This window comes from Streptomyces sp. NPDC005496 (genome assembly GCF_042872045.1).
Lineage (GTDB): Bacteria > Actinomycetota > Actinomycetes > Streptomycetales > Streptomycetaceae > Streptomyces.
Window position 1 is genome coordinate 57,672 of sequence record NZ_JBIAJQ010000001.1, and the last position, 111,932, is coordinate 169,603.

The following is a 111,932-nucleotide window of genomic DNA, read 5'->3' on the forward strand; positions in this document are numbered from 1 at the left end:
GCCCGGCGTGACCGCCTACGTCGGACCCGGCGGTGACTTCGTCTGGCCGCACCCGGACTTCCTGGGCATCGACGTCGTGCCCGTCCCGGAACCCAAGTCGGCGGCGAAGAACCGCGTGCACCTCGATCTCGCCACCACGTCCGCCGCCCATCAGGCCGAATTGGTCGCCCGCCTGGAGGCCCTGGGTGCGACGCGCGCCCAGGTTGGCCAGAGCGACGACGTCCCGTGGACGGTGCTCGCCGATCCGGAGGGCAACGAGTTCTGCGTGCTGGAGCCGCGCGAGGTCCACCGGGACACCGGCCCGGTCGCCACGGTGCTGGTCGACTGCGTGGACCCGCGGGCGATGGCCCGGTTCTGGGGCGAGGCCGTGGACTGGACGCTGCACGAGGTGACCGACGAGCACGCGGTGCTGCGCTCCGCCGCGGGCGTCGGCCCGTATCTGGAGTTCCTCCGCACGCCCGGCGCGAAGGCCGTGCCGGACCGCGTCCACCTCGATCTGCTGCCCTACCCCGGTGACGACAAGGAGGCGGACGTGGACCGGCTGCGGGCCCTCGGCGCCACCGACCTGGACCTCGGCCAGGGCGACGTCCCCTGGACGGTGCTCGCCGATCCGGAGGGCCACGAGTTCTGCGTTCTCGCCCTGTCCTGACGCCTGTTCCGGGGCCGGGTCAGTGGTCCTTCGGCTCGCGCAGCACCCGGTGGTGGAGGAAGACGACTCTCGGACCGACGACGCGGGACTCGACGAGTTCGAGGTCCACCCGGCGCTCGTCACGGGGGAAGAACGGGATGCCGCCTCCGAGCAGCAGGGGGCAGACCCTGGCCCGGTACTCGTCGATCAGTCCCGCCGCGGCCGCCTCGGCGGCGAGCGTCGCGCCGCCGATCCCGATGGGGCTCTCTCCCGGCTCGGCCCGCAACCGCTCGATCTCCTCCACGACGCCACCGGAGGCCAGGCGCGCGTTGCCCTCCACCTCCGACAGCGTGGTGGAGAACACCACCTTCGGGAGGGCCTTCCAGAGCGCGGCGAACTCCAGCGTCGGGGCGTCGAGCGACGGGTCCTGGTCGGCGGTCTCCCAGTACAGCATCGTCTCGTACAGCCGCCGCCCCATCAGGTGGACGCCGAGCGCGCGCACCTCGTCGGTGGCGAAACGGAAGAGCTCCTCGTCGGGCGCCCCCCAGTCGAGGCCGCCGTCCGGCCCCACGATGTAGCCGTCGAGCGAGACGTTCATCGAAAAGGTCACGCTGCGCATCAGAAGTCCTCCTCGGTGCCGGGTTCGACACTATGACCGCGCGCGGCGGCGGAACTCATCGCGACGCGGGCAATCTCCCGCCCGACCGGCCGAATGGCGCCTGACGCGGCCCGCGGGCTCAGGTGGCGGGGCCCACGTGCTTGTAGAAGATCGTCGTGGGGTGCAGCGTGCCGCCGGGTGTCGCGGCGTAGTCCGGGATCGCGCCGACGCGGGTCCATCCGGCGGAGCGGTAGAGGGACTCGGCGGGGCTGCCCGTCTCCGTGTCGAGGTGCAGCAGGGTGACACCCGCCGCGGCGGCCGCCCGCTCGGCGGTGGCGAGTAGCGTACGTCCGAGGCCCTGCCCGCGGCCGTCCCGGTGCACCATCAGCTTCACCAGTTCGGCGCGGTGGCGGCTGTTGGGCTTGCCGGGGAAGGCGAGGCCGACGGTGCCGGTGACCCGGTCGCCGGTGCGCGCCACCCAGACGGTGAGCTCCCCGGCGGCGACCGCGTCCGCGCGCTCCCGCCACCAGGCGAGGGCCGCCGCGCGGTCGAGCGGGGCGAGGAACCCGACGGAGGCTCCGCCGTCCACGGTGTCGGCCAGCAGGTCCGCCAACGCGTCGGCGTGGTGCAGCAGTTGGTCCGAGGTCAGCTGGGACACGGCGGTCACGGCAGCACCACCGCCAGCGCGTACCGGACGTCCTCGGGGCCGGGGCATCGGAAGCGGGTCGGTCCCCACACCCGCATCCGCAGGCAGTCACCGGCGGCGAGGTGGTGCTCGACGTCCCGCGCGGTGACGCCGAGGCTCCCGGACAGGACCCAGATGTGCTGTTCGAGGCCGGGGACGGGCGGACGGTCGTACGCGATGTCGGCACCCGCCGTGAGCCGGCCCTCGACCAGTTCACCGCGCAGGCCCGCGTGCGGCGGGGAGACCGAGCGTCGTACGAAACCGGACGCGGCGTCCTTCCAGACGGCCTGGTCGGCGGCGCGCACGAGCAGGTCCGGGGCCGCCTCGACCTCGCTGAGCAACTGCGACATGGTGCGCCCGTAGACACCGCACAGCCGGTTCAGCAGTGCGGCCGTGGGGCTGATCTCGGCCCGCTCGGCGCGCGAGAGCGTCGAGCGGCTCACTCCGCTGCGGTCCGCCAACTCGCCCAGGGACCAGCCACGTTCGGCGCGCAGCTCGGCCAGGCGGGCGGCGAGCCGGGCGTCGACGGCGTCCTCCACATCGTTTCCCATATTCGGGATGCTATCCCAGATGTGGGACGCGAAACGAAGGCCGCGTCGGATCACGCCGTCGCGGCCTCCGCCAGGGCCTCCAGCACGGGCCTGATCAGGGGATGGCCCTCCGCCCCGCGGCGTACGGCGGCGAAGACGCGCCGGGTCGGCGCGGTGCCGTCGACGGGGCGGACCACCACACCCGTGAGGTCCATGCCGCGCAGGGCCGAGCGGGGCACCAGGGCGACCCCGGCGTCGGCCGAGGCGAGGGCGACGACGGCCCGGAAGTCGTCCGAGGAGTGTTCGAGGCGGGGCTGGAACCCGGCGTTCTCGCAGGCCAGGACGACCACGTCGTGGCAGGGGTTGCCCGGGTAGGGGCCGATCCAGGGGTCCTTGGCGAGCTCGGCGAGCGGCACCTCGCCGGCGCCGGCCAGTCGGTGCGTCACGGGGACGACCGCGTCGAAGGGCTCGGCGTAGAGCGGTACGTGGGTCAGGCGCGGGTCGTCCGCGGCCGGGGCGCCCCGGTACTCGACGGCGACCGCGACGTCGACCTGCCGGTCCAGGACCATGGGCAGGCTGGCGTCCCCCTCGGCGTCCTGCACGCGCAGGCGGATGCCGGGCGCCGTCAGCGCGAGGCGGGCCAGTGCGGGTGCCACGACCAGGCCGATGCCGGTGGCGAACGCGGCGACGGTGACCGTGCCGGCCGCGCCCGAGCTGTACGCCGCCAGTTCGGCCTCGGCGCGTTCCAGCTGGGCGAGGACCTCGTTCGTGTGACCGAGCAGGATCTCGCCCGCCGGGGTCAGCCGTACGCCCCGGGCGCCGCGCTCGACGAGCCGGTGGCCGGTCTCCTGCTCCAGCGCGGCCAGTTGCTGGGAGACGGCCGAGGGCGTGAGGTACAGCGCGGCGGCAGCCGCCGTCACCGTGCGGTGGTCCGCCACCGCACGGAGGATGTGGAGCCGCCGCGCCTCGATCATGCGACCGATTCTCTCAGGTCACAGGGCCTTCGGATCCCGCTCAGACGTCGAGCTCCGCGCGGGCCGCCACGAACGCGTCCACGGCCCGGTTCACGTCCTCGGTCGAGTGGGCGGCGGACAGCTGCACACGGATACGCGCCTGCCCCTGCGGGACCACCGGGTACGAGAAGCCGATCACGTACACACCGCGCTCCAGGAGCAGCTCGGCGAGGCGTCCGGCGACGGCCGCATCCCCGATCATGACGGGGGCGATCGCGTGGTCGCCGGGGAGCACGTCGAAGCCCTCCTCCGCCATCCGGGAGCGGAACAGCGCCGTGTTGGCGGCCAGCCTCTCTCGCAGGTCGCCGGCCGACTCCAGCAGGTCGAGGACCTTCAGGGAGGCGGCCGCGATCACCGGGGCGAGCGTGTTGGAGAACAGGTACGGGCGCGAGCGCTGGCGCAGCAGGGCGACGATCTCGGCGCGGGCGGCCACGTAGCCGCCGGACGCGCCGCCGAGGGCCTTGCCGAGGGTGCCGGTGATGATGTCGACGCGGTCCATGACGCCGTGCAGCTCGGGGGTGCCCCGGCCGCCGGGGCCGACGAAGCCGACGGCGTGCGAGTCGTCGACCATGACCATGGCGTCGTAGCGGTCGGCGAGGTCGCAGATCTCGCGCAGCGGGGCCACGTAACCGTCCATGGAGAACACGCCGTCGGTGACGATCAGGCGGCGGCGGGCGCCGGACGCCTCCTTGAGCTGCTGCTCCAGGTCGGCCATGTCACGGTTGGCGTAGCGGAAGCGGCGCGCCTTGGACAGCCGGATGCCGTCGATGATGGAGGCGTGGTTGAGGGCGTCGGAGATCACCGCGTCCTCGGCGCCGAGCAGCGTCTCGAAGACACCGCCGTTGGCGTCGAAGCAGGAGGAGTAGAGGATCGTGTCCTCCTGTCCGAGGAACGCGGACAGGCGCTGCTCCAGCTCCTTGTGCACCTCTTGCGTGCCGCAGATGAAGCGCACGGAGGCCATGCCGTAGCCCCAGCGGTCGAGTGCCTCGTGCGCGGCGGCGACGACCTCGGGGTGGTCGGCGAGGCCGAGGTAGTTGTTCGCGCAGAAGTTGAGGACCTCGCCGGGGCGGCCGCCGGAGGTGACGGCGACGGTCGCGGACTGCGGGGTGCCGATGACGCGCTCGGGCTTGTGCAGGCCGGCGGCGCGGATCTCGTCGAGGGTGGCGCGGAGGTCGTCGCGTACGGAGTCGAACATGGAAAAGGCTCCTGAAGTGCTAGCGCGGGAGGGGGTTACGCGGTCCAGTCGAGGATGACCTTGCCGCCGCGGCCGCTCGCCGCGTCCGCGAAGGCCGCCTCGAAGTCGCGGTAGCCGTACCGGCCGGTGATGACGGGGGCGAGGTCGAGTCCGCCTTCGAGCAGGACCGACATCGCGTACCAGGTCTCGAACATCTCCCGGCCGTAGATGCCCTTGATGGTGATCATGGACGTCACGATCCGGGACCAGTCGACCGGGAACTCCTCGGCGGGCAGCCCCAGCATGGCGATCCGCCCGCCGTGCGTCATGTTGGCGATCATGTCGCGCATCGCCTCGGGGCGGCCGGACATCTCCAGGCCGATGTCGAAGCCCTCACGCAGTCCCAGCGCGCGCTGGCCGTCGGCGATGGTCCCCTCCCGGACGTTCAGGGCGAGGCTCACACCGATCTTGCGGGCGAGTTCCAGCCGCTCCTCGCTGACGTCGGTGATGACGACGTTGCGGGCGCCGGCGTGCCGGGCGACGGCCGCGGCCATCAGGCCGATGGGTCCGGCACCGGTGACCAGGACGTCCTCGCCGACCAGCGGGAAGGAGAGCGCCGTGTGCACCGCGTTGCCGAACGGGTCGAAGATCGCGGCGATGTCGAGGTCCACCGGCACGCGGTGCACCCACACGTTGGCGGCGGGCAGGGCCACGTACTCGGCGAACGCGCCGTCGCGGCCGACACCGAGACCGACGGTGGCCCGGCACAGGTGACGGCGGCCGGCCAGGCAGTTCCGGCACTTGCCGCAGACCAGGTGCCCCTCGCCGCTGACCCGGTCGCCCACCGCGATGTCGGCGACGTCACGGCCGGTCTCGACGACCTCGCCGACGAACTCGTGGCCGAGGACGAGCGGGGTGCGGATCGCCTGCTGCGCCCAGCCGTCCCAGTTGCGGATGTGCAGGTCGGTGCCGCAGATGCCCGTCCTGAGGACCTTGATCAGTACATCGCCGGGACCGATGGACGGCTCGGGTACGTCCGCGAGCCAGAGGCCCGGTTCCGCCTTCTCCTTGACCAGCGCCTTCAACGCTACGGCTCCTGTGGGTGAGGTCCCGGAGCGGGGCACGCCGGAGCGGCCCGTACCGGGGAGAGAGGTGTGATCCCCCCGAAATCTGCCGTACGACGCGTGCCCCGGTCCATCGAGGTTTTCTTAAGCGCCGTCGCAGCTTTCCTTCACGCCCCCGCGCCCCGCCGACCGGAGGGCGCGCTCACGGCCCGTGGGCCTCCCGGCGTTCGAGCTGCGCGACGAGTTCCGACGCCATCGACTTGATCGTCTCCAGGCCGGCTCTCCCCCACGGACGCGGTTCGACGTCCACGACGCAGACCGTGCCGAGGGCGATGCCGGTGCGGTCGATGAGCGGGGCGCCCAGGTAGGAGCGGATGCCGATCTCGTCGACGACCGGGTTCCCGGCGAACCGCGGATAGTCGCAGACGTCCTCCAGGACCAGCGCCTTGCGGCGGACCACCACATGCGGGCAGAAGCCGTAGTCGCGGGTCAGGTGGCGACCGAAGCCGCGCGTGCCGCCGTCCGCGGTCGCCGCGGTGATCAGCCGGGCGCCCGAGCCCGCACCGCCCGGTGTGTGCAGACCGGCGAAGAACTGCCGTTTCTCGTCGATGAAGTTGACCATCGAGTAGGGCACCGCGGCGACCTCCGCGAGCCGGTCCGCGAAGGCGTCGAAGGCCGGCTCGGCGCGCTCGCCCAGGCCCAGCCGGCGCAATCGCCGCACCCTGGTCGGCGCGTCCTTGTCCTCCGGGGTCAGCAGCAGGCGGCCTGCCGGACGCGGAGGGTCGTAAGTCATGGGCGGGCTCCTCGATTCGGGACGGGGCTCATGTGTGGGCCCCGTGACTGGGGACGTGGGTCGGCGCGTGGGCGAGGAGATGGCGTACCAGCGTGAGCAGGGTCTGCACCCCGGAGCTGGAGATCCGGGCGTCGCAGCGCACCACGGGGACCTCCGGATCGAGGTCGATGGCCGCGCGCACCTCGTCGGGGTCGTAGCGGTACGAGCCGTCGAACTCGTTGATCGCGACGATGAACCCGAGGCCGCGCTGCTCGAAGAAGTCGACGGCGGCGAAGCACTCCTCCAGGCGGCGCGTGTCGGCGAGGATCACCGCGCCGAGCGCGCCCTCGGACAGCTCGTCCCACATGAACCAGAACCGCTCCTGCCCGGGGGTGCCGAACAGGTAGAGCACGTGTTCCGGGTCCAGGGTGATGCGCCCGAAGTCCATCGCCACGGTCGTCTCGACCTTGTTCTCGATCCCGTCGAGGTTGTCGGTCGCCGCGCTGACCGTGGTGAGCAGCTCCTCCGTACTGAGCGGCGCGATCTCGCTCACCGCGCCGACGAAGGTCGTCTTGCCGACCCCGAACCCGCCCGCCACCAAGATCTTCAGTGCGGTGGGGAAGGGATCAGAGCTGTCGTCGTAGTCCATCGAGCACTGCCTCCAGAAGAGACCGGTCAGTGGGGTTGTGGTGGAACTCGGGAGGCTTGGTGGTCAGCGCCCCGCAGTCGACGAGGTCCGACAGCAACACCTTGGTGACCGCCGCCGGCAGCTTCAGGTGCGCGGCGATCTCCGCGACCGACAGCGGCCCCCGGCACAGTTCGAGTGCCTGGGTGTGCTCCGGGCCGAGGTAACCGAGCGGGGTCGCCCCGGTGGTCATCACCTGCGAGAGCAGGTCGAGCGCGGTCGTGGGCCTGGTCCGGCCGTTGCTCACCGTGTACGGGCGCACCAGCCGGCCGGCCGCGTCGTCGAGCCAGGGCCCGTCGCCGGCCGCGGCCACCCTCAAGGCCTCATCGCCGACGGTTCGACGGCGACCTGCCGGGGCGCGGTCACTAGATACGGCCGCACGCTCTTGACCAGCATCGCCATCTCGTAGCCGAGCACCGCCGCGTCGGCCTCGCGCCCGGCGAGCACGGCGAGGCAGGTGCCCGAGCCGGCGGTGGAGACGAACAGCAGCATCGAGTCGAGCTCGACGACGACCTGGCGTACGTCGCCGCCGTCGCCGAAGCGGTGTCCGGCGCTGCGCCCGAGGGAGTACAGGCCGGAGGCCAGGGCCGCCATGTGGTCGGCGCTGTCGGTGTCGAGGCCGTGGACCGACTTCACGAGCCCGTCGCAGGACAGGAGCACCGCGCTCGTGGTGTGCGGTACGCGCTGGACGAGGCCGCTCATCAGCCAGTCCAGGTCGGATACATGGCCGGTCGGCGCATCGCTCGCCATGATGGATCGACTCCTTGGAATACGAAGGTCTGCGGGAGCGGTGGGGGTGGGGGTGCTGGTCATCCGGCCGGTGCGCTCCCGTCGTGCCGGGTGGTGAAGTCGTGTCCTGGCGCGGGCGCGATCTCGCGCACTCCGTGCGCTTCGTGCCGCGCGGACGCGTGGGTCGGTTGCTCCTCGGTTATGTGCGGCGCCTCCATGGACGTCTCGGCCTCCACAGGCAGGTGCTCCATGGGCGGGCCCTCCATGTGGCGTCCGTCCGGGGCCGCCTGTCCCGCGGGGGCGTACGACGGGGGCTCCCCCGGGAAAGCGGGGTGGGGCGCGGACGGCAGGGGCGACGCGCCGAAGTGGGCCGCGGGGGACGGAGCGGACAGGTCGGTGTGCGGCAGGCCCGACTGCGGCGGCTCTCCGTGCGGGCCATCGGGCGGGAGCCCGTCCCTGTGGCGCACGCCCATGTGCAGGGCCTCCACCATGGCCGGCGCGTCCATGTGGTCCGGCGCCGGCTGGTCCCGCTCCGTGTAGGCCGTCTCCCGCTGGGCGGCCTCCGCGAGGCCGATGCCGCGCTGGAAGGCCGCCATCAGACCGGGATCGTGGCCGACGTGCTGGTCGGCGTCCGGCCGGGGCAGGGTCGTCGGACCGTCGCGGAGCTGGGGCGCGATGTGCTCCTGGGCGCGGCGCCGGGGCAGCTGCGGCGGCCTGCCCATGGTGCCGCGCACGGCGCCGTTGCGCGGCACGGGCGGGGTGCCGGCGTTCTCCGCCACGGTCCGCCGGTCCTCGGGCCGGACGCCGGGCACGGCCTCCGCCGGGGTGGGCCGCTCCTGGCGGGCGCCGCGCAGGGGCAGCGGCGCGGGGCCGCCGTCGACGCCGGACGCGGTGGCCGGTGCCCGCCGCGGCTGACGCGTCTGCCGGGGCAGGGCGGGCGCCGCGGCGTGCCGGGGCGCCGACGGCTCGGGCGCGGCTCCGGCGGCCTGGAGCTGCGGCGGGCCGGGCGCCGGACGCGGAGGCTGCGCCGCCTCCCGCGCCGGTGCCCGCGGCACCGCCCCGGGCTCCTCCGGGTCCGTGCCGAGCAGCGCCTGCGGTACGACGAGTACGGCCTGGACGCCGCCGTAGATGTTCGCCTGGAGCCGTACGTGGATGCCGTGCCGCCGGGCCAGCTGCGAGACCACGAACAGTCCGATGCGGCCGTCCTGGAGCAGGCTGGCGACGTTGACCTGGTCGGGGTCGGCGAGCAGGGCGTTCATCTTGTCCTGCTCGCCGACGGGCATGCCGAGGCCCCGGTCCTCGACCTCGACGGCCAGTCCCGAGGTGACGAGGCTGGCCCGGAGCAGCACCTGGGTGTGCGGGGCCGAGAACACGGTGGCGTTCTCGACGAGCTCCGCGAGCAGGTGGATGACGTCGGCGACCGCGTGCCCGCGCAGGGTGCCGTCGATCGGCGGCACCAGCTTGACCCGTGAGTACTGCTCGACCTCGGCGATCGCGGACCGCAGCACCTCGGTCGTGGAGACGGGGTTGCTCCACTGGCGGCGTGAGACGGCCCCGCCGAGGACGGCGAGGTTCTCGGCGTGGCGGCGGATGCGGGTGGCGAGGTGGTCGACGTGGAAGAGGCCCTTGAGCAGGTCCGGGTCCTCGATCTCGTTCTCCAGCTCGTCCAGGATGGAGATCTCCCGGTGCACGAGGGACTGGAGCCGCCGGGCCAGGTTGACGAAGACCTCGACCTTCTGTTCGCTGCCCGCGTGGCTGGAGAGCTGCGCGGCCTGCACGACCGCGATCACCGCGCCGTCCTGGGCGCGGACCAGGTCGGCGGCGAGCAGCTCGAAGTCGTCGGCGTCCCCGGGCGGCCCCTTGCGCGGCTTGCGCTGGGGGGCGGCCTCGCCGCGGCGCAGGGTGTCGACAAGGGCGCGCAGGTCCGCCTCGCCGCGGGCGGTGGTGCGGCGCAGGGCGGCGACGCGGTCGCGGACGGACCTGGCCGCGCGGTCGGCGGCGATCGCGGCGATCACGATCCCCGCGCACGCCACGCCGGCGGCTCCGGCGAGCACGGCCCACAGCGTCGGGCTGGGCCGGGCCCCGGCCGTGCGCAGGATGAACAGGACGGCGGCGCAGGCGCTCAGGGCCACCGCGATCGGCGGCAGGACGGCCAGCCGCAGCAGCTGAGACCGTATGTGGGTCTCGGGCAGCGGCGGAGCGGCGCGGGCGACCGGCCGCCCGTGCCGGCCGCCCTCACGGCGGTCTGCGCGTGCGGCCGGTGCGCGGAGGTGAGACATCGGCGTCCTCGTACTGGTGCGTCGGGGGCACGGGACCCCCGCGGGTCTGCGACTCGGGCATGCGCCATCGCGGAGTCGGCCGACGGAGCCGAGGAGATCGACCCCGCGTCGCCCGACGGCCACTCACAGTAGTCGGCAACACATCATGTGCGACGGGCAGTTGACAAACTCCCGCGGAGACCGTCCCGCTCTGGTATGAGGCTTCGTACGACAGACCGACAAGCGCCTCGGACATCCGCTCACCTTCGGAAACGAATCGATCGGAGCTGGTCAGAAGCGGTCAGTGGCAAACGGCGAGGGCCGAGGAGCGGTGCGCTCCTCGGCCCTCGCCGTACGGTTCCTCGTCCCGGTCGGTCACCCGGCGGGGACGGTCTCCGGCTCTCCCGTGCCCTCCGCGGACCTGGCCTCGGGGTCACTCGCCGTGGCCTCCGGGGCCGCGGCGGCCGTCTTCGCCGGGGCGTCCCAGCCGCCCTCGGGCTCCCGGGCGACACCACGCCACCAGGGCTCGGACGGGACGGTCTCGGCCGTGGGCTCGAACGGCTCCCCCGGGTGCGGCAGGGCGATACGGGCGCCCGCCGCGCGGGCGGCCTCGATCGTGCCCTCGCCGGGCTCCACCCACGGGTGCGTCGCGAGGTTGAACGTCGCCCAGTGGATCGGCATCATCACGCCGGCGGGCCGGCCGCCCTGGAGGTCCAGGTGCGTCCGCATGCCCTCCTCGGGCGTCATGTGGATGTCCGGCCAGAACTCGCTGTACGCGCCGACCTGGATCATCGTCAGGTCGAACGGGCCGTGCTCGGCGCCGATGTCCTTGAAGCCCTCGAAGTAGCCCGTGTCACCGCTGTGGTAGATCCGGTGCTCGTCGCCCGCGACGGCCCAGGAGGCCCAGAGCGTGTGCTGCGCGTTGCGCAGGCCGCGGCCGCAGAAGTGGCGCGCCGGGGTGGCGGTCAGGGTGAGGCCGCCGACCTTCGTCGACTCGTTCCAGTCCAGCTCGCGCAGGCGGTCGGCGGAGACGCCCCAGCGCTCCAGGTGCGCGCCGACCCCGAGCGGCACCGCGAAGACCGTGTCCGTGCCGGCCAGGGCCTTGATGCTCGGCATGTCCAGGTGGTCGTAGTGGTCGTGCGAGATGACGACGACGTCGACCGGGCCGAGGGCGGCCAGCGGCAGGGGCACGGGGTGCAGCCGCTTGGGTCCGGCGAAGGCGAACGGGGAGCAGCGGTCGCCCCACACCGGGTCGAAGAGCACCCGGTGCCCGTCGATCTCGGCCAGCACGCTGGAGTGTCCCATCCAGGTGATCCGCAGTCCGCTCGCAGGGGGCGCCGCGAGGTCAGCGAGGGTCGTGGGGTGCACCGGCACCGTGCCGACCGGGGACCGGTGGGGCCGCTCGTCCCGGCGGAAGAAGACCTTCGCGAGCTCGATCATGGAACCGTCGGGGCGGATCCGGGCACTCTCCGGGTTCTTGAAGACACCGTCGGCGAAATTGGGCGACCTGCGGATGCGCTCCAGGCGCTCGCCGCTCGGATCCGCGCCGAAGGCGGCGGGCCGCAACGAGCGGAGCCCGGAGCTCAGGGGACGGGAACCGGTCACGGCAACCTCCTGGTGGAGTCGGTCTGACATTCCATTATGGTCCGCCCCTCCGACAACGCCGGGTCATTCGGGTGACGGCACGGTGTCCCGGACCCCACCGGCCGGTTGCCCGCCCCGCGTCCGCAACTGATCCGCCGTTCAGTAAGCGAGGTCGCCCGGCTATCATCCCTGCGGATCCCGACCGCGGGTTCACCAAGGGCCCCGCCGCCCACGACCCCTCCGGCCCACCCACCCCAGGAGCCCCCATGACCGCCCCCGGCGACGCCCCGCTCATCACGCTGACCTGGACCGACCACGTCACCGGACGGCAGGGGCACCTGGTCGTCGACCGGCTGGTGCGCGGGGTCTCCAGCGGCGGGCTGCGCATGCGCGAGGGCTGCACGGTCGAGGAGGTCGCCGGGCTCGCCCGCGGCATGACGATGAAGGAGGCCCTGCACTACGACCCCCAGGGCCGCTACATCCCGCTGGGCGGCGCCAAGGGCGGCATCGACTGCGACCCCCGGGACCCGGAGGCGTACGGCGTGCTCGTGCGGTACCTGCGCGCGGTGCGCCCCTATGTCGAGAGCGTCTGGGCGACCGGGGAGGACCTCGGTCTCACGCAGGACGTCGTGGACCGGGCGATGGCCGAGGCGGGGCTCGTCTCCTCGATCCAGGCCGTGTACCCGCTGCTCGACGACGAGGCGGCGGCCCGGCGGCGGCTGGCGGACGCGTTCGCGGTCGAGGTGGACGGCATCGGGCTCGACGAGCTGGCCGGCGGCTGCGGGGTCGCCGAGTCCGTGCTCGCGGCCCTGGACCGGGCGGGCGTGCCGTACGCGGGGACCCGCGTCGCCGTGCAGGGTCTCGGCACCATGGGCGGGGCGACGGCGCGTTTCCTGGCCCGCGCCGGGCTCACCGTGGTGGCGGTCGCCGACGTCAAGGGCACGATCGCCGATCCGCGCGGACTCGACGTCGACGCGCTGCTGGCCGCGCGGGACGCTTACGGCACCGTCGACCGCGGCGCGCTGCGTCCCACGGACCGTGAACTGGACGCGGACGCCTGGCTGTCCACCGACGCGGAGGTGCTGGTACCGGCCGCCGTCTCGTATGCGATCGACACGGACAACCAGGCGGGTGTCAGGGCCCGTTGGATCGTGGAGGCCGCCAACATGCCGGTGCTGCCCGAGGCGGAGGAACTGCTCGCCGCGCGCGGGGTCACCGTCCTGCCGGACGTGGTGGTGAACTCCGGCACCAACGCATGGTGGTGGTGGACGCTGTTCGGCGACATCGGCCCCGACCCGGACGAGGCGTTCACGCACATCCGGCGCTCGATGCGCACCCTGATCGACCGGACGCTGGCCCGCGCCGAGGCCGACGGCAGCACCCCCAGGGAGGCCGCGCACGCCATCGTCGCCGACCGGCTGCCGGTGATCGCCGAACGGTACGGCCGCTACCGGTGAGGTCCCGGCACCCCTCGGCGCGGGACCGGCCCCGAGCCCCCGTCGGGCCGTCCCGCGCGACGGATTAGGGTTGCCGCGTGGCGAGAGTGCGGTTGAGTGTGGGCCGGCGGCGCGAGGAGATGCTGCGGGCCGCCATCGGGCAGATCGAGGCGCGGGGTGTCGCGGCGGTACGGATCGCCGACGTGGCCGCGGCGCTGGGAGTGAGCAACGCGCTGGTCCTCTACCACTTCTCGACCAAGGAGAAGCTGGTCGCGGAGGCGTTCACGTTCGCCGCCGAGGACGACCTGACCCGGCTGCGCAAGCTGCTGGGCCGGCGTACGTCGGCGCTGCGCCGGCTGCGGGCCGCCGTGCGCTGGTACGCGCCGACCGGACAGGCCAAGGGCTGGCGGCTGTGGATCGAGGGCTGGGCGGTGGCCCTGCGCGAGCCGGGGCTGCGCGAGGTCACCCAGGGCCTCGACCGGCAGTGGAAGGCGGCGATCGCCGAGGTCATCGCGGAGGGCGTCGCCGCGGGCGAGTTCACGTGTCCGGACCCCAAGGACGCGGCCCTGCGGCTGACGGCCCTGCTGGACGGTCTCGCCGTGCAGATGACCGCGTACCCCGGCTCGGTGTCCCGCGCGCGCACCCAGGCGTGGGTGGACGAGGCGCTCGCCCGTGAACTGGGCCTGGAGCGCGAGGCCCTGACCGCACCGCCCGGCACCTGACACACCGGGGCCGGACACGGGCGCTCACGAACTCCCTTTACGGCGAGTCCAGTTGCCCGTCGGTCCGCCCACTCCCCCGCGGAAGCCGGCCCTCCCCGGCACCGACGGGACGGCGGGCCGCAACGATTCCGTGCAGCAGAGCCGTTGAGCCCGCCCGCGCACCCGCCCGGCGCTCCGCCCGGCCCCTCGTACCGCTCAGACGGCCGGTGCGATCCGCGTCTTGATGTCGTCGGGCGACAGGCTGCCCTTCGCCGCCACGTGGTCCCCGGAGGACTCGCCGCGCAGCCGCCGTCCGATCCACGGCACGAGGTACTCGCGCGCCCACTGGATGTTGTCGCGGCGCACCTCGAAGGTGCCGCGCGGCGGGAGCGGGGGCCAGGCCTGGTCCGGGTCCGCCGGGACCTCCAGGCCGAGGACCTGCCCGGCCCGCAGGGCGACGCGAGTGTGCCCCTCGGGAGAGAGGTGGAGCCGGTCGCCGTCCCAGGCGCGCCGGTCCTGCACGGTCTTGAGGGACCACAGGTCGAGCACCGGGCAGCCGTAGCGGTCGGCGATGGCCCGTACGTGTCCGTTGTACGTGGCGATCTTGCCGCGCAGGTGCTTGAGCACGGGTACGCCGCGGGTGTCGAAGCCGGTGGTCACCATGACGGTGCCGACGACCGAGGTGAGGTCGGCGACGGCCCGCTCGAAGCGCTCTGCGACCTCGTCGGGGTCGGTGCCGGGCCGGATGATGTCGTTGCCGCCCGCGCAGAAGGAGACGAGGTCGGGTTCCAGCGCCTTGGCCTGCGGGAGCTGGTCCGCCACGATCTGGTCGAGCAGTTTGCCGCGTACGGCGAGGTTGGTGTAGCCGAAGTCGCCCTCGGGCCGTCGGTCCGCGAGCAGGACCGCGAACCGGTCGGCCCAGCCGACGAAGGCCCCGTCCGGACCGGGATCGCCGACGCCCTCGGTGAAGCTGTCCCCCACCGCCACGTACGACCCGATCACTGATCTGTTGTCACTCTTCGAATCGTCTGCCACATCGGCCCATGATTCACCTTTTGATGTGAGCTACGCGACCGTAGGAAGGGGTTGACGTGCGGTGAGATAAGCCACTCGTCAAGTGTTGGTCAATCCCGGAATAAGGCGGTGTTCAAGGGCGGTTGACGAGCCTCAACGCCTGCGTCCACCCACGCGGTACGCGTGCGGCGGTCACCGCCGCAAAGGGAGTGTCGCCCCCGGCACGGCGGAGGCCGGACCCCGGTGATCGGGGTCCGGCCTCCGGTGTGCGGGTGCGGGCGTCAGCCGACGGAGACGCCGTGCGCGCGCAGGTACGCGAGCGGGTCCACGTCCGAGCCGTAGTCCGGCGTGGTGCGGATCTCGAAGTGCAGGTGCGGTCCGGTGACGTTGCCGGTCGCGCCGGACAGGCCGATCTGCTGACCGCCGGTCACGGTCTGCCCGGCCGAGACCGAGAGCGAGGACAGGTGGGCGTACTGGGAGTACTGGCCGTCGGTGTGCCGGATGACGACCTGGTTGCCGTACGCGCCGCCCCAGCCGGCCGAGACGACGGTGCCCGGTCCGACGGCCTTGAGGGTGGTGCCGGTCGGGACCACGAAGTCGACGCCGGTGTGGTAACCGCTGGACCACATGCTGCCCGCGGTCTTGTAGGACGTGCCGACGGTCGCGCCCTCGACCGGCAGGGTGTAGCCGGAGCTGCTGGTGGCGGCGGCCGGGGCGGCCTGCGTCTTGGCCGTCTGGGTGGTCTTGCCGGACGGCTTGGCGGCGGTGGAGGGCTTGGCGGGGGCGGACGCGGCCTTGCCGCCGAGCGTCAGCTTCAGGCCCGGGTGGATCAGCGCGGGGTCGCCGCCGATGGCCTTGCGGTTGTCCTGGTAGAGCTTCTTCCAGCCGCCGCTGACGTCCTGGTCGTCGGCGATCTTCGCGAGGGAGTCGCCCGCCTTGACCGCGTAGGTCTTGGTCACGGCCTTCTGGGCGGCGACGGGGGCGGCGGCGACGGTCTTCGCCGTGGCGGAGGAGGCGGCGGCCGCCGGAGTGGCGGCGTGGGCGCCGGCGGCTCCCATCAGGGGCAGCGCGAGTGCGGCGCCACCGGTGCCGGCGACGGCTATCGAGCGGGTGATGCGCAGGGACTTGGGACGGCGGTGCTTACCCTTCGCGGGCATGGTGCATTCCTCTCCGGCGCCTGCGAGGTGAGCTGTCGGGTGCGGGCTGGAGATGCCCGGCCGCGTTGCGCGCGGCTTGACCCCTAGCCCGTTCCGGAGACCGGAACAGGCGTCGTACCTGTGGGTCCCCCGCTCCTGCCGTGGACGGGTGAGTGTGCGGGATCCGGGCGGCGGCAGGATTGGGCGTCCGTCCGGAGTGAGGCAGAACGTAAGCGACATGAGAGGGCCTGGACAAGCTTGTGGGGTTTCTGTGCACACCCATTTCTTGATCGATGTCCCTATTGCCGGTGACTGTCCGTCGACGAGCGATCTTCCCGGGGCCGCAATCCCCTGGCGCACCCGAGGATTTGACGGACGGCGGCCGCGACGCACCGTCACCGGTATGACCCTGCTCACGCACCAGGACGCCAGCGAGCCCTAAATCATTGCCAGTTGGACCTTAAGCACCAAACAGGACAGAACGGCCACTTGCGACGAGATGGAACAACCGTCACAAGTGGCCGCTCCGTCCCCTCCGTGACGGGGTTCGCGGCGTCCGGGTCAGTCGAGGGCCCTGAACCCGCGCAGGCGCAGGGAGTTGCCGACGACGAAGACCGAGGAGAAGGCCATGGCGGCTCCGGCGATCATCGGGTTGAGCAGGCCCGCCGCGGCGAGCGGCAGGGCGGCCACGTTGTAGGCGAAGGCCCAGAACAGGTTCGACCTGATGGTGCCCAGCGTTCTGCGGGACAGCCGGATCGCGTCGGCGGCGACGCGCAGGTCGCCGCGTACGAGGGTCAGGTCGCCGGCCTCGATGGCCGCGTCGGTGCCGGTGCCCATGGCCAGGCCCAGGTCGGCCCGGGCCAGCGCGGCGGCGTCGTTGACACCGTCGCCGACCATCGCGACGCTGCGCCCTTCGGCCTGGAGCCTCTCCACGACGGCGACCTTGTCCTCCGGCATGACCTCGGCGATCACCTCGTCGATGCCGACCTCGGCCGCGACGGACTCGGCGACGGCCCGGTTGTCGCCGGTGAGCAGGACCGGGGTGAGGCCGAGGGCCCGCAGCCGCCGTACGGCCTCGGCGCTGGTGTCCTTGACGGCGTCGGCGACTTCGAGGACCGCCCGCGCCTCGCCGTCCCAGGCGACCGCGACGGCGGTGCGGCCGGCCGCCTCGGCGACGGCCCGAGCGCGCTCCAGTTGCGCCGGCAGGCTCATGGACCACTCCCGGAGGAGCCTTTCGCGGCCGACGAGGACCGCGTGACCGTCCACGACGCCCTGCACGCCCAGCCCGGCGACGTTGGCGAAGTCCTCGGGGACCGGCAGGGTGACGCCCCGCTCGGTCGCCCCGGTGACGACGGCCCGGGCGACGGGGTGTTCGGAGGCGTGCTCCAGGGCGCCCGCCAGCCGCAGCACCTCGGCCTCGCTCGTCGCGGGGGTGGTGTGGACGGCGAGGAGGGTCATCCTGCCGGTGGTGACGGTGCCGGTCTTGTCCAGGAGGATCGTGTCGACCCTGCGCGTGCTCTCCAGGACCTCGGGGCCCTTGATCAGGATGCCGAGCTGCGCGCCCCGGCCCGTGCCCACCATGAGCGCGGTCGGGGTCGCCAGGCCCAGCGCGCAGGGGCAGGCGATGATCAGCACCGCCACCGCGGCGGTGAACGCGGCGGTCAGCCCGGCGCCGTTGCCCAGCCAGAAGCCGAGGGTGCCGAGCGCGAGGGCGATGACGACGGGCACGAACACGGCGGAGATCCGGTCGGCCAGCCGCTGGGCCGCCGCCTTGCCGTTCTGCGCGTCCTCCACCAGTCGTGCCATCCGGGCGAGTTGGGTGTCCGCGCCGACCCGTGTGGCCTCGACGACGAGCCGGCCGCCGGCGTTCAGCGTGGCGCCCGTGACGGTGTCCCCGGGGCCGACCTCCACCGGCACGGACTCCCCGGTCAGCATGGAGGCGTCGACGGCCGAGGTGCCCTCGACGACGGTTCCGTCGGTGGCGATCTTCTCGCCGGGCCGGACCAGGAAGCGGTCCCCTGCTCGCAGCTCGCCCACCGGGATCAGCCGCTCACGGCCCTGCCGCAGCACGGTGACCTCCTTGGCCCCGAGCTCCAGCAGCGCCCTCAGCGCGGCACCGGCCCGGCGCTTGGAGCGGGCCTCGAAGTACCGTCCGGCCAGGATGAAGGCGGTGACACCGGCGGCGGCCTCCAGGTAGATGTTCCCGGCGCCGTCGGAGCGGCCGACGGTGAACTCGAAGGGGTGCGTCATGCCCGGGGTGCCGGCGGAGCCGAGGAACAGCGCCCACAGGGACCACAGGAAGGCGGCCGAGGTGCCCACCGAGATGAGCGTGTCCATCGTGGCCGCGCCGTGGCGGGCGTTGGTGATCGCGGCCCGGTGGAACGGCCAGGCCGCGTAGGTGACCACGGGAGCGGCGAGGGTGAGGCTGAGCCACTGCCAGTACTCGAACTGGAGGGCGGGGATCATCGCCATCGCGACGACCGGGACCGCCAGGACCACGGCGGTGACCAGCCGTTGCCGCAGGGGGCGCAGCTCGTCGGCCTCGCCCGGGGCGGCGCCGTCCCGCCCCGGCCCGGTGTGCGGTGGAGCCGGTTCGGCGGCGGTGTAGCCCGTGGCCTCCACGGTGGCGATCAGGTCCGCCACCGACACGTCCTGGCCGCGGTAGCTGACCTTCGCCTTCTCCGTGGCGTAGTTGACGGTGGCCTCGACCCCGTCCATGCGGTTGAGCTTCTTCTCGATCCTGGCGGCGCACGAGGCGCAGGTCATGCCGCCGATGGCGAGTTCGACCTCGGCGGTGTCGGGGACCGTGGTAGTCATCACTGCTCCTCGGACTGGTGCGGAAACGGGCTCGGGACGAGCACGGGGAAGCGGGGTGCCGGGCCCGGCGTGCGTCGGGCCCGGCGGCGGACGGCGGGGCTCAGGCCGCCCGGCCGGTGAGCGCGTAGCCCGCCTCGTCCACCACGGCGGCGAGCACCGCGTCGTCGGGCTCGGCCTCGGTGGTCACCCGGACCTGTCCGGCGTCGATGTCGACGTCCACCGAGAGCACGCCGTCGAGGGCGCCGATCTCCTTGGTGAGCGTGGCCTTGCAGTGCCCGCAGGTCATGCCGGACACGTCGTAGACGGTCGTGCGGGCGTCGGTGAGCGCGACGTCGGCGGTGGCGGCAGCGGTGGTGGAGCAGGTGCCGTCTGGGGTGCAGCAGGACATGGGATCTCCTCGTCAGTGGGACGGCCGCCTGGTTAGATACCCCATGGGGGTACCGTCGGCCGACCTCAGGTATACCCCTCCCCGGTATTGTTGGCAAGCGTCGACCGCCCCTCTTGAAAATACCCCTGGGGGGTATACGCTGCCGGTGAGAGCACCGCTCAGGACACGCTTCAAGGGGAGAACCGCATGAACACCGCAGTGAAGATCACCGCGTTCGGCGCCGCACTCGCGGCCTCCTTCGCCGCCGCGTACGGCGTCGGCGACGCCGTGGGTCCCGTGACCGCGGGCCCCGAGCCAACCTCGCACTCCGGTCACGACGGGGGCGCCTCACCCGGCCCGGCGGGCAGCGGCGGCGACGCGGTCGCCTCAGGGCTCCAGGTCTCCGAGGGCGGCTACACCCTCGACCTCGCGACACCGGCCGTGCGCGCCGGGAAGGAGAGCCGGCTGAGTTTCGTCATCCGCGACCGGACCGGCCGTCGCGTCACCGCCTACCAGCGCGAACACGACAAGGAACTGCACCTGATCCTCGCCTCGCGCGATCTGGTCACCTACCGGCACCTGCACCCCGTCCGGGCCGCCGACGGCACCTGGTCCACGCCGGTCGACCTGCCCGCCGCCGGCAGCTACCGGGTCTTCGCCGACTTCACCCCGGCCGCCGAGGGGGCCGCGAACCTCACCCTCGGCGCCGACCTCGCGGTCTCCGGCACGTACAAGCCGGCGGAGCCGCCCAAGCCGTCCCGCACCGCGTCCGTGGACGGCTACACGGTGACGCTCAACGGCGAGCTGCGCCCGGGCACGCCGGGACGACTGAGGCTGAGCGTCAGCAAGGACGGCCGCCCCGTCACCGACCTCCAGCCCTACCTCGGCGCGTACGGCCACCTCGTCGCCCTGCGTTCCGGGGACCTCGCCTACCTGCACGTCCACCCGCACGGCGAGCCCGGCGACGGCACGACGAAGCCCGGGCCGGACGTCACCTTCACCGCCACCGCCCCGAGCGCCGGCACCTACCGCCTCTTCCTGGACTTCCGGCACCACGGCACCGTCCGCACGGCCGCCTTCACCGTCTCGGCGGGAGCGGGCACCGACGCCGGGCGGCACGAGGAGAGCACCGCGCCCGCCGAGAACACGGACGGCCACGGGCACTGACGACCCGCGGGACGACGGCGGCCGGGGCGGTCCCACGCGGTCAGCGCAGCAGGCGCAGCGCCAGACGGGGAGCCTGGTGCACAAGGGCGGCCGCGGCCAGACCGACCGCCGCCCCCGCGGCGACGTCGGACGGGTAGTGCGCGCCGGTGTGCACCCGCTCGGCGGCCACCATCAGGGCCGGGACCGCGCACACGGCGCCCGCCAGCGGCCACACCACCGCCACCGCCGCACTGAAGCCCACGCCCGCGGCGGTGTGCCCGGACGGGAAGGAGGAGGAGTCGGGCCGCTCGTGGACGTCCTCGTGCGAGATCCACTCCTTCGGCGGCCGTTCCCGCTCGCAGACCTGCTTGAGCACGCCGTTCGACACCAGCTCGGCCACGGCCATGCTCGCCAGCCCGGCGGCCGCGGCCCGGCGGGCTCTCCAGCCCACCGTGCACATGACGGCCGCCGCCCCCCACCACAGCTTGGTGTGCTGAGCAGCGTCCTCCACGGCGGGCAGCAGGCGCCGCGCGCAGTCCGACTGCCACGCGGCCACCCGCCGCGTCAACCGGTGGTCACTCTCTCGAAGATCCGCCCATGCGTTCATGACCTGCGGCTTCCCGCCCGACGCCAGTCGTAACGGGGCCGGCCCAGGATGCATGTGGCAGCCGTCGGCCAGGTCCGCCCGCACGCGGGCAGGGGGCACCGCACGCCCCGGGACCTCGTCCCGAGGGGCGGCCGGTCCCGCCGGTGGCCGGTCGCCGGTCACCGGTCCTGACGTGCCGGTACGGTCCCCTCCGACGTCTGAGCGGTCGCCTGCGCGGGCAGGGCCGGCAGCGGACTCGTGCAGGAGGCGCAGCGGCGGGCCTCGGTGGGCACCGGGCTGAGGCACTCCGGGCACTCCCGCTTGGGCGCCTGCACGTCGTGGCTCGGCGCGAAGCGCTGGTGCAGCTTGTTCACCGGCAGCACCACGAGGAAGTACAGGGCCGTGGCGACCAGCAGGAAGCTGATCGCGGCGTTGATGAACGCGCCGTAGGGGAAGTCGGTCCCGCCCGCCGTGAAGGTCTTGCGGCTGAGATCACCGGTGGCCCCGGACGCCAGCCCGACCAGCGGGGTCAGAAACGCCCGGACGAACCCGTTCACCACCGCCGTGAAGGCCGCGCCGATCACGATGCCGACCGCCAGGTCGACCACATTGCCGCGCAGGATGAATCCGCGGAACCCCTTCACCTGTCACTCCTCCATCTGACTGCGTCACCGCCCGTCGGCGCGGGCGGCCTCCTGCGCGGCCCGGCGCCCCCTACGAGCGACGTCTTACCGGCTTGGCGCCGGGCAACCGCCGACCGCGCCACTCCGCTTCCCGTCCGCTCCCGGGCGCCTGTGGACAACTCATTGCCCTGGGAACCCATGTCGTATCGTCGAGAGCGCATCCCGTCGGCGAGCGATGCCGAGCAGCGCCGGCGGACGAATGGGAGGAGCCACCGTGACGCAGCAGGTCCCGTCGACCGAGCCCGAGCTGGCCGGAGTGCGTAACTTCCGTGACGTGGGCGGCCTGCCCACCACGGACGGTCGGCGAGTGCGGTACGGACGCCTGTTCCGCAGCGGCCACCTCGCGCACGCGACGGACGAGGACGCCGCGTTCCTCGCCTCGCTCGGCCTGCACACGATCTTCGACTTCCGCAACGCGGCCGACCAGAAGCTGGAGGGCCCGGACGTCTCGCTGCCCGGCGTGCGGAACGTGAATCTGCCGCTGACGGACCCGGCGGACGGGGCCGAGTTCTGGAAGATGGTCCGCGACGGCGACCTGGACCAGCTCCGGGCGATCCTCTCCGACGGCAAGGCCGCAAACCGGATGATCGGCTCCTACCGGATCATCATCAAGGACCGCACCGCAGAGCACTCCCGGGTGCTGCACGCGCTGGCCGAGGACAGCGTGCCCGCCCTGATGCACTGCGCGGCGGGCAAGGACCGCGCGGGCCTGTCGATAGCCGTGACCCTCCTGGCGCTGGGCGTGGAGCGCGACGCGATCCTCGCCGACTACCTGGAGTCGAACGCCACGCACCGCCGCTACAAGGTCCACCGCAGCAGCTCCGCCGCCTCCGCCTACTCCCCCGAGGTCATGGAGCTGCTGAGCCCCCTCTTCGACGCGCGCGCCGAGTACCTGACGGCCGCCTTCGAGACGATCGAGGAGACGTGGGGCGGTGTCGACGCCTATCTGGAGAAGGGCCTGCGGGTCACCCCCGAGGTGCGGCAGCGGCTGCGGGACCGGCTCCTCGACTGAGGGGCCCGGCCCGGCGACGGGCCGGACTCGGTCGGCTACTGGTTCTGCGCGCCCAGGGTGAACAGCAGGTAGATGAAGGCCGCGAAGAGGTGGCCCACGGCGACGTAGATGATGAGCCGCACCCACAGCGCGCGCGGGAACTTCTCCTCCATCGACCGCCGGGTGCCGGGCTCGGTGGGCTCGGTCATGAGGTCTCTCCTGGTGTCGGGTGGCCCGTGACCGGACCGAGGCAGAGCGCGGTGGCCGGGCTCTGCAGCAGTGTGTGGACGAAGAGCAGCTCGGCCCCGTCGTGATCGGCGGCGGCGAGACGGTGCGGGGTCAGCGAGTCGAAGTGCGCGCTGTCGCCCGGCGCGAGGATGTGCGCGGTGTCCCCGAGGCGCAGTCGCAGCCTCCCGGTGAGGACGTACAGCCACTCCTCGCCGGGGTGGACGCGCACGATGTCGCCCTGCGCCCCGTGCGGGACGTGGACCCGCAGCGCCTGCATCCCGCGGCCGGGGGCGCCCGCCTGCCAGTAGGTCCAGCCGCCCGCCGTGCTGGGTTCCACGTCGGCGGCGCGCGTCACGGCGTCCCGTTCGGCGACCGTCTCGCCGAGCAGTTCGGAGACCGTCGTACCGTAGACACGGGCGAGTGCGAGCAGCATCGGCAGCGAGGGCTGGCGCTGCCCGGTCTCCAGCCGGGAGAGATGGGCGGGCGAGAGTCCGGCGGCGCGGGAGGCGGCCTCCAGGGTGAGGGAGGCGCGACGGCGCAGCGCGCGGAGCTGCGGTGCGACGGCGGGCAGCTCGTCGGCCGGACGTTCCGGGTTCGTGTCCGCGGCGGGGCTCATAGCGTCCATTGAGCCGCACAGTTGCCTCTGAGGCAACTTTGTTGCCCCAGAGGCAAAAGGCGTCAGCGGTTCGCGACCGCCTGCTTCACCAGGGTCTTGCCGAAGTCCCACATCAGGCCGCCACCGCTGTGCGCGTCGTCCATGACGGCGGTGAAGGCCTCCACGAACCGGTCCACGTCTTGCTCCCCGATGGTCAGCGGCGGGATCAGCTTGATCACTTCCAGGTGGTCGCCGGAGACCTGGGTCAGGATGCGGTGCCGCTGGAGCAGCGGTACGACGACCATCTGCGCGAAGAGTCCCTTGCGTGCCGCCTGGAGCATCGCCCACCGGCTGCGCAGCTTGAGCGACTGGGGCCGCCCGAACTCGATGCCGATCATCAGGCCCCGCCCGCGTACGTCACTCAGCAGCTCGTACTTGTCGACGAGCGCGGTGAGCCGGGACTTCAGCTGTTCACCGGTCGCCCGGGCGTTGGCGACGACCTGCTCGTTCTCCAGCACGGACAGCACGGCCAGTCCGGCGGCCATCGCCTGGGCGTTGGACCCGAAGCTCGCCGAGTGGACGAGGACGCGGTCCATCGACGAGTAGACCTTCTTGAAGATCCAGTCCTTGCCGAGCGTGGCGCCGACCGGCACGTACCCGCCCGACAGCGCCTTGGCCACGCACACCAGGTCCGGCTCGACGCCGTCCTCGTGCTGGTAGGCGTAGAAGTCGCCGGTCCGGCCGAGCCCGGTCTGCACCTCGTCGGCGATGAGCAGCGCCTTGTGCCGGCGCAGCAGCTCCTGGGCTCCGCGCAGGTATCCGGGCGGCGCCTCCAGCACGCCCTTGCCCTGGATGGGTTCGACGATCAGGGCGGCCACGTCGCCCTTCTTGAGCTCCCGCGCGAGTGCGTCGAGGTCCCCGAGCGGGACAGCCGTGTCGGGCAGCAGTGGTGCGAAGCCGTCGCGGAAGCCGTCCTCGCCGTTCACGGACAGCGAGCCGGTGGTCAGCCCGTGGAAGGCGTGCGAGCAGTAGAGGACACGCGGTCGCCCGGTCGCGTACCGGGCGAACTTGAGCGCGGTCTCGACGGCCTCGGTCCCGCTGTTTCCGAAGAACACCCGGTCCAGGTGCGGGCTGTGGGTGAGCAGCTTCTCCGCGAGCAGTCCCGGCAGCGGCTGGCAGTCGAAGCGGGTGAGGTCGGCGAGCTGGGCGTCGAGGACGTCGTGCAGCGCCTTGCGGACGACGGGGTGGTGGCGGCCGAGGCCCATCACCCCGAACCCGGCGAGCATGTCCAGGTAGTCGTTGCCGTCCGCGTCCCAGAAGTGGGCGCCCTCGGCCCGCTCGTAGACCTTGTCGAAGCCGATGGTGTGCAGCATGCGCGGGAGCTGGTGGTTCAGGTGCTTGCTGTGCAGGTCGTAGCGCTCGGCGCCGCGCTCGGCCAGCAGCGCCGCGAGGTCGAACTCCGGGCGTCCGCCGCCGGACGGCCCGGAGGAGGGCTCCGCGGACGGGGAGTGCCCGGCGAGCGGACCGCCGGCTACGGGCTCCTCCGAGGGAGCCGTCCCTGAGGGGATGGTCATTCCTGTTTCTCCTTGGCGAACTGGTCCTTCGCCGCCAGGCCGGCGCTGATCCGTCCGGCGATCTCGACGGGCGTGAGGCCGATGTCCGCGAGCACCTCGCCGCGCTTGGCGTGCGCGAGGAACTGCTCCGGAATGCCGAACCTCCGTACGGGTACGTCGACTTCGGCGTCGCCGAGCGCGAGGGCGACGGCGCCGCCCACCCCGGACGCCCTGCTGTTGTCCTCGACGACGGCGACGAGGCGGTGCCCGGCGGCGAGACCGGGCAGCGCGGGGTCGACCGGCTTGACCCAGCGCGGGTCGACGACGGTGCAGCCGATCCCGCGGCCTTCCAGCAGCTCGGCGGCCTTGAGGCACACGGGCGCCATGACACCGACGGCGACGAGGAGCACCTCGGGCCGTTCGGCGCGGTGCAGGACGTCCATGCCGCCGACGCGGCCGGTCGCGGGGACGGCGGGGCCGACCGACTCCTTCGGGAAGCGGACCAGCGTCGGGGCGTCGTCGACGGCGACGGCCTCGCGCAGCTGGGCCCGCAGCTGGTCGGCGTCGCGCGGCGCGGCGATCCTGAGGCCGGGCACGACCTGGAGGATCGACATGTCCCACATGCCGTTGTGCGACGCGCCGTCCACGCCGGTGACGCCGGCCCGGTCGAGCACGAACGTCACACCGCACCGGTGCAGGGCCACATCCATCAGCAGCTGGTCGAACGCCCGGTTGAGGAAGGTCGCGTAGACCGCGACGACGGGGTGCAGACCGCCGGTGGCCAGCCCGGCCGCGGACACCGCGGCGTGCTGCTCGGCGATACCGACGTCCCACACCCGGTCGGGGAACCGCTCGGCGAACTCCCCGAGTCCCACCGGGTGCAGCATGGCCGCCGTGATCGCCACGACGTCCTCGCGCTCCTCCCCGATGCGGACGATCTCGTCACCGAACACCGAGGTCCAGGAAGGGCCGTTGGAGGGCGCCAGGGACTCACAGGTCAGCGGGTCCATCACCCCGACCGTGTGGAAACGGTCCTCCTCGTGCGCGAGCGCGGGTTCGAAGCCGCGGCCCTTCTCCGTGAGGCAGTGGACGAGGACCGGCCCGTGGAAGCCCTTCGCGCGCCGCAGCGCCGACTCCACGGCCGCCGTGTCGTGCCCGTCGATCGGCCCCACGTACTTGAGCCCGAGGTCCTCGAACATGCCCTGCGGCGCGAACGCGTCCTTGAACCCCTTCTTCGCGCCGTGCAGCGACTCGTAGAGGGTGCTCCCGACGACCGGCGTGCGCAGCAGTACGTCCTTGCCCCAGGCCAGCGCCTTCTCGTAGCCGTCCGTCGTACGCAGCGTCGCGAGGTGGTTGGCGAGTCCGCCGATGGTCGGGGCGTACGAGCGCTCGTTGTCGTTGACGACGATGATCAGCGGCCGGTCCCGGGCGGCGGCGATGTTGTTCAGTGCCTCCCACGCCATGCCGCCGGTCAGGGCGCCGTCCCCGATGACCGCGACGACGTGCCCCTCCTCGCCCCGCACCTGCCGTGCCTTGGCTAGCCCGTCGGCCCAGCCGAGCACCGTCGAGGCGTGGCTGTTCTCGATGACGTCGTGCTCGGACTCCTCGCGTGAGGGGTAGCCGGACAGGCCGCCCTTGCCGCGCAGCTTGGAGAAGTCCTGGCGGCCGGTGAGCAGTTTGTGCACGTAGCTCTGGTGGCCGGTGTCCCACAGGATGCGGTCGACTGGCGAGTCGAAGACCCGGTGGAGGGCGACGGTCAGTTCGACCACCCCCAGGTTGGGCCCGAGGTGACCACCGGTCCTCGCGACCGCGTGCACCAGGAACTCGCGTATCTCCGTGGCCAGTTCGCCGGTCTGCGCCTCGGACAGCGCCTTCAGGTCGCGTGGTCCCCGGATGCTCTCCAGAATCGTCACGCTCGGGCCCCCTCTCGGTCCATGCGTTTGTTCAGATCACCGTCACCGCGGGTGTTCCGGTGACGGCGGGGGCGCCTGACGCGACGCCGTCCTGCTGCTCCATCTGTGCCGCGAGCTTCATCGCCTCTTCGATGAGGGTCTCGACGATCTTCGACTCGGGCACGGTCTTGATGACCTCGCCCTTGACGAAGATCTGGCCCTTCCCGTTGCCGGAGGCGACGCCGAGGTCCGCCTCCCGCGCTTCACCGGGACCGTTGACGACGCAGCCCATGACGGCGACGCGCAGCGGGACCTCCATCCCCTCCAGACCGGCCGTGACCTCCTCGGCCAGCTTGTAGACGTCGACCTGGGCGCGGCCGCAGGACGGGCAGGAGACGATCTCCAGCCCGCGCTCCCGCAGCCCCAGGGACTCCAGGATCTGGAGGCCGACCTTGACCTCCTCGGCCGGCGGGGCGCTCAGGGACACCCGGATGGTGTCGCCGATGCCCTCGGACAGCAGCGCCCCGAAGGCGACCGCCGACTTGATGGTGCCCTGGAACGCCGGCCCGGCCTCGGTCACGCCGAGGTGCAGCGGGTAGTCGCACTGCGCCGCCAGCTGCCGGTAGGCGTTGACCATGACCACCGGGTCGTTGTGCTTGACCGAGATCTTGATGTCCCGGAAACCGTGCTCCTCGAAGAGGGACGCCTCCCACAGCGCCGACTCCACCAGCGCCTCTGGCGTCGCCTTGCCGTACTTCTGCAGCAGACGCTTGTCGAGCGAGCCCGCGTTCACGCCGATCCGGATCGGGGTGCCCGTGTCCTTCGCGGCCCGCGCGATCTCCTTCACCTGGTCGTCGAACTGCTTGATGTTGCCCGGGTTCACCCGCACCGCCGCACAGCCGGCATTGATCGCCGCGAACACGTACTTCGGCTGGAAGTGGATGTCCGCGATAACCGGGATCTGCGACTTGCGGGCGATCGTCGCCAGCGCGTCCGCGTCGTCCTGCGTCGGACACGCGACCCGCACGATCTGGCAGCCCGACGCGGTCAGCTCCGCGATCTGCTGCAGCGTGGCACCGATGTCCGACGTACGCGTCGTCGTCATCGACTGCACCGACACGGGCGCACCGCCGCCGACCGCCACCGGTCCGACCTGGATCCGCCGTGACACACGGCGTTCCGCGATCGGCCGGACCGGCACCTCGGGCAGGCCCAGGGAAACGGCGGTCATGACCTCACCCGCGGCTTTCCGTGAAGGTCTCGCGGGCCGCCCGGATGGACTCCTTGAGCGACCCCATGGTCGCCAGGACGGCGGTGGGCTCGTAGCCGCAGTGCGCCATGCAGTTGGCGCAGCGGTCGTCCTTGCCGCGGCCGTAGGAGTCCCAGTCGGTCTCCTCCAGCAGCTGCTTGTACGTCGGCACGTACCCGTCGCTCATCAGGTAGCAGGGCCGCTGCCAGCCGAAGAGCGAGTAGCTCGGGATCGCCCACGCGGTGCACGGGAAGTCGACCTTGCCCTCCAGGAAGTCCAGGAAGAGCGGGCTCTGGTTCAGCCGCCAGCGGCGCCGGTTGCCACCCGCGAAGGCCTTCTTGAACAGCTCCCGGGTCTGCTGGACGCCAAGGAAGTGCTCCTGGTCGGGGGCCTTCTCGTAGGCGTAGGCGGGCGAGAGCATCATCTCGTCCACCTTCAGGTCGTCGTTGAGGAAGTTCAGCACCTCGACGATCGTCTGCGGGGTGTCCGTGTTGAAGAAGGTGGAGTTGGTGGTGACGCGGAAGCCGCGGCGCTTGGCCTCCTTGATCGCCTCGACCGCCTCGTCGAAGACACCCTCCTTCGCCACCGACGCGTCGTGCCGCTCGCGCAGCCCGTCGATGTGCACCGCCCACGCGAAATAGGGCGAGGGCGTGAACTTGTCCATCTTCTTGCGCAGCAGCATCGCGTTGGTGCAGAGGAAGACGAACTTCTTCTTGGCGACCAGCTGCCGCACGATCTCGTCGATCTGCGGGTGCATCAGCGGCTCGCCGCCGGCGATCGACACCATCGGCGCACCTGATTCGAGCACCGCGCCCACGGCCTGGGCCACGGGCATGCGCTGCTTCAGCACACCGGCCGGATGCTGGATCTTGCCGCAGCCCTCGCAGGCGAGGTTGCAGGCAAAGAGCGGCTCCAACTCGACAAGAAGCGCGAATTTGTCCCGCTTCCTGAGCTTCTGTTCAAAGAGATATGCGGCGACCTTCATGGACTGACGAAGCGGCATGGCCATCTGGCTCTACCTCCGAGGGAGCAGCAAAGAACGGTGCCATTCGAAAAAAGCGGGAAGTACCGAACGAAGAACGCGGAATGCCGATATTCCACCGCGCACCGTGCCGATACGGACCAGTTCATGTTCTGGAGCGTCCACGACCACCCGGACGGCCGCAACCGGGCGCACGCCCGCCAGGACGGCGCTGTGGAGCGTGGCCGCGGATTCCATGTCGACCGCGATCGCGCCGGTCTCCAGCAGCGCCGACCGTTCGGGACCTCGGACGACGTGGTCGGAGCCGGTGAGCGGACCCCGGTGCACGGTGCGGCCCGGCAGGGCGCGCGCCAGTTCCCGGACGAGCAGGTCGGTGCCCACGCACGGCGTGCTGCCGCGCGGGTCCCGGGTCTCCTCGGCGACGACCAGGTCACCGGGGTGCATACCGGGGGCGAGACCGGCGCAGAACCCGGTGGCCAGGACGGCCGCGTCACGCAGGGCCGGGTCGGCGAGCACCCTGGTGACCGCGCGCTCGGCGGCCCGCGGTCCCATGCCGGTACGCAGCACGGTGACGGATTCGTCGGCGCCGCCCCGCTCACCGCTGCGCAGCGCGAGGTGCTCGATGCCGAGCGCGCAGGCGATCAGCAGCGGGGCGGGAAGGGGGGCGGCGCTCATCCACCCCCCTTGATCTTGGCGAACGGCTCGCCGTGCACGTACCGGCCGAGCGCGGTCAGCGGGAAGACCTGCCGGTAGAGGTGGTAGTTGATCGAGAAGTCCCAGGGGAAGCCGGTGCCGGTGAAGTACGGCTCGTCCCAGGAGCCGTCCTCCCGCTGGGTCCGCGCGAGCCACTCGACCGCGCGCTCGACGGCCTTGGACTCCCGCTCCCCCGCCGCGAGCAGCGCGAGCAGCGCCCACCCGGTCTGGGAGGCGGTCGAGGCGCCGCGTCCGCTCCACTCGGCGGCGTCGTGGTAGGAGCGCAGGTCCTCGCCCCAGCCGCCGTCGTCGTTCTGGACGGTCTCCAGCCAGGCCACGGCGCGGCGGATCGCCGGGTGCGAGGCGGGCAGTCCGGCGGCGACGAGTGCCGGCACCACCGAGCCCGTTCCGTAGATGTAGTTGACGCCCCAGCGGCCGAACCAGGCGCCGTTCGCCTCCTGTTCGGCGAGCAGCCACTCGATGCCGCGGCGGGTGCGCGGATCGTGCGAGAGCCCCTCGACGGCGAGCATCTCCACGACGTGCGCGGTGACGTCCGCGGACGGCGGGTCGATCACCTCGCCGAAGTCGCAGAAAGGCAGCCGGTTGGGGAAGGGGCTGGTGTTGTCGACGTCGAAGGCTCCCCAGGCGCCGTTCCTCGACTGCATGCCGAGGTTCCAGCGCACCCCGCGTCCGATCGCCTTCTCGATCCGCTCCGGGTCGTGGTGCCTGACCCGGCGCAGGGCGAGGACGACCTCCGCGGTGTCGTCGATGTCGGGGTAGTTGTCGTTGTGGAACTCGAACGCCCAGCCGCCCGGCGGCAGTTGGGGCCGCTTCACGGACCAGTCGCCGGGCCGGACGATCTCCTCGCCGAGCATCCAGTCCGCGGCCTTGACGAGCTGGGGGTGGTCGGCGGGCAGACCCGCGTCGGCGAGCGCGATGGTCGCCAGACAGGTGTCCCACACCGGCGACTGGCAGGCCTCGACCATCCGGGCCCCGTCCTCGCGCCAGACGGTGAAGCGGTCCAGCGACTCCAGCCCCGCGCGCGTGACCGGGTGTTCGAGGTCGTAGCCGAGGAGGTGGAGGGCGATGATCGAGTACACGGCGGGCGGCTGGATGCCTCCCCAGCAGCCGTCGTTCTCCTGCCGCTCGATGATCCAGCGCGCGGCCGTGTTCATCGCGGCCTTGCGCAGCCGGCGCGGGGCGACCTTGCGGTAGAGGTGCAGGGCCCGGTCGAGGCGCTGGAACAGGCCGTCCCAACTCGCCACCGGGGCGAAGGGGTTGACCGGGTTGGGGTTCTCGGGGTCGACGTGCAGTTCGTCGAGCGGGAACGGTGCGGGGCGCACCGGACGCTTCGCCGAGACGATGGTGAGCGGCACGATGGTCTGCCGTGCCCAGCACCCGAAGTCGTAGATGTTGAGCGGCATCCACTTCGGGAAGTAGATGAGCTCCGGCGGGAGTTCGGGCAGGTCCTCCCACTTCCACCAGCCGAAGAGGGCCAGCCAGATGCGGGTGAAGACGCGGGCCGCGGCGATCCCGCCCTGCTCGCGGATCCACGCGGAGGCCCGCGCCATGTGCGGCGCGTCGGGGCTGTCCCCGGCCAGCCGCAGGGCGACGTACGCCTCGATGGTGGTGGAGAGTTCGCCCGGACCGCCGTGGAACGTGGCCCAGGTGCCGTCCTCGCGCTGTTCACCGCGGATGAACAGGCCGGCGGCCTGCGTGGTCCGCTCGTCGCGGATCCCGAGGAACTGGCGGAGCAGCAGGTCCTCGGCGTCCATCGTGACGTTCGTCTCGAGGTCGCCCTTCCACCAGCCCTCGGCGTCCTGCAACGAGAGCAGATGGTCGGTGGCGCGTTGCATCGCACGCGCGGCGGCATCCTGGACCCCTGCCGCCACCGGGGCTTCGAGCTGAGTTTCGCTGGCCGAGGCAGCGCGGGGCGGCAGGGCCCCGGTGCTTCCGTCGGTCGTCGCTGTCATGGCTTCCCCTTCGTGCAGTGGTACGTCTCTGCTGTGGGTCCGCCGTCGGCCGGTGCGCCTTCTCCCGCGGCACCGGCCGGCGACTACGCGAGGTTTATTCGACCGATAGTGATCATCTCTTCCGTACGACGACGAAGTCGGCGAGCGCCACGAGCTGGGCCCGCACCTGGTCCGGCATCTGGACGGTGTCCAGGGCCTCGATGGCGATGGTGTGCTGGCGACGCGCCTCCTGGGCGGTCCACTCCCGGCCGCCGGCCTGCTCGATGAGCGCGGCGCGGGCGGCGAACTCCTCCTCGGAGAAACTCTCGAAGTCGCTGCTCTTGGCGTCGGCCGCGAGCAGTTCCCCGAGCTGCTCGGAGGCGGGGCCGCCCGCGGCGAGCGCGGCCACCACCGGCAGCGACTTCTTGCGCTGGCGCAGGTCGCTCCAGGTCTGCTTGCCGGTGGCCTCCGGGTCGCCCCAGATGCCGAGCAGGTCGTCGACGGCCTGGAAGGCGAGCCCGAGGTGGTAGCCGTACTTCTCCAGGGTGTCGGCGGTGCGGTCGTCCGCGCCGCCGAGCACCGCGCCGATGGAGCAGGCGCAGGCGAGCAGGGCGCCGGTCTTGTTGCCCTCCATCTCCAGGCACTCCTCGACGGTGACCCGCTCGCGGTGCTCGTAGGAGATGTCCTGGGCCTGACCGTCGATCAGGGCGCGGGTCGCCGAGGTCAGCCGGCGGGTGGCCCGGCCGGCCTCGACGGTGCCGAGCTCCAGCAGGATCTCGTTGGCCAGGGCGAACAGCGCGTCACCGACGAGGATGGCCTGGGCGGGGCCGTGCACCTTCCAGACGGTGTCGCGGTGCCGGCGCTGCTCGTCGCCGTCCATCAGGTCGTCGTGCAGCAGCGAGAAGTTGTGCACCAGCTCGACGGCCACCGCGCCCGGCACGCCGACCTCGGGCTCGGCTCCGGCGGCCTGGGCGGAGAGTACGGCGAGGGCGGGCCGCACGGCCTTGCCGCCGTCGCCGTCGGCCGGGTTGCCCTCTGCGTCGATCCAGCCGAAGTGGTAGGCGGCGACGGTGTCCATGGGCGGCGCCAGGCGGTCGACGGCCGCGCGCAGCACGGGGGTGGCCAGGGTCCGGCCGCGCTCCAGGAGCGCGGTCACGTCCACCGGCTCAACAGCCGCTTCGGCCGGGGGCACAGTGGGCACAGTCTCTCCTCTTGTTGCGGTACCGGCGGGGGTGCGGGGGCCGGTCCCGTGCAGATCGAACATCACGCCGCCTCCTCGAAGACTTCGAGGAGGTGGTCGCGGGGCCGGCCCAGGGCGCCCAGCGCGGCGCCCGCCGCGCCGACGCCGCTGCGGACCGCGCTCTCCATGGTCGCGGGCCACCCGGTGGCGGTCCACGCTCCGGCCAGGTAGAGGCCGGGGGCCTTGGTACGGGCGCCGGGCCGCAGCCGCCCGACCCCGGGGGTGGGGGCGAACGTCGCGGTGCGCTCCCGGGTCACGAAGAAGTCCTTCACCTCGGCGCCCCGCGTGGCGGGCAGCAGCCGCTCCAGCTCCGGCAGGTAGCGCTCGCGCAGCGCGGCGACGGGCTGGTCGATCTCGTCCTGGGCGGCCGACTGCGAGAGGGCCAGGTACTGCCCGTCGACGAGCCCGGAGGCGTCGGTGCGGTCGAAGACCCACTGCACCGGGGAGCCGATCGCCGCGAAGAACGGCTGCCGCAGCACCGTACGGTCGTAGACGACGTGGATGTTGAGGATGGGCGCGGTGCCGATCCGCAGCAGTCGCTCGGGGTCGTCGAGCGCGCCGTCGGGCAGTAGGTCGTGGGCCTCGCGCTGCGGTACGGCGAGGACGACCGCGTCGGCGTCGAGGCTCTCGCCGGGCACCTGGACGCTCCACCGCCCGTCCGCTCGCCGGGAGAGGGACGTGACGCGGGTACGGACCTCGGTGCGCACGCCGGCGGACTCCAGGGCCTTGCGGGCGAGCCGGTCGTGCAGGTCGCCGAGCGGGACGCGCGCCCAGCCGATGTCGGCGGCGCCCGGGTCGGACAGCAGACCGGTCTTGAACACCATCGCGGCGAGCCCGAGCGAGGCGTCGCCCGCCACGGCGTTGAGGGTGGCGACTCCGACCAGGTCCCAGAGGGCCTCGACGGCGCGCGGCGACTGCCCGTGCCGGGCCAGCCAGGTACCGAAGTCCTGCGCGTCCAGGGCGGGGTCGGCCGGGTCGAGTCGCTTGAGCGCCAGCGCGGCCCGCCCGACCCTGGCCCGCTCGGCGAGGGAGAGGTGGGGGTAGGTGGCGAGGCTTCTGGCGAGGTGCAGCGGCACGGGCAGCGCCGTGCGCCCGATACGGCCGAGCCGCCGTCCCGGTACGCCCTCGGCGTCGAGAACGGGCACGTCGAGACGATCCTGCAGCGGAGCGAGGGCGGCCGCGTCGATGCGGTCGAGGAACCAGCGGTAGGCGGTGCAGCAGCGCAGGTACACGTGCTGGCCGTTGTCGACGGTCAGTCCACCGCGCTGGAAGGAGAAGGCGAGCCCGCCCAGACGCGGCCGCCCTTCGAGCAGGGTGACGCGTACTCCGGCGTCGGCGAGGGCGAGCGCGGCCGTGATGCCCGCGAGGCCGCCGCCTACCACGACGGCGGTCGCGCCCCCGGGGCGCCCCGAGGTGTCCGCGTCGGGCCCTCCGGGCTGGGTCCCTTCGGTCATCGTGCTCCCTCCCCCGCGACCGGGGCGCGGTGCTTGAACGCTGCACGGCCGGTCGTCGCAGACAGGGACGCCACGCACCCCCGGAGGGTTGCGTGCCGCTTTTCGACTGAGGAATCACCTTGGCCCAGAATGTCCATCAGGGGCGTCTCCCGACGGCGCGACGGGACACATGACGGGCGTCCAGACCCGACAGACCGCGTACGGCGACGTACGCCTTCTCGCGTCCCGGCAGCGAGACGCGCCCGCGCAGCACCGCCTCGGGCTCCCGCTCGATGCGGTCCAGCAAACGGCGGTAGATGCCGGCCATGGCGGCCACGCAGGCGCCGCTGCGCCGGTCCAGCATCGGCAGCAGCCGGTAGCCCTCGGCGAAAAGGGCGCGGGCCCGACGCACTTCGAAGTGCACGAGGCCCGCGAAGTCGGAACCCGGCGGTGGCGTGGCCCCGCTGAAGCCGGCCGAGCAGCCGAACTTCGCCAGGTCGTCCGACGGCAGGTAGGTACGCCCGCCCTCGGCGTCCTCGCGGACGTCCCGCAGGATGTTGGTGAGCTGGAGCGCGAGCCCCAGCGTGTCGGCGTACTCGGAGGCACGCTCGGCGCCGCGCGCCCCCGGTTCGGTGCCGAAGACGCCGAGCGACAGCCGGCCGATCGCCCCGGCCACGCAGCGGCAGTAGACCTTCAGGTCGTCCCAGGTCTCGTACGTCTCGCCGCGTACGTCCATCAGGACGCCGTCGATGAGTTCGTCCAGGCCGCCGAGCGGTACCGGGAAGTGCCGGGCGGTGTGGCTGAGCGCGACGGCCACCGGGTCGGTGTCGTCCTCGTCCACCGCTCCCTCGCGCACCCGGGTGAGCAGCGCCCTGGTGTCCTCGAGCCGGGCCGCCTTGACGTCCGGCGGCAGCCCGCCGTCCCCGATGTCGTCGACCCGCCGCGAGAACGCGTAGAGCGCCGACATCGCACGGCGCTTCGGCGTCGGCAGCAGCCTGATGCCGTACGCGAAATTGCGGGCCTGCTGTCCGGTCACTGTCTCGCAGTAGCTGTAAGCGGCGAGTACCGGTGCGGACGCGTGTTGTTCCGACTCCACGCTCCGGATCACCCCTCTCCTCGCAGAGTCACTCCCACCTCGCGCAGCAACTGGAGCTTGCCGGGCTTGGGCGGGCCGGGAAGTACGTCGTATTCGGCGGCGGCGATCGCTCGGATCGCCGCCCTTCCCCCCGCAACGAACCCCGCGAGCAGCAGCCTCAGCCTGCCGTGGACGCTACCCACGAGGGGGGTGCCTTCATTCAGGAGGTGCAGGGCGCGTTCTGCTTCGTATGCAACCAGTGCGCGCACCGATGCGCCTGCTGTGGGCGAGGCGAGATCCGCCTCCTGGACATGGAAACGCTTCATGTCCTCGGCGGGCAGGTAGACGCGGTCGCGGCTCAGGTCCTCGGCGACGTCCTGGAGGTGCTCGACGATCTGCAGCGCCGTGCACACGGCGTCGGAGCGGCGGACGCGCTCGGGGGTCGAGGTACCGGTGACGGAGAGGACGAGGCGGCCGACCGGGTTGGCGGACAGCTCGCAGTAGGCGAGGAGGTCGTCGTAGGTCTCGTACCGCTTGACCTGCTGGTCCTGGCGGTTGGCGGCGATGAGGTCGAGAAAGGGTTCCGGGGTGAGACCGGTACGCCGGACGGTGGGCTGCAGGCGGCGCAGCAGGGGGTGGCGGGGGGTTCCGTCGAAGACGCGGTGGAGGTCGGCCTCGAAGGCGTCCAGCAGGAGCAGCCGGTCCCCGGCCTCCTCCGCGCCGACGCCGAGCAGGCGGGCGTCGGCCCCGCCGGGGGCGAGGTCACCGTCTCCGATGTCGTCCACCAGACGGGCGAATCCGTACACGGCCATAAGGTCGTCGCGCCAGACCCTGGGCAGGAAGAAAGGGGCGACGGGGAAGTTCTCGTCGGCGGCCTTGTCGAGCGTGCCGCGCTCCGGACGGCCGGCGTGCGCCGTCCCGGCTTCGGTCACCGCTCGCCACCCGGCACACGGACGGCACATGCCTCGCGGAGCCGGAGCGTTTCCGTAGCCATTGCCGTCACATCTCCCGTTCTACACTGCCGACCCAATACATCCCATTTCGGACACGCCGCCCGGCGGGCGCGCTGTCCTCCGGTGTCGGGTGTCGCGGGGTATCGCCCTACTTGCCGCGAATCGGCACCGGTACAGCTTACGTTGTACAACGCGGTGTGCCTCGCCGGGGTGTCCTGCACATCACAACAACACACCGATTGGCGTCAAGATTCCTTGGAACAACCAGAGTTGGTCCGCTCTTTGCACGGCGGATCCCCTCCGGCGCGCCCTTCTGCCCGTCAGGACACCGTCCGCGCCGTTCCGGTTGCACGGCAGAACCCCGCCGGAGACGCTCCGACGGGGTTCGGTCGTGTGCGGGTGAGAAGAGGAAGGGCTACTTCCCGGTGAACTTCTCGTACTCCTTCAGGACCTCTTCGGTGGGCCCGTCCATGCGCAGCTCGCCGCGCTCCAGCCACAGCACGCGGTCGCAGGTGTCGCGGATCGACTTGTTGTTGTGGCTGACCAGGAACACCGTGCCGGCGTGCTTGCGCAGCTCGCGGATGCGCGCCTCGGAGCGCTTCTGGAACTTGCGGTCACCGGTGGCCAGCGCCTCGTCGATCATCAGGACGTCGTGGTCCTTGGCGGCCGCGATGGAGAACCTCAGCCGCGCCGCCATGCCGGAGGAGTACGTGCGCATCGGCAGCGTGATGAAGTCGCCCTTCTCGTTGATGCCCGAGAAGTCGACGATCTCCTGGTAGCGCTCACGGATCTGCTCGCGGGACATGCCCATCGCCAGACCGCCCAGGATCACGTTGCGCTCGCCGGTGAGGTCGTTCATCAGAGCCGCGTTCACCCCGAGCAGCGAGGGCTGGCCGTCCGTGTAGACCTTGCCCTTCTCGGCGGGCAGCAGGCCGGCGATGGCGCGCAGCAGGGTCGACTTGCCCGAGCCGTTGGAGCCGATCAGGCCGATGGCCTCGCCGCGGTACGCCGTGAAGGAGACGCCGCGCACGGCGTGCACCTTGCGCACCCCGCGCTCCTCGCCGCGCTTGATGATGCGGCTGAGCGCGGCCGTGGCGCTGCCCTTGCCGGTCTTGGCGCCGTTCACCCGGTAGACGATGTGCAGCTCGTCCGCGATGACGGTGGGGATGTGGGAGTCGGTGCGCTGCTCAGCCACGGCCGTACCTCTCTTCCGCCTTCCAGAAGTACACGAACCCGCCGAGGGCCGCGAGGACCGCCCAGCCGGCGGCGACCGCCCAGACGTGCGGAGGCAGGTTCTCGGAGCCGTAGCCGTCGATCAGCGCGAAGCGCATCAGGTCCATGTAGATGGCGGCCGGGTTCCACTGGAGGACGTCCGCGATCCACGTCGGCTTGTCCTCCAGCATCACCGGGATGGAGAACATGACGCCGGACGCGTACATCCACGTCCGCATCACGAAGGGCATCAGCTGCGCGAGGTCCGGGGTCTTGGCGCCCATCCTCGCCATGATCATGGCGAGCCCGGTGTTGAAGAGGAACTGCAGCGCGAGCACCGGGACGATCAGCACCCACGACAGCTGCGGGTAGCTGCCGAACCCGACCGCGACCAGGAACAGCACGATCATCGAGAACAGCAGCTGCTGGAGCTGCTGGAGCGAGAACGAGACGGGCAGCGCGGCGCGCGGGAAGTGCAGCGCCCGCACCAGGCCGAGGTTGCCGGAGATGGCCCGGACACCGGCCATCACCGAGCTCTGCGTGAAGGTGAAGACGAAGACGCCGGTCACCAGGAACGGGATGTACACCTCGCGGGAGAACCCGCGGTCGGCCTCCAGGATCAGACCGAAGATCAGGAAGTACACGAGCGCGTTCAGCAGCGGGGTCGCCACCTGCCACAGCTGGCCGAGCTTGGCCTGGCTGTACTGGGCGGTGAGCTTCGCCTGCGAGAAGGCGAGGATGAAGTGACGGCGTCCCCAGAGCTGGCGGACGTACTCGACCAGTCCGGGCCGGGCACCGCTCACCGCGAGCCCGTACTTGGAGGCCAGCTCGCCCGCGGTCAGCCCGTCGTCGGGCGACGGCCGGTCGCTCACCGCGACTGGGCCGTCATGCGTTGTCTCACTCACAAGTGGAAACTTTCGTCCTCAAAAGTTCGCAGCTGGTCGGGCCCGGTCGGAAGCCAGGGACCGGGGTACGGCCGAATGCTCTCAGATATCGAGCGTGTCAGATGACCGGAGGGCGGCCCAGTCGGGTCAGCCGCCACACCGTACGCCACTTCATCGGGCGGCGGGGCCCGCACGGGCTGGTCCAGCCCTCCTTGAAACCGCCGAACCACGCCTTGAGCGCGGGTCCCGAGGGACGCCGGGCGAGGGTCAGGAGCATCCACACCCCGAGGTAGACCGGGACGAGGAGCGCCGGGAGGTTGCGGCGGGCCAGCCAGACGCGGTTGCGGGCCACCATGCGGTGGTAGACCGCGTGCCGGGAGGGCGCGGTCGTGGGGTGGTACAGCACCATGTCGGACCGGTAGTCGATCATCCAGCCCGCGTCGAGGGCCCGCCATGCCAGGTCGGTTTCCTCGTGGGCGTAGAAGAATTCCTCCGGCAGCCCGCCGACTTCCGCGAGCACCTTCGTACGGACGGCGTTGGCGCCGCCGAGGAAGGTGGTGACCCGGGAGCTGCGCATCGGGTCGGCGGCCCGCAGCCGGGGCACGTGCCGGCGCTGGGTCTCGCCGGTCTCCGGGTCGGCGATGCGGAAGCTGATGATGCCGAGCCGCGGGTCGGCCTCGAAGGCCCGGCGGCACAGCTCGGCCGTGTCGTGCCGGGCGAGCAGGCCGTCGTCGTCCAGGAAGAGCAGGACGTCGACGTCGGTGCCGCCGGGGCCGAAGGCCTCGATGCCGACGTTGCGCCCGCCGGGGATGCCGAGGTTCTCGGGCAGCTCGACGGTGCGGACGCCTTCGGGGACGTCGGGGACGGGCGAGCCGTTGCCGACCACGACGACCTCGACCGGGTCGCCGTCCTGCTTGGCGACCGAGTCGAGGAGGGCGCGGAGCTCGTCCGGGCGGTTGCCCATCGTGATGACGACCGCCCCGACCTTCGCGGTGCTCACTTCAGCCTGCTGGAGGCGAGGATGGACACCAGGTGCAGCAGCGTCTGCAGGATCGCGATGCCGGCCAGGACGGCGACGCCGAGCCGCGAGAAGAACAGGTCGCCGCGGACGGTGTCGAGGACGGCCAGCAGGAGGATCAGCAGGGACGCCTCGACCCCGAGGACGAGCCGGTGGAACTTCAGCGCGGCGGCGGCCTTGCGGGCCAGCGCCATGCCGGAGGACCGCGGTTCGGAGGCCGACTCCTGGACGGGCGGCTTGCCCGTCTGGTGCCGGGCCACCCCGACGAGGTCGGTCTCGGCCTTGATCAGGATGGCGCCGAGGGCGGCCAGGGTGCCGAGGAAGGCCCACAGCCAGTCGATGCGCCCCGAGCCCCACAGGTCGGCGGCGCGCAGGCCGAAGCCGACCAGGACCGCGGCGTCGCACAGGTAGGCGCCGACCCGGTCCACGTAGACGCCGGCGATCGAGAACTGCTTGCGCCAGCGGGCGATCTCGCCGTCGACGCAGTCGAACAGCAGGTACAGCTGGACCATCAGGACGCCGAGGACGGCGCCAGGTATCCCCGGCACCAGCAGGGCCGGGGCGGCGAGGACGCCGAAGACGGTCATGAGGTAGGTCAGCTGGTTGGGCGTGACCCGGGTGTTCACCAGGTGCCGGTCGATGCGCAGCGAGAGCTCGCGCATGTAGAGCCGGCCGGCCCAGTGTTCGCCGCTCCGCCGGTCCTTGACACCCGGGGGGTGCACGACCGGGCGGAGCTCAGCTACCGATGGCTTTTGCATAGTCGGCGTATGCGTCCCTGATCTGGTCGGTGGTCAGGTCGAGGTGTTCGAGGATCGTGTAGCGGCCGGGCCGGGTCTGCGGAGCGAACTCCACGACGCGGACGAACTCCTCCGCGGTGAACCCGATCTCCTCCGGCGTCACCGGCAGTCCGTGCCGGCGCAGCACCTCGGCCATGTAGGCGGACTCCTCGCGGGCACCGCGCAGGTGCATCGCGAAGGCCGCGCCCAGTCCGCACTGCTCGCCGTGGCTCGCCGCGCGCTTGGGGAAGAGGAGGTCGAAGCCGTGGTTGATCTCGTGGCAGGCGCCGGAGGCGGGACGGGAGTCGCCCGCGACCGACATGGAGATGCCGGTGAGGACCAGTCCTTCGGCCAGCACCTGGAGGAAGGCGTCGTCGCCGACGCCGCCCGGGTGCCGCAGCACGGCCTCGCCGGCCTGGCGGGCCATCGCGGCGGCGAGGCCGTCGATCTGCTCGCCCTTCTCGCGGTTGGCCAGCTCCCAGTCCGCGACCGCGGAGATGTTGGACAGGGCGTCGCCGATGCCGGAGCGCACGAAGCGGACCGGGGCCTCGCGGATGACGTCGAGGTCGATGACGACCGCGATCGGGTTCGGCACACCGTAGGAGCCGCGGCCCGCGTCGTTGTCGAGGGTCGCGACCGGCGAGCACAGACCGTCGTGCGAGAGGTTCGTGGCGACGGCGACCAGCGGGAGGCCGATGCGTGCCGCGGCGAACTTCGCGCAGTCGATGATCTTGCCGCCGCCGAGGCCCACGACCGCGTCGTAGTGGCCGGACTTCATGGCGTCCGCGAGCTTGATCGCGTCGTCCAGGGTGCCGCCGCCGACCTCGTACCAGGTCGCGCCCGGCAGCGCCGGGGCGAGCCGCTCGCGCAGCTTCGCCCCGGAGCCGCCGCTGATCGCGACGGCGAGCTTGCCGGAGTGCGAGATCCGCTGGTCGGCGAGCACACCCGCCAGGTCGTCCAGGGCGCCCGGACGGATGTCGACGACGACCGGCGAGGGGATGAGCCTCGTCAGTACTGGCACGCGATTTCACGTCCCTTGGCGAGGTCGTCGTGGTTGTCGATCTCGACCCACTTGACGTCACCGATGGGCGCGACGTCGATGCGGAAGCCGCGGTTGACGAGCTCCTGGTAGCCGTGCTCGTAGAACTGCTGCGGGTCCGTCTCGAAGACCGTCTTCAGCGCGTCCGCGAGCTCGTCGGCGGCCTCGCCCTCGATGAGGGTGACGCCGATGTACTCGCCGGTGGCCTCGGCCGGGTCCATGAGCTTGGTGATCTTCGTCATGTTGCCCTCGGGGCCCACGACGACCTTCATCTCCTCGTCGGCGAGGGACTTCACCGTGTCGAGGGCGAGGATGATCTTCTTGCCGTCGCCGCGGGCGGCGAGCAGCGTCTTCTCGACGGAGACCGGGTGCACGGTGTCGCCGTTGGCGAGGATCACCGAGTGCTTGATGGAGTCACGGCCGCACCAGAGGGAGTAGGCGTTGTTCCACTCCTCGGCCTTGTCGTTGTCGATGAGGGTGATCTTGACGCCGTACTTCTGCTCCAGCGCCTCGCGGCGCTCGTAGACGGCCTCCTTGCGGTACCCGACGATGATCGCGACCTCGGTCAGGCCGATCTCGGCGAAGTTGCCGAGGGTCAGGTCCAGGACGGTGAGGCTGTCGTCACCCGACGTGCCCTCGGGGCCGACCGGCACCAGAGCCTTGGGCAGGGTGTCGGTGTAGGGGCGAAGACGCCGTCCGGCGCCGGCCGCCAGCACGAGGCCGATCATGCGGGTTCTCCTTCATCGTGTACGGCGGGTGCATGGGAGGACACCCAGAAGCGGATGCTCTCGAAGAGCACCACGAGTGCCACGGCCACGGCGAGAACCGTGAGCGCGACCTTGAAATCTGTGGCGGCGAGCAGCGCGGCCAGGACGGTGACCAGCAGCGTCCTGCCCTCGTGCCCGCCGATCGCCCGCACCAGCCAGTGCGGCGGCGCGCCGGCGTTGCCGCGGATGCGGTACACCGTGTCGTAGTGATGGTAGGCGACCGCCGCAACCAGCCCGAAAGCCGCCGGAAGGGCTCCGTTCACGTCCGCCTTGGCCGCCAGTACCAGCACCGTGCCGTATTCGGCGGCGCGGTAGAACGGCGGAACCAGCCAGTCCAGAGCGCCCTTCAGGGGTCGCCGCAGGGCCACCGGGGACAGCAGCACGTAGCCGGCGGCGCCGAGGACGGGCCACCAGCTGCCGTACGGGGCGAGTGTGGCGGAGAGCACGACGAGGACGCCTGCCGCGAGGGCGACGAAGGCCGGGCCGCGGGAGGGGACCCGGCGGGTGAGGCGGGTCAGCAGCTCCGCGAGCGGGCCGGAGTCCGTGAGGTCGGCGAGGGCCTGGGCGGCGCGGTCCGTGCGCCGGGCCTTGCGGGTCAGCGACCTGAGCACGCGGCCGGCCGTGGTGTACGTCGCCGCGAAGGCGCATCCGGCGAGCAGGACGTAGAAGGTGATGCGGGGCGTGGTCAGTGCCGTCAGGACGGCGATCATCGCCCAGCGCTCGCCGATCGGCAGCACGATCATCCGGCGCAGCCACACCGTCCAGCCGACGCTGTCCAGCTTGTCGGAGAGGGCCGCGGTGGGGCTGGTGTTGGCGGTGGCGTCGTGGTTCGCCTCGTTGAAGGAGAAGTCGACGACGTGCCGGCAGGTCTGCAGGACCATCGCGCCGAGGGCGAGCGCCCACACGTCGTCGCCACCGCGGGCCGCGCCGAGCGCGAGGCCCGCGTAGTAGGCGTACTCCTTGGCGCGGTCGAAGGTCGCGTCGAGCCAGGCGCCGAGCGTCGAGTACTGCAGCGAGTAGCGGGCGAGCTGCCCGTCGGTGCAGTCGAGGACGAAGGAGAAGAGGAGGAGCACGCCCGCCGCGACGTAGCCGGCCCGGGTGCCGGTGGCGGCGCAGCCCGCCGCGATCAGCGCGGTGACGAGCGAGGCCGTCGTGACCTGGTTCGGGGTCAGGCCGCGGCGCGCGCACCAGCGGGCGATGTAGCGCGAGTACGGGCTGATGAAGTGGGTGGTGAAGAAGCCGTCGCGGGACTTCACGGCGGTGCGCAGGCGTACGGCCTCGTCGTCCACGGCGGAGACGGCCTGCCGTGCCTCGTTGCGGGTCTGCGGGTCCGTGGGCACGACGGCGACGAGGGTGCCGAGTTCGGGCCGGTGCACCGGGACGGCGTCCGCGTCCAGGGCGGCGGTGACGCGGTCGGCGAGGTCCTCGACGACGAGGGTGGCGCCGCCGCCCGCGGCCGAGCTCTCCCGGGCGACGGCCCGGGTCAGGGCCTGGCGGGCGCCGGGCTGGACGGTGACCGCGCCGGGCAGCGCGGCGGCCGGGAAGCGCGGGTCGGTCAGGCCGAGGCGCAGCGCGTGGACGTGGCCCACGAAACGGGCGTCGACGATCGCGACCCGCTGGTTCGCGGGCACCTGGGCGAGGAGCGTCTCGGCGTCACCGGCGTCCGAGGCGACCCGCACGTCGAAACCGAGCGTCCGCAGATCGCCTTCGAGCGACGATCCGGGGACCGGCTGGCCGGTGAGGATGGCGGTCGACAGACGAACTCACTCCCTGGGTGCCGACGCGTCCGCGCCGGCATGTGCGTGGTGGGATGGCCCTGCGCCTGAGGCGGCGGGCGGCATGTCGGCAGAGGCTATCGGATGAATGGAAGCGGGCGTTCACCGCCCGTTCACGGCCCGATCAACCCGGTCTGAGCGGCCGCCTCCGCCGCGATCATCATCGGTGATCCGGGGCCCGCGCCACAAACCGCGGGCCCAGACCGGCGCATTCACGGCATCGCGCGCGGTCCCCGGCGCACCGGGGCGCACCGGGGCGGACCGGTACGGCCGGGACGGGCCCGCGGGACGGGGCGGCACCGGCGGCGGGCCCGGGTCCGGCATAGGGTGGTCGTCCATGACATGGCTGATCACAGGCGGAGCGGGATACATCGGGGCGCACGTGGCGCGTGCCATGGCCGGGGCCGGGGAGCGCGTGGTCGTGCTCGACGACCTGTCGGCCGGGGTGCCGGGGCGACTGCCCGAGGACATCCGCCTGGTGCAGGGTTCCTCGCTGGACGGCGAGCTGCTGAAGCGGGTCCTGGCCGAGCACGCGGTGACCGGTGTGGTGCATCTCGCCGCGCGCAAGCAGGTCGGTGAGTCCGTCGCGCAGCCGACGCGCTACTACCAGGAGAACGTGGGCGGCCTCGCGACGCTGCTCGACGCCGTCGCCGGGGCGGGCGTGCGCAGGTTCCTCTTCTCCTCGTCGGCCGCCGTGTACGGGAACCCGGACGTGGACCTCATCACCGAGGACACCCCCTGCTCCCCGATGAGCCCCTACGGCGAGACGAAGCTCGCCGGCGAGTGGCTGGTGCGGGCGGCGGGCCGGGCGCACGGCATGGCGACGGTGTGCCTTCGCTACTTCAACGTGGCGGGGGCGGCGGCTCCCGAACTCGCCGACACCGGCGTCTTCAACGTGATCCCGATGGTCTTCGACCGGCTCACCCGCGGTGAGGCGCCGCGCGTCTTCGGCGACGACTATCCGACGCCGGACGGCACGTGCGTACGCGACTACATCCACGTCGCCGACCTCGCGGAGGCCCATCTGGCGGCGGCCCGGCGGCTGGCCGGCGGCTCCACGGGCGACCTGACCGTCAACATCGGCCGCGGCGAGGGTGTTTCGGTTCGCGAACTCCTCACCCTCACCGCCGAGGTGAGCGGCGACAGCCGTCCCGCGCTCGTCGAACCGCGCCGGCCCGGTGACGCCCCGCGCGCGGTCGCCTCCTCGGCACTGGCCCGCCGCGAGCTGGACTGGAGCGCGCGCCGAGGGGTGCGCGAGATGGTCGAGTCGGCCTGGCAGGGGTGGCAGGCACACCGGGGCGCGAACCCCGGGAGCTGACGTCCGGCTCTCTGACCTGCGCAACGTTTGCGCAGGTCAGAGAGATGACAACGGTGTTCAGTGCCGCGTTGCCCCGTACCCCCTGCCCGTAGTTGACTGAGCATCCGGCGTACACATCGGAGGGCGGCTTCCATGGGGGCAGGGCACGATCACGGACACGCGCACGGTGCTCCGCCGACGGGCACCGCGGCCGCGGCGTACCGCGGGCGGCTGCGGGTCGCCCTGTCGATCACGCTCACCGTCATGGTGGTCGAGATCGTCGGTGGGACGCTCGCCGATTCGCTCGCGCTCATCGCGGACGCGGCCCACATGGCGACGGACGCGCTGGGCCTCGGCATGGCGCTGCTCGCCATCCACTTCGCCAATCTGCCGCCGAGCGGCAACCGCACGTACGGGCTGGCCCGCGCGGAGATCCTCGCCGCGCTCGCCAACTGTCTGCTGCTGCTCACGGTCGGCGGCTACGTCCTGTACGAGGCGATCCAGCGGTTCATGACGCCCGCGGACACCGAGGGCGGGCTGACCATCGTGTTCGGTCTGATCGGTCTGGTCGCGAACATGATCTCGCTGACGCTGCTGGTGCGCGGACAGAAGGAGAGCCTGAACGTGCGGGGCGCCTTCCTGGAGGTCGCCGCGGACGCGCTGGGCTCGCTGGCGGTGCTGATCTCGGCGGCGGTCATCCTGACGACGGGCTGGCAGGCCGCCGACCCGATCGCCTCGCTGGTCATCGGCCTCATGATCGTCCCGCGTACCTGGAAGCTGCTGCGCGAGACGCTGAACGTGCTGCTGGAGGCGGCGCCCAAGGGGGTCGACATGGCCGAGGTGCGGGCGCACATCCTGGCGCTGTCCGGCGTCGAGGACGTCCACGACCTGCACGCCTGGACCATCACCTCCGGTATGCCGGTGCTCTCCGCCCATGTCGTCGTCAGCGGCGAGGTCCTGAACGCCATCGGCCACGAGAAGATGCTGCACGAGCTCCAGGGCTGCCTGGGCGACCACTTCGACGTCGAGCACTGCACCTTCCAGCTGGAGCCCAGCGGGCACGCCGAACACGAGGCCCGGCTCTGCCACTGACGCGCCGCGCGCCGGGAGGTACCGGTCGAACGCATGACGCCCCCGGTGGGGGACGGTTCCCCGTCGGCGGCAGAGGGCACGATCAGGTATCCGGCCGCTCCTGCGTCCGGCCCGCCGTCGGTCGTGTGCCGCGCCGCGGGCTCCGCCCGGGGGACGTGCGGGGGACATGCGGGGACGCCGCGAGTGCCCGGAGTGCCGGTTTCGTACGGCAGACTTGGGGTTCGAAGACCGATGCGAAGGATGGGTATGCCGATCACACCTGCCACCGCGACGCACAGTTCGTCGAACGGCACCGCTGAAGCGATCTTGCTCGAACTGGTCGACGAGGACGGGACGACGATCGGCACGGCGGAGAAGCTCGCCGCGCACCAGCCGCCCGGGCAGCTGCACCGGGCGTTCTCCGTGTTCCTCTTCGACGAGCGCGGCAGGCTGCTGCTCCAGCAGCGGGCCCTCGGCAAGTACCACTCCCCCGGCGTGTGGTCCAACACGTGCTGCGGCCACCCGTACCCGGGCGAGGCCCCGTTCGCGGCGGCGGCCCGGCGGACGTTCGAGGAGCTGGGGGTGTCGCCGTCGCTGCTCGGCGAGGCGGGCACGGTCCGCTACAACCACCCGGACCCGGAGTCCGGCCTGGTGGAGCAGGAGTACAACCACCTGTTCGTGGGGCTGGTCCAGTCCCCGCTGCGCCCCGACCCGGACGAGGTCGGCTCGACCGCGTACGTGACCGCCGGGGAGCTGGCGGAGCGGCACGCGCGGGACCCGTTCTCGGCGTGGTTCATGACCGTGCTGGACGCGGCGCGCCCGGCGGTCAGGGAACTCACGGGGCCGTCCGCGGGCTGGTGAGGCCCGCTACACGGTGACGGGCTTGAGGGGCAGCGCGGCCCAGATCACCTTGCCGCCGCTCGCCGTGTGCTCGACGTCGCAGACCCCGCCGGCCTCTCTGGTGACCTCCCGCACGAGCAGCAGACCGCGCCCGCCGGTCTGCCCGTGGTCGGCCTCCAGGGCGGTCGGGCGGTAGGGGTGGTTGTCCTCCACGGAGACCCGCACCCACTCGGCGCCGACGGCGACCTCCACGGCGAGGGTCGGCGAGAGCAGCGCCGCGTGCCGCACCGCGTTGGTGACCAGCTCCGAGACGATCAGCAGCAGTCCCTGGACCAGGTCCTCCGAGACGGGCACGCCCTGGCGGACGAGCAGGTCACGGACGGCGTGGCGGGCCTGCGGGACCGAGGCGTCCACGGCGGGGGCGGTGAACCGCCAGACACCCTCGTACGGCAGCGGGCCGGGGGGTCTCCGGTCGGCAGGCACGTCGTCGCCGCCCTCCGGGCGTGAGTCGGACCCCCGCCCACCGTTCTCCATCGTCCGGTCGCCACCCTCGCGCTCGATTGTCACCACACGTCGAGTGTTGGTAACGCGCTGGTCCGTACCGGATGACTGAACAGAAGTCAGCTGGTATCGACGCTTTCTGATTACTTGCGAATGTATTTGGCGATCGAGGGACCGGTCCTGTCGCGACGATGCCGCCTTCGGAAACTATTCGGGTTGTACGGGTTTGCCGCCCGGCTCGTCCCCTTCGTACCCCCGGACCACCGCACGCCGACCCGGGGCGGCCCCGGACGGGTGCCGGGGCCTGCGCACCCTTGCGGATCACCGGTGTGAGGCCCCGGATAGCATCCGGCGCATGGAGCCCCAGCTGCTGCACCGCGTCGTCGACGGAGTCGCCACCGTCGTGATCCACAACCCGGCCAAGCGCAACGCCATGACCGCCGGGATGTGGCGGGCGCTGCCTCCGCTGCTCGGCCTGCTGGCCGCCGACCCCGCCGTGCGGGCGCTGGTGCTGACCGGCGAGGGTGCCACGTTCTGCGCGGGAGCCGACATCTCGACGCTGCGGGGCTCGTCCGACGAGGCGCAGGGACTCGCCGTACGCGCCGAGGAGGCCCTGGCGGCGTTCCCGAAGCCGACGCTGGCGGCGATCCGCGGGTACTGCGTGGGCGGCGGCTCCCAGCTCGCGGCGGCGTGCGATCTGCGGTTCGCGCGGGAGGGCTCGCTGTTCGGGGTGACACCGGCGAAGCTGGGGATCGTCTATCCGGCGTCCTCCACCCGGCGGCTGGTGTCGCTGGTGGGGCCCGCCACCGCCAAGTACCTGCTCTTCTCGGGCGAGTTGATCGACACGGAGCGGGCGCTGCGCACCGGGCTGGTGGACGAGGTGCTGCCGGAGGGCGGGCTCGGCGAGCGGGTCGCGGAGTTCACCCGCGTCCTGGCGGCGCGTTCGCAGCTGACGCAGGCGGCGGCCAAGGAGTTCGCCGGCGGGCGCGAGGACCGGGACGCGTACTGGGCCGGACAGGCGCGCGGCAGCGACGACACCGACGAGGGGGTCGCCGCCTTCCTGGAGCGCAGGCAGCCGAAGTTCACCTGGACCGTCGGCGGTGCCGGGAACGAGGGCTGAGGCCCTGCCGGTCCGATCCGGCGACAGGGGCTAGTCCAGCTTGAAGCGGCTGTTCGTGTGGAACTCCGCGACGAGGTGCGCGGGGGCCTTGTCCGGTGAGCCCGCGTCGTAGGGCGGCCGCGGGTCGTACTCCGTGAACAGCTGGACGGCCTGCGCGTGTTCGTCGCCCGCGATCCGGCCGACCAGGGTCAGGCCCATGTCGATGCCGGACGAGACGCCGGCCGCCGTGACGTACTTGCCGTCGACGACGACCCGTTCCCGGGCCGGTTCGGCGCCGTAGTGCCCGAGGAAGTCGAGGGCCAGCCAGTGCGAGGTGGCACGGCGGCCCCGGAGCAGCCCGGCGGCGGCGAGCAGCAGGGAGCCGGTGCACACCGAGGTCGTCCAGGTGCTGGTGGCGTCGGCGGCGCGCAGCCAGGCCAGGAGCGTCTCGTTCTCCATCTGCGCCCACTGGCCGGGGCCGCCCGGGACGACCACCAGGTCGGGGGCCGGGACGTCGGCCAGGGCCCGGTCGGCGGTGAGCGCCAGGTCCCCCGTCTCGTTGCGGACGGGGCCGGTGCGCTCGGCGACGAAGACCGTCTCGGCGCCGGGCAGCCGGCTGAGGGTCTCGTAGGGGCCCACCGCGTCCAGGGCGGTGAAGCGGTCGTAGAGGACGATGACGGTCAGCATCGGGTTCCCCCTCAGTGGGTGGACGCGGGTCGGAAGCGGCGCCGGTACTCGGCGGGTGCCGAGCCGAGCGCCTTGACGAAGGCCCGGCGCATGGCCTCCGGGGTGCCGTAGCCGCAGGCCCGGGAGATCTCCTCGACGCCGTCTGCGGTGTCCTCCAGCAGGCGCCGGGCGTGTTCGAGCCGGGTGCGGTCGACGTACCGGCCGGGTGTCACGCCGGTCTCGCAGCGGAAGGCGCGGGTGAAGTGGCGGGGGGAGAGACGGGCCCGGGCGGCGAGCGCCTCGACGCTCAGGTCCTCGCCGGGATGCTCGGTGATCCACTGCTGCACCTCGCGCAGCGGTGCGCGCTGGGCGGTCTGCGCGGCCAGCTGGACGCTGAACTGGGCCTGGTTGCCCGGGCGGCGCAGGAAGACCACCAGGGCGCGGGCCACGGCCAGCGCGGCCTCCCGGCCGAGGTCCTCCTCCACGAGCGCGAGCGCGAGGTCGATGCCCGCCGTGACTCCGGCCGAGGTGGCGACGTGGCCGTCACGGACGTAGACCGGATCGGGCTCCACCTCCACGGCCGGGTGGTCGCGGGCGAGCTTGTCGCAGAACGCCCAGTGGGTCGTCGCCCGGCGGCCGTCCAGCAGTCCGGCCCCGGCGAGCAGCAGCGCGCCGGTACAGACGGAGACCAGCCGCTCGGCGCGCGGTCCGTGCTCGCGCAGCCAGTCGACGAGGGCGCCCGGCGGGGTCCTGGTGCCCCGGCCGCCCGGGACGAGCAGGGTGTGCGGGACGGGGGCGTCGGCGAGCGCCCCGTCCGGTACGAGGGTGAGGCCGCTGGAGGTGCGGACCGGGGCGCCGTCCAGCGAGGCGGTGCTGATGCGGTACGCGTCGCCGGGGCGGGCGCCGGCGCCGGCGAACACCTCGACCGGGCCGCTGACGTCGAGGCTCTGCACGTCGTCGAAGAGGACGACCAGGACGGTGCGCATGCCGTCGATTCTTGGCGCCCGGGGCGACGGCCGCAATGACGAGTACCCCACCTTTCCTGCCATGGGACGTCCGCCCGTTCCGTACGTACTGACCAGTCGGTAATGTGCCCGGCATGACCTCTCCCCTGCCGGAGCGCGCCGGGCGGCGCTGCCACAACGTCCTGAACCCGCTGCACTCGACGCACTACTTCTCCCCCGACCTGGGCCGTGAGCTCGCCGCGATCGGGATCGAGGACGACCGGGGCGCCTACTTCGCCGCGCGGTCCGCGGCCATGGGGGCGGTGGGGCCGGGCACGGTGACCGCCACGTTCTACAACTTCCGGCACGAGCTCGTGGCGCGGCACGTGCCCGGGGTCTGGCGATCCGCGTCCCCCGAGGCGGTCCTCGCGGCACGCGCGCGTGCCGTCGACGCGACCCTGCGGCGGCTGCTCGGCGACGAGCTGATCGCGTCCGAGGAGGTGGCCGAGGCGGCCGGGCTCGCGCTGCGCGCCGTTCAGGCGTGCACCAGGACCGCACGCCCGCTGTACGCCGCGCACGCCGACCTGCCCGTCCCCGAGGAGCCGCACCTGGCGCTCTGGCACGCCGCCACCCTGCTGCGCGAGCACCGCGGCGACGGTCACCTCGCCGTCCTGCTCGCCGCCGGACTGGACCCCGTCGAGGCCCTGGTCAGCCACACGGCGACCGGCAAGGGCATGGCCCCGAGGTGGGCGCTGGGGACCCGGGGCTGGACGCGGGAGGACTGGGAGGCGGCGGTGGACCGGCTGCGCGGGCGCGGACTGCTCGACGCGGAGGGCGAGTTGACCGACGCCGGCGCGGCCCTGCGGCAGCACATCGAGGCCGAGACCGACCGGCTCGACCTGGCCCCCTACACACACCTCGGGGTGGCGGGCGTCGAGCGGCTGACCGAGCTGGCGAAGGGGCTGCTGACCACGGCCGTGGCGAACGGGGCGTTCCCGGCAGGCATGATCGGCAAGGACTGAGGTACCCGTATGTCACCCGGCCTCGTCGAACCAGACGGGAGTCAACGTGCCGGGAGACGAAAGGGGAAGCGCGTGTTTCGTGCCATCGCAGACGTGTTGCGACAGATCGGTGGAGCAGTCGCCACGGTGGTGACCCTGCCGTTCCGGGCGGTGGCCCGGTTGTTCGGCGGCGCCTCGAACTCCGCCCGCAGGGCCTGACCGCAACCCCCGGGCCGCACGGCCCGACCACGACCCACGTTCCGGGAGCCGGACGCGTCCGACGCGTCCGGCTCCCGGCGCGCTGCGGGACCGCCCTGATCCCCCGTTGTCGGTGTCACCTGCCACAATTGCCGCGCAACCCCAGTGGAGAAGGCGGTACGGGATCGTGACGACACCCCTCGTAGGGTCCATCGAAGGCAGGATCGCCGAGGAACTCGGCGTACGGGAGCGGCAGGTCAAGGCCGCGGTCGACTTGCTCGACGGCGGCTCGACGGTGCCCTTCATCGCCCGCTACCGCAAGGAAGCGACCGAGATGCTCGACGATGCGCAACTGCGCACCCTCGAGGAGCGGCTGCGCTATCTGCGGGAGCTGGAGGACCGCCGCACGGCGATCCTCGACTCGGTGCGCGAGCAGGGCAGGCTCACCGAGGAGCTGGAGGCGCGGATCCGCGGCGCGGAGACCAAGGCGCGCCTGGAGGACATCTACCTGCCCTTCAAGCCGAAGCGGCGCACCAAGGCACAGATCGCCCGCGAGGCGGGCCTGGAGCCGCTGGCGGACCGCCTGCTCGGCGACCCGTCGGCCGATCCGCTCGCCGCCGCGGCCGAGTTCGTGGACGCCGGCAAGGGCGTCGCCGACGCGCAGGCAGCGCTGGACGGCGCGCGGGCCGTCCTCACCGAGCGGTTCTCCGAGGACGCCGACCTGATCGGCGAGCTGCGCGAGCGCATGTGGGTGCGCGGCCGGCTGGTCGCCAAGGTGCGCGAGGGCAAGGAGGAGGCGGGGGCCAAGTTCGCCGACTACTTCGACTTCGCCGAGCCGTTCACCAAGCTGCCCTCGCACCGTGTCCTCGCCATGCTGCGCGGCGAGAAGGAGGAGGTGCTGGACCTCGTCCTGGAGCCCGAGGAGCCCTCGCAGACGCCCGGGCCGTCCTCGTACGAGGGAATCGTCGCCCAGCGCTTCGGGATCGCCGACCGGGGCCGCCCGGGCGACAAGTGGCTGACGGAGACGGTCCGCTGGGCCTGGCGGACCCGCCTCCTCGTCCACCTCGGCATCGACCTGCGGCTGCGGCTGCGCACGGCCGCCGAGGACGAGGCGGTGAACGTCTTCGCGGCGAACCTGCGGGACCTGCTGCTCGCCGCCCCGGCCGGCACGCGCGCGACGCTGGGGCTCGACCCCGGTTTCCGTACGGGCGTCAAGGTGGCCGTGGTCGACGCGACCGGCAAGGTGGTCGCCACCGACGTCATCCACCCGCACGTCCCGGCGAACCGGTGGGACGAGGCCATCTCCAAGCTGGCCCGGCTCGCCAAGGAGCACGCCGTCGAGCTGATCTCGATCGGCAACGGCACCGCCTCCCGCGAGACGGACAAGCTCGCCGCTGAACTGATCGCCAAGCACCCCGAGTTGAACCTGACCAAGGTGATGGTCTCCGAGGCCGGCGCGTCCGTGTACTCGGCGTCCGCGTTCGCCTCGCAGGAGCTGCCCGGCATGGACGTGTCGCTGCGCGGCGCCGTCTCGATCGCCCGCCGGCTCCAGGACCCGCTGGCCGAGCTGGTGAAGATCGACCCCAAGTCCATCGGTGTCGGGCAGTACCAGCACGACCTCTCCGAGGTGAAGCTCTCGCGCTCGCTCGACGCGGTGGTCGAGGACTGCGTGAACGGCGTGGGCGTCGACGTGAACACCGCCTCGGCGCCCCTGCTCGCCCGCGTCTCCGGCATCACCTCGGGCCTCGCGGAGAACATCGTGGCCCACCGCGACGCGAACGGCCCCTTCCGCTCCCGTACGGCGCTCAAGAGCGTGGCCCGGCTCGGCCCCAAGGCGTACGAGCAGTGCGCGGGCTTCCTGCGGATCCGCGGCGGGGAGGACCCGCTGGACGCGTCCAGCGTGCACCCGGAGGCGTATCCGGTGGTCCGGCGCATGGGCAGGACGGCGGGCGACGGCGTCGCGTCGCTGATCGGCAACACGGGCGTGCTGCGTTCGCTGAAGCCGGCCGACTTCGTGGACGACAAGTTCGGTCTGCCGACCGTGACGGACATCCTCCGGGAGCTGGAGAAGCCCGGGCGCGACCCGCGGCCCGCGTTCCGGACGGCGACCTTCAAGGAGGGCGTCGAGAAGATCTCCGACCTGTCCTCGGGCATGGTGCTGGAGGGGGTCGTCACGAACGTCGCGGCCTTCGGCGCCTTCGTGGACGTGGGTGTCCACCAGGACGGCCTGGTGCACGTCTCGGCGATGTCGAAGACGTTCGTCAAGGACCCCCGGGACGTGGTGAAGCCGGGAGACATCGTCAAGGTGAAGGTGCTCGACGTCGACCTCCCCCGCAAGCGGATCGCGCTGACGCTGCGACTGGACGACGAGGCGGCGCCCCAGGGACAGCCCCAGGAGGGCGGGCGTCCGCAGCGTGCGGGCCGTCCGCCCCAGCAGCGGCAGCAGCAGGCGCGGCAGGGCCGCGGGGCCGGCCAGGGCGGCGGCGCGCGTCAGGGCGGCGGAGGCGGCGGTGCGCGTCAGGCGCCCGCACCCGGCAACAGCGCGATGGCGGACGCCCTGCGGCGGGCGGGACTGGTCGACCCCAAGCGGGGCCGCTGACGTCCGGTGCCGGGCCGTCCGGAGGCGGACGGCCCGGCACGGAACGGGACTTCTCGGGGCCCCTGCCCGGCTTTCCGGGCAGGGGCCTCCTCAGCGCTCGGTGACCTTGCCGTCGGCGACTTCGAGACGGCGGGTCGTGCTGACCGCGTCCAGCATGCGGCGGTCGTGGGTGACCAGGAGCAGCGTGCCCTCGTACGTCTCCAGGGCGGACTCCAGCTGCTCGATGGCCGGCAGGTCGAGGTGGTTCGTCGGCTCGTCCAGGACCAGGAGGTTCACGCCTCGCCCCTGGAGCAGGGCCAGCGCCGAGCGGGTGCGCTCCCCCGGGGACAGTGACGCCGCGGGGCGCAGGACGTGGTGCGCCTTGAGGCCGAACTTGGCGAGCAGGGTGCGCACTTCGGCCGGTTCGGTGTCCGGGACGGCCGCGCAGAAGGCGTCCAGCAGCGACTCGGAGCCGTGGAACAGCTTGCGGGCCTGGTCGACCTCGCCGACGACCACGCCGGAGCCGAGCATGGCGTGCCCCGCGTCCAGCGGGACGCGGCCCAGCAGCGCGCCGAGCAGCGTCGACTTGCCCGCGCCGTTGGCACCGGTGACCGCGACCCGGTCCGCCCAGTCGATCTGGAGCGTCGCGGGCCCGAACGTGAAGTCCCCGCGCCGCACTTCGGCGTCCCGCAACGTGGCGACCACGGCGCCGGAGCGGGGTGCCGCCGCGATCTCCATGCGCAGCTCCCACTCCTTGCGGGGCTCGTCGACGGTGTCCAGCCGCTCGATCATGCGCTGCGTCTGACGGGCCTTCGCGGCCTGCTTCTCGCTGGCCTCGCTGCGGAACTTGCGGCCGATCTTGTCGTTGTCGTTGTTCGCCTTGCGGCGGGCGTTCTTGACGCCCTTGTCCATCCAGGAGCGCTGCATCTGGGCGCGGCCCTCCAGCGCGGACCGCTTGTCGGCGTACTCCTCGTAGTCCTCGCGGGCGTGCCGGCGGGAGGTCTCGCGCTCCTCCAGGTAGGCCTCGTAGCCGCCGCCGTAGAGGGTGATCTCCTGCTGCGCGAGGTCGAGTTCGAGCACCTTGGTGACGGTGCGGGTGAGGAACTCGCGGTCGTGGCTGACGACGACGGTGCCCGCGCGCAGGCCGCTCACGAAGCGTTCGAGCCGGTCCAGGCCGTCCAGGTCCAGGTCGTTCGTGGGCTCGTCGAGCAGGAACACGTCGTACCGGGAGAGGAGCAGCGAGGCGAGGCCCGCGCGGGCGGCCTGGCCGCCGGACAGGGACGTCATCGGCTGGTCGAGGCCGACGCCGAGCCCGAGGGTGTCGGTGACCTCCTCCGCCCGCTCGTCGAGGTCGGCGCCGCCGAGGCCGAGCCAGCGCTCCAGGCTCTCGGCGTACGCGTCGTCCGCGCCCGGCGCGCCGTCCACGAGCGCCTGGGTGGCCTCGTCCATCGCGCGCTGGGCCTCGGCCACTCCGGTGCGGCGGGCCAGGAAGTCCCGCACGCTCTCGCCGGGCCGCCGCTCGGGCTCCTGCGGCAGGTGGCCGACGGACGCGGTCGGCGGGGACAGCCGCAGCTCCCCCTCCTCCGGGGTGAGCAGTCCGGCGAGGAGCCGCAGCAGGGTCGATTTGCCGGCGCCGTTGGCACCGACGAGACCGATCACGTCACCGGGCGCGACGACGAGGTCGAGTCCGGAGAAGAGCGAGCGGTCGCCGTGTCCGGCGGCGAGATTCTTGGCGACGAGGGTGGCAGTCATCAGGACGCCGATCCTAACGGCCCCGCCCCTCCCGGCCCCCGCCCGGTTTGCGGGCACGGGCGGACGGCGGCCGTGCGGCGCGCCCGCTCAGGGGGCCACCGTCTCCACCAGCACGCTTCCCGAGGTCCGCGCCACGAGGAAGGACCGGCCCCGTACGGCCTTGGCGTCCAGCGGGAACCGGTGGCGGCCGGCCTCCAGGACGCCCTCGAACACCTCGTGCGCGTGGCCGCGGTACAGCCGGTCCAGCCGGTAGGCGGTGAGCCGGACCCGGCAGGCGGCCGTCACCTCGACGGCCGCCTCACCGCCGGCCGCGGCCAGGCCCGCGAGGCGGCGGCTGCCCGGCGGGCTGCGGTCCAGGGCGTTCTCGATCTGGGCGACGAGGAGCGGGACGATCGGCGCCAGGCCGTCCACGAACACCACGTCGGCCTCCGCACGCTCGAAGGACCGGCGTACGGCGGCGCGCTCCTCCTCGCCGACGGCGCGCCCGAAGGCCACCGCCCCGTAGCGGCGCAGCTCCTCGTCGGGGACGTCGGCGGCGTCCTGCGTGATGTCGGCACCGATGTCGATGGTGCGCAGGGCGGCGGCCAGCTTGGCGAGGACGGCGACGCGGGCGCCGATCAGCAGGACCCGGGGGCCCTCCGCGGTCTCCCCTTCCAGCAGGGCGGTCAAGGCGTCGCGGTACTCGGCGCCGTGGAAACGGAAGGGGCCGATGCCGTGGTAGCCGTTGCGCTCCAGGTCCGCGTGGCCGTCGGTCTGCCAGGCGAAGTCGCGCCACACGTAGTCGTCGCCCGCCCGCTCAATGACCGCGGTGACGGCGCCGCACTCGATGCCGCGGCACTCCGGGCAGCCGTAGATGATGTGGCGGCCGTCGTCCAGCGGTGCCTCGCCCTCCAGCAGGAGGCCGCGCACCTGGGCGCCGAAGAGCGCGGGCGGCACGTCGGAGGCGAGCGGGGAGACGGCGTCGAGGTCGGTGAGCCGGAACATCAGCGGACGCCCGTCGACGATGAAGTCGACGAAGTCGCGGTGGACCCGCACGTCACCGCCTGCGAGGACTCCACCGGCGCGCATCGCCGGTGCCAGGCCGAAGGTCGCGTACTCGGCAGACATGCTGTGAGTATCCCCAGACCTGCCGAGGGGTGCGCACGGCATGACATATTCCGCTACCGTCCGGGCGTGCAGACAGCTCCGGACGGTGACGTGATCGTGGTCGGCAGCGGCGTCATAGGACTGACGACGGCCGTGCTGCTGGCGGAGGGCGGCAGCCGGGTGCGGGTGTGGACCCGCGAGCCCGCCGAGCTGACCACCTCGGCGGTTGCGGGCGCGCTGTGGTGGCCCTACCGGATCGAGCCGCTCACCTCCGCCCGGGAATGGGCCCTGCACTCGCTCGCGGTGTACACGGAACTGGCGGCGCGCGCGGAGGAGACCGGCGTACGCATGGTCGAGGGTGTACAGGGCGAGACGCGACTGGACGCGCGGGACCCCTGGACCGCCCGGGTGCCGGGGCTGCGGACGGCGACTCCCGAGGAGCACCCGGGGCCCGCGCTGTGGGCGCGGCTGCCGCTGATCGACATGCCGGTGCACCTGCGGTGGCTGCGCGAGCGCCTGCTGCGGGCGGGCGGGACGGTCGAGGTGCGCGCGGTGGCGGACCTCGCGGAGGTGCCGGCTCCGGTCGTCGTCAACTGCACGGGGCTCGGGGCCCGCGAGCTCGTGCGCGACCCCTCGCTGCGGCCGGTGCGCGGGCAGCTGGTGATCGTGGAGAACCCGGGGCTTCGCACGTACGTCGTCTCGGCCGACGCGGCCACCGGGACGACCACGTACCTGTTCCCGCAGCCGGACCGGCTGGTCCTCGGCGGTACGGCCGACGAGGACGACTGGTCGACGACGCCCGAGCCGGCGGTGGCCGAGCGGATCGTCGAGCGGTGCACGCGGCTGCGTCCGGAGATCGCCGGGGCGCGTGTCCTCGGCCACCGGGTGGGGCTGCGTCCGGCGCGCGACTCCGTCCGGCTGGAGCGCGAAAAGCTGTCCGGCGGGCGGCTGCTGGTGCACAACTACGGTCACGGGGGCGCGGGGGTCACCGTGGCGTGGGGGTGCGCGCGGGAAGCGGCCCGGCTCGCCTCCCGCTGACCCTCAGCCGTGGTCCCGGCCGATCGGGTCCCCCTCCGTCTCCGTGCCGGCCCCGGGTCCCACCCGGATCTCGAAGTCGCCGTCGTACTTCTTGTGCCCCTCGATCACGGCGAGTTGGACCGCCTCGGCGCCCATCTCGCGGCGCACGACGACCGGGTCCCTGCGCAGGTCCCGCATGAGCGCGACGCACATGCCGATCATGACGAGGACGAAGGGCGCCGCGGCGAGGATCGTGAGGTTCTGCAGCCCGGTGAGCGCGTCGCCCTGGCCGCTGCCGACGAGCAGCATGATGGCGGCGACGGCACCGGTCACCACGCCCCAGAACACCACGACCGGGCGCGCCGGTTCGAGCGCGCCCCGCTGCGAGAGCGTGCCCATCACGATGGACGCGGCGTCGGCCCCGGAGACGAAGAAGATGCCGACCAGGATCATCACGAGCAGACTGGACGCGGTCGCGATCGGGAACTCCTGGAGTACGCCGAAGAGTTGGCCCTCCGGCGTGGTCTCGCCGCGGAGCGCGCCGCCCTCCTTCAGCTTCATCGCCGTACCGCCGAAGACGGCGAACCAGACCAGGCTGACGCTGCTGGGGACGAGGATGACTCCGCCGACGAACTGGCGGATGGTGCGGCCGCGGCTGATGCGGGCGATGAACATGCCGACGAACGGCGTCCAGGAGATCCACCACGCCCAGTAGAAGACCGTCCAGCTGCTCAGCCAGTCCGCGACGCCCTCGCCGCCGCTCGCCTCGGTGCGCCCGGCGAGCTGTGGCAGGTCGCCGAGGTAGGCGAAGATCGAGGTGGGCAGCAGGTCGAGGACGATGATGGTGGGCCCCGCGACGAACACGAACACCGCGAGCACCAGCGCGAGCACCATGTTGATGTTGGACAGCCACTGGATGCCCTTCTCGACGCCGGACACCGCCGAGGCGACGAACGCGACGGTCAGGACGGCGATGATGGCGACGAGCAGTCCCGTGCTCACCTTGTCCATCCAGTCCAGTTCCTGGAAACCGGAGCCGATCTGCAGCGCGCCGAGGCCGAGCGAGGCGGCGGAGCCGAAGACGGTGGCGATGATCGCCAGGATGTCGATCACCCGGCCCGCGGTGCCGTTGGCGTGCCGTTCGCCGATGAGCGGGGTGAAGACCGCGCTGACGGTCTGGCGCCGGCGCTTGCGGAAGGTGCTGTAGGCGATGCCGAGGCCGACCACCGCGTAGATCGCCCACGGGTGCAGGGTCCAGTGGAAGAGGGTGGTGGCCATCGCCGTCTCCATGCGTTCGCCGGAGTCGGCGGGAGTGGTGCCCGGCGGGGGCGTGGTGTAGTGCGACAGCGGTTCACTCACGCCGTAGAACATGAGGCCGATGCCCATGCCGGCGCTGAACATCATGGCGACCCAGGACACGGTGCGGAACTCGGGCTGCTCGCCCTCGGCGCCGAGGTGGATGCGGCCGTAGCGGCTGACCGCGAGCCACAGGGCGAAGACCACGAAGCAGGAGGCGGCCAGCATGAAGGCCCAGCCGCCGTTGTGGATCAGGCCGTCGAGCATCGTGGTGGAGACGCTCTCCAGGGAGTCGGTGGCTACCGACCCCCAGACCACGAAGGCCAGGGTCAGTGCGGCGGTGACGCCGAACACCACCCGGTCGGTGTGCCGGCCCGGGCCGCCGGGGACGTCCGACGGATCTCCCCGGCCTCCCCGTTCCTTCAGGTCCTCTGTCATCCGCAGCACCTTCCCCTGGAAGTCGTATGGGCGTTATCGCCTCATTACGCCCATACGACGTATCACAGGTACCGGCGGGGAAAGGGGTTCAGCAGTCGGTGTCGGGCTCCCCGGCGGTGAGGTGGTAGGGCGCCCGTCCGTCGAGCAGCAGCGGGACGAGCGCCCGCAAGGGGCCGCGGAGCCGTACCAGGACACCGTCGCCGTGGCGCTCGGCGCGCAGGCCGTGCAGGGCGAGTTCGTCGCGCAGACCGGCGTACTGCTCGGCGGTGAGCCGGTAACCGCAGGGCGGGTCCTGGAGCACCTCGGCCGGTTCGGCCGGGTCGTTGTCGGCGCCGCCCAGGTAGACCGGGCCGGTGTCCCGGTAGCCGGCGAGCCGTGCCGCGGCCGTGGCGGACGCCAGGCGCCTGCCGTGCTCGCCCGCGTAGCCGAACAGGCCGCCGAGCGCCGCGAGCTGGGAGTGCACGCGGCGCCGCCTGTTCAGCGACGGATCCGCCTGCTCGGCCTCGGTGAGGGCGTCCACGCGGCTCTCGATGAGCAGTCCCGCGGCGTGCTTGACGCCCGACATGTTCCGCAGGATGCGCTCCTGCCCGTCACCGGCGGTCTGCTTGACCGGGTCGCCGGTCACGGGATCGGTCCAGATGCCGTACGTCCCGGTCGAGTGGCCCGCCCGGTGGGCCGCGGGGCGGACGTGGTCCAGCGACAGGGTGTGCGCCTCGTCGTGCACGGCCGGGTCGGTGTTGAGGTTGCGCGGCCAGAGGTCGAACAGGTCCTTGTCGTAGTACGGGGGTGTGGCCCCGTACTCGTGCAGGTCGTAGACGAGGTCGGGCCGGCGGTCGCGCAGCACCGCGGCCATGGCGCGGGCCTCGGCCGTCCGCAGGGCGAGGTGGTCGCGGTTGACGTCGACGCCGTCGCCGTTCCCGCGGGTGTCGGCGGCTCGGCCGTCGGGGTTGGCGGTCGGCACCACGAGCACGGTCGTGCTTCGCAGGAGCCGCCGGGTCGGCGCGTCCTCGGCGTACGCGAGGTCGCGGACGGTGGTGAGGCACGCCTCGCGGCCCGAGGGCTCGTCGCCGTGCTGGCTGCACACCAGGAGCACGGTCGTCGCGGCGTGCCGGGCGCCGACGCGGACCAGTCGGAGCGGGCGTCCCTCGGCGGTGGTGCCGATCCGGGAGACGGAGACCCGCTCGCTCGCCCGGTCGAGGGCCGCGAGGAAGTCCTGTTCCTCGGGCTGGGTGGTCCAGCGTGCTCCGTCGGTCAGCTCGAAGCCGGTGCGCGGCGGGGCCGTACCGGCGTGCGCGGGGGCCGCCAGGAGGGGCGCGGCCAGGGCCGTGGCGGTGACCGCCACGGCCAGGGCACGGGCGCGCGTCCTCATCGGGTGCCGGCCCCGGGGACCCGGCGGGGTGCGACGGGGTCGCGTACGCCGTCCAGGACCGACGGGTGCCTGAGCGCGGTGGAGTGCGCCGTCGCCGCGGCGAAGGCGCCGGTGCCGCCGACCAGCGGCACCCGGGCCGAGGTCCGGGCCAGGTCGATGGTCAGCGTGGGCGTGCTGGACGGCGGGTCGATGAGGTCCTTGTCGGTGCCCGCGACGATGAGGGCGAGGCGGTGGCCCTTCGGCACGACGTGGTCGGTGGCGGCCAGGTCGAGCGTGATGGTGTAGGCCCGGCCCGGGGTGAGCGGGACGCCCTTCGTGGCGGAGGCGTGGTTGCCGAGGTCGGCCCAGCCGCGGCTGACCACCGTGTAGTCGACGTCCGCGTTCTTCGCCGCGGTCTCCTTGAAGCAGGAGCTGTCGCCCGCCGTGCTCGGGCCCCAGCAGGTGCGGTCGGTGAGCGTCGTGATGCCCTCGCCCGAGGCGGCGTAGTCGCGGATGGTGTCGGGGCCGAGGTCGACCAGGACCGCCGAGAGGTGCGCGGTCGAGGTGGTCGGCGTGGCGGTCACGGTCACCTCGGACGAGCCCGACAGCCGCAGGTCGCGCGTCAGCCCCGGGGTGACGAATCCGGCCTTCTCCGGGGTCGGCGCGTCGATGTGGGCGGCCCAGTCGCTCTCGCTGAGGCGCGGGTCGTCGGTGAAGGTCTCGGCTCCGGACCGCGTCTTCAGGCCGAGGGTGCCGACGCCCGCCTGTGTGCCCTTGCCGGGGTGCAGGCGGACGGTGTCCGTACCGCGCGGCGGCCAGACACGGGAGGTGGTCCAGGTGTCGGGGTGCCGCTCGATGTCGGCCATCGGCTCGTCGTCGACTCCGTTGTCGTAGCCGAGGAGTTCGTGGTCGAACCAGCGGTGCAGCGTGTCGACCCAGGCGCCGCGGCGGAAGTCGAAGGGGTCGACGTGCCCGGTCTGCGAGAGCCAGATCTTGCGCTCGACACCGTGGGCGGCCAGCGCGCTCCACCACTGGCCGAAGTGCTTGGTCCGGACGTTGAGGTCCTGCATGCCGTGGACGACGAAGACGCTGGCCTTCACGCGGTCCGCGTGGCGCACGTAGTCGCGTTCGGTCCACAGCCGGGTCCAGTCACCGGTGCGCGGGGCCTGGTCGACGAGCTTCTGCTGCACGGCGGTGCAGCGGGCGCGGGCGTCCGGGCTCTCCACGTAGTCGGACAGCCATTCGGGGCCGGAGTCGTAGAGCGGGGCGCCCTCGGCGAAGTAGTAGTCGTACCAGGAGGAGATGGCGGCGATCGGGACGATGGTCTCCAGTCCCTCGACGCCGGTGGCGGCCACGCCGTTGGCGATCGTGCCGTCGTAGCTCTTGCCGATCATGCCGGTCCTGCCGTTGGTCCAGCCCGCCCTGGCCCGGTCGGCGCCGGTGCGGCTGGTGTAGCCCTTGGCCCGGCCGTTCAGCCAGTCGACCACCGCCTTCGCGGACCGGACGTCGGAGCGGCCGCCGACGTCCACGCAGCCGTCGGAGCGGTTGGTGCCGGCCAGGTCGACGCCGACGAACGCGTAGCCGCGCGGCACGAAGTAGTTGTCGTAGAAGAGCGGCATCTGGACGACGTCGCCGTTGGCGTCGTACGTCTTCCTCTGGCTCTCGTTGCCGCGTCCGCAGCAGGAGTAGTACGGGCTGGCGTCCATGATCACGGGTACCTTGCGGCCCCGCTGGGCGGGTTCGCGGGGGCGGACGATGTCGACGGCCACGCGGTCCGTCCTCCCGTCGGCGTCGCCGTCCAGCCCGGTGTCGACCCATACGGATTCGCGGATGGCGTTCTCGTAGGAGTAGACGGGTGTGCTCTCCCGGGGCGCGCTGTGGGCGACGGCGGGGGACACGAGGGCAGCCAGCAGGGCGGCGATGGCCGCCGTCGCGAGCGATCTCCAGGTGGTGGGGCGCGCACGGCGCGCTCGAATCGGCATGCGCGGAAGGTACCCCGGTCAACTCCCGTGCAAAAGGGGGCTCTTGCAAGGTGTGTACGTCGGGGTGGCGCATGTCGGCCGAATGGCGATCGTGTGACGGGAGGTGCCGTGGACACGACGAAGCCGCGGCGGCTGAATAGTCTCCGAACAGACTCCGTGACCCTACGACTTGGAGCTCCTGTGCACCGCAGACTCATCGCCCCGGGCGCGCTCGCGGCCTCCCTCCTGCTGGCGATCCCGGCGTCGGCGGCCGGCCAGCTGCCCGGTGCGCCGGGCATCGGCGACCCCTACTACCCGGCCTACGGCAACGGCGGATACGACGTATCGCACTACGACCTGCGGCTGAAGTACCAGCCCCGGACGGACGAACTGGAGGGGACGGCGACCCTCCTGGCCACGACGACGCAGGACCTGTCGCGGTTCGACCTGGACTTCCTGCTCGACGTGAGCGAGGTGCGGGTCAACGGCGCGAAGGCGTCGTTCACGGCCTCGGGCGAGCACGAGCTGGAGATCACCCCGGCCCGGCCCCTCGCGAAGGGCACGCCGGTCACGGTCGTCGTGCGCTACAGCGGGGTGCCGTCCACCAAGACCGCCTACGGCTTCTCGACCTGGCACCGCACCCCCGACGGGGCCGTCGCCGCGGACGAGCCCGAGGCGGCGTGGTGGTGGTACCCGAGCAACGACCACCCGCGCGACAAGGCCACGTACGACGTGTCGGTGGCGGTGCCGGACGGCACCCAGGCCATCTCCAACGGCACGCTCCAGTCGACCAGTTCACGGCTCGGCTGGACCCGCTACAACTGGCGGTCCGACAAACCGCAGGCCACGTACCTGACCACGCTGGCGGTCGGGAAGTTCGACATCACCACGGGGACGACCTCCGACGGCGTCCCCGTCGTCAACGCCTACAGCAAGGACCTCGGGAGCAACGACGGGGCCGCCCGCGCGAGCGTGGAGCGGACCGCGGAGATCACCGACTGGCTGACGGGCTACTTCGGCCCGTACCCCTTCAACTCGGTCGGCGGCTACGTCCCGAACACCACCACCGGGTACGCGCTGGAGACCCAGACGCGGGTGTTCTACAGCCCGCGCCAGTTCGCGAACGGGTCCAACACCTCCGTCGTCGTGCACGAGTTGGCCCACCAGTGGTACGGCGACGACGTGTCCCTCTCCGCCTGGAAGGACATCTGGATCAACGAGGGCTTCGCGCGGTACGCGCAGTGGCTGTGGTCGGAGCACGAGGACGAGGGCACCACGCAGGAACTCGCCGACTACGTCTACGCGTCGCACCCGGCGGACGACCCCTTCTGGACGGTCGCGCCCGGCGACCCCGGTCCTGAGCACCAGTTCGACATCGCCGTCTACGACCGGGGCGCGCTCGCGGTGCAGGCGCTGCGCAACGAGATCGGCGACGACGCGTTCTTCGCCGTCCTGAAGGGCTGGCCGAAGGAGCACGCGTACGGGAACGCGTCCGTGGAGGACTTCAGGAAGTACGCGGAGAAGGTGTCCGGAGCGTCGCTCGCCCCGCTCTTCGACACCTGGCTGTACCAGCCGTCGAAGCCGGGCGCGCCCGCGGCGCGGGACGCGTCGATCGCGCGCGAGCAGGCGGCGGGTGCGAAGGGTGCGCCCGAGCGGCCCCGGTCCTGGAAGAAGATCGCCGCGACCGACTCCGTCCACTGACGCTGGTCCCCCGGCCGGGGAGCGCGACGTCCGCCGCCCGTCCGTCCCCTCCCGGGGCGGACGGGCGGTCCCGTCAGCTCCCGGGCTCGGTGCGGGCGTCGGCCGGTTCGCCGACGATGCGGCTCGCGAGTTCCGAGGCCAGCTCCGAGACTGTCATGCGGAGTTCGGCGTCGGCGGTGGCCCGCTCGGACGCGACGCGGTCCCGTGCCCGCGCGACGAGGGCGTCCTGCTCGCGCCGGCCGTCCTCGCGGGCCGCGGCGAGCCGGGCGGCACCCTCCTCGCGGGCCCGCTGCCGGGTGAGGACGGCGTCGTGGTGCGCGTCGGCCAGGAGCCGCTCCGTCCGGGCGCGGTCCGCCTCCGCGGCGGCCCGTACGGCGGCGGCCCGCCGCGCGGTGCCCTCGGTCGCGTCGCGCCGGGCCGCCCGGGCCCGGCCCAGCCGCCGCAGCGTCCGGGCGAGGCACAGGTACACCACGGCGAGCAGCGGCAGCGCGAAGACGAGGTCGGTGACCTCGGGGTTGAGCGGACCGACCGGGTACGGAAGGAGATCCATACCCGTGGCCTACCCGTTCACGTGTGCACAACCTACGCGCGTCCGCGCCATAGTTGACCGAAAGTCACCCTCGCCCGCAGGGCACTGTCCGCCCGTCACGGCCGCTCGGTCAGCCCGGTCAGTTCCCGGTCCGCGGCCTGCGAGACGCGGCGCCGGACGGCGAACCAGCCGCCGACCAGCAGCACCGCGACGAGCGGGACGAGGAGCAGCGTCTTGCGGCCGACCTCCGGGTCGTCGCCCATCAGGCCCAGCACGGCGACGAGGAAGACGATCGTCGCGATCTCGGTGACCGGGCTGCCGGGGAGCCGGAAGGACGGCCGCGTCAGCAGGCCCTCCCGGGCGCGGCGGACGAACACCAGGTGGCAGATCATGATGATCACCCAGGTGCTGATGATGCCGAGGGAGGCGACGTTGAGGACGATCTCGAACGCCTGGCTCGGCACCAGGTAGTTCAGGACGACACCGAGCACGCACACCGCGCAGGTCAGCAGGATGCCGCCGTACGGCACCTGGCTGCGGTTCATCCGGGCGGTGAACCGCGGGGCGGAGCCGGCCATCGCCATGGAGCGCAGGATGCGGCCGGTGGAGTACAGGCCGGAGTTCAGGGACGACATGGCCGCGGTGAGGACCACCAGGTTCATGACGTCGCCGGCGGCGGGCACGCCGATCTTCGACAGCACCGTGACGAAGGGGCTCTCGCCCGCGGAGTAGACCGAGCCGGGCAGCAGCAGGGCGAGCAGGACCACCGAGCCGACGTAGAAGACGGCGACCCGCCACATGATCGAGTTCACCGCGCGCGGGACGACCTTCTCGGGCTCGGCGGTCTCGCCCGCGGCGACGCCGACCAGCTCCAGCGCGGCGTACGCGAAGATCACGCCCTGCATCACCAGGACGACCGGCATGACCCCGTGCGGCAGGAATCCTCCGTGGTCCGTGATGACGCCCACGCCCGGGGTGCTCCCGCCCACGTCGCGTCCGGTGACCAGCAGGAAGATGCCGATGAGCATGAACGCGACGAGGGTGGCGACCTTGACGATCGCGAACCAGAACTCCATCTCGCCGAAGATCTTGACCGAGATCAGGTTCACGGCCAGCACCACCGCCAGCGCGACCAGGGCGAGCACCCACTGCGGGATGTCGGTGAACAGACTCCAGTAGTGCGTGTAGAGCGCGATCGCGGTGATGTCGGCGATCCCGGTCGTGGACCAGTTGAGGAAGTACATCCACCCGGCGACGTACGCGCCCTTCTCGCCGAGGAACTCCCGCGCGTACGACACGAAGGACCCGGAGGAGGGCCGGTAGAGGACCAGCTCGCCGAGGGCGCGGACGACGAAGAACGCGAAGACGCCGCAGACGAGGTAGGCCAGGGCCAGCGCGGGCCCCGCGTCGTGGAGCCGGCCGCCGGCTCCGAGGAAGAGTCCGGTGCCGATCGCGCCGCCGATCGCGATCATGTTGACGTGGCGGGGCTTGAGGTCCTTGCTGTAGCCGGCGTCTCCCGCGTCCGCGGGGGTGGGGTGGCCCTCGACGCGGGATGCGTCTCCGGCTGTGTCTACGGCGTCCTTGCTCACGGGTGGATCAACTCTCTGGTGCCCCGGCGTACGGCGTACGCGGGTGTCCGGATGTGTCTGGCCCGCGCCGTCCCTGTCGGGGCACAGACCAAGGCGGCACCTGCCCCGGAGATCACCTCGCATGCGGTGCTTCACGTCACACGGCGGCACGTCTCACACGGCGATCATGGACTTCACGGCTCCCCCACAGGGGCGGACGGTGCCAGTGGGACCCGGCGCGCGCTTTCACAGCACCGGTGAGACAGCAATACTGTTGCACCGGATGACCGCATCACCCGGACAGGCGAGGGGCTGCCATGACGACGGACACCGAGGAGCCGACGCTCACGGTCGACGAACTGGCCGCGCGGGCGGGCGTCACGGTCCGCACGGTCCGCTTCTACAGCAGCAGGGGCCTGCTCCCGCCGCCCGTGATCGGCCCCCGGCGCGTCGGGCACTACGGCCCCCTGCACCTGGGCCGGCTCGCGCTCATCGAGGAGCTCCAGCGCCAGGGCATGACGCTGGCCGCGATCGAGCGCTACCTCGGGCAGCTGCCCCCGGACCTGAGCGCCGGGGACCTCGCCGTCCACCGCGCGGTGGTCGCCTCGTGGGCGCCGGACACGGCGCAGGAGGTGTCGCGGGAGGAGCTGGAGCGGCGGGCGGGCCGGCCGCTGGACGAGGAGGAGCTGGACCGGCTCACCGCGATGGGCCTGATCGTGCGCACCCCCGGCGGCTTCGGCGTGGACACGGGGCTGCTCCGGCTCGGCGTGCAGCTCCTCGGCCTGCCGATCGCGCACGAGGCGGTCCTCGCGGCGCGCACCGTCCTGCTGGAGCACTCGCGGGCGGCGGCGCACGAGCTGTCCACGCTGCTGCGGGAGGCGGTGGGTGAGAGCGAGTCCGTCGCCGCGGTGAAGTCCCTGTCCGCGCACATGCAGCCGCTCGTGGTGCAGGCGCTGCTGACCACCTTCCAGCGCTCCCTCAAGGAGGAGCTGCGCGAGTGGCTGAAGGAGTCCTGAACCGGGCTGTCACGCGCCGCCACTCACCTCCAGGGTCTGGCCGGTGACGGAGCCGCCGCCCTCGTCGACGAGGTGCAGCAGCGAGGAGACGAGGCCGGACCGCTCCCGCGTGCGCGGCGCGACCCGAACCCGGCCGCCGTCCGCGTCGGCGGTTCGCCCGGCCCCTGTGCGCACGGCGCCCGGGACGATGGCGTTCACGGTGATGCCGTACGGGCGCAGCGCGGCGGCCAGCGACCGGGTGAAGCCGCTCAGCCCGGCCTGGGCGGCGACGCGCGCGACTCCCGGCGGGCGGACGGCCGGCGGCACGACGTTCACGATCCGTCCCCAGCCCGCGGCCTTGAGGTACGGCAGCACGGCGCGGGCCAGGAGAAAGGGCACGTCGAGGCCGGCGCCCATGACACGCCGCCACTCCCCCGGGGTGAGGTCCTCGAAGTCCGCCTCCGGGAGCGCCCTCGCGACGGTGACGAGGACGTGCAGGGTGCCGAACCGTTCGATGACGCGCTCCAGCGACCGCCGTACATGCATCCCGTCGGTGACGTCCGCGACCAGCTCGACGTAGTCGAGGACGCGTCCGGCCGTTTGCGGCTGCGGGACGGTGTCGAGACCGGCGACCCGGTAGCCGCGCCCGGCGAGCGCGACGGCGAACTCCTGCCCGAGGCCCTGAGCCGCTCCGGTCACCAGGGCGGTACGCGTCTCCATGGGCCGAGTGTGACGACCCGTCAGGCAGCGGACAAGAGCGCGTTCGGACCACCGGGGAGGACCGTCCGCGGAACACAAGGACCGAGGTGACTGCCCGTCAAGAGGCTCACAGAGCGCCTTTATGACGGACAGTCACCCTTCGCGACCTGGACCGACCCTACTTGTCGCTGAACTTCTCGCCCTTCTCCGCCTTCTCCACGAGCAGGGCCGGGGGCGTGAACCGCTCGCCGTAGCGCTCGGCCAGCTCACGGGCGCGCGTGACGAAGCCGGCGGGGCCGCCCTCGTACCCGTTGATGTACTGGAGCACACCGCCCGTCCAGCCGGGGAAGCCGATGCCGAGGATCGAGCCGATGTTGGCGTCGGCCACGGAGGTCAGGACGCCCTCTTCGAGGAGCCGGACCGTGTCCAGCGCCTCCGAGAAGAGCATCCGCTCCTGCATGTCCTCGAACGGGATGCGGTGGCCCGGCTTCGTGAAGTGCTCGCGCAGTCCGGGCCAGAGCCTGCCGCGCCTGCCGTCCTCCCCGTACTCGTAGAAGCCCGCTCCCCCGCTGCGCCCGGTGCGGCCGAAGTCGTCGACCATCCGGTCGATGACCGCCTCGGCCGGGTGGGTCGCCCAGGTGCCGCCCGCCTCCTCGACGGCGCGCCGGGACTCCGCACGGATCTTGCGCGGCAGGGTGAGGGTCAGCTCGTCCATGAGCGAGAGGACCTTGGCCGGATAGCCGGCCTGTGCCGCGGCCTGCTCGACGGACGCGGGCTCGATGCCCTCGCCGACCATCGCGACGCCCTCGTTGATGAAGTGGCCGATGACGCGCGAGGTGAAGAAACCGCGGGAGTCGTTCACCACGATCGGGGTCTTGTTGATCTGGCGGACCAGGTCGAACGCCCGCGCCAGCGCCTCGTCGCCGGTCCGCTCCCCCTTGATGATCTCCACCAGCGGCATCTTGTCGACGGGCGAGAAGAAGTGCAGCCCGATGAAGTCGTCCTGGCGCTCCACACCTTCGGCGAGGGCGGTGATGGGCAGCGTCGAGGTGTTGGAGCACAGCAGCGCGTCGGGCTCGACGATGTGCTCGATCTCCTGGAACACCTTGTGCTTGAGCGAGGTGTCCTCGAAGACGGCCTCGATCACGGCGTCGCAGCCGGCCAGGTCCTGTGGGTCGGCGGTCGGGGTGATGCGGGCCAGCAGCGCGTCCGCCTTCTCCTGGGTCGTGCGGCCCCGGGAGACGGCCTTGGCGCAGAGCTTCTCCGAGTAGTTCTTGCCCTTGGCCGCGGCCTCGGCGGACACGTCCTTCAGAACGACGTCGATGCCGGCCCGCGCGCACGAGTAGGCGATGCCCGCGCCCATCATGCCGGCGCCGAGGACGGCGACCCGGCGGACCGGGCGCGGCTCGATGCCGTCCGGCCGGTTGGCGCCGGAGTTGACCGCCTGGAGGTCGAAGAAGAACGCCTGGATCATGTTCTTGGCGGTCTGCCCGGTGACCAGCTCGGTGAAGTACCGGGCCTCGATGGTCAGCGCGGTCTCGAAGTCGACCTGCGAGCCCTCGACGGCGGCCGCGAGGATGTTGCGCGGCGCCGGGTAGGGGGCGCCGTTCAGCTGCTTCCTCAGGTTGGCGGGGAAGGCGGGCAGGTTGGCGGCGAACCTGGGGTTCGACGGCGTACCGCCCGGGATCTTGTAGCCCGGCTTGTCCCAGGGCTGCTGGGACTCGGGGTTGGCGTCGATGAAAGCGCGCGCCTTGGCGAGCATCTCCTCGGGCGTGGCGGCCAGTTCGTGGACGAGGCCGTTGTCCAGGGCGCGCCGCGGCGAGTACTGGGTGCCCTGGAGCAGCACCTTCAGCAGTGCGTCGGCGATGCCCATGAGGCGTACGGTGCGGGTGACGCCGCCGCCCGCGGGCAGCAGGCCGAGGGTGACCTCGGGCAGGCCGATCTTGGATCCGGGGGCGTCCAGGGCGACGCGGTGGTGGGAGGCGAGGGCGATCTCGTAACCGCCGCCGAGGGCCGCGCCGTTGAGGGCGGCGACGACCGGCTTGCCGAGGGTCTCGATGCGGCGCAGCGAGGACTTGATCGCCGTGCCGGCCTCGAACGCGCGCCGGGCGTCCTCGGGGCCGACCCGCATCATGTCCTTGAGGTCGCCGCCCGCGAAGAAGGTCTTCTTGGCGGAGGTGTAGATGATGCCGCGGATGGAGTCCTTCTCGGACTCGGCGCGCTCGGCGACCGCCGCGATGGAGTCCCGGAAGGCCTGGTTCATCGTGTTGGCGGACTGGTTCGGGTCGTCGAGGACGAGGGTGACGACGCCGGTCTCGTCCTGTTCCCAGCGGATGGTGGTGCTCTCGGTCATGAGGAGGTCTCTCCGTGTAGGTCTCGTAAGCCGCTGGGGAGTTACAGGCGCTCGATGATCGTGGCGATGCCCATGCCGCCGCCGACGCACAGCGTGGCGAGGCCGTAGCGCTTGTCCTGGCGCTCCAGTTCGTCGACGAGGGTGCCGAGGATCATCGCGCCGGTGGCGCCGAGCGGGTGGCCCAGCGCGATGGCGCCGCCGTTGACGTTGACCTTGTCGAGGGACAGGCCCATGTCCTTCACGAACCGCAGCACGACCGCCGCGAACGCCTCGTTGATCTCGACCAGGTCGATGTCGTCGATGGTCAGGCCGGCCTTGGCGAGCGCCTTGCGGGTGGCGGGCGCGGGGCCGGTGAGCATGATGGTCGGCTCGGAACCGGAGACGGCGGCGGAGACGATCCGGGCGCGCGGGGTGAGGCCGTAGCGCTCGCCGACCTCGCGCGAGCCGACGGCGACGAGGGAGGCGCCGTCGACGATGCCGGAGGAGTTGCCCGCGTGGTGCACGTGGTCGATCTCCTCGACCCAGTGGTACTTCTGCAGGGCCACGGCGTCGAAGCCGCCCAGCTCGCCGATGTCGGCGAAGGAGGGCTTGAGTTTGCCGAGCGAGTCGGCGGTGGTGCCGGGGCGCAGGTGCTCGTCGTGGTCGAGGACGACCAGGCCGCTGCGGTCCCTGACCGGCACGACGGACCGCTCGAAGCGGCCGTCCTTCCAGGCCGCGGCGGCGCGCTCCTGGGAGAGCGCCGCGTACTCGTCGACGTCGCGGCGGGTGAAGCCCTCGATGGTGGCGATGAGGTCGGCGCCGATGCCCTGTGGCACGAAGTTGGTGTTCATGTTGGTCATCGGGTCGGCGAACCAGGCGCCGCCGTCCGAGGCCATCGGCACCCGGGACATCGACTCGACGCCGCCCGCGAGGACCAGGTCCTCCCAGCCCGAACGGACCTTCATCGCGGCCAGGTTGACGGCCTCCAGGCCCGAGGCACAGAAGCGGTTCTCCTGGACGCCGGCGACGGTGTCGGGCAGTCCGGCGGCGATCGCGGCGATGCGCGCGATGTCGGAGCCCTGGTCGCCGACCGGGCCGACGACACCGAGGACGATGTCGTCGATGGCGGCCGGGTCGAGGCCCGGGAAGCGGTCGCGGATCTCGTGGATGAGTCCGACGACCAGGTCGATGGGCTTGGTGCCGTGCAGGGCGCCGTTCGCCTTGCCGCGGCCGCGCGGGGTGCGGATCGCGTCGTACACGTACGCTTCGGTGCTCACGATGAGGCCTTTCGGGAAGGGCAGGAGGGTTAGCCGAGCAGGGAACGGCCGATGATCTCCTTCATGATCTCGGTGGTCCCGCCGTAGATGGTCTGGATGCGTCCGTCGGTGAAGGCCCTGGCGACGCGGTACTCCGTCATGTAGCCGTAGCCGCCGTGCAGTTGGAGGCAGCGGTCGGCGACCCGCTTCTGCAGCTCGGTGGCCCACCACTTGGCCATCGAGGCGTGCACCGCGTCGAGTTCGCCGTTCGCGTGGTCGACGATGCAGCGGTCGAGGAAGGTGCGGGTGACGGCGCACTCGGTCGCCATCTCGGCTATCTCGAAGCGGATGTGCTGGAGCTTGGACAGCGGCCGGCCGAAGGCCTCGCGCTCCTTGACGTACGCGGTGGTGATCTCCAGCAGGTGCTCGGCCGCGGCGATCCCGGCGACGGCGATGCCCATGCGCTCCTGCGCCAGGTTCGTCATCAGGTGGACGAAGGCGCCGTCGCGCTCGCCGAGGAGGTTCTCCTTGGGCACGCGGACGTCGTGGAAGAACAACTCGGCGGTGTCCTGCGACTTCTGGCCGATCTTGTCCAGGTTCCGGCCGCGCTCGAAGCCCTCCGTGCCCCGCTCGACTACCAGCAGCGACAGCCCCTTGGCCCCGCCCTCGGGAGTCGTCCGCGCGACCACGATCACCAGGTCGGCGAGGATGCCGTTGGAGATGAACGTCTTGGAGCCGTTGAGCAGCCAGTGGTCGCCCCGGTCCTCGGCGTGCGTCCTGATGCCCTGGAGGTCGGAGCCCGCGCCCGGTTCGGTCATCGCGATCGCCGTGATCAGCGAGCCGTCGCAGAACCCGGGCAGCCAGCGCCGTTTCTGCTCCTCGGTGGCCAGGCCGGTCAGATAGGGCCCGATGATGTCGTTGTGCAGGCCGAGGGCGAGGCCGGAGACCCCGGCGCGCGTGAACTCCTCGGCGAGTACGGCGCTGTAGCGGAAGTCGCTGTTGCCGCCGCCCCCGTACTCCTCGGGCACGGCTAGCCCGAGGAGGCCCTGCTTCCCGGCCGCCCGCCAGGCCTCGCGCGAGACGATGCCGTCCTTCTCCCACTGCTCGTAGTGGGGCAGCACCTCCTTGGCCAGGAAGGTGCGGACGGTCTCGCGGAACGCGTCGTGCTCGGCGGAGAAGATCTGCCGTTTCATTGCCGGGGCCCCCTAGAGCCAGTTCTTGACGGTCTCGACCAACTTCGCCGGCTCCTCGCCGACGGGCGTGACGTTCAGCATGGTGACGCCCGCCTCGCGGAAGGCCTCGACGCGCTCACGCACGTAGCTCTCGGGTCCGCAGAGCGACATCAGCTCGCAGAACTCGTCGGGCACGGCCGCCTCGGCCTCCCGCTTCCTCCCGGAGAGGTAGAGCTCCTGGATGAGGGCGGCCTCCTTCTCGTAGCCGTACGCCACGGCGAGGTCGTTGTAGAAGTTCTTGCCGGGCGCGCCCATGCCGCCCACGTAGAGCGCGATCCGCGGGCGGGCGAGGTCGCGCAGGGCGGACGCGTCCTCGCCGATGGCGAGCACGCCGCCGGCGACGGTCTGCAACGGTCCGAGGGCCGGGTCCCGGCGGGCCGTCCCCTCCACGAGGGCGGTGCCCCACACCTGGTGCGCCTTCTCCGGGATGAAGAGGGTCGGCAGCCAGCCGTCGGCGATCTCGGCGGTCAGGCGCACGTTGGCGGGGCCGAGCGAGGCGATGTACAGCGGTACTTCGGGGCGCACCGGCCTGGTGAGGATCTTCAGCGGCTTACCGAGGCCGCCGGGCCTCGGCATGTCGGTGATGCCGTGGTGGTCGATGATCTCGCGGCGCAGGATGCGGCGGGTCAGCTCGACGGCCTCGCGGGTGCGGCCCAGCGGTTTGTCGTACGCCTTTCCGTGCCAGCCCTCGACGACCTGGGGGCCCGAGGCGCCGAGGCCGATGAGGGCGCGGCCGCCGGAGACGGCGTCGAGTCCGGCGGCCGTCTGGGCGATGAGGGCGGGGGTGCGGGAGTAGACGTTCAGGATCGCGGCGCCGATCCTCATGCGCTCGGTGCGGGCGGCCAGGTAGCCCATGATCGTGGGCGAGTCGAAGCCGTAGGCCTCGGCCACCCAGACGGCGTCCAGACCGGCGGACTCCAGGGCGGCCACCTCGTCGGCGGCCTGCCGGGGGTCGCCCGCGTAGTCGAGCGGGACGGAGAGCTCCATCAGTGGCCGTCCTCGGTGTCGCTGCCGTGCATGTCGTCGTCCTTCGGGTCGCTGTGCCGCGGGTCGCCGGGCTCCGCGAGGTGGGGCAGGCCCCAGTCGCGGGCCACGTCGGCGGTGTCGGCGCCCGGGAGGGCGGGCCCGCGGCGGACGGAGGTGGGGGTGGCGGAGAAGCGGGGTGCGGGGGCGGGCTGGGTGATGCCGCCGTGGTCGCTGAAGGTGCCGCGTGCGGCGAGGTGCGGATGGGCCGGGGCCTCGCGCAGCGAGAGGACCGGTGCCACGCACGCGTCGGAGTTCTCGAAGACGGCCGTCCACTCGTCCCTGGTACGGGTCAGGAAGCGGGCCGCCACACTCTCGCGCAGTTCGCCCCAGCGGGACACGTCCTGCCGGGCCGGGGCGTCGGCGGGGAGGCCGAGCAGCTCCGTGAACTCGTCGTGGAACCGCTGCTCCAGGGCGCCCACGGCCATGTACTTCCCGTCGGCCGTCTCGTAGGTCCCGTAGAAGGGGGCGCCGCCGTCGAGCAGGTTGGCCGCGCGCCGGTCCTGCCAGGCGCCCGCGGCCAGCATGCCGTGGATCATCGCGGAGAGGTGCGCGGTGCCGTCGACGATGGCCGCGTCCACCACCTGTCCGGCGCCGGTCGCGCGGGCGTGGTGGAGGGCGGCGAGGACGCCGACGACGAGGTAGAGCGAGCCGCCCGCGTAGTCGCCGAGGAGGTTCGCGGGGGCCGGCGGCGGGCTCTGCGGGTCGCCGATCATGCCGAGGGTGCCGGTCAGGGCGATGTACCCGATGTCGTGGCCGGCGCGCGCGGCGAGCGGTCCCTCCTGGCCCCAGCCGGTCATGCGCCCGTAGACGAGCGCCGGGTTGCGGGCGTGGCAGGCCCCGGGACCGACGCCGAGGCGCTCGGCGACGCCGGGGCGGTAGCCCTCGATCAGGACGTCCGCGCGCCGCGCCAGGTCCAGGACGCGCTCCGCTCCGTCCTCCGCCTTCAGATCGACGACCACCGACCGCTTGTTCCGGTTGGTGACGTCGTACGCCGGGTCGATCGCGAGGCCCGCGCCGCCCGGCCGGTCCACGCGCACGACGTCAGCGCCGAGGTCGGCGAGGAGCATGGTGGCGAACGGGCCGGGCCCGATGCCCGCCAGCTCCACCACGCGCACCCCGGCGAGCGGACCGTGCCCTGCCGTCCCTGCCGCTGCCATCGGGCCCCCAGCACTGTGACACCACTGATGTGACATCAGCGATGTTAAAGACGTGTTCCACACCGGACAAGCCCCTGACGAGCAAGCGCTTAGTCAATTTCCGGCCGTCTCGGCCCCTCGCCGTTCGGCCCGCCGCACCTCACGCTAGCCTCAGCCACCGGCAATGGCGCGGGACGGACTGCTGAGAGGTGTCATGACCATGCAGGACAGGGCGGGGCGGGCGTACGACATCGTGCTCTTCGGGGCCACCGGCTTCGTCGGCGCACTCACCGCGGAGTACCTCGCGGCGCACGCGCCGGAGGGGCTGCGCTGGGCGATCGCCGGGCGCAGCACCGAGAAGCTCGAACGGCTCCGGAAGAGTCTCGGGGCCACCTCGGAGGTCGGGGTGCTCCGGGCCGACGTGTCCGATCCGGACTCGCTGCGCGAACTCGCCCGCAGCGCGCGCGTGGTCGCCACCACCGTGGGGCCCTATCTGACGTACGGCGAGGAACTGGTGGCCGCCTGCGCGGACGCCGGCACCGACTACGTCGACCTCACCGGCGAGCCGGAGTTCGTGGACCTGATGTACGTCCGGCACGACGCACGCGCGCGGGAGACCGGGGCGCGGCTGGTGCACGCCTGCGGTTTCGACTCCGTCCCGCACGACCTCGGGGCGTACTTCACGGTGCGGCAGCTGCCCGAGGGGGTGCCGCTGACCGTGGACGGGTTCGTCCGTGTGCAGGGGATGTTCTCCGGCGGCACGTTCGCCTCCGCGCTCAACCAGTTCGCGCGCGGCCGGCACGTCCTGGCCGCGGCACGGGACCGCCGGCGGCACGAGCCGCGTCTGGTGGGCCGGCGGGCGTACGCGCCGCCGAGCGCGCCGCGGTTCGCCAAGGAGGTCGGCGCGTGGGCGCTGCCGCTGCCCACGATCGACCCCCAGGTCGTGCAGCGCTCGGCGCGGGCCCTCGAACGGTATGGGCCCGACTTCCGCTACCGGCACTACGCGGCCGTCGAGCACCTGCCGGTCGCCCTGGGCGGGGTCGCCGCCGTGAGCGCCCTCTTCGCGGCGGCCCAGGTGCCGCCCGCCCGGCGCTGGCTGTCCGGCCGGGTCAGGCCCGGGGAAGGGCCCGGCGAGGAGAAGCGGGCGAGGAGCTGGTTCTCGGTGCGGTTCGTCGGCGAGGGCGGTGGGCGCCGCGTCTACACGGAGGTCTCGGGCGGTGACCCGGGCTACGGCGAGACCGCGAAGATCCTCGCAGAGGGCGCGCTGTCGCTCGCGTTCGACGAACTCCCCGCGACCGCCGGGCAGGTCACGACGGTGCAGGCGATGGGCGACGCCCTGACGGAACGCCTCCGCCGGGCGGGGATCGTCTTCCGGGTCGCGGCCACGCGGTGACCGCAGGGCCAGGGGTCGCCTTACGGGTCGCGGCCACGCGATGACCGCAGGGGCGGGCGGGGCGGCTTCCTCGCGGGAGCCGCTCCCCGGCGGCCGCCTCGCCTACAGCGGCCATCCCAGGACCGTGTAGACCATGCCGGCCGTCCAGCCCAGCGCCGCGATCACGGCGAGCACGAGGGCGACCGTCACCGCGCGTTCCACGGGGCGGCCGGGGTGCAGGGGCGGAGTGGGGGCTCTGTGGGACCGGTGCGTCGTCATGCGGGCCAGCCTGCCGACGCCGCCGGGGTGACGGCATCCGTACAGCTACTCAGTTCCCGGCGGCCGACGGCACCGGGTACTCAGAGGCGAGGGTGCCGCCACGCCGACGACCGTCCTGCGACGGCCACTTCACGCCACTCCGCCCGTCGCTTCCTTCAGGGCGCGCCGGCACAGGGCGTCCGCTCTGCGGGTGGACTCCGGGAGCCGGTACTCCGGTGTGAGCGCGAGGGTGTGTGCGCTCGCGGTGTCGAGGTCGACCCGGTGGCCCACGGAGACGAACACCGGCTTCACGGCGTCCCGGGTGCGCAACGCCCGGCCGACCTCCTCCCCGTCCGCGAGGAGCGGGGACGCGCTGCCGCGCCGGGCGCCCGGCTCCTCGTACGTGAAGGTGAACGGGTTCTTGGCGACGCCGATCGTGGGCAGCCCGGTGAGGACGCCGAGGTGGCTGGCGAGGCCGAAGCGGCGCGGGTGCGCCAGTCCGTAACCGTCGCAGACGACGAGACCGGGGGCGAGGGGCAGGGCGTCCAGCGCGGCCATGACGGTCGGGATCTCGCGGAAGGCGAGCAGCCCGGGCACGTACGGGAAGGAGACCTGGCCGACGGCGGTGGCCTCGGCGACGACGTCGAGGGTCGCCGCGTCCAGCACGACGGCGGCGGCCACGACGACGTCCCGCTCGTCGTCGTACGCGACGTCGACGCCGGTCACGTGGCCGCTGCCGGGCGGCGGTCCGGGCTCGTCGCGCACGACCCGCGCCCGCAACTCGTCCTGCGTGGCGCGCGCTTGCTCTTCGGTGGCGGGCCAGCCCGCCGGGATGGGTACGGTCGTCATGGTGGTGACGAGCGTACGGGGCCGATCGCCTCGCCTCTCCGCCGGACGGGGCGGGCGCCCGGCCGGGACGGGCCGGCTGCTGAGGATGCCATCAACGCGAGGCCTGGGTCGGCGAGTTGGGTGGCCCGGACACCCGGGCCGGCGCGGTACCGGTGGCCGGTCGCCGGGTCGGCGCGCTGCCGTCGGCCGCTCGTGACCGTCGAGGACGGGGGCACGACCGTCCCGCCGGCGTTGCCCGGTACCGCCGGTGGCGCCGGGCACCGCCGGTCTTCAGACGGAGGTCCCCCGTGACGGCGGCATCCTCCTCGCCGTCACGGGGGACCGTGCCCGCTCGGACGGGGGCTGCGGGGCGCCCCGGCCGAAGGGGTCCGTCACTTGCCGAGCGCGCGCTGCAACTGCTGCTTGTTCATGTCCGAGCGGCCCTGGATCTTGCGCCGCTTGGCCTCCTCGTACAGCTGGTCGTACGTCGGGCCCTGCGAGCCCTGGTGCGAGCGCCGGCCACCGCGCTCGCCGGACGACATGTCCTTCGTGGACGTGCGGCTCGCGGTCTTGGACTCGCCGGCGCGGGCGCGCTCCTTGTTCACGGTGCGCGCCGCGATCTCCTCGGCGCGGCCCTTGCTCTCTCCGCGGTCCTGCGCGCTCTCCTTGATGTGCTCGTACTGGCGTTCCCGCTTGGGACTCGAGCCTCGGGGCATGACGGCTCACTTCCTTTCGTCGTGGGACGGGTACCGCCCTTTCCGTCCGGGCGGGTACCCCGAGTCCCCACGCAAACACGGCCCCTGGCGCGCCGCACGGCGAGCGGGCGTCAGCGTTCCAGCCGTGCCGCCCGGCCCTTCTCGCCCGACGCCCAACAGCCCAGGTCCGGCGCGCAGTCCACGGTGTCGTACGAACCGGTGTCCACCGTGCGCCAGGTGCGGCCGCCGTCCGTGGTCAGGTCGGTGCCCGTGGGACCGACGGCGAGCGCGCGGGAGCGGCTGTGCGGGAGCCAGGTGACGCCGGAGCGGTAGGCGGACGGGGGCCGGGCGGCGGGCGTCCAGTCGCGTCCCCCGTCGCGCGTGACGGCGGCGGCCCGCGGCGAAGGCTGGTCGGCGCGGTAGTCGCCGCCGACGGCGAGGCCGTGGGCCCGGTCGCGGAAGGCGAGGGCGAAGACGCCGCGGGCGGGATCACCCGCCGGGATCGGGGAGTCGGCGGCCGTCCAGGTCAGGCCGCGGTCCGCGGAGTGCAGCACACGCGCGCGTGCGGCCCCGCCGGTGGCGAGCCAGACGTCACGGGGACCGGAGGTCACCAGGCACTGACCGCTCGCCGCGAAGCCGGCCTCGCCCTCCAGTGCCGCGGGCATCCCGGCGCTCGGCAGCACCTTCCAGGAGCGGCCGGCGTCGTCGGTCGACAGGATGCGGAACCTGCCGTCCACCGGGTCGCTCATCGCGAGCCCGTGGCGGTGGTCGAAGAACGTGACACAGTCGTAGAACGCCTTGGCGTCGGTGTTGCGGAAGGACTCGGTCCAGGTCGCGCCCCCGTCGTCGGTGCGCAGCACGCGGGACGCCTCGCCCTCGCCGATCGCCAGGACGACGGCGCGGCGCCCGTCGAACGCCTCGACGTCGCGGAGTTCGAGGTCGGCGGCGCCGGGCGGCGAGACGTTCCGCCAGTGGGTGCCGCCGTCCGTGGTGCGCAGCACGGTGCCCTTGGAGCCGGCCACCCAGGCGGTGTCCCGGCCGACGGCGGACAGCCCGCGGAACCGTACGTCCGTGCCGGTGTCCTTGAGGGCCCAGTGCGGTCCGGCCCCGCCCCCTCGCGTCCCGCTCCGTGCCTGTTCCGCCTGCGCGGGTGCCGTCAGCGCGGCGGCGAGGGCCGCCGCGCAGAGTCCCACGGTGACCGTCCGGCGCGTACGTCTCGTCTTCCCCAAGCCCTTCATGGCGGGCGAAGCTAGCCCACTGTCCCGGTGCCGTCCAGATGGCCTCCGGCGGGAACCCGCGGGCCACGAGCGGGTGTCCTCCTGGGTGTCAGTCGGCGACGGGGTGAGAAACGGATCACCAAACGGAACGTTCGTCACTCCGAATGAACTCGGTGACAGAGGTCACTCGACTTTCATGTGCACGGATTGGCTCATTCCATCGTCTCTTCAAGTGCCAGATCTCGTCCGTCCGGAGTCCGTCCAGCCGTCACAAGGGAGCAAGGCGTTGTCCATCGTCATCGAGCAGCCCGTAGAGGCCCGACTCGTCGCCGCCGCGCCGCGGATGCCGAGCATTCCCGCAACGCTCCACTACGACCGGCGCGACCCGTTCGCCGTCCGCATGACGTTCCCCGCCCCGGCCACGCTCGAAGGCGTCGAGGTCTGCTGGACCTTCGCCCGGGAGCTGCTCGTGGACGGGCTCGACGGCCCCGAGGGTGACGGCGACGTACGGGTGCGGCCGTACGGGTACGACCGCACCGTCCTGGAGTTCCACGCGCCCGAGGGCACCGCCGTGGTGCACGTCCGGTCGGGCGAGGTGCGCGGCTTCCTGGAGCGTACGACGGAGCTGGTGCCCTTCGGTCTGGAGCACCTCCACCTCGATCTGGACCACGACCTCGCCGAGCTGATCCGGGACGCGTGCTGACCTCACGGAGCCGACGCGGGACACGCGCCGACAACGCGTGCCGACCGCGTACGACCGCGACGGTGACCGCGGATCCGTCCTAACGGCCGCCGCCGATCAGGCTGTTGAGCTCTCCGTAGTCGAGCCCGTCCGCCAGCGTCTCGTAGGTCCCCGTGCCCAGCAGCTCCCGCGCCGCACGACGGACCAGGGCGTGCGCCGCCTGTGCGACGACCGCCCCGGCGCTGACCCGGGCGACGCCGAGCGCGGCCAGTTCGGGGACGCCGGCCGGCATCCAGGGGCCGACCATCACGTTCAGCGGCGCGTCGATGCCCTCGACGAGCGCCTTGACGACCGCCGGGTCCGCGGCACCGGGGACGAAGACGCCGTCCGCTCCGGCGGCGACGAAGACGGCCGCCCGCTCCAGGGTCTCCTCGACGCTGCCGCCGCCGCTCAGGAAGGTGTCGGTGCGCGCGTTGACGAAGAGCGGCACGCCCGCCTCGTCCGCCGCCGCGCGGGCCGCCGCGATGCGCCCCGCCTGCTCGTCCACCGGACGGAGCCGGCCCTCGCCGTCGTGCAGCGCGTCCTCGATGTTCACGCCCACGGCTCCGGCCGCGAGTACCGCCCGGACGGTGTCCTTGACGCCCTCGGCGTCGTCCGCGTAGCCGCTCTCGATGTCCGCCGTGACCGGGATGCGCACCCGGGCGGCGATCCGCTCGACCGCGGCGAGGGCCTGCCCGCGGTCGAGGCGGTTCCCGTCGGCAGCGCCCAATTCCCAGGCGATTCCCGCGCTGGTGGTGGCCAGCGCGGCCGCGCCCGCATCCTCGACGAGCAGCGCGCTCACCGTGTCCCAGGCGTTGGGGAGCACGAGCGGGCGGCCCGGGACGTGCAGGGCGCGGAAGGCGACGGCGGAGGCGTGCAGGGCGGAGGTGTCGTGATGCGTCATGGACAGGAGCCAACCACCCCTCCCCCAGGGCCGGCTGGCGAGAATCCGACATGTGCGTGAGGCGGCGCCGCCCGGCCGAAGGGCCCCGCCCGACGTCGGCCACCCGCTCGGGCGGCCGGCCCCGTGCCTCGCTCAGCCGCCCGTCCCCGCCCCGGCGGTCGACGCGGCCGTCACCGCGACGATCATCGCCGTGCGCACCTCCTGGATGACCTTCTTCAGCGCGGGGGCCGCCGCGCCGCTGCGCTCGGTGAGTTCCTCGATGCGCGCCCTGTGCTGCTTGCGGTCCCTGCCCGACACGAACGGGCGCAGTTCCGCCGCCGCGGCCAGCGCGACGAGCGCCGCGTCACGGTCGGAGATCTCGGCGACGGGCCGCGGCCCTTCCAGCACCTGCCGCGCCTCCTCGCGCAGCGCCGCCACCACCGGCACCCGCGCCAGCTCGTACTCCACGGAGGGGAAGATCCCGAGCACCCGCTTCTTGCGCGCCAGCAGATAGCCGTCGGCGGCGAGCTGCGCGCGCAGGGCGTCGAGGGTGACCCGGGCCCGCAGCGTCACCCACGTCTTCCACTTCCGCGGGCGGGACTCCTCCACGAGTTCCAGCAGGCCGTCGAGGACGAGATCGCCGGTGCGGCCGTCCGCGTCGGCCGGGGTGGCGATGCCGTCGACGTCGGCGAGCAGCCCGCGCTGGGCCAGCTCGGTGAGGGCGCCGGCGCGGACCAGGTGGTGGAGGTGGGTCGCCCCGCTGACCTTGAGTTTCGTGGTGTCCCAGGCCAGCAGGTAGAGCCGGGCGGGCAGCGAGAGCGAGCCGTCGGGCACGGAGTCTCCTTCACGTGGTCGGGGGGCGGAGCCCACCGTAGGCGGTAGGGGCCGGGCGGCGCGTCGGCTCGCCCCGCCGCCCCTCTTAATCCCGTTGACAGCCCCGGAGCCCCTTCCTACGGTGGAAAGGTCCTGTTGCCGCCGATTGGAGAAGGACGTTGCTCGTCTGAGGTCCTGAGACACCGCGTCACACACAGCCGGTCCGTCCGGCACCGGTGTGCGCAGCGTGCGACCTCGGCGTATGAGCCGTCCTCCCGGCACGGGCCCCTTCTCCACCGCCCCTCCCGGACTGTCGTCACCTCGCGGTGTCCCGAACGCGTTCCCCCGACCGCACCAGGCAACCGCGAGGCGTCATGTCCACCTTCCCCACGTCCGTCACCTGTACGTCCCTGTCCTTCGCCTGGCCGGACGGCACTCCCGTCCTCCAGGACCTCCAGGTCTCCTTCGGCCCCGGAAGAACCGGCCTCGTCGGTGCCAACGGCGCCGGCAAGTCGACGCTGCTGAAACTGCTCGCGGGCGAACTCGCCCCGGGCGACGGCACGGTGCACGTCACGGGCGAGGTCGCCTACCTGCCGCAGAACGTCACGCTCGACACCGCCCTGCGGGTCGACGAGGTGCTCGGTGTCTCGGCCGCCCGCGCGGCCCTGCACGCGATCGAGGCCGGCGACGCGGCCGAGGAGCACTTCGCGGCCGTCGGCGACGACTGGGACGTCGAGGAGCGCGCGGAGGCGGTCCTCGGCGAACTCGGTCTCGGCGGTATCGGTCTCGACCGCACCGTCGGGGAGCTCTCGGGCGGCGAGTCGGTGCTGCTGCGGCTGGCCGCGCTGCTGCTGCGCCGCCCCGACGTCCTCCTGCTCGACGAACCGACGAACAACCTCGACCTGTACGCGCGCCGACGGCTGTACGCGGCGGTCGAGGCGTGGTCCGGGGTCATGGTGGTGGTCAGCCACGACCGTGAACTGCTGGACCTGGTCGACCAGATCGCCGAACTGCACTCCGGGGAGGTCTCCTGGTACGGCGGCAACTTCTCGGCGTACGAGGAAGCGCTCGCCGGCGAACAGGAGGCGGCGGAGCGCATGATGCGGGTCGCCGAGTCCGACCTGCGCAGACAGAAACGCGAACTGGCGGACGCACAGGTCAAGTTGGCCCGTCGCAGACGCTATGGGCAGAAGATGTACGAGCAGAAGCGCGAGCCCAAGATCGTCATGGGAGCGCGCAGGCGGGCGGCGCAGGAGTCCGCGGGCAAGCACCGGATCCTGCACGAGGAGAGGCTCGTCGAGGCCAGGGAGCGTTTCGACGAGGCCGCCCTCGCCGTACGGGACGACGACGAGATCCGCGTCGACCTGCCGCACACGGCAGTGCCGCCGGGCCGCACCGTGCTCACGCTGCGCGACCTGGAACTGCGATACGGCGCCCGGGTCCGAGGGGGCTTCGACCTTCGCGGGCCCGAGCGGGTCGCGCTGATCGGGCGCAACGGCGCGGGCAAGACCACGCTGCTGCGGACGATCGCCGGGGAGCTGGCGCCGGTGTCCGGGGAGGCGCGGGCCGAGGTGCCGACGCGGTTCCTGCCGCAGCGGCTCGACGTCCTCGACGAGGAGCTGACGGTCGCCGAGAACGTGGCCCGGTTCGCGCCGGGCGCCACGAACAACCGGATCCGGGCGCGGCTGGCCCGCTTCCTGTTCCGGGGCGCGCGGGCCGACCAGCGGGCGGCGACCCTGTCCGGCGGCGAGCGGTTCCGGGCCACGCTGGCCGCGCTGATGCTGGCGGAGCCCGCGCCGCAGCTCCTGATGCTCGACGAACCCACGAACAATCTCGACATGGCGAGCGTCCGGCAGCTCACCGCGGCCCTGGAGTCGTACGAGGGGGCGCTGATCGTGGCCGCCCACGACGTGCCGTTCCTGGAGTCGGTCGGCATCACGCGCTGGCTGCTGCTGGAGGGGGGCGAGGTGACCGAGACGACGGCGGAGGCGGTCGCGCGTCCCGCCTGAGCCGCCGCACCGGTGGGGGCGCCACGGCGCCCTCACCGGGTCCGACCCGCCCCCGCCGGCCGCGGGGGCTTTTGTGCGGGCGGGTCAGCCTGCATGATGTGCGCCAGACCCCTGCCGATTCGGAGATCCGTACGTGCCCAGCAAGAAGGCCCTCGTCCGCCGCCCCGGCCCCCGCCTCGCGGAGGGCCTGGTGACGCACCTGGAGCGCGCGGAGGTCGACGTCGACCTCGCTGCCGCGCAGTGGGAGGCGTACACGGAGGCGCTGCGCACGCACGGCTGGGAGACGGTGGAGGTGGACCCCGCCGACGACTTCCCGGACGCGGTGTTCGTCGAGGACACGGTGGTCGTCTTCCGCAACGTCGCGCTGATCACGCGCCCGGGGGCCGAGTCCCGGCGCGGCGAGACCGCCGGCGTGGAGGAGGCCGTGGCCCGCCTCGGCTGCTCGGTGAACTGGATCTGGGATCCGGGCACCCTCGACGGCGGGGACGCCCTCAAGATCGGCGACACCGTGTACGTGGGGCGCGGCGGGCGGACCAACGCTGCCGGGGTGCAGCAGTTGCGCGCGGCCTTCGAGCCGCTCGGGGCGCGGGTCGTCTCCGTGCCGGTGAGCAGGGTGCTGCATCTGAAGTCGGCGGTCACCGCGCTGCCCGACGGCACCGTCCTCGGGCACGTCCCGCTGGTGGACACGCCGTCGCTGTTCCCCCGCTTCCTGCCGGTGCCGGAGGAGTCCGGCGCGCACGTGGTCCTGCTGGGCGGCGGAAAGCTGCTGATGGCGGCGAGCGCGCCGAAGACCGCCGAGCTGCTCGCGGACCTCGGGTACGAGCCGGTGCCGGTGGACATCAGCGAGTTCGAGAAGCTGGAAGGCTGTGTGACCTGCCTCTCGGTACGGCTGCGAGAGCTGTCCGTCTGAACCTGCCCGGCCTCACCCGATCGGTGCTTTGGCCTGCGTGTCCGCGCATGTGCGGCCCGAAGGCGGGAACCCGCTGATCAGCGTCCTTTACGGCGTTCTTAACCTACGGTCTCGTAACCTACGGGTACGTAGCCTACGATGCCGTAGGTTAATTCCGCTCTCCGCTCGCACGTCCCCCTGGAGCTTCTGTGACGACGACCACTCCCCAACTCGGCAGCCCGTCCAACGTCTGGACCGACGCTCGACTGCTGTACGCCCTGGAGGAAGTGGTCGAGACGGAACTCAACCGCCACCTCAAGGTGGCGAAGGACTGGATGCCGCACGAGTACGTGCCGTGGAGCGACGCCCGCAACTTCCCCGGGCTGTTCGAGGACGGCGAGGCCTGGGACAAGGAGCAGTCCAAGGTCACCGAGATCGGCCGGATCGCGCTCGTCGTGAACCTGCTGACCGAGGACAACCTGCCCAGCTACCACCACGAGATCGCCTCCCTGTTCGGCCGGGACGGCGCCTGGGGCACCTGGGTGCACCGCTGGACCGCCGAAGAGGGCCGGCACGGCATCGTGATGCGCGACTACCTGCTCGCCTCGCGCGCGGTCGACCCCGACAAGCTCGAAGCCTTCCGCATGGTGCACATGAGCGAGGGCTTCGAGTCGGACAACCGCCACTCGATGCTGCACTCCGTGGCGTACGTCGCCTTCCAGGAGCTGGCCACCCGCATCTCCCACCGCAACACCGGGCACCAGTCGGGCGACCCCGTCTGCGACCGCATGCTGGCGCGCATCGCGACCGACGAGAACCTGCACATGGTCTTCTACCGGAACCTGCTGAAGGCCGCCTTCGAGCTCGCCCCCGACCTGACCATGCAGGCCGTCCGCGACGTCGTCGTGAACTTCCGGATGCCCGGTCACGGGATGCCCGGGTTCGAGCGTGCCGCCGCGCAGATGGCGATCGGCGAGGTCTACAACATGCGCATCCACCACGACGACGTGCTCCAGCCGGTGCTGCGCCACCTCAGGGTCCTGGAGATGGACGGTCTCGGCCCGGAGGGTCTGCGCGCGCAGGAGGAGCTCGTGCTCTACATGCGCGGCCTGGACTCGGAGGCCTCCAAGTTCGACGAGAAGCTCGCGGCCCGCAAGGCGCGGATGGCGGCCCGCGCGGCCGGCTGACCCGCCCGCCCCGGCCGTCTCACCCCGCCCGCCCCGCCTGCTTCACCCCGTTCGACACGTACGGCCGGTTCCCCCCGGGACCGGCCGTACGCGTGTGTGTGCCCGCCCGCCGGCCCGCGGTCACTCCTGGGCCCGCCGCAGGCCGAGCCGCTCCTTCTCGGAGAGGCCGCCCCAGACGCCGAAGCGCTCGTCGTTGTTCAGCGCGTACTCCAGGCACGCGGTGCGCATCTCGCACATGCCGCAGATGCGCTTCGCCTCGCGCACCGAGCTGCCCGGCTCGGGAAAGAAGAAGTCGGCTCCGGTCTGCGCGCAGAGTGCCTGCTCCCGCCACGCCAGGTCGGGCTCGATGATCGTGTCGATGTGCATGACGGGATCGTCCCGCGCGGCGAAAAACGTTCGATCAACGCCGGATCAACGACTCGGCGCGAACCCCTCGCGGACCCCGACTATGGCCCCGCCCGACCGGCCGGCGCACGGCGGCGCGCGGAACGGGCGAACGGATTCCGGAACTCCGTCAGGCCCGGTCCCGGCCCCCGCGCCGCTCTGCCACGGACGGACACCGGGGCCCGTCCGCACGCCCGGCGGCGGTTGTCGGTGGGCGGTGCCAGACTCGGCAGAGCAGGCAACGGGACCCCTCACCGGAGGAGGGCACATCATGCTCACCACCCGTTTCGTCGACGGCGCTCCGAACTGGGTCGACGTCGGCACCCCCGACATCGACGGCGCCACGTCCTTCTACGGAAGCCTCTTCGGCTGGCGGTTCCAGTCGGCGGGGTCCGAGTCGGGCGGTTACGGCTTCTTCCAGCTCGACGGGAGGACCGCCGCCGGCGGTATGCAGACCACCCCGGAGCAGGGCCCGCCGTCCTGGTCCGTGTACTTCCAGAGCCCCGACGCGCAGGCCACCGCCAAGGCGGTCGAGCAGGCCCGGGGCACCGTCCTCATGCCGCCCATGGACGTGATGGGCGAGGGTCACATGGCCGTCCTCGCGGACAAGGCGGGAGTGCCCTTCGGCGTCTGGCAGCCGGCCCGGATCAAGGGGGTGGACGTGGCGGGCGACCCCGGCTCCCTGCGCTGGATCGAGCTCTACACCCAGGACGTCCCGGCGGCCGCCGCGTTCTACCACGCCGTGTTCGGCTGGGAGACGTCGGCGTTGCCCTTCCCGGGCGGCACCTATACCTGCGTCAACCCGGCGGGCACCGAGGCCGAGGGCATGTTCGGCGGGCTCGTCCCGCTGGCCGGCGACCCCACCGAGGCGGGGAGCGGCGCGTACTGGCTGCCGTATTTCGAGGTCACGGACACCGACGCCACCGTCTCGCTGGCCCAGGAGCTGGGCGGCACGGTGCGCATGCCCGCCACGGACCTGCCGGACGTGGGCCGTATCGCCAAGCTCGCCGACCCCTACGGGGCGCGCTTCGCGGTGATCAGGAGCGCGCCGCGGCAGCAGGGCTGAGGCGAGCCGGGGCCGGTCCGCGTCCGGGCGGCTCGCCGCCTGCTCCGCCGGCCTGATCTCAGGCGGAGGCCCGGCGCACCAGCGTGGTCGGCAGGACCACGCCCGACGGCTCGCCCGCCGGGGACTCCTTGGCGCCGCTGCGGTCGAGGTCCCGCAGCAGCATCCGTGCCATCAACCGGCCCATCTCCTCTATGTCCTGACGGACCGTCGTGAGCGGCGGGTCGGTCTGCTCGGCGACCGGCTGCATGTCGTCGAAGCCGATCACGGCGACGTCCTCGGGCACGCGCCGCCCGTGTTCACGCAGGATCCGCAACGCCCCCGAGGCCGTCAGGTCGTTGGCGGCGAACACGGCGTCCACGTCGGGACAGCGCTCCAGAAGCTCCCGCATCGCCCGCTCGCCGCCCCCGGAGGTGAAGTCGCCCTCCGCGATCAGGCTCGGGTCGGCGTCGACCCGCCCGTCCCGGAACCCGTCGAGCCGGTCCACCGCCGAGGTCTGGTCGAGGGGCCCGGTGATGTGCGCGATCCGGGTGCGTCCGAGCCCCACCAGATGACGTACGGCCTCCCGGGCGCCGCCGCGGTTGTCGCTGTCGACGTACGCCGGGGACGCGGAACCGGGCGCTCCGTCGCCCCAGCCGGGCCGGCCGCCGAAGACGGTCGGGACGCCGGCGCCGAGGATCAGTTCGGGCAGCGGGTCGTCCAGGTGCAGCGAGAACACGAGCGCGCCGTCGACATGGCCGCCGGCGAGATAGCGGCCGACGCGGGTGTGGTCGTCGCGTCCCTCGGTCAGCAGCAGCACGAGCTGGGTGTCATGCGCCGTCAGTTCCTTGCTGATGCCCCGGAGTTGGAGGCCGAAGAAGGGGTCGGCGAAGACCCGGGTCTCCGGTTCCGCGATGACCACCGCCACGGCGTCGTGGCGCCGGGTGACGAGGCTGCGGGCGGCCTGGTTCGGCACGTACCCGAGTTCCTCGACGGCCCGTCTGACCCGCTCGACCAGCGGTTCGCGCACCCCGTCGCCGCCGTTGACGACACGCGACACGGTGGCCCGGGAGACCCCGGCCCGCGCGGCCACGGCCTCCAGCGTGGGGCGCGACTCTGTCGTCGGCTCGGTCACCTCAGGGCTCCTCCTCGCGGTTGCGGATCAGGATAGCCGCGGGGGCGACACCGCGTACGGGGGCTTCACGCCCGGCGACCGTAGGGCGGCCGGCGGTCGTGCGTGCCGATCTCGGACGTCGGAGGCGTCGCGTGGTCTGCCGGGGCTCGCGTCTGAACGTCCAGCAGAAGCCCTGGACGCGGTGGGCGGTGCTCGACGTCGGCGTCGGGTGAGGGGTGCCGGCGCGGAGGCGAGAGGCGGCGCGTCCTCCGCTCGTGCGGTTCCGCCGCCCCGTCAGGGTGTCAGGGCGTACGCCTGGCGCGGCTCGGCTGGACGCGCTTCGGTTCGCCCGGCATCTTCGGGTACTCCGGCGGGTACGGCAGGTCACCGAGGCCGTGGTCGTGCTCGTCGCGGCTGGCGAGTTCGAGCAGGGCCTCCAGCGAGAAGGCGTGGTCGTCCATGTCGGCGTGCACGTCGCCCAGTTCGGCGAAGCGCGCCGGCATGGTCGCCAGGTCGAAGTCCCGGGGCACGGCGACGCCCACCTCGTCCCAGCGCAGCGGCGCGGACACGGGGGCGTGCGGGCGGGGGCGCACGGAGTAGGCGGAGGCGATGGTGCGGTCCCGCGCGGTCTGGTTGTAGTCGACGAAGATCTTCTCGCCGCGCTGCTCCTTCCACCAGGCGGTGGTCACCTGATCGGGCATGCGGCGTTCCAGCTCGCGCCCGGCGGCGATGGCGGCCCGGCGCACCTGGGTGAAGGTCCAGCGCGGCTCGATCGGCACGAAGACGTGCAGTCCCCGGCCGCCGGACGTCTTGGGCCAGCCGCGCAGTCCGCCGTACTCGTGGAGCACCTCGCGCAGTTCGTGGGCGGCGCGCACCGCGTCGGCGTAGTCGGTGCCGGGCTGCGGGTCGAGGTCGAGCCGGAGTTCGTCGGGGTGGTCGACGTCGCCCCCGCGCACCGGCCAGGGGTGGAAGGTGAGCGTGCCGAACTGCGCGGCCCAGACGACGGCGCCCACCTCGGTGGGACACATCTCGTCGGCGGTGCGGCCGCTGGGGAAGGCGATGTGGGCGGTCGGGATCCAGTCGGGCATGTTCTTGGGGGCCCGCTTCTGGAAGAACGACTCGCCGGTCACGCCCTCCGGGTAGCGCTCCAGGGTGGTGGGGCGGTCGCGCAGCGCGCGCAGGATGCCGTCGCCCACGGCGAGGTAGTACCGGGCCAGGTCCAGCTTCGTGAATCCGCGCTCCGGGAAGAAGATCTTGTCCGGGCTGGACAGCCGCACCGTCCTGCCCGCCGCCTCGAGTTCCACCGCATCGCCCATGCGAGCCACGGTAGGCGCCGTGCACATACCTCGCACACCGGGCGAACCGCCCGGGAAGCCCGCAGAATCGGAGCATGGATCTGCCGGTGATGCCGCCCGTGAAGCCGATGCTCGCCAAGTCCGTGGCGAAGATCCCGCCGGGCATGCAGTACGAGGCGAAGTGGGACGGGTTCCGGGCGATCGTGTTCCGCGACGGCGCCGAGATCGAGCTGGGCAGCCGTACCGGCAAGCCGTTGACCAGGTATTTCCCCGAGCTGGTGGAGGCCCTTCGGGAGCGGCTGCCGGAGCGCTGCGTGATGGACGGGGAGATCGTGATCGCCCGGGACGGGCGGCTCGACTTCGACGCGCTGACGGAGCGCATCCATCCGGCGGCCTCACGCGTAAGGACGCTGGCGGAGCGGACCCCGTCCTCCCTGGTGGTCTTCGACCTGCTGGCACTGGCGGACGAGTCGCTGCTCGACGTGCCGCTCACCGACCGGCGCGCCCTGCTGACGAGCGCCCTGGCCGGGGTCGGCGCCCCGGTGCACGTCGCTCCGGCGACGACGGACATCGAGGTGGCCCGGCAGTGGTTCGAGCAGTACGAGGGAGCGGGTCTGGACGGGGTGATCGCCAAGCCACCGACGGTCCCCTACCGGCAGGACGAGCGCGCCATGTTCAAGATCAAGCACGAGCGCACCGCGGACGTCGTGGTCGCGGGCTACCGCTTCCACAAGAGCGGACCCGTCGTCGGCTCGCTGCTGCTCGGCCTGTACGACGACCGGGGCGCGCTCCAGCACGTCGGGGTGTCCGCGGCCTTCACCATGAAGCGCCGCGCGGAACTGGTGGAGGAGCTGGAGCCGCTGCGGATGCCGGACGTCGGGAGCCATCCGTGGGCCGCGTGGGCCGAGGAGGCCGCCCACGAGTCGGCCCGGCTGCCCGGAGCGCCGAGCCGCTGGTCGTCGAAGAAGGACCTCTCCTGGGTGCCGCTGCGGCCCGAACGGGTGGCGGAGGTGGCGTACGACCACATGGAGAACGGGGCCCGGTTCCGGCACACGGCCCGCTTCCGCCGCTGGCGCCCGGACCGTACGGCCGAGAGCTGCACCTACGGGCAGCTGGAGGAGCCGGTGCGCTACGACCTCGCGGAGATCCTCGGACCGCCCGCCTGACCGGGTCCGCAGCGAGGGACGGCGTCTCCCCGTCTCTCGCTGAGCCGTTCGGCCCAGGCGACGCGCACAATCGGAAGAGATCGGGTATGGCCACCGATGAACATATGAGCGCACAATCGACAGCACAGGACATGGTGGCCACGGTGGGCATGGGACGGATGACACGGATGCGGCGCGGCGTGACGACGGCGGCGCTGCTGGCCGCCGCGGTGACGGGCTCCCTGGTGACGGGCTGCACGTCCGGCGGCGGCCCGGGCGACGACGGGCGCGGACGGCACGACGAGCCGGCCCCCACGGACTCCGCCGGGAGACCCGCGGACCCGGTGCTGGCCGTGAAGATCGACAACGCGAGCGCCGCCCGGCCCCAGACGGGGCTGAACGCCGCGGACGTCGTGTACGCGGAGCAGGTCGAGGGCGGGCTGAGCCGGCTGATGGCGGTGTACGCGACCCGGCTGCCCGAGACGGTGGGCCCGGTGCGCAGCGCCCGCGAGTCGGACCTGGAACTCCTGCGCCAGTTCCACGAGCCGACGCTCGCCTTCTCGGGCGCGCAGCACAAGCTGCTGCCGCTGATCGACAAGGCGCCGCTGGACCCGGTCCGTCCCGAGGAGAACTCCGCCGCGTACTTCCGCGGCACCGACAGGGCCGCCCCGCACAACCTCTACCTCCGTCCTCGGAAGCTGATGGACGCGGCGCCGGGCGCGGACGCGCTGACGACGGGTTTCCGCTTCGGGGCGGCGCCCGCGGGCGGCACTCCGCAGGCCGAGCGCACGGTCCGCTTCCCCGCGGCCCGCTTCACCTTCACCTGGTCCGCGGAGCGGGAGCGCTGGCTGGTGGCGATGGACGGCAGGCCGACGGTGACGACGGACGCCGGGCGGGCGGCCCCGGCGACCGTGGTCGTGCAGCACGTGACGGTGCGGACGTCCCGGTTCCACGACGTACTGGGGAACTACACGCCGTACACGCAGACCGTCGGGTCGGGCAAGGCCGAAGTGCTGCGCGACGGGCGGGTGTTCGACGCCGAGTGGCACCGCGGATCGGCGGCGGACGGCACGGAGTTCACGACGGCGGACGGCAAGCGGATGAACTTCGCCGAGGGCCAGGTGTGGGTGGTCTTCACCAAATCCTGACGCGGGCGGGCCGTCCGTCCGGAGGCGGGGTCAGGCCGTGCCGGCCGCGAGGGGCTCCCCGGGGTTGCGCAGGCTCTCGGCGGCGTCCGCGACCCGCTGGATGAGGTCGAGGAACAGCGTCTGCTCCTCGGCGGACAGCGGGCCGAGGAAGACCTGGTTCATCCGCGCCGTGCGCACGGTCAGCTTGCGGTGGGTGCGCGTCCCCTCGTCGGTGAGGCGGAGCAGGAAGCGGCGGCCGTCCTGCGGGTCGCGCACCTTGTCCAGCAGACCGCGGCGGCCGAGCCGGCTGATGACCTCGGCGATCGTGGACCGGTCCAGGCCCACCCGCTCCCCCACCGTGCGCTGGTCCAGCCCCGGTTCGGCGACGAGCGCGTTCAGGACCGCGAACTGCGGTGAGGTGATCTCCTCGGACACCATCGTGTTCCACAGCAGGTAGTGCGCCTGCTGGAGTCGCCGGGCGAGGTGCCCGGGGTGGGTGGAGAGGTCCACCGCGGCCATGTGCGCTCCTTGGTCCGCGTACCCGCGGGCTCCCGCGACGTACCAGGTCGGTTTTTCGTTGGTGCACTGAACGATACCGGGCCACCCGTCACCTGTCTCGGGCGCGTCGTCCCTCTCAATGGCTTGCCAGCAGAGGGCCTTGACTGTCCGGGGCGCGGGTGGCAGCGTGTGGGCCACCTCGGATAGATACTCAGTGCCCTGACTAACTGCGGCACTGGTCGCTCGGGAGAGATGGGGCTTCACGGATGGACAAGGTGGTCGCCACGGCCCTCGGGGCGGTGGCCGATGTACCGGACGGCGCGACACTGGCGGTCGGAGGATTCGGCCTCAGCGGGGTGCCGACGGCACTGATCGACGCGCTGTACGAGCGCGGCGTGTCCGGCCTGGGCGTGGTGTCCAACAACTGCGGCGCGATGGAGTCCGGCCTCGCGGTCCTGCTCGCGGCGGGCCGCATCGCCCGCGTCACCGGCTCCTACATCGGCGCGAACAAGGAGTTCGCCCGCCAGTACCTGGCCGGTGAGCTGGAGGTCGAGATGATCCCGCAGGGGACGCTCGCCGAGAGGCTGCGGGCCGGCGGCGCCGGGATCCCCGCCTTCTACACCCCGGCCGGGGTGGGCACCCAGGTCGCGGACGGCGGACTGCCCTGGCGCTACGACGGCTCCGGCGGCGTCGCGCTGGCCTCGCCACCCAAGGAGGTGCGGGAGTTCGACGGCACCGAGTACGTACTGGAGCGCGGCATCCGCACCGACTTCGCGCTGGTGCGGGCCGCGAAGGGCGACCGGCACGGCAACCTCGTCTTCAACAAGTCCGCGCGGAACTTCAACCCGCTCGCGGCGATGGCCGGACGGATCACGATCGCCGAGGTGGAGGAGCTGGTGGAGCCGGGCGCCATCGACCCCGACGCGGTCCACCTCCCGGGTGTCTTCGTGCAGCGCGTCGTCGCGCTGACCCCGGAGCAGGCGAGCGCCAAGCGGATCGAGAAGCGGACGGTCACGGCCGGCGGAACGGAAGGCGTGTGATGGCCTGGAGCAGGGAGCAGATGGCCGCCCGGGCGGCGCGCGAGCTGCGGGACGGGCAGTACGTGAACCTCGGCATCGGCCTGCCGACGCTGATCCCCAACCACCTCCCGCCGGGCGTGGAGGTGGTCCTGGAGTCGGAGAACGGCATCCTGGGCACCGGCCCCTACCCCACCGAGGACCAGGTCGACCCCGATCTGATCAACGCCGGCAAGGAGACCGTGACGGTCCTGCCCGGCGCCTCCTACTTCGACTCGGCCCTGTCCTTCGGCATGATCCGGGGCGGCCACATCGACGTCGCGGTGCTCGGCGCCATGCAGGTCTCCGCGGGCGGCGACCTGGCCAACTGGGCGGTCCCCGGCAAGCTGATCACCGGCATCGGCGGGGCCATGGACCTGGTGCACGGCGCCCGCACCGTCGTCGTCGTGATGACCCACACCGCCAAGGACGGCTCCCCCAAGATCCTCAGGGAGTGCGCGCTGCCGCTCACCGGCAAGGCCTGCGTCGACCGGATCATCACCGACCTCGGCGTCCTGGACGTCACGCCGGCCGGGCTGGTGCTCGTGGAGACCGCGCCGGGCGTCACCGCCGAGGAGATCACCGCAAGGACCGCCGCCGAGGTGCACGTGCCCGAGGAGATCTCATGAAGGACGTCTACATCGTCGACGCGGTCCGCACGCCGGTCGGCAGGTACAACGGCGCCCTGGCCGGCGTCCGCCCCGACGACCTGGCCGCCCACGCCATCCGTGGACTCCTCGCCCGCACACCCGACCTGGACCCGGCGCGGATCGAGGACGTGTACTTCGGCAACGCCAACGGCGCGGGCGAGGAGAACCGCAACGTCGGCCGCATGGCCGCCCTGCTCGCCGGACTGCCCACCTCCGTGCCCGGCGTCACCGTCAACCGCCTGTGCGCCTCGGGGCTCGAAGCCGTCCTCCAGGCCGCCCGGGCCATCGCGGTCGGCGACGCCTCCATCGCGCTGGCCGGCGGCGTCGAGTCGATGACCCGCGCCCCCTACGTGCTGCCCAAGAACGACAAGCCGTTCCCGGCGGCCCACACCGAGCTGTACTCGACCACCCTGGGCTGGCGCATGGTCAACCCGCGGATGGCACCCCAGTGGACCGTCCCGCTCGGCGAGTCGGCCGAACTGATCGCCGAGAAGCACGGGATCACCCGCGAGCGGCAGGACGAGTACGCGCTCGCCAGCCACCGCAAGGCTGCCGAGGCGCAGGCGGCGGGACTGTTCGACGCCGAGATCGTGCCCGTGCCCGTCCCCCGCCGCACAGGCGACCCGGTCCTCGTCACCGCGGACGAGTCCGTGCGCGCGGACGCGTCCCTGGAGGCGATGGCCCGGCTGAAGCCGTCCTTCCGCACGGAGCACGGGACCGTCACGGCGGGCAACGCCTCGCCGCTCAACGACGGGGCCGCCGCACTGCTCCTCACCGACGAGGAAGGACTGCGGGCCACCGGCCGCGAACCACTCGCCCGGGTCGGCCCGTCCGGCGTCAGCGCGACCGACCCGCACTACTTCGGGCTCGCCCCCGTCGAGGCCGTCGAGCGGGCACTCGCCAAGGCGGGCAAGGGCTTCGGCGACCTGACGACACTGGAGCTCAACGAGGCCTTCGCCGCCCAGGTGTTCGGCTGCGTCGCCGAATGGCCCGGGTTCGACCCCGCGATCCTCAACCCGCGGGGCGGCGCGATCGCGATCGGCCACCCGCTCGGCGCGTCCGGCGCCCGCCTCGCGGGCACCGTCGCCCACCAGCTCAAGGCCGCCGGATCCGGCACCGGCGTCGCCACCCTCTGCATCGGCGTGGGCCAGGGCCTCGCCCTCGTCCTCGAACGCTAGGAAGTCCCATGGCTCACACCCAGTCGGACATCGACACCGAGGTCGACGACCTCCAGAACGCCTACGACACGGCCGTGGCCGGCGGTGCGCCGGTCCGCCACCACCCGCCGCGCGGATACGCGCCGTACCGCAGCTCGGTGCTGCGCCACCCCAAGCAGCCGCTGGTCGCCGTGAACGGCGGCGACCCGGAGACGGTCGAGCTGTCCGGACCGGTCTTCGGCGCCACCGACACCACCGAGACCGACAACGACCTCACGCGCCGGCACCAGGGCGAGCCGCTCGGCGAGCGCATCACCGTCTCCGGGCGCCTCCTCGACAGCCACGGCCGTCCCGTACGCGGACAGCTCGTCGAGATCTGGCAGGCCAACGCCTCGGGCCGCTACGCCCATCTGCGCGACCAGCACCCGGCGCCGCTCGACCCCAACTTCACCGGCGTGGGACGGACTCTGACGGATCATCAGGGGCGGTACTCCTTCACCACGATCAAGCCGGGCGCGTACCCGTGGCGCAACCACACCAACGCCTGGCGGCCCGCGCACATCCACTTCTCGCTGTTCGGCACGGCGTTCACCCAGCGGCTCGTGACGCAGATGTACTTCCCGAACGACCCGCTGTTCCGCTACGACCCGATCCTGCGGTCCGTGACCGACGAGGCCGCCCGCGCGCGGCTGGTCGCGACGTACAACCACGACCTGTCCCAACCCGAGTTCTCGCTCGGCTACGAGTGGGACATCGTGCTGGACGGTCCCTCCGCCACCTGGATCGAGGAAGGCCGTTGACCGCCATGAGCGACAAGCCGCTCCCCACCCCCTCGCACACCGTCGGCCCGTTCTACGGGTACGCGCTGCCGTTCCCGGACGGCGGGCAGGTGGCGCCCAAGGGGCACCCCGACACGATCACTCTGCACGGACACGTGCTCGACGGCGCCGGCGACCCGGTCCCCGACGCCCTCCTGGAGTTCTGGCAGGCGGCCCCGGACGGATCGCTGAAGGGCGCCCCCGGCTCCCTGCGCCGCGACCCGGTGACCGGCGGCCACCTCGGCCGCAACGGCACCGACTTCACGGGCTTCGGGCGCGTCGCCACGGACGCCGACGGGCACTACGCCCTGCACACGCTGCCGCCGGGCAACACCGGGCTGCCGTACATCAGCGTGTGCGTGTTCGCCCGCGGCCTGCTGCACCACCTGTTCACCCGCGCGTACCTGGCGGACGGCGCGGATCCGCTGCTCGACTCGCTCCCGGCCGACCGGCGCGCCACGCTGCTCGCGGCCGAGGGGGAGCACCGGACGTACCGTTTCGACATCCGCCTTCAGGGCGAAGGCGAAACGGTCTTCCTGGAGTTCCAGTGACAGCTGTCGACCCCCTCGGCTCCGACACCGGCCTGCTGGCCCCCGGCTGGGCGGGCTCGCCCGCGGCGGCCGCGACCGGCGACACCGCGTATCTGCGGGCACTGCTCGACGCGGAGGCCGCGCTGACGCGGGCCCAGGTGTCGCTCGGGCTGGCTCCCGCGGCGGCGGCCGACGCGGTGGACGCGGAGGCCGACGCCGCGCGCTTCGACGCCGGGGCGATCGCGCTGCGCGCCCGGGCGGGCGGCAACCCGGTGATCCCGCTGGTCGGAGAGCTGACGGCGGCGGTAGGCGAGGAGTTCGGGCCGTACGTCCACCGGGGAGCCACCAGCCAGGACATCCTCGACACGGCCGCCATGCTGGTGGCCGCGCGCACGCTGGACCCGCTCCTGGCCGACCTCGACCGCACCCAGTCGGCGCTGGCCCGGCTCGCAGTACGCCACCGGGACACCGCGATGCCGGGGCGGACGCTCACGCAGCACGCGGTGCCCACGACCTTCGGTCTGAAGGCGGCGGGATGGCGGTCGCTGGTGCTGGACGCCAGGGACCGCCTTGCGGCCGTACGGGACGCACTGCCCGTTCAGCTCGGGGGCGCGGCGGGGACGCTGGCCGCCTTCACGGTGTTCGGAGCGGACGCGGCGGACGTGACGGCACCCCGTGCACCCGTCGACACGCACGCGCTGACGGTGGCGTACGCCCGTGAACTCGGGCTCGCCGCACCGCTGTTGCCCTGGCACACCCTGCGTACGCCCGTCGCGGACCTGGCCGGGGCGCTGGCCTTCACGGCGGGCGCGCTCGGCAAGGCGGCCGTGGACGTACTCACCCTCTCGCGTACCGAGATCGGCGAGCTGGCGGAGGGCACGGGCGGTGGGTCCTCGGCGATGCCGCACAAGGCCAATCCGGTCCGGGCGACGCTGATCGCCGCGGCGGCCCGGCGGGCACCGCACCTCGCGGCCGGCCTCTACGCGTCGATGGCCGCCGAGGACGAGCGCCCCGCCGGTGCCTGGCACGCCGAGTGGGAGCCGTTGCGCGATCTGCTGCGGCTGACCGGCGGCGCGGCCCGCGACGCCGCGGAACTCGCCGAGGGCCTGCGGGTCGACGCGGACGCCATGCGCGCCCACCTCGGGCTCACCCACGGGCTGATCGTCTCCGAGCGGCTCGCCGCCGAACTCGCCCCCGTCCTCGGCCGGGCCCGCGCCAAGGATCTGCTGACGCGGGCCGCCGGGCGGGCCGTCGCGGAGGACCGGCCCCTCGCCGACGTGCTCCGCGAGGAGCCGCGGCTCGCGGAGCTCGACCTCGCGGAACTCACCGACCCCACCCGCTATCTCGGCTCCGCCGGAGCCCTCACCGACCGTGCCCTGGAGCGATCGTGACCACCGAGCCGTCCGGCGAGCTGCCGCACCACCGCGCCGAGGGGGCCGCCACCGCTCCCCCGCTGCTCCTCGGCCCGTCGCTCGGCACGTCAACCGCGCTGTGGGACGCGGTCGCGCCCGAACTGTCGGTCACCCACCGGGTGGTCCGCTGGGACCTGCCAGGGCACGGAGGTTCGCCCGCGGACCTGATCGGCCCGGGCGCGACGGTCGCCGACCTGGCGGGGCTCGTCCTGGCGCTCGCCGACGCCCTCGGCGTCGAGCGGTTCGCGTACGCCGGGGTGTCCCTGGGCGGCGCGGTCGGGCTGCACCTGGCCGCGCACCACCCCGAGCGGGTGTCGTCCCTCGCCGTCATCTGCTCCTCGGCCCACTTCGGCGGCGCCCGGCCGTGGCGGGAGCGGGCCGAACTCGTCCGGCGGGACGGCTTGGAGCGCCTCGCGGCGACCGCCGACGCCCGTTGGTTCACGCCGGGGTTCACGGTGCCGCGGCTCGTCGAGGACCACCGGAACGCGGACCCTCGGGCGTACGCCGCCTGCTGCGACGCGCTGGCGGCCTTCGACCTGCGTGACCGGCTGGCGTCGATCACCGTCCCGACGCTGCTGGTCGCGGGCCGCGAGGATCCGGCGACACCGCCCGCGCATCTGCGGGAGATCGCGGACGCGGTGCCGGGCTCCTCGCTCACCGAGATCGCGGGCGCCTCGCATCTGGCGCCCGCGGAGCGCCCGGAGGCCGTGCTCGCGGCGCTGCGCGGGCACTTCGGGGGCTACGCCGCCAGTGGGACGGCCGTACGCCGTGAGGTCCTCGGCGACGCGCACGTGGACCGCGCCCAGTCCCGGCAGACCCCCTTCACCGCTCGGTTCCAGGACTTCATCTCGCGCTACGCGTGGGGCGAGATCTGGACCGACCCGACGCTGAGCCGCCGCGAGCGCAGCCTGATCACGCTGACCGCCCTGGTCGCGCACGGGCACCACGACGAACTGGCGATGCACGTCCGCGCCGCCCGGCGCAACGGACTCACGCCGGAGGAGATCGGGGCGGTGCTGCTGCAGACCGCGGTGTACTGCGGTGTCCCGGCCGCCAACTCGGCCTTCGCCGTGGCCCAGCGGGTGCTCGCGGAGGACGACGAGGACCGCGGCCGACCCCGCTGACGCGCCGGCGGCGGCCGCGCCGGGCCGGGTCGGCGGTCCGCCGCCTGCGGGGTCCTGCCCGGAGCGGTCAGAGGCCCCGGAGAGCCAGTTCGGCCTTGGTCACCAGGCCGTCCGCGCCGCACGAACGGGCCAGCGTCAGGCCCTTGTCGAGTTCGGCGGCCGAGCGGGAGGCGATGCCGTACTCGACGCGGGCCGCCGCGTGTTCGTACTGGCAGGGCGAGGCTTCGAGGTAGGTGACGGCCTGCCCGGCCAGCCGTACCGCGCGCTGCCCCGACTCCAGGGCCGCCGCACAGCGCAGCGCCTCCCCGATGGCGGTGTCCGTACCGAAGCGCTCCGCCTGGCGGCGGGCCTCGGCGGCCAGGGCGGCGGCGCGTACCGGGTCGTCGGTGGCCAGCGCCCGGGCGAGGTCGACGGCCCACGGCGCCAGCACCGTGTTGTGGTGCCCGCGGGAGGTCGCGGCCTTCTCCGCGGCCTCCAGTTCGTTGATGCCTTCCTTCGTCCGGCCGACGGCCAGCAGCAGCCGGCCGCGTACCGACCGGGTGTCCGGCAGCACGATCGTGGACGGGTACGGCGGCGCGAATCCGTAGCGCTCGGCGATCTCCTCGGCCTCGTCGACGTGACCGCGGGCGAGCAGCGTGTCGATGAGTCCGCAGGTCGCCGACCAGTACAGGGGCAGTCCGCGGCCGACCCGCTCGGCGAGGCGCAGGGACTCGCGCTGGGAGGCCTCGGCGTCGACGAGACGGCCGCGCCTGCGGTGCGCGAGACCGAGGTAGGCGTGCGCCAGGGCGAGGTGGCCGCCGCTCCAGCCCGCCGACTCGTAGGCGCGCAGGGCTTCGCTGAACAGGCTCTCCGCGCGGTCGAGCCGGTCCGCGTAGGCGTACGAACTGCTCAGCATCATGAGGAGTTCGATGCCCCACTCGGTGTCGGTCCAGCCGAGTCCGGGTGCGAGGCGGCCGTTGACGAGGGCGCGGTCGCAGAGTTCCGCGACCTCTTCGGCGTTCTCCCCGTGCATCATCGCGTCGAAGCCGCGCAGGATGAGCAGCGCCCGCTCGGAGTTGTCCCGTCCGGTGCAGGTCTTCACGAGTTCGGCGAGGCCGTGCGAGCCTCCCGAGGATCCGTCCTCCCCGGCGTGCAGGCCCTCCCACATGTAGTGCACGGCCTGCAGCCGCATCCGGGCCGGCCCCGGTTCGAGCCGGGCGACCTCGGCGTCGACCGTGCGGACGGCCTCCTCCAACTGGTCGTTGTGCAGCAGCGCCTGGGAGAGGCGGTAGACGGCGTCGACGCGCTCCTCGCCTTCGAGGCCGTGCATCTCCAGTGCGGCGCGCAGGTGGCCGATGGTCCTGGCGGGTGCCGTCAACAGGGTGGCGCAGCCCAGTTCGTACAGCACGCGGGCGTGGGTGTCGGGCAGCGGGGGTTCCTTGAGGGCGCGCTCCAGGCAGCGGCGGGCCGCGTCCGGCGCGCCGACCGCGAGGTGTTCCCGGGCGGCCTCGCGCAACTGGTCGACCAGCTCGGGGTCGTCGTCCGGGTGCACTTCGAGGAGGTGGCGGGAGGCGGCCGCGGCGCCGCGTCCGGAGTCCGTGACCGCCCACGCGGCCTGGCCGTGCATCGCCGTGCGCAGGGCGTCCGGGATGGAGCGGTAGACGGCGCTGGCGATGAGCGGGTGCACGAACTCCAGCTCGCCCTCGACGGTCTGCCCGGAGGCGTCCTGAGTGGTCGTCAGGATGCGTGAGGCGGTGAGTAGTTCGGCGCAGCGCACGGCCTCCTCGCTCGGCATCCCGGCGAGCTGGGCGGCGAGGTCGAGGGAGATCTGGGTGCCGAGGATCGCGGCCGCCCACGCGAAGCGGGTGGCGTCGATGCCGAGCCCTTCGAGGCGGGCGACGAGACCGCGGCCGCGCGCCGAGCGGTTGAGGGCGCGCAGTTCGGCGGCGGACGCCTCGACCGGTTCCAGGTCGCTGTCCTGCACCTTGGCGAGGAGTTCCACGGTCTCGTACGGGTTGCCGCCGGTGACGGCCCACACCTCGCGGCAGAACGGCGCGTCGGCGTGCTCGCCCAGCGTGGCGCGGGTGATCCCGGCCGTCGCGTCGGGGGTCAGCGCGCTCAGCCGGGTGACGGGACGGGCCGCGGCGGCGACCATGTCGAGGAGGCGGGCGCTCTCGCCGTGCACGTCGCCGGGACGGCGGGCGACCACGACCAGGACGGACAGGTCGTCGAGCCGCTCGGCGAACGCGGCGAGCCAGCGCAGCGTCTCCTGGTCGGCCCAGTGCGCGTCGTCCACGAGCAGCACGAGCGGCCACTCACGCTTGGCCAGCCGCCGTACCGCGGCGACCAGTCCGTCGCACACGCCCTGCGGGTCGGGCTGGCGGTCGCCGGGCTCGGCCACACCGAGCGCGGGTCCGGCGATGTCGTACCAGTCGCCCAGGTACTCGCGCGCCTCCTCCGGCATGAGCGAGACGAGGGCGGGTTGCAGCAACTGGCGTACGACGTTGAAGGGGACGGACGTGACGGTCTCGCCGCCGCGTGCCGACCACACCGTGCAGCCGCTGTCCTCCGCGATGCGGCGCGCCTCGGCGAGGAGGGCGGTCTTGCCGAGGCCCGCCTCGCCGGTGACCACCAGCAGGCTTCCCGAGGACGCCGAGTCCGCGCGCAGGGCGGTGATCGCCCGCCGGACCGTGGCGACTTCCTCGTCGCGCTCCCACAGGGAGGCCGAGGCGGCCACCTGGGGCCGTGCCTCCGTCATCCCGCTACCTCCCCAGGTCGCCCAAACGACGTACAGGTATCGAGCCTAGCCGTCCGGGAGCCGAAGTGGAGGCGGGACCGTGCACCTGTTGCCTTCGAGGGTGACGGCGGGTGCCCGAGGACGACGCCGCGGGGCTCCGACCTGCCGCCGTGAAAGTTGTCGTCAGTCAACACCGGTGAAACTGACGGTAACTTTCCGACATGGACGCGACCGGACCGCTTCGCCGGCGCCGGTCCCCACCGGCCGCGGGAGGAACCGACATGACCGTCCCCGTGCGGGGCACACCGTCACACGCCGTCCGGCCCGAGCACTCCCGCAGAGCCCTGTTCGCGGGTTCGGTGGGCAACTTCATCGAGTGGTACGAGTTCGGGGTGTACGGCTACCTCGCCACGGTCATCGCGGCGCGGTTCTTCACTCCCGAGGGCGGCAGCGAGGCGGAGGCGCTGGTCAGGACGTACGCGTCCTTCGCGCTCGCGTTCTTCTTCCGGCCCGTGGGCGCCGCCCTGTTCGGCCGGCTCGGCGACCGGATCGGGCGCCGCCCGGTCCTCGTCACGGTGATCGTCCTGATGACGGCGGCGACGACGCTGATCGGCGCGCTGCCCACGTACGCCACGGCGGGGGCGCTCGCGCCGTGGCTGCTCACCTTCCTCCGGGTGCTCCAGGGCCTGTCCGCGGGCGGGGAGTTCGGCGGTGCGGTGTCGGTCATGACCGAGTTCGCGCCGCCGGGCCGGCGGGGCCTCTACGGGTCGTGGCAGTCGTTCACCGTCGCGCTGGGGCTCCTCGCCGGGGCCGCGGTGGCGGCGGTGCTCGCCACCGTGCTCACCGCCTCCCAACTGGCCGACTGGGGCTGGCGGGTGCCGTTCCTGCTGACGCTGCCGCTGGGCCTGGGCGCCCTGTGGCTGCGACTGCGGCTCGACGAGACGCCGTCCTTCCGCGAGGAGCGGGAGCGGGAGCCGCGGCGGCCGCCGGGCGGCGAGGTCGCCCGGGCGATCGCGCTCGGGGCCGCCCGGATCATGGGGTGGGCGGCGGCCGGCTACGCGTTCCTCGTGGTGCTGCCCTCCTATCTGCAGAACTCGCTCGACGCCACGTTCCGGCAGGCGCTGCTCGCCACGGTCCTCGCCAACCTCGGCTTCGCGGCCACGATCGTCCCGGCGGGCCTGCTCAGCGACCGCGTCGGGCGGCGCCCGGTGATGCTGACGGGCGCGGTCCTGGTCGCGGTCCTGGCGATCCCGCTCCTCGACCTGCTCCAGGACGGCGGTACCTCCAACGCGGTGAAGGGCGCCGCGGTGTGCGCGGCGGGCGCGGTCGTCGGGCTGATGGCCGGGCCCGGGCCGGCGATGCTCTCCGAGATGTTCCCCACGAGCGTGCGCTACACGGGCCTGGGACTCGCCTACTCCCTGTCCAACGCGGTGTTCTCGGGCTGCGCGGGCCTCATCATCACCAAGACGATCGAGCGGACCGGGAGCGTGGACGTCCCCGCCTACTACGCGGCGGCGGCCTGCGCGGTCAGCGCCCTCGCGCTGGCCACCCTCCGTGACGAGAAGGGGAGTTGAGCGGATGCGGGTGATCGGCCTGATGTCCGGCACGTCGTACGACGCGATCGACGCGGCGGCGGCCGACCTGACGCTCGACGGGGACGGCCTCACGCTGCGCCCGCTCGGGCTGGTGAGCGAGAGGTACGACGACGGCCTGCGGGCGGCGCTGGAGAGGGCGCTGCCGCCCGCGGCCACCGGCCTGGCCGAGGTCTGCGCACTGGACACGCGGATCGGGCGGGCCTTCGCGGCGGCCGCCGTGCACGCGAACCGTGAACTGTGCGACGGCGCGGCCGAGTTGGTCGCCTCGCACGGCCAGACCGTCTACCACTGGGTCCGGGACGGGCAGGTGCACGGCACCCTCCAGCTCGGGCAGCCCGCGTGGATCGCCGAGGCGACCGGCCTGCCGGTGGCCGCCGACTTCCGGCCCCGGGACATCGCCGCCGGCGGCCAGGGGGCGCCGCTGGTGAGCCTGGTCGACCGGTGGTGGCTGCGCGGCCGTCCCGGCACGCCGGTCGCGCTGAACATCGGCGGCATCGCGAACCTCACCGCACCCGACGGGACCGCCTTCGACACCGGGCCCGGCTGCGCGCTCCTGGACGCCGCCGCGCGGGGCCTGAGCGGCGGCCGCCTCGACCACGACGTGGACGGCGCCCTCGCCCGGCGGGGCACGGTGCACGAAGCGCTGCTGCGCCGGCTGCTCGACGATCCGTACTACGCCCTGCCCGCACCCAAGACGACGGGCAAGGAGCTGTTCCATCCCGGCTATCTGCGGGACGCGCTGGCGGGTTTCGGGACGCTGACCGCCGAGGACGTCATCGCGACGCTGACCCGGCTGACGGCCCGGACGATCGCGGACGCGGTGCGCTCGGTGCGGGCCACGGAGGTGATCGCGTCCGGCGGCGGCACCCGCAATCCGGTGCTGATGGCGTGGCTGGCCGCCGAGTTGCCGGGGGTGACGCTGCGCGGCTCCGGTGAGCTGGGCCTGCCGTCGGCCGCGAAGGAGGCGTACGCCTTCGCCGTCCTGGGCTTCCTGACGGTGCACGGGCTCCCCGGCAACGACCCGGCCGCCACCGGGGCGCGGCATCCCCGGGTGCTCGGTTCGCTCACCCCGGGACCGGAGGGCCTGCGGCTGCCGGCGCGTCCGGACCGGGCACCGGTGCGGCTCGTCGTGCGCTGACCCGCCCCCGGCGCCGCGTGCGACGACGGACCTGGAGTTGCGGGGCCCCACTTCGGGAGCCCTCTCATCCGCCTTTCACCCGGGGCTCATACGGTGGGCACCATGACGCAGGCGACTCCTCCCGGCTGGTATCCCGACCCGGGACAGACAAGTGACGGTCCGCCCACCGAGCGCTGGTGGGACGGCAACGCATGGACGGACCAGACCCGCGCCGCCGGGTCGGCCCCGCACTGGGGTCCCCCGGCCTATCCGCCCGGGGCCGGGGCCCCGCCGGGCGCACCGGCCCGGCGCCGGCTGCGCACGGGCATAGCCGTCGCCGTCGCCGTCGCGGTGCTCGCCGGCATAGGCGGCGGCGTCTACGCGCTGACGAAGGACGACGGCGACGGCAGCACCACCAGCGCCGCCTCCCGGGCGCCGGGCGGGAAGGACGACCGGGGCGGCAACGGCGGCTCCGAGGACGGCCCTCCCGGCGGCCCGGACGGCCGGACACCGTCGCCGGACGCGTCGGGCAGGCCGCCCACGGAGGACGGATTCGCCACCGACGCGCTGAACGGCATCGCGATCCCGGTCCCCGACGGCTGGACCGGACAGAGCGGGATGAGCGCCGCGGTGACCTCGGACGACTCCTACAAGTGCCCGGGTGACACCTCGAAGGTGTGCACCAAGGGCGGGGCGTACTCGGCGCCCGCGCTCGCCCTGAAGCTCAAGGCCACCAAGCCCGAGGCCGCGGCCAAGGAGGACATCTCCAAGAACGCCGAGGAGTCCTACGGAGGCGCGTCCTACGGCAAGATCACCTCGCACCGGGAGCTGGCCTCCGAGGCGGTGACCGTGGCCGGGCAGAAGGGCTACCTGGTCCGCTGGAAGGTCGTGACGAGCAAAGGCGACGACGGCTACGTCCAGTCCTTGGCCTTCCCCTCCCCGGCGGCCTCCGGGCAGCTGGTCGTCGTGCGCTTCGGCGTCGACGTCAGTACGAAGGCGACCGTCATCGACGAGATCACCAAGGGCATCAAGCAGGCGGCGGGCGGCGGCGACGGCGAGAAGGTGTAGGCGGGGCGCCGGATCCGCCCGCACATGAGTCGGCCGGGTGGGGCTCCCCTCCGCTCAAGAGGAACCCCACCCGGCCGGGGTGCGCGCCGCCCCCGTCCCCACGGTGCGGCGCGGTCAGGCCGACGTCCGGTCATCCCGCGGACGGCGGCCTGAGTCTCAGGTCAGGCCGAGGGCCGGGATCACGACCGCCTCCACGAAGCCCTCCAGGTAGTCCCCGTCCGCGTACCGCCCCTCAAGGACGGGACGGACCCGCAGGACGCCCAGCAGCTGCGCCGGGATGTACTCCAGCGCCGGGTGGTCGGCGGCGATCTCGCCGCGCTCGACGGCGCGGGCGATCATCTCCTTCAGCTCGGCCACCTCGGGCTCGACGAGCGCGTCGCGCAGCGCCTTCTGGAGCTCCTCGTCCTGCATCACGGCATGGCCGAGCGCCTGGAGCAGCTGGGTGTCGCCCGAGCGGTCCCCCGCGGTGCGCGCCGCCGCGCGCAGGTCCCCGGCGAGCGAGCCGGTGTCGATCCCGCGGAACCGCGGACAGCGGCTGGCCCGCAGCGCCGCCGCCACGAACTGGGGCTTGGTCTTCCACTGGCGGTAGAGCGTGGACTTGCTGCAGCGCGCGCTGGCGGCCACGCCCTCCATGGTCAGCGCCTCGTACCCGCATTCGCGGATCTGGGCGAGCACGGCGTCGTAGAACTCCTGCTCACGCTCCGGCGTGATCTTGGAGCGGCGCGAGGCGACGACCGTCTCCGGTCCCTCCGCTGCCTGCGACGTCATGGCTCTTCTCCTCGCTCGTGTCGGGGGTCCGCTGCACCTGCTCGTCCAGTGTATCGAGACGCCAGTGTACCGGTACGCAGACGTATCGGTACACTGGCGTATCGGTACAGTGTCGTATCGGTACACTGGCGTATCGATGAGTCCTGGACAGGACCCAATCCCCGGAGTGGGCCTTGTCCTGGGCTCACCACGCACCACCCCACGCAAGACCGTCAGCAAAGGGGCCGGGGGATGGATTCCCAGACCGAGCCTGCAGACCGGCCGCCCGACGCGGCCGTACGCCGGACGCACCCGCGTCCGGCGCCCACCCCCGCACAGCCCGCCCGGCGGGACACCTCCGCGCGCCCGCCGCTCGTCCGCGAGCTGCTGCTCGTCGTCGGACTCTTCGTCGTCTACAAGGCCGGCCGGCAACTGGCGACCGGCCACACCGCCGAGGCCTTCCGCAACGCCCGCCACGTCTGGGACTGGGAGCGGGCCGCGCACCTGCCGGGCGAGGGCACCGTGCAGCGCGCCCTGCTGCACGGGGACGCGCTCGTGCACGTCGCGAACACCTACTACGCGACCGTGCACTTCCCCGCCACGGTGGCCTTCCTGGTCTGGCTGTACCTGCGGCGCCCGGCGCACTACGTGTGGGCCCGCCGGGTCCTCGCCGCGGTCACCGCCGCCGCCCTCGTGCTGCACCTCACGTTCCCGCTCGCCCCGCCCCGGATGCTCGGCGCGGCGCGGCTCGTCGACACCGGGCAGGTGTACGGGCCGACGGTGTACGGGGCGCGGCCCGCGACCGACTCGGTGGCGAACCAGTTCGCGGCGATGCCCTCGCTGCACTTCGGCTGGGCGCTGATGGTGGCGGTCGGCCTGATCGTGGCCACCAGGTCACGGTGGCGCTGGCTGTGGCTGCTGCACCCGCTGTTCACGCTGCTGGTCATCGTCGGCACGGCGAACCACTACTGGCTCGACGCGATCGTGGCCACCGCCCTGCTCGGCGTCGCCCTCGCCGTGATCCACCTCCCGCACCGGACGGTGACGACCGCCGGCCGCTCCCGCCACCTCGGCGGCCCCGAGAAGACGGACTCCGTGCCGGAACTCGTGGGGGCCGGACGATGAGCGCCACTCTCGTCGCCGTCGTCCTGTCGCTGTTCTCCGCGGTCGCCTACGCCGCGGCGGCGGTGGCCCAGGAGCGCCTCGCCGCCAAGGCCGCCGGCACCGGCGTCCTGCGCCTGTTCGGCAACAGCGCCTGGTGGTGGTCCGTGACGCTGAACGCGTCCGCCGCCCTGCTGCACGTCGCGGCCCTCAAGTACGGGCCGCTCACGCTGGTGCAGCCGCTCGGCGCGCTCACCCTCGTCGCGGCTGTGCCGCTCGGCGCGCGGGTGGCCGGACGCCGGGTCAGCGCGGTCGAGTGGCGCGGCACCGCGCTCACCCTGCTCGGCCTCGCGGCCCTGCTCGTCACGGCCTCCGGGCCCGCACCGGACGACATCCTGAGCGTGCCCCAGGCGCTGGGCGTGGCCGCCACGACGGCGGTGGTCATCGGTGCCCTGTCCCGGCCGGGCGCCCGGCCCGGTCTGCGGCACGCGGGCGCGTCCGGCTTCGCCTCGGGCGTCGCGTCCGCCCTCACCCAGACCGTCACCGTCGCCGCGACGGACCGCACGGGACCGCTGCTCAGCGTCGAAGTCGTCGTGGTGGCGCTGCTGGTCGCCGCGTTCGCCACCGGCGGCCTGCTGCTGTCGCAGACCGCCTACCGGGGCGGACTCGGGGCGCCGCTCGCCGTGGTGACGCTGGCCAACCCGGTCGCCGCGGCGGCGATCGGCCTCTCCCTGCTGGGCGAGCGGCTCCAGTACGGCGCGGTCGGTGTGCTGTTGGCCGGGGCGGGCGCCGCGATCGCGGCCTGGGGCGTGGTGACGCTGTCGCGTTCGGCACCCGAGCCGGTCCCCGCGGACGACCATCCCGTCGCCGCGGTGCTGGCGCTGGAGCCCGGGTCGGCGGCGTACGAGCCCGCGTTCGTGCCCCAGCCGCCCCGTCGCACGAGGCGCCACCTCACCCGGCTGTAGGCCGCGCCCGCACAGCCCTCCGGCCACCAGGAGTTCGCGGACACGACCGAGTCGGCGCGGGACCGAGACGCCGGACGGCGGCTGCCGGACGCATTCGCGTCCACGCAGCCGCCGTCGCGGGTGTCGTGCGGGTCATCCCAGTCCGCGGGTGTCGTGCGGGTCATCCCAGTCCGCGGGTGTCGTGCGGGTCATCCCAGTCCGCGGGAGTCCTGCTTCAGGGCCGTGTCGACCGTCAGGGCGGTCGCCACGACGAGGCTCAGGAGGGGCTCGGGGAGCTGGTAGTGGATCTGCAGGACGTAGTTGTCGGCCGTCGTGAACATGGTCTTCGCGAGGCCCTCCCAGGTCTTGGTGATCCGGGCGACCTCGTTGTCCGCGTGGTCGACGATCGCGAAGTTCCAGGCGCGCCAGTTCTCCGCCTTGATGGCGCCGATCTGCTGACCGTTGGCGTTGATCGCGAAGTTGATCTTCCCGATCATGTTCTGCTGCACGATCTCGCCGACGGGCTGCCCGTCCGGACGCGCCACCAGGACCCGCGACTTCAGGAACTTGCGGGGCCGGGTCAGCAGCAGCTGCGGCTGGCCGTACGCGTCGCGGATCTCCAGCTTGTGCGTCATGAACTGGTCGAGGCTGGAGACGAACCGGAGGATCTTCTTCAGCATGTTCTGGCCGACCTGCACGACCGAGCCGAGCTGGTTGCCCTGCTGGTCCATGACCTTGTACTCGTTGGTCAGCTCGATCAGCTTGGCCTTCTGGTTCACCACCAGGACCGGCTCGGTGAACAGGGTGCCGCCCCCGGCGGCGCCGCCGGCCACCCCGGCCTGCTGCTGCACCTGGCGCTGCACACGCGGGTCGGGACCCGCGGCGGGCTGCTGGGCCGGCTGCCCGTACCCCTGCTGCTGGACCGGGCCGCCGTAGGCGGGCTGCGGCTGCTGGGCCGGCTGACCGCCGTACGCCTGCTGCTGCGGAGCCGCCTGCGCCTGCTGCGGAACCTGCGGCGTGCTCTGACCCTGCTGGTCGGTGTTGGTGTGCTGGGTCCACTGGGAGCCGTCCCAGTAACGCAGCGTCTGGGCCGCCCCTTGGGGGTCCGGGTACCAACCTGCAGGAGTGTTCGAATGCGTGGTCACCGGGGCACACTACCTCGCTCGGCACGGAAGGGGACGGGCGGCCGGGTAACCATCAGGCGGTCACCAGGGCTGGGTCGCTGACGCCCGGCCGACCGTTCTCGACATGTCCGGCGAACCGGCGCAGATACGCCGGATCCGCCTCGGACGTGACGCTCAGGTCGTACCAGCGCCTGCTCGCCCGCAGGTCGACGGTGTGCCTCACGGTCGCGCCGGCTCGCACGTGGAACGTCCGCGCCCGCCCGCCGTAGCCGTCGCCCAGCCGCAGAGTCACCGCCTTGGAGCCCTTGTTGGTGAAGGCGAGCTCCAGGTCGTCGCCCGCGTGCCGCGCGGTCACCTCCGGTCCCGCGGCCTTGCCGGGCCCCCGGAAGGTGCGCAGGAAGCCGTTCGGCCCGTGGACGGTGAGGTCGTAGGAACCGCCGGAGTACGCCGAGTTCCAGGTGTCCGAGACGGTCTTGCCGGCCTCGGTGGTGTAACTCCACGGCCCGTCGGTGCGGTTGCCCGAGGTGACGAGGAAGGCGGCGCCCGCCTTGGCGCCCGAGGCGAAGGCGAGGGTGAACCTGCCGGTGGCCGCGTCCAGCGAACCGTCCACCAGCGGGGCGTACTTGAGCGGGCGCGCCGGCCGGGAACCGCGCTCCTGCTTCGGCAGGACGGGGTTGGCGGGCGGGGTCGGCACGTAGTCGGGGTGGCGCTCGTGGTCCGGCGGCTCGTAGCCGTCGGTGTCCGGCAGCGCGACCGGGCGGGCGTCCTTGCGGGAGAAGTCGAACGCCGAGCTGAGGTCGCCGCAGACCGTGCGCCGCCAGGGCGAGATGTTCGGCTCGTGCACCCCGAAGCGGCGCTCCATGAAGCGGATGATCGACGTGTGGTCGAGGGTCTCGGAGCAGACGTAACCGCCCTTGCTCCAGGGCGAGACGACGATCATCGGCACGCGCTGGCCGAGCCCGTACGGTCCCGCGGGACGGCGCGCGTCCCCCTGGTAGAGGTCCGGGCCGACGTCGACCGTGGACTTGCCCTGGTCGGCGTTCTGCGGCGGGAACGGCGGCACGACGTGGTCGAAGAAGCCGTCGTTCTCGTCGTACGTGATGAACAGCGCGGTCCTGCTCCACACCTCGGGGTCGGAGGTGAGCGCGTCGAGGACCTGGGAGATGTACCAGGCGCCGTAGTTCGCGGGCCAGTTCGGGTGTTCGGTGAACGCCTCCGGCGCCACGATCCAGGAGATCTGGGGCAGTTTGCCGCCCTTGACGTCCGCCTTCAGCTGGTCGAAGAACCCCTCGCCCTTGCGGGCGTCAGTGCCGGTGCGGGCCTTGTCGTAGAGCGGGTCGCCGGGCCGGGCGTTGCGGTACTGGTTGAAGTACAGCAGCGAGTTGTCACCGTAGTTGCCGCGGTACGCGTCCTGGATCCAGCCCCAGGAACCGTTCGCGTCCAGTCCGTCGCCGACGTCCTGGTAGATCTTCCAGGAGACCCCGGCCTTCTCCAGGCGTTCGGGGTACGTCGTCCAGTCGTAGCCGACCTCGTCGTTGCCGAGGACCGGGCCGCCGCCCTTCCCGTCGTTGCCGGTGTAACCCGTCCACATGTAGTAGCGGTTCGGGTCGGTGGAGCCGATGAACGAGCAGTGGTACGCGTCGCAGACGGTGAAGGAGTCGGCGAGGGCGTAGTGGAACGGGATGTCCTCACGCGTCAGGTACGCCATCGTCGTGGACGACTTGTTGGGCACCCATTTGTCGTACTTGCCCCTGTTGAAGGCGGCTTGTCCGTCGTTCCAGCCGTGCGGGAGGTCCTGGATGAACTGGAGGCCCAGG

102 protein-coding genes, 1 pseudogene and 1 riboswitch (2 of these 104 cut by a window edge) are annotated in these 111,932 nt (G+C 72.7%); of the genes and pseudogenes, 35 read left to right on the plus strand and 68 right to left on the minus strand.

What is annotated here, in order from left to right:
• Positions 1–649 carry the 3' portion of a VOC family protein gene (locus ACFYQQ_RS00250; RefSeq protein ID WP_355789425.1) on the plus strand. 95 nt of this gene lie to the left of the window's left edge, so 649 of the gene's 744 nt are visible here — the last part of the coding sequence; the start codon falls outside the window, past its left edge; its stop codon occupies positions 647–649.
• A 19-nt stretch (positions 650–668) separates the two neighbouring features.
• Here ACFYQQ_RS00250 and ACFYQQ_RS00255 read toward each other — a convergent pair whose 3' ends face one another.
• The 12 genes from ACFYQQ_RS00255 to ACFYQQ_RS00310 all read right to left on the minus strand — a co-directional run bounded on the left by ACFYQQ_RS00255 (position 669) and on the right by ACFYQQ_RS00310 (position 11,741).
• Complete coding sequence (locus ACFYQQ_RS00255; protein ID WP_355789422.1) at positions 669–1,247, minus strand: dihydrofolate reductase family protein; 579 nt, start codon at positions 1,245–1,247, stop codon at positions 669–671.
• A gap of 118 nt (positions 1,248–1,365) precedes the next feature.
• Entirely contained in the window at positions 1,366–1,941 is a 576-nt protein-coding gene (locus ACFYQQ_RS00260) for a GNAT family N-acetyltransferase (protein ID WP_388902610.1), read from the minus strand.
• The gene (locus ACFYQQ_RS00265; protein WP_355789417.1) at positions 1,890–2,462 is read right to left on the minus strand and encodes an XRE family transcriptional regulator; all 573 of its coding nucleotides are present in this window, start codon (positions 2,460–2,462) and stop codon (positions 1,890–1,892) included. The genes ACFYQQ_RS00260 and ACFYQQ_RS00265 overlap by 52 nt, the downstream gene beginning before the upstream one ends.
• Before the next feature lie 50 nt (positions 2,463–2,512).
• Positions 2,513–3,415, minus strand: a complete 903-nt coding sequence (locus ACFYQQ_RS00270) for a LysR family transcriptional regulator (RefSeq protein WP_356166079.1) — start codon at positions 3,413–3,415, stop codon at positions 2,513–2,515.
• Between the two features lie 40 nt (positions 3,416–3,455).
• Positions 3,456–4,649 (minus strand): glycine C-acetyltransferase, encoded by a 1,194-nt coding sequence (locus tag ACFYQQ_RS00275; protein WP_355793499.1) that lies wholly within the window; start codon positions 4,647–4,649, stop codon positions 3,456–3,458.
• Between the two features lie 35 nt (positions 4,650–4,684).
• The gene (gene tdh, locus ACFYQQ_RS00280; protein WP_355793501.1) at positions 4,685–5,713 is read right to left on the minus strand and encodes an L-threonine 3-dehydrogenase; all 1,029 of its coding nucleotides are present in this window, start codon (positions 5,711–5,713) and stop codon (positions 4,685–4,687) included.
• A gap of 181 nt (positions 5,714–5,894) precedes the next feature.
• Positions 5,895–6,485 carry a GAF domain-containing protein gene (locus ACFYQQ_RS00285; protein ID WP_388902616.1) on the minus strand — a complete coding sequence of 197 codons (591 nt, stop codon included), beginning with the start codon at positions 6,483–6,485 and terminating at the stop codon, positions 5,895–5,897.
• Between the two features lie 28 nt (positions 6,486–6,513).
• The gene (locus tag ACFYQQ_RS00290; protein WP_355795964.1) at positions 6,514–7,113 is read right to left on the minus strand and encodes an ATP/GTP-binding protein; all 600 of its coding nucleotides are present in this window, start codon (positions 7,111–7,113) and stop codon (positions 6,514–6,516) included.
• Positions 7,091–7,462, minus strand: a complete 372-nt coding sequence (locus tag ACFYQQ_RS00295; RefSeq protein WP_355795961.1) for a DUF742 domain-containing protein — start codon at positions 7,460–7,462, stop codon at positions 7,091–7,093. Before ACFYQQ_RS00295 ends, ACFYQQ_RS00290 begins: the two co-directional genes overlap by 23 nt.
• Positions 7,463–7,464: 2 nt before the next feature.
• Positions 7,465–7,899: a roadblock/LC7 domain-containing protein gene (locus ACFYQQ_RS00300; protein ID WP_356166088.1), complete on the minus strand. Its 435-nt coding sequence runs from the start codon at positions 7,897–7,899 to the stop codon at positions 7,465–7,467.
• A gap of 59 nt (positions 7,900–7,958) precedes the next feature.
• Positions 7,959–10,157: an ATP-binding protein gene (locus ACFYQQ_RS00305; RefSeq protein WP_388902621.1), complete on the minus strand. Its 2,199-nt coding sequence runs from the start codon at positions 10,155–10,157 to the stop codon at positions 7,959–7,961.
• A 354-nt stretch (positions 10,158–10,511) separates the two neighbouring features.
• Entirely contained in the window at positions 10,512–11,741 is a 1,230-nt protein-coding gene (locus ACFYQQ_RS00310) for an MBL fold metallo-hydrolase (RefSeq protein ID WP_355792035.1), read from the minus strand.
• A gap of 245 nt (positions 11,742–11,986) precedes the next feature.
• Here ACFYQQ_RS00310 and ACFYQQ_RS00315 point away from each other — a divergent pair, with 245 nt between their 5' ends.
• Both ACFYQQ_RS00315 and ACFYQQ_RS00320 read left to right on the plus strand, forming a co-directional pair.
• Entirely contained in the window at positions 11,987–13,177 is a 1,191-nt protein-coding gene (locus ACFYQQ_RS00315) for a Glu/Leu/Phe/Val dehydrogenase dimerization domain-containing protein (protein ID WP_355792038.1), read from the plus strand.
• Between the two features lie 77 nt (positions 13,178–13,254).
• A complete protein-coding gene (locus tag ACFYQQ_RS00320) occupies positions 13,255–13,878 on the plus strand; it encodes a TetR/AcrR family transcriptional regulator (RefSeq protein WP_356166094.1) in 624 nt (207 codons plus the stop codon).
• A 195-nt stretch (positions 13,879–14,073) separates the two neighbouring features.
• Here the strand turns inward: ACFYQQ_RS00320 and ACFYQQ_RS00325 are convergent, their stop codons facing one another.
• The 4 genes from ACFYQQ_RS00325 to ACFYQQ_RS00340 form a co-directional block, all read right to left on the minus strand.
• On the minus strand, positions 14,074–14,859 hold the full coding sequence (locus tag ACFYQQ_RS00325) for an SGNH/GDSL hydrolase family protein (RefSeq protein WP_355794654.1): 786 nt from the start codon (positions 14,857–14,859) through the stop codon (positions 14,074–14,076).
• Between the two features lie 293 nt (positions 14,860–15,152).
• Complete coding sequence (locus ACFYQQ_RS00330; RefSeq protein ID WP_356166097.1) at positions 15,153–16,028, minus strand: LysM peptidoglycan-binding domain-containing M23 family metallopeptidase; 876 nt, start codon at positions 16,026–16,028, stop codon at positions 15,153–15,155.
• 4 nt (positions 16,029–16,032) lie between these two features.
• Positions 16,033–16,189: riboswitch (cyclic di-AMP (ydaO/yuaA leader) on the minus strand.
• A gap of 379 nt (positions 16,190–16,568) precedes the next feature.
• Positions 16,569–18,824 carry a heavy metal translocating P-type ATPase gene (locus ACFYQQ_RS00335; protein ID WP_388902627.1) on the minus strand — a complete coding sequence of 752 codons (2,256 nt, stop codon included), beginning with the start codon at positions 18,822–18,824 and terminating at the stop codon, positions 16,569–16,571.
• 100 nt (positions 18,825–18,924) lie between these two features.
• Entirely contained in the window at positions 18,925–19,212 is a 288-nt protein-coding gene (locus ACFYQQ_RS00340) for a heavy-metal-associated domain-containing protein (RefSeq protein WP_355788777.1), read from the minus strand.
• 186 nt (positions 19,213–19,398) lie between these two features.
• On the opposite strand from ACFYQQ_RS00340, the gene ACFYQQ_RS00345 reads away from it, so the two are divergent.
• Complete coding sequence (locus ACFYQQ_RS00345) at positions 19,399–20,358, plus strand: hypothetical protein (protein WP_355788780.1); 960 nt, start codon at positions 19,399–19,401, stop codon at positions 20,356–20,358.
• A gap of 40 nt (positions 20,359–20,398) precedes the next feature.
• Here ACFYQQ_RS00345 and ACFYQQ_RS00350 read toward each other — a convergent pair whose 3' ends face one another.
• Positions 20,399–20,944: a phosphatase PAP2 family protein gene (locus tag ACFYQQ_RS00350; RefSeq protein ID WP_355788783.1), complete on the minus strand. Its 546-nt coding sequence runs from the start codon at positions 20,942–20,944 to the stop codon at positions 20,399–20,401.
• A 158-nt stretch (positions 20,945–21,102) separates the two neighbouring features.
• Positions 21,103–21,567 carry a large conductance mechanosensitive channel protein MscL gene (gene mscL, locus ACFYQQ_RS00355; RefSeq protein ID WP_355788785.1) on the minus strand — a complete coding sequence of 155 codons (465 nt, stop codon included), beginning with the start codon at positions 21,565–21,567 and terminating at the stop codon, positions 21,103–21,105.
• Positions 21,568–21,820: 253 nt separating this feature from the next.
• Between mscL and ACFYQQ_RS00360 the strand changes: the two genes are divergently transcribed.
• Entirely contained in the window at positions 21,821–22,618 is a 798-nt protein-coding gene (locus ACFYQQ_RS00360; protein ID WP_355788788.1) for a tyrosine-protein phosphatase, read from the plus strand.
• A gap of 35 nt (positions 22,619–22,653) precedes the next feature.
• On the opposite strand, the gene ACFYQQ_RS00365 is transcribed toward ACFYQQ_RS00360, so the two are convergent.
• The 20 genes from ACFYQQ_RS00365 to ACFYQQ_RS00460 all read right to left on the minus strand — a co-directional run bounded on the left by ACFYQQ_RS00365 (position 22,654) and on the right by ACFYQQ_RS00460 (position 43,895).
• Positions 22,654–22,770 carry a DUF6126 family protein gene (locus tag ACFYQQ_RS00365; protein ID WP_356166334.1) on the minus strand — a complete coding sequence of 39 codons (117 nt, stop codon included), beginning with the start codon at positions 22,768–22,770 and terminating at the stop codon, positions 22,654–22,656.
• A gap of 32 nt (positions 22,771–22,802) precedes the next feature.
• Complete coding sequence (locus ACFYQQ_RS00370) at positions 22,803–23,441, minus strand: XRE family transcriptional regulator (protein WP_356166111.1); 639 nt, start codon at positions 23,439–23,441, stop codon at positions 22,803–22,805.
• Between the two features lie 62 nt (positions 23,442–23,503).
• Positions 23,504–24,994: an aspartate aminotransferase family protein gene (locus tag ACFYQQ_RS00375; protein ID WP_355781507.1), complete on the minus strand. Its 1,491-nt coding sequence runs from the start codon at positions 24,992–24,994 to the stop codon at positions 23,504–23,506.
• On the minus strand, positions 24,991–26,886 hold the full coding sequence (gene dxs, locus ACFYQQ_RS00380) for a 1-deoxy-D-xylulose-5-phosphate synthase (protein WP_355781504.1): 1,896 nt from the start codon (positions 26,884–26,886) through the stop codon (positions 24,991–24,993). The genes ACFYQQ_RS00375 and dxs overlap by 4 nt, the downstream gene beginning before the upstream one ends.
• Before the next feature lie 31 nt (positions 26,887–26,917).
• Complete coding sequence (gene ispG, locus ACFYQQ_RS00385) at positions 26,918–28,096, minus strand: flavodoxin-dependent (E)-4-hydroxy-3-methylbut-2-enyl-diphosphate synthase (protein WP_356166119.1); 1,179 nt, start codon at positions 28,094–28,096, stop codon at positions 26,918–26,920.
• A 4-nt stretch (positions 28,097–28,100) separates the two neighbouring features.
• Positions 28,101–29,123, minus strand: coding sequence for an adenosyl-hopene transferase HpnH (hpnH, locus tag ACFYQQ_RS00390; protein WP_356166122.1), 1,023 nt, complete (start codon positions 29,121–29,123; stop codon positions 28,101–28,103).
• Positions 29,124–29,129: 6 nt separating this feature from the next.
• Complete coding sequence (locus tag ACFYQQ_RS00395) at positions 29,130–29,771, minus strand: 1-hydroxy-2-methyl-2-butenyl 4-diphosphate reductase (RefSeq protein WP_355786717.1); 642 nt, start codon at positions 29,769–29,771, stop codon at positions 29,130–29,132.
• The gene (shc, locus tag ACFYQQ_RS00400) at positions 29,768–31,762 is read right to left on the minus strand and encodes a squalene--hopene cyclase (protein WP_355786714.1); all 1,995 of its coding nucleotides are present in this window, start codon (positions 31,760–31,762) and stop codon (positions 29,768–29,770) included. Before shc ends, ACFYQQ_RS00395 begins: the two co-directional genes overlap by 4 nt.
• Before the next feature lie 112 nt (positions 31,763–31,874).
• On the minus strand, positions 31,875–33,005 hold the full coding sequence (locus tag ACFYQQ_RS00405) for a polyprenyl synthetase family protein (RefSeq protein WP_355786711.1): 1,131 nt from the start codon (positions 33,003–33,005) through the stop codon (positions 31,875–31,877).
• Positions 33,005–34,435, minus strand: coding sequence for a hydroxysqualene dehydroxylase HpnE (hpnE, locus tag ACFYQQ_RS00410; RefSeq protein WP_356166130.1), 1,431 nt, complete (start codon positions 34,433–34,435; stop codon positions 33,005–33,007). Before hpnE ends, ACFYQQ_RS00405 begins: the two co-directional genes overlap by 1 nt.
• The gene (locus tag ACFYQQ_RS00415) at positions 34,432–34,572 is read right to left on the minus strand and encodes a DUF6380 family protein (RefSeq protein ID WP_355782070.1); all 141 of its coding nucleotides are present in this window, start codon (positions 34,570–34,572) and stop codon (positions 34,432–34,434) included. Before ACFYQQ_RS00415 ends, hpnE begins: the two co-directional genes overlap by 4 nt.
• Positions 34,572–35,522 (minus strand): presqualene diphosphate synthase HpnD, encoded by a 951-nt coding sequence (gene hpnD, locus ACFYQQ_RS00420; protein ID WP_355782067.1) that lies wholly within the window; start codon positions 35,520–35,522, stop codon positions 34,572–34,574. Before hpnD ends, ACFYQQ_RS00415 begins: the two co-directional genes overlap by 1 nt.
• The gene (hpnC, locus tag ACFYQQ_RS00425) at positions 35,519–36,451 is read right to left on the minus strand and encodes a squalene synthase HpnC (RefSeq protein ID WP_388902641.1); all 933 of its coding nucleotides are present in this window, start codon (positions 36,449–36,451) and stop codon (positions 35,519–35,521) included. Before hpnC ends, hpnD begins: the two co-directional genes overlap by 4 nt.
• 406 nt (positions 36,452–36,857) lie before the next feature.
• Entirely contained in the window at positions 36,858–37,637 is a 780-nt protein-coding gene (locus ACFYQQ_RS00430; protein WP_355782062.1) for an ABC transporter ATP-binding protein, read from the minus strand.
• Positions 37,630–38,559 (minus strand): ABC transporter permease, encoded by a 930-nt coding sequence (locus ACFYQQ_RS00435; RefSeq protein WP_355782060.1) that lies wholly within the window; start codon positions 38,557–38,559, stop codon positions 37,630–37,632. The genes ACFYQQ_RS00430 and ACFYQQ_RS00435 overlap by 8 nt, the downstream gene beginning before the upstream one ends.
• A gap of 97 nt (positions 38,560–38,656) precedes the next feature.
• Positions 38,657–39,538, minus strand: a complete 882-nt coding sequence (locus tag ACFYQQ_RS00440) for a glycosyltransferase (RefSeq protein ID WP_355782058.1) — start codon at positions 39,536–39,538, stop codon at positions 38,657–38,659.
• Complete coding sequence (locus ACFYQQ_RS00445) at positions 39,535–40,314, minus strand: CDP-alcohol phosphatidyltransferase family protein (protein WP_355782056.1); 780 nt, start codon at positions 40,312–40,314, stop codon at positions 39,535–39,537. Before ACFYQQ_RS00445 ends, ACFYQQ_RS00440 begins: the two co-directional genes overlap by 4 nt.
• Positions 40,292–41,353, minus strand: a complete 1,062-nt coding sequence (locus tag ACFYQQ_RS00450) for an iron-containing alcohol dehydrogenase family protein (RefSeq protein ID WP_355782054.1) — start codon at positions 41,351–41,353, stop codon at positions 40,292–40,294. Before ACFYQQ_RS00450 ends, ACFYQQ_RS00445 begins: the two co-directional genes overlap by 23 nt.
• Positions 41,341–42,099 carry a phosphocholine cytidylyltransferase family protein gene (locus tag ACFYQQ_RS00455; protein WP_355782051.1) on the minus strand — a complete coding sequence of 253 codons (759 nt, stop codon included), beginning with the start codon at positions 42,097–42,099 and terminating at the stop codon, positions 41,341–41,343. Before ACFYQQ_RS00455 ends, ACFYQQ_RS00450 begins: the two co-directional genes overlap by 13 nt.
• Positions 42,096–43,895, minus strand: a complete 1,800-nt coding sequence (locus ACFYQQ_RS00460; RefSeq protein WP_356166338.1) for a DUF5941 domain-containing protein — start codon at positions 43,893–43,895, stop codon at positions 42,096–42,098. Before ACFYQQ_RS00460 ends, ACFYQQ_RS00455 begins: the two co-directional genes overlap by 4 nt.
• Before the next feature lie 355 nt (positions 43,896–44,250).
• On the opposite strand from ACFYQQ_RS00460, the gene galE reads away from it, so the two are divergent.
• The 3 genes from galE (at position 44,251) to idi (ending at position 47,142) form a co-directional block, all read left to right on the plus strand.
• The gene (galE, locus tag ACFYQQ_RS00465) at positions 44,251–45,231 is read left to right on the plus strand and encodes a UDP-glucose 4-epimerase GalE (RefSeq protein WP_355795548.1); all 981 of its coding nucleotides are present in this window, start codon (positions 44,251–44,253) and stop codon (positions 45,229–45,231) included.
• Between the two features lie 132 nt (positions 45,232–45,363).
• Positions 45,364–46,302 (plus strand): cation diffusion facilitator family transporter, encoded by a 939-nt coding sequence (locus tag ACFYQQ_RS00470; protein WP_355785940.1) that lies wholly within the window; start codon positions 45,364–45,366, stop codon positions 46,300–46,302.
• Positions 46,303–46,548: 246 nt separating this feature from the next.
• Positions 46,549–47,142 (plus strand): isopentenyl-diphosphate Delta-isomerase, encoded by a 594-nt coding sequence (gene idi, locus ACFYQQ_RS00475; protein WP_355785943.1) that lies wholly within the window; start codon positions 46,549–46,551, stop codon positions 47,140–47,142.
• Between the two features lie 6 nt (positions 47,143–47,148).
• On the opposite strand, the gene ACFYQQ_RS00480 is transcribed toward idi, so the two are convergent.
• On the minus strand, positions 47,149–47,655 hold the full coding sequence (locus tag ACFYQQ_RS00480) for an ATP-binding protein (RefSeq protein ID WP_355785954.1): 507 nt from the start codon (positions 47,653–47,655) through the stop codon (positions 47,149–47,151).
• A 322-nt stretch (positions 47,656–47,977) separates the two neighbouring features.
• Between ACFYQQ_RS00480 and ACFYQQ_RS00485 the strand changes: the two genes are divergently transcribed.
• Entirely contained in the window at positions 47,978–48,742 is a 765-nt protein-coding gene (locus ACFYQQ_RS00485; RefSeq protein ID WP_355785946.1) for an enoyl-CoA hydratase-related protein, read from the plus strand.
• A gap of 30 nt (positions 48,743–48,772) precedes the next feature.
• Here the strand turns inward: ACFYQQ_RS00485 and ACFYQQ_RS00490 are convergent, their stop codons facing one another.
• Positions 48,773–49,408, minus strand: a complete 636-nt coding sequence (locus tag ACFYQQ_RS00490; RefSeq protein WP_355785948.1) for a DJ-1/PfpI family protein — start codon at positions 49,406–49,408, stop codon at positions 48,773–48,775.
• An 11-nt stretch (positions 49,409–49,419) separates the two neighbouring features.
• Positions 49,420–50,373 carry a GlxA family transcriptional regulator gene (locus tag ACFYQQ_RS00495; RefSeq protein ID WP_388902651.1) on the minus strand — a complete coding sequence of 318 codons (954 nt, stop codon included), beginning with the start codon at positions 50,371–50,373 and terminating at the stop codon, positions 49,420–49,422.
• A gap of 113 nt (positions 50,374–50,486) precedes the next feature.
• Between ACFYQQ_RS00495 and ACFYQQ_RS00500 the strand changes: the two genes are divergently transcribed.
• The 3 genes from ACFYQQ_RS00500 to ACFYQQ_RS00510 all read left to right on the plus strand — a co-directional run bounded on the left by ACFYQQ_RS00500 (position 50,487) and on the right by ACFYQQ_RS00510 (position 54,129).
• Positions 50,487–51,353 carry a hypothetical protein gene (locus tag ACFYQQ_RS00500; RefSeq protein ID WP_356166160.1) on the plus strand — a complete coding sequence of 289 codons (867 nt, stop codon included), beginning with the start codon at positions 50,487–50,489 and terminating at the stop codon, positions 51,351–51,353.
• 72 nt (positions 51,354–51,425) lie between these two features.
• Positions 51,426–51,551 (plus strand): LPFR motif small protein, encoded by a 126-nt coding sequence (locus tag ACFYQQ_RS00505; RefSeq protein ID WP_356166163.1) that lies wholly within the window; start codon positions 51,426–51,428, stop codon positions 51,549–51,551.
• A 166-nt stretch (positions 51,552–51,717) separates the two neighbouring features.
• Positions 51,718–54,129 carry a Tex family protein gene (locus ACFYQQ_RS00510; RefSeq protein WP_388902655.1) on the plus strand — a complete coding sequence of 804 codons (2,412 nt, stop codon included), beginning with the start codon at positions 51,718–51,720 and terminating at the stop codon, positions 54,127–54,129.
• Between the two features lie 90 nt (positions 54,130–54,219).
• Here ACFYQQ_RS00510 and ACFYQQ_RS00515 read toward each other — a convergent pair whose 3' ends face one another.
• Together ACFYQQ_RS00515 and ACFYQQ_RS00520 are read right to left on the minus strand one after the other, a co-directional pair.
• Positions 54,220–55,860, minus strand: coding sequence for an ABC-F family ATP-binding cassette domain-containing protein (locus ACFYQQ_RS00515; RefSeq protein ID WP_388902658.1), 1,641 nt, complete (start codon positions 55,858–55,860; stop codon positions 54,220–54,222).
• Between the two features lie 87 nt (positions 55,861–55,947).
• A complete protein-coding gene (locus ACFYQQ_RS00520; protein WP_355792259.1) occupies positions 55,948–56,967 on the minus strand; it encodes an oxidoreductase in 1,020 nt (339 codons plus the stop codon).
• 66 nt (positions 56,968–57,033) lie between these two features.
• On the opposite strand from ACFYQQ_RS00520, the gene ACFYQQ_RS00525 reads away from it, so the two are divergent.
• Positions 57,034–57,984 (plus strand): FAD-dependent oxidoreductase, encoded by a 951-nt coding sequence (locus ACFYQQ_RS00525; RefSeq protein WP_356166172.1) that lies wholly within the window; start codon positions 57,034–57,036, stop codon positions 57,982–57,984.
• A 3-nt stretch (positions 57,985–57,987) separates the two neighbouring features.
• On the opposite strand, the gene ACFYQQ_RS00530 is transcribed toward ACFYQQ_RS00525, so the two are convergent.
• The 3 genes from ACFYQQ_RS00530 to ACFYQQ_RS00540 form a co-directional block, all read right to left on the minus strand.
• Positions 57,988–59,697, minus strand: a complete 1,710-nt coding sequence (locus ACFYQQ_RS00530; RefSeq protein ID WP_355794331.1) for a BCCT family transporter — start codon at positions 59,695–59,697, stop codon at positions 57,988–57,990.
• An 88-nt stretch (positions 59,698–59,785) separates the two neighbouring features.
• Positions 59,786–61,066, minus strand: coding sequence for a M14 family metallocarboxypeptidase (locus ACFYQQ_RS00535; protein WP_356237930.1), 1,281 nt, complete (start codon positions 61,064–61,066; stop codon positions 59,786–59,788).
• Positions 61,063–63,027: a Xaa-Pro dipeptidyl-peptidase gene (locus tag ACFYQQ_RS00540; RefSeq protein WP_356237929.1), complete on the minus strand. Its 1,965-nt coding sequence runs from the start codon at positions 63,025–63,027 to the stop codon at positions 61,063–61,065. Before ACFYQQ_RS00540 ends, ACFYQQ_RS00535 begins: the two co-directional genes overlap by 4 nt.
• 180 nt (positions 63,028–63,207) lie before the next feature.
• Between ACFYQQ_RS00540 and ACFYQQ_RS00545 the strand changes: the two genes are divergently transcribed.
• Entirely contained in the window at positions 63,208–64,707 is a 1,500-nt protein-coding gene (locus tag ACFYQQ_RS00545; protein ID WP_356166184.1) for a M1 family metallopeptidase, read from the plus strand.
• Positions 64,708–64,780: 73 nt separating this feature from the next.
• On the opposite strand, the gene ACFYQQ_RS00550 is transcribed toward ACFYQQ_RS00545, so the two are convergent.
• Together ACFYQQ_RS00550 and ACFYQQ_RS00555 are read right to left on the minus strand one after the other, a co-directional pair.
• Positions 64,781–65,257 (minus strand): ATP synthase F0 subunit B, encoded by a 477-nt coding sequence (locus ACFYQQ_RS00550; protein ID WP_356166186.1) that lies wholly within the window; start codon positions 65,255–65,257, stop codon positions 64,781–64,783.
• Between the two features lie 95 nt (positions 65,258–65,352).
• The gene (locus tag ACFYQQ_RS00555; RefSeq protein WP_355792449.1) at positions 65,353–66,825 is read right to left on the minus strand and encodes an amino acid permease; all 1,473 of its coding nucleotides are present in this window, start codon (positions 66,823–66,825) and stop codon (positions 65,353–65,355) included.
• Positions 66,826–67,087: 262 nt separating this feature from the next.
• On the opposite strand from ACFYQQ_RS00555, the pseudogene ACFYQQ_RS00560 reads away from it, so the two are divergent.
• A pseudogene (locus ACFYQQ_RS00560) lies at positions 67,088–67,820 on the plus strand (MerR family transcriptional regulator).
• A 9-nt stretch (positions 67,821–67,829) separates the two neighbouring features.
• Here ACFYQQ_RS00560 and ACFYQQ_RS00565 read toward each other — a convergent pair.
• The 6 genes from ACFYQQ_RS00565 to ACFYQQ_RS00590 form a co-directional block, all read right to left on the minus strand.
• Complete coding sequence (locus ACFYQQ_RS00565; RefSeq protein ID WP_356237928.1) at positions 67,830–68,519, minus strand: SDR family NAD(P)-dependent oxidoreductase; 690 nt, start codon at positions 68,517–68,519, stop codon at positions 67,830–67,832.
• Positions 68,520–68,676: 157 nt separating this feature from the next.
• A complete protein-coding gene (locus tag ACFYQQ_RS00570) occupies positions 68,677–70,851 on the minus strand; it encodes a 3-hydroxyacyl-CoA dehydrogenase NAD-binding domain-containing protein (protein ID WP_388902666.1) in 2,175 nt (724 codons plus the stop codon).
• Between the two features lie 41 nt (positions 70,852–70,892).
• Entirely contained in the window at positions 70,893–72,107 is a 1,215-nt protein-coding gene (locus ACFYQQ_RS00575) for an acetyl-CoA C-acetyltransferase (RefSeq protein WP_355784069.1), read from the minus strand.
• Positions 72,108–72,136: 29 nt separating this feature from the next.
• On the minus strand, positions 72,137–73,279 hold the full coding sequence (locus tag ACFYQQ_RS00580; protein ID WP_356237927.1) for an acyl-CoA dehydrogenase family protein: 1,143 nt from the start codon (positions 73,277–73,279) through the stop codon (positions 72,137–72,139).
• Between the two features lie 12 nt (positions 73,280–73,291).
• Entirely contained in the window at positions 73,292–74,305 is a 1,014-nt protein-coding gene (locus tag ACFYQQ_RS00585; protein WP_388902672.1) for an LLM class F420-dependent oxidoreductase, read from the minus strand.
• Complete coding sequence (locus ACFYQQ_RS00590; RefSeq protein ID WP_355793872.1) at positions 74,305–75,501, minus strand: CaiB/BaiF CoA-transferase family protein; 1,197 nt, start codon at positions 75,499–75,501, stop codon at positions 74,305–74,307. Before ACFYQQ_RS00590 ends, ACFYQQ_RS00585 begins: the two co-directional genes overlap by 1 nt.
• A 193-nt stretch (positions 75,502–75,694) precedes the next feature.
• On the opposite strand from ACFYQQ_RS00590, the gene ACFYQQ_RS00595 reads away from it, so the two are divergent.
• Positions 75,695–76,873: a saccharopine dehydrogenase family protein gene (locus ACFYQQ_RS00595; protein ID WP_388902676.1), complete on the plus strand. Its 1,179-nt coding sequence runs from the start codon at positions 75,695–75,697 to the stop codon at positions 76,871–76,873.
• Positions 76,874–76,975: 102 nt separating this feature from the next.
• Here ACFYQQ_RS00595 and mmpA read toward each other — a convergent pair whose 3' ends face one another.
• The 4 genes from mmpA to ACFYQQ_RS00615 form a co-directional block, all read right to left on the minus strand.
• Complete coding sequence (gene mmpA, locus ACFYQQ_RS00600) at positions 76,976–77,131, minus strand: morphogenic membrane protein MmpA (RefSeq protein WP_355792189.1); 156 nt, start codon at positions 77,129–77,131, stop codon at positions 76,976–76,978.
• Between the two features lie 129 nt (positions 77,132–77,260).
• Positions 77,261–77,959: an endonuclease V gene (locus tag ACFYQQ_RS00605; RefSeq protein WP_355792192.1), complete on the minus strand. Its 699-nt coding sequence runs from the start codon at positions 77,957–77,959 to the stop codon at positions 77,261–77,263.
• A gap of 371 nt (positions 77,960–78,330) precedes the next feature.
• Positions 78,331–78,654, minus strand: a complete 324-nt coding sequence (locus tag ACFYQQ_RS00610) for a plasmid stabilization protein (RefSeq protein ID WP_356166203.1) — start codon at positions 78,652–78,654, stop codon at positions 78,331–78,333.
• Positions 78,655–78,764: 110 nt separating this feature from the next.
• Positions 78,765–79,871 carry an oxidoreductase gene (locus ACFYQQ_RS00615; protein ID WP_356166206.1) on the minus strand — a complete coding sequence of 369 codons (1,107 nt, stop codon included), beginning with the start codon at positions 79,869–79,871 and terminating at the stop codon, positions 78,765–78,767.
• A 265-nt stretch (positions 79,872–80,136) separates the two neighbouring features.
• Here ACFYQQ_RS00615 and ACFYQQ_RS00620 point away from each other — a divergent pair, with 265 nt between their 5' ends.
• Complete coding sequence (locus ACFYQQ_RS00620) at positions 80,137–80,553, plus strand: SsgA family sporulation/cell division regulator (protein WP_355795810.1); 417 nt, start codon at positions 80,137–80,139, stop codon at positions 80,551–80,553.
• Between the two features lie 79 nt (positions 80,554–80,632).
• Here the strand turns inward: ACFYQQ_RS00620 and ACFYQQ_RS00625 are convergent, their stop codons facing one another.
• On the minus strand, positions 80,633–81,475 hold the full coding sequence (locus tag ACFYQQ_RS00625) for an isocitrate lyase/phosphoenolpyruvate mutase family protein (RefSeq protein WP_388902683.1): 843 nt from the start codon (positions 81,473–81,475) through the stop codon (positions 80,633–80,635).
• Between the two features lie 132 nt (positions 81,476–81,607).
• Entirely contained in the window at positions 81,608–82,288 is a 681-nt protein-coding gene (locus ACFYQQ_RS00630) for a GPP34 family phosphoprotein (protein WP_355787603.1), read from the minus strand.
• Positions 82,289–82,641: 353 nt separating this feature from the next.
• On the opposite strand from ACFYQQ_RS00630, the gene ACFYQQ_RS00635 reads away from it, so the two are divergent.
• From ACFYQQ_RS00635 to ACFYQQ_RS00645, 3 genes are all read left to right on the plus strand, one after another.
• Entirely contained in the window at positions 82,642–84,276 is a 1,635-nt protein-coding gene (locus ACFYQQ_RS00635) for an ABC-F family ATP-binding cassette domain-containing protein (RefSeq protein ID WP_355787600.1), read from the plus strand.
• A gap of 133 nt (positions 84,277–84,409) precedes the next feature.
• Positions 84,410–85,186 carry a dimethylargininase gene (ddaH, locus tag ACFYQQ_RS00640; protein ID WP_355787597.1) on the plus strand — a complete coding sequence of 259 codons (777 nt, stop codon included), beginning with the start codon at positions 84,410–84,412 and terminating at the stop codon, positions 85,184–85,186.
• Positions 85,187–85,374: 188 nt separating this feature from the next.
• Positions 85,375–86,352, plus strand: a complete 978-nt coding sequence (locus tag ACFYQQ_RS00645; protein ID WP_355787594.1) for an acyl-ACP desaturase — start codon at positions 85,375–85,377, stop codon at positions 86,350–86,352.
• A 120-nt stretch (positions 86,353–86,472) separates the two neighbouring features.
• On the opposite strand, the gene ACFYQQ_RS00650 is transcribed toward ACFYQQ_RS00645, so the two are convergent.
• The gene (locus ACFYQQ_RS00650; RefSeq protein WP_355787592.1) at positions 86,473–86,718 is read right to left on the minus strand and encodes a WhiB family transcriptional regulator; all 246 of its coding nucleotides are present in this window, start codon (positions 86,716–86,718) and stop codon (positions 86,473–86,475) included.
• Positions 86,719–87,007: 289 nt separating this feature from the next.
• On the opposite strand from ACFYQQ_RS00650, the gene ACFYQQ_RS00655 reads away from it, so the two are divergent.
• A complete protein-coding gene (locus tag ACFYQQ_RS00655; RefSeq protein WP_356166222.1) occupies positions 87,008–87,802 on the plus strand; it encodes a VOC family protein in 795 nt (264 codons plus the stop codon).
• 58 nt (positions 87,803–87,860) lie between these two features.
• Here the strand turns inward: ACFYQQ_RS00655 and ACFYQQ_RS00660 are convergent, their stop codons facing one another.
• Positions 87,861–88,913 (minus strand): LacI family DNA-binding transcriptional regulator, encoded by a 1,053-nt coding sequence (locus ACFYQQ_RS00660; protein ID WP_356166225.1) that lies wholly within the window; start codon positions 88,911–88,913, stop codon positions 87,861–87,863.
• A 281-nt stretch (positions 88,914–89,194) separates the two neighbouring features.
• Positions 89,195–90,208, minus strand: a complete 1,014-nt coding sequence (gene ligD / locus ACFYQQ_RS00665; RefSeq protein ID WP_355785683.1) for a non-homologous end-joining DNA ligase — start codon at positions 90,206–90,208, stop codon at positions 89,195–89,197.
• Positions 90,209–90,282: 74 nt separating this feature from the next.
• Here ligD and ACFYQQ_RS00670 point away from each other — a divergent pair, with 74 nt between their 5' ends.
• Together ACFYQQ_RS00670 and ACFYQQ_RS00675 are read left to right on the plus strand one after the other, a co-directional pair.
• Positions 90,283–91,353: an ATP-dependent DNA ligase gene (locus ACFYQQ_RS00670; RefSeq protein ID WP_355785681.1), complete on the plus strand. Its 1,071-nt coding sequence runs from the start codon at positions 90,283–90,285 to the stop codon at positions 91,351–91,353.
• A gap of 104 nt (positions 91,354–91,457) precedes the next feature.
• Entirely contained in the window at positions 91,458–92,480 is a 1,023-nt protein-coding gene (locus ACFYQQ_RS00675; RefSeq protein WP_388902691.1) for a DUF3048 domain-containing protein, read from the plus strand.
• A gap of 30 nt (positions 92,481–92,510) precedes the next feature.
• On the opposite strand, the gene ACFYQQ_RS00680 is transcribed toward ACFYQQ_RS00675, so the two are convergent.
• Positions 92,511–92,978, minus strand: coding sequence for a MarR family transcriptional regulator (locus ACFYQQ_RS00680; RefSeq protein ID WP_355785676.1), 468 nt, complete (start codon positions 92,976–92,978; stop codon positions 92,511–92,513).
• Between the two features lie 245 nt (positions 92,979–93,223).
• On the opposite strand from ACFYQQ_RS00680, the gene ACFYQQ_RS00685 reads away from it, so the two are divergent.
• Genes ACFYQQ_RS00685 through pcaD form a run of 7 tightly spaced genes read left to right on the plus strand, consistent with a single transcriptional unit; the run spans position 93,224 to position 99,703 of the window.
• On the plus strand, positions 93,224–93,997 hold the full coding sequence (locus ACFYQQ_RS00685; protein WP_355785674.1) for a CoA transferase subunit A: 774 nt from the start codon (positions 93,224–93,226) through the stop codon (positions 93,995–93,997).
• Complete coding sequence (locus ACFYQQ_RS00690) at positions 93,997–94,641, plus strand: CoA transferase subunit B (RefSeq protein ID WP_355785671.1); 645 nt, start codon at positions 93,997–93,999, stop codon at positions 94,639–94,641. The genes ACFYQQ_RS00685 and ACFYQQ_RS00690 overlap by 1 nt, the downstream gene beginning before the upstream one ends.
• A complete protein-coding gene (locus ACFYQQ_RS00695) occupies positions 94,638–95,840 on the plus strand; it encodes a thiolase family protein (RefSeq protein WP_388902696.1) in 1,203 nt (400 codons plus the stop codon). The genes ACFYQQ_RS00690 and ACFYQQ_RS00695 overlap by 4 nt, the downstream gene beginning before the upstream one ends.
• A gap of 8 nt (positions 95,841–95,848) precedes the next feature.
• Positions 95,849–96,619: a protocatechuate 3,4-dioxygenase subunit beta gene (pcaH, locus tag ACFYQQ_RS00700; RefSeq protein ID WP_388902699.1), complete on the plus strand. Its 771-nt coding sequence runs from the start codon at positions 95,849–95,851 to the stop codon at positions 96,617–96,619.
• Between the two features lie 5 nt (positions 96,620–96,624).
• Positions 96,625–97,188, plus strand: a complete 564-nt coding sequence (gene pcaG / locus ACFYQQ_RS00705; RefSeq protein ID WP_355795637.1) for a protocatechuate 3,4-dioxygenase subunit alpha — start codon at positions 96,625–96,627, stop codon at positions 97,186–97,188.
• The gene (gene pcaB, locus ACFYQQ_RS00710) at positions 97,185–98,558 is read left to right on the plus strand and encodes a 3-carboxy-cis,cis-muconate cycloisomerase (protein WP_356237923.1); all 1,374 of its coding nucleotides are present in this window, start codon (positions 97,185–97,187) and stop codon (positions 98,556–98,558) included. The genes pcaG and pcaB overlap by 4 nt, the downstream gene beginning before the upstream one ends.
• A complete protein-coding gene (gene pcaD, locus ACFYQQ_RS00715; RefSeq protein WP_388902703.1) occupies positions 98,555–99,703 on the plus strand; it encodes a 3-oxoadipate enol-lactonase in 1,149 nt (382 codons plus the stop codon). Before pcaB ends, pcaD begins: the two co-directional genes overlap by 4 nt.
• A gap of 67 nt (positions 99,704–99,770) precedes the next feature.
• On the opposite strand, the gene ACFYQQ_RS00720 is transcribed toward pcaD, so the two are convergent.
• Positions 99,771–102,440 (minus strand): AAA family ATPase, encoded by a 2,670-nt coding sequence (locus ACFYQQ_RS00720; protein WP_355785753.1) that lies wholly within the window; start codon positions 102,438–102,440, stop codon positions 99,771–99,773.
• A 260-nt stretch (positions 102,441–102,700) separates the two neighbouring features.
• Between ACFYQQ_RS00720 and ACFYQQ_RS00725 the strand changes: the two genes are divergently transcribed.
• From ACFYQQ_RS00725 to ACFYQQ_RS00735, 3 genes are all read left to right on the plus strand, one after another.
• Positions 102,701–103,993, plus strand: coding sequence for an MFS transporter (locus tag ACFYQQ_RS00725; protein WP_356237921.1), 1,293 nt, complete (start codon positions 102,701–102,703; stop codon positions 103,991–103,993).
• Positions 103,994–103,997: 4 nt separating this feature from the next.
• The gene (locus ACFYQQ_RS00730; RefSeq protein WP_388902707.1) at positions 103,998–105,152 is read left to right on the plus strand and encodes an anhydro-N-acetylmuramic acid kinase; all 1,155 of its coding nucleotides are present in this window, start codon (positions 103,998–104,000) and stop codon (positions 105,150–105,152) included.
• 102 nt (positions 105,153–105,254) lie between these two features.
• A complete protein-coding gene (locus tag ACFYQQ_RS00735; RefSeq protein WP_356237920.1) occupies positions 105,255–106,199 on the plus strand; it encodes a DUF2510 domain-containing protein in 945 nt (314 codons plus the stop codon).
• A 156-nt stretch (positions 106,200–106,355) separates the two neighbouring features.
• On the opposite strand, the gene ACFYQQ_RS00740 is transcribed toward ACFYQQ_RS00735, so the two are convergent.
• Positions 106,356–106,967, minus strand: coding sequence for a TetR/AcrR family transcriptional regulator (locus ACFYQQ_RS00740; protein ID WP_355785378.1), 612 nt, complete (start codon positions 106,965–106,967; stop codon positions 106,356–106,358).
• Positions 106,968–107,198: 231 nt separating this feature from the next.
• Here ACFYQQ_RS00740 and ACFYQQ_RS00745 point away from each other — a divergent pair, with 231 nt between their 5' ends.
• Both ACFYQQ_RS00745 and ACFYQQ_RS00750 read left to right on the plus strand, forming a co-directional pair.
• Positions 107,199–108,071 (plus strand): phosphatase PAP2 family protein, encoded by an 873-nt coding sequence (locus tag ACFYQQ_RS00745; protein WP_356237919.1) that lies wholly within the window; start codon positions 107,199–107,201, stop codon positions 108,069–108,071.
• Positions 108,068–109,012: a hypothetical protein gene (locus tag ACFYQQ_RS00750; protein WP_356166258.1), complete on the plus strand. Its 945-nt coding sequence runs from the start codon at positions 108,068–108,070 to the stop codon at positions 109,010–109,012. The genes ACFYQQ_RS00745 and ACFYQQ_RS00750 overlap by 4 nt, the downstream gene beginning before the upstream one ends.
• Before the next feature lie 188 nt (positions 109,013–109,200).
• On the opposite strand, the gene ACFYQQ_RS00755 is transcribed toward ACFYQQ_RS00750, so the two are convergent.
• Complete coding sequence (locus tag ACFYQQ_RS00755) at positions 109,201–110,136, minus strand: phospholipid scramblase-related protein (RefSeq protein ID WP_356166261.1); 936 nt, start codon at positions 110,134–110,136, stop codon at positions 109,201–109,203.
• Between the two features lie 52 nt (positions 110,137–110,188).
• Positions 110,189–111,932, minus strand: the 3' portion of a protein-coding gene (locus ACFYQQ_RS00760) for a phosphocholine-specific phospholipase C (protein WP_355794195.1). 308 nt of this gene lie beyond the right edge of the window; 1,744 of the gene's 2,052 nt are visible here — the last part of the coding sequence; the start codon falls outside the window, past its right edge; its stop codon occupies positions 110,189–110,191.

What these genes read in the sequence shown, in the direction of transcription:
- mmpA (WP_355792189.1), bottom strand. Translation starts at nt 77,131, where the DNA reads ATGACGACGCACCGGTCCCACAGAGCCCCCACTCCGCCCCTGCACCCC.
- ACFYQQ_RS00500 (WP_356166160.1), top strand. Translation starts at nt 50,487, where the DNA reads ATGACCTCTCCCCTGCCGGAGCGCGCCGGGCGGCGCTGCCACAACGTC.
- ACFYQQ_RS00625 (WP_388902683.1), bottom strand. Translation starts at nt 81,475, where the DNA reads ATGACGCATCACGACACCTCCGCCCTGCACGCCTCCGCCGTCGCCTTC.
- ACFYQQ_RS00265 (WP_355789417.1), bottom strand. Translation starts at nt 2,462, where the DNA reads ATGGGAAACGATGTGGAGGACGCCGTCGACGCCCGGCTCGCCGCCCGC.
- ACFYQQ_RS00415 (WP_355782070.1), bottom strand. Translation starts at nt 34,572, where the DNA reads ATGGACATTCTGGGCCAAGGTGATTCCTCAGTCGAAAAGCGGCACGCA.
- ACFYQQ_RS00485 (WP_355785946.1), top strand. Translation starts at nt 47,978, where the DNA reads ATGGAGCCCCAGCTGCTGCACCGCGTCGTCGACGGAGTCGCCACCGTC.
- ACFYQQ_RS00670 (WP_355785681.1), top strand. Translation starts at nt 90,283, where the DNA reads ATGGATCTGCCGGTGATGCCGCCCGTGAAGCCGATGCTCGCCAAGTCC.
- ACFYQQ_RS00345 (WP_355788780.1), top strand. Translation starts at nt 19,399, where the DNA reads ATGAACACCGCAGTGAAGATCACCGCGTTCGGCGCCGCACTCGCGGCC.
- ACFYQQ_RS00255 (WP_355789422.1), bottom strand. Translation starts at nt 1,247, where the DNA reads ATGCGCAGCGTGACCTTTTCGATGAACGTCTCGCTCGACGGCTACATC.
- ACFYQQ_RS00695 (WP_388902696.1), top strand. Translation starts at nt 94,638, where the DNA reads ATGAAGGACGTCTACATCGTCGACGCGGTCCGCACGCCGGTCGGCAGG.
- ACFYQQ_RS00445 (WP_355782056.1), bottom strand. Translation starts at nt 40,314, where the DNA reads ATGCAAAAGCCATCGGTAGCTGAGCTCCGCCCGGTCGTGCACCCCCCG.
- ACFYQQ_RS00615 (WP_356166206.1), bottom strand. Translation starts at nt 79,871, where the DNA reads ATGAAGGGCTTGGGGAAGACGAGACGTACGCGCCGGACGGTCACCGTG.
- ACFYQQ_RS00285 (WP_388902616.1), bottom strand. Translation starts at nt 6,485, where the DNA reads ATGACTTACGACCCTCCGCGTCCGGCAGGCCGCCTGCTGCTGACCCCG.
- ACFYQQ_RS00490 (WP_355785948.1), bottom strand. Translation starts at nt 49,408, where the DNA reads ATGCTGACCGTCATCGTCCTCTACGACCGCTTCACCGCCCTGGACGCG.
- ACFYQQ_RS00375 (WP_355781507.1), bottom strand. Translation starts at nt 24,994, where the DNA reads ATGACCATCCCCTCAGGGACGGCTCCCTCGGAGGAGCCCGTAGCCGGC.
- ispG (WP_356166119.1), bottom strand. Translation starts at nt 28,096, where the DNA reads ATGACCGCCGTTTCCCTGGGCCTGCCCGAGGTGCCGGTCCGGCCGATC.
- ACFYQQ_RS00370 (WP_356166111.1), bottom strand. Translation starts at nt 23,441, where the DNA reads ATGAGCCCCGCCGCGGACACGAACCCGGAACGTCCGGCCGACGAGCTG.
- ACFYQQ_RS00270 (WP_356166079.1), bottom strand. Translation starts at nt 3,415, where the DNA reads ATGATCGAGGCGCGGCGGCTCCACATCCTCCGTGCGGTGGCGGACCAC.
- ACFYQQ_RS00655 (WP_356166222.1), top strand. Translation starts at nt 87,008, where the DNA reads ATGCTCACCACCCGTTTCGTCGACGGCGCTCCGAACTGGGTCGACGTC.
- ACFYQQ_RS00745 (WP_356237919.1), top strand. Translation starts at nt 107,199, where the DNA reads ATGGATTCCCAGACCGAGCCTGCAGACCGGCCGCCCGACGCGGCCGTA.
- ACFYQQ_RS00535 (WP_356237930.1), bottom strand. Translation starts at nt 61,066, where the DNA reads ATGAGGACGCGCGCCCGTGCCCTGGCCGTGGCGGTCACCGCCACGGCC.
- ACFYQQ_RS00330 (WP_356166097.1), bottom strand. Translation starts at nt 16,028, where the DNA reads ATGCCCGCGAAGGGTAAGCACCGCCGTCCCAAGTCCCTGCGCATCACC.
- idi (WP_355785943.1), top strand. Translation starts at nt 46,549, where the DNA reads ATGCCGATCACACCTGCCACCGCGACGCACAGTTCGTCGAACGGCACC.
- ACFYQQ_RS00550 (WP_356166186.1), bottom strand. Translation starts at nt 65,257, where the DNA reads ATGGATCTCCTTCCGTACCCGGTCGGTCCGCTCAACCCCGAGGTCACC.
- ACFYQQ_RS00650 (WP_355787592.1), bottom strand. Translation starts at nt 86,718, where the DNA reads ATGCACATCGACACGATCATCGAGCCCGACCTGGCGTGGCGGGAGCAG.
- hpnH (WP_356166122.1), bottom strand. Translation starts at nt 29,123, where the DNA reads ATGGCCATGCCGCTTCGTCAGTCCATGAAGGTCGCCGCATATCTCTTT.
- hpnE (WP_356166130.1), bottom strand. Translation starts at nt 34,435, where the DNA reads ATGACCGAAGGGACCCAGCCCGGAGGGCCCGACGCGGACACCTCGGGG.
- ACFYQQ_RS00305 (WP_388902621.1), bottom strand. Translation starts at nt 10,157, where the DNA reads ATGTCTCACCTCCGCGCACCGGCCGCACGCGCAGACCGCCGTGAGGGC.
- galE (WP_355795548.1), top strand. Translation starts at nt 44,251, where the DNA reads ATGACATGGCTGATCACAGGCGGAGCGGGATACATCGGGGCGCACGTG.
- ACFYQQ_RS00750 (WP_356166258.1), top strand. Translation starts at nt 108,068, where the DNA reads ATGAGCGCCACTCTCGTCGCCGTCGTCCTGTCGCTGTTCTCCGCGGTC.
- ACFYQQ_RS00290 (WP_355795964.1), bottom strand. Translation starts at nt 7,113, where the DNA reads ATGGACTACGACGACAGCTCTGATCCCTTCCCCACCGCACTGAAGATC.
- ACFYQQ_RS00315 (WP_355792038.1), top strand. Translation starts at nt 11,987, where the DNA reads ATGACCGCCCCCGGCGACGCCCCGCTCATCACGCTGACCTGGACCGAC.
- ACFYQQ_RS00470 (WP_355785940.1), top strand. Translation starts at nt 45,364, where the DNA reads ATGGGGGCAGGGCACGATCACGGACACGCGCACGGTGCTCCGCCGACG.
- ACFYQQ_RS00275 (WP_355793499.1), bottom strand. Translation starts at nt 4,649, where the DNA reads ATGTTCGACTCCGTACGCGACGACCTCCGCGCCACCCTCGACGAGATC.
- pcaH (WP_388902699.1), top strand. Translation starts at nt 95,849, where the DNA reads ATGGCTCACACCCAGTCGGACATCGACACCGAGGTCGACGACCTCCAG.
- ACFYQQ_RS00735 (WP_356237920.1), top strand. Translation starts at nt 105,255, where the DNA reads ATGACGCAGGCGACTCCTCCCGGCTGGTATCCCGACCCGGGACAGACA.
- ACFYQQ_RS00335 (WP_388902627.1), bottom strand. Translation starts at nt 18,824, where the DNA reads ATGACTACCACGGTCCCCGACACCGCCGAGGTCGAACTCGCCATCGGC.
- ACFYQQ_RS00395 (WP_355786717.1), bottom strand. Translation starts at nt 29,771, where the DNA reads ATGAGCGCCGCCCCCCTTCCCGCCCCGCTGCTGATCGCCTGCGCGCTC.
- ACFYQQ_RS00405 (WP_355786711.1), bottom strand. Translation starts at nt 33,005, where the DNA reads ATGTTCGATCTGCACGGGACCGGCCCCCGCACCCCCGCCGGTACCGCA.
- ACFYQQ_RS00530 (WP_355794331.1), bottom strand. Translation starts at nt 59,697, where the DNA reads ATGACAGAGGACCTGAAGGAACGGGGAGGCCGGGGAGATCCGTCGGAC.
- ACFYQQ_RS00610 (WP_356166203.1), bottom strand. Translation starts at nt 78,654, where the DNA reads ATGCCCCGAGGCTCGAGTCCCAAGCGGGAACGCCAGTACGAGCACATC.
- ACFYQQ_RS00675 (WP_388902691.1), top strand. Translation starts at nt 91,458, where the DNA reads ATGAGCGCACAATCGACAGCACAGGACATGGTGGCCACGGTGGGCATG.
- ACFYQQ_RS00685 (WP_355785674.1), top strand. Translation starts at nt 93,224, where the DNA reads ATGGACAAGGTGGTCGCCACGGCCCTCGGGGCGGTGGCCGATGTACCG.
- ACFYQQ_RS00690 (WP_355785671.1), top strand. Translation starts at nt 93,997, where the DNA reads ATGGCCTGGAGCAGGGAGCAGATGGCCGCCCGGGCGGCGCGCGAGCTG.
- ligD (WP_355785683.1), bottom strand. Translation starts at nt 90,208, where the DNA reads ATGGGCGATGCGGTGGAACTCGAGGCGGCGGGCAGGACGGTGCGGCTG.
- ACFYQQ_RS00520 (WP_355792259.1), bottom strand. Translation starts at nt 56,967, where the DNA reads ATGTCTGCCGAGTACGCGACCTTCGGCCTGGCACCGGCGATGCGCGCC.
- ACFYQQ_RS00455 (WP_355782051.1), bottom strand. Translation starts at nt 42,099, where the DNA reads ATGATCGGCCTCGTGCTGGCGGCCGGCGCCGGACGGCGTCTTCGCCCC.
- hpnC (WP_388902641.1), bottom strand. Translation starts at nt 36,451, where the DNA reads ATGTGCCGTCCGTGTGCCGGGTGGCGAGCGGTGACCGAAGCCGGGACG.
- ACFYQQ_RS00260 (WP_388902610.1), bottom strand. Translation starts at nt 1,941, where the DNA reads ATGCCCCGGCCCCGAGGACGTCCGGTACGCGCTGGCGGTGGTGCTGCC.
- ACFYQQ_RS00570 (WP_388902666.1), bottom strand. Translation starts at nt 70,851, where the DNA reads ATGACCGAGAGCACCACCATCCGCTGGGAACAGGACGAGACCGGCGTC.
- ACFYQQ_RS00300 (WP_356166088.1), bottom strand. Translation starts at nt 7,899, where the DNA reads ATGGCGAGCGATGCGCCGACCGGCCATGTATCCGACCTGGACTGGCTG.
- ACFYQQ_RS00495 (WP_388902651.1), bottom strand. Translation starts at nt 50,373, where the DNA reads ATGCGCACCGTCCTGGTCGTCCTCTTCGACGACGTGCAGAGCCTCGAC.
- pcaG (WP_355795637.1), top strand. Translation starts at nt 96,625, where the DNA reads ATGAGCGACAAGCCGCTCCCCACCCCCTCGCACACCGTCGGCCCGTTC.
- ACFYQQ_RS00730 (WP_388902707.1), top strand. Translation starts at nt 103,998, where the DNA reads ATGCGGGTGATCGGCCTGATGTCCGGCACGTCGTACGACGCGATCGAC.
- ACFYQQ_RS00720 (WP_355785753.1), bottom strand. Translation starts at nt 102,440, where the DNA reads ATGACGGAGGCACGGCCCCAGGTGGCCGCCTCGGCCTCCCTGTGGGAG.
- ACFYQQ_RS00740 (WP_355785378.1), bottom strand. Translation starts at nt 106,967, where the DNA reads ATGACGTCGCAGGCAGCGGAGGGACCGGAGACGGTCGTCGCCTCGCGC.
- ACFYQQ_RS00515 (WP_388902658.1), bottom strand. Translation starts at nt 55,860, where the DNA reads ATGACTGCCACCCTCGTCGCCAAGAATCTCGCCGCCGGACACGGCGAC.
- ACFYQQ_RS00480 (WP_355785954.1), bottom strand. Translation starts at nt 47,655, where the DNA reads ATGGAGAACGGTGGGCGGGGGTCCGACTCACGCCCGGAGGGCGGCGAC.
- ACFYQQ_RS00365 (WP_356166334.1), bottom strand. Translation starts at nt 22,770, where the DNA reads ATGGAGGAGAAGTTCCCGCGCGCGCTGTGGGTGCGGCTCATCATCTAC.
- ACFYQQ_RS00350 (WP_355788783.1), bottom strand. Translation starts at nt 20,944, where the DNA reads ATGAACGCATGGGCGGATCTTCGAGAGAGTGACCACCGGTTGACGCGG.
- shc (WP_355786714.1), bottom strand. Translation starts at nt 31,762, where the DNA reads ATGACAGCGACGACCGACGGAAGCACCGGGGCCCTGCCGCCCCGCGCT.
- ACFYQQ_RS00725 (WP_356237921.1), top strand. Translation starts at nt 102,701, where the DNA reads ATGACCGTCCCCGTGCGGGGCACACCGTCACACGCCGTCCGGCCCGAG.
- ACFYQQ_RS00565 (WP_356237928.1), bottom strand. Translation starts at nt 68,519, where the DNA reads ATGGAGACGCGTACCGCCCTGGTGACCGGAGCGGCTCAGGGCCTCGGG.
- ACFYQQ_RS00340 (WP_355788777.1), bottom strand. Translation starts at nt 19,212, where the DNA reads ATGTCCTGCTGCACCCCAGACGGCACCTGCTCCACCACCGCTGCCGCC.
- ACFYQQ_RS00635 (WP_355787600.1), top strand. Translation starts at nt 82,642, where the DNA reads ATGTCCACCTTCCCCACGTCCGTCACCTGTACGTCCCTGTCCTTCGCC.
- ACFYQQ_RS00595 (WP_388902676.1), top strand. Translation starts at nt 75,695, where the DNA reads ATGACCATGCAGGACAGGGCGGGGCGGGCGTACGACATCGTGCTCTTC.
- ACFYQQ_RS00540 (WP_356237929.1), bottom strand. Translation starts at nt 63,027, where the DNA reads ATGCCGATTCGAGCGCGCCGTGCGCGCCCCACCACCTGGAGATCGCTC.
- ACFYQQ_RS00605 (WP_355792192.1), bottom strand. Translation starts at nt 77,959, where the DNA reads ATGACGACCGTACCCATCCCGGCGGGCTGGCCCGCCACCGAAGAGCAA.
- ACFYQQ_RS00585 (WP_388902672.1), bottom strand. Translation starts at nt 74,305, where the DNA reads ATGGAGCTCTCCGTCCCGCTCGACTACGCGGGCGACCCCCGGCAGGCC.
- ACFYQQ_RS00590 (WP_355793872.1), bottom strand. Translation starts at nt 75,501, where the DNA reads ATGGCAGCGGCAGGGACGGCAGGGCACGGTCCGCTCGCCGGGGTGCGC.
- ACFYQQ_RS00580 (WP_356237927.1), bottom strand. Translation starts at nt 73,279, where the DNA reads ATGAAACGGCAGATCTTCTCCGCCGAGCACGACGCGTTCCGCGAGACC.
- ACFYQQ_RS00680 (WP_355785676.1), bottom strand. Translation starts at nt 92,978, where the DNA reads ATGGCCGCGGTGGACCTCTCCACCCACCCCGGGCACCTCGCCCGGCGA.